The 114,671-nt window shown below is 69.5% G+C and carries 97 protein-coding genes, 5 tRNA genes and 1 pseudogene (1 of these 103 running past the window's edge); 41 read left to right on the top strand and 62 right to left on the bottom strand.

Annotation, left to right across the window (positions count from 1 at the left end; genetic code table 11):
* On the bottom strand, positions 1-329 hold the 5' portion of the coding sequence (locus tag WAF18_RS14600; protein ID WP_337245741.1) for a LysR substrate-binding domain-containing protein. Its footprint begins 598 nt before the window's first position; 329 of the gene's 927 nt are visible here — the first part of the coding sequence; the start codon lies at positions 327-329; its stop codon lies off the left edge, out of view.
* Between the two features lie 124 nt (positions 330-453).
* Here WAF18_RS14600 and WAF18_RS14595 point away from each other — a divergent pair, with 124 nt between their 5' ends.
* On the top strand, positions 454-855 hold the full coding sequence (locus WAF18_RS14595) for a RidA family protein (RefSeq protein WP_337245740.1): 402 nt from the start codon (positions 454-456) through the stop codon (positions 853-855).
* Positions 856-929: 74 nt separating this feature from the next.
* On the opposite strand, the gene WAF18_RS14590 is transcribed toward WAF18_RS14595, so the two are convergent.
* The 20 genes from WAF18_RS14590 to rlmE all read right to left on the bottom strand — a co-directional run bounded on the left by WAF18_RS14590 (position 930) and on the right by rlmE (position 26,003).
* Complete coding sequence (locus tag WAF18_RS14590) at positions 930-2,339, bottom strand: sorbosone dehydrogenase family protein (RefSeq protein ID WP_337245739.1); 1,410 nt, start codon at positions 2,337-2,339, stop codon at positions 930-932.
* Entirely contained in the window at positions 2,336-2,776 is a 441-nt protein-coding gene (locus WAF18_RS14585; protein ID WP_337245738.1) for a DUF2231 domain-containing protein, read from the bottom strand. Before WAF18_RS14585 ends, WAF18_RS14590 begins: the two co-directional genes overlap by 4 nt.
* Positions 2,777-2,936: 160 nt before the next feature.
* A complete protein-coding gene (locus WAF18_RS14580) occupies positions 2,937-3,638 on the bottom strand; it encodes an EAL domain-containing protein (protein ID WP_337245767.1) in 702 nt (233 codons plus the stop codon).
* A 412-nt stretch (positions 3,639-4,050) separates the two neighbouring features.
* Complete coding sequence (locus WAF18_RS14575) at positions 4,051-6,201, bottom strand: prolyl oligopeptidase family serine peptidase (RefSeq protein ID WP_337245737.1); 2,151 nt, start codon at positions 6,199-6,201, stop codon at positions 4,051-4,053.
* Positions 6,202-6,254: 53 nt separating this feature from the next.
* Positions 6,255-8,372, bottom strand: coding sequence for a TonB-dependent receptor (locus WAF18_RS14570; protein ID WP_337245736.1), 2,118 nt, complete (start codon positions 8,370-8,372; stop codon positions 6,255-6,257).
* Positions 8,373-8,496: 124 nt separating this feature from the next.
* Positions 8,497-10,758 (bottom strand): TonB-dependent receptor, encoded by a 2,262-nt coding sequence (locus WAF18_RS14565; protein ID WP_337245735.1) that lies wholly within the window; start codon positions 10,756-10,758, stop codon positions 8,497-8,499.
* A 133-nt stretch (positions 10,759-10,891) separates the two neighbouring features.
* Positions 10,892-12,046, bottom strand: a complete 1,155-nt coding sequence (locus tag WAF18_RS14560; RefSeq protein WP_337245734.1) for a FecR domain-containing protein — start codon at positions 12,044-12,046, stop codon at positions 10,892-10,894.
* Positions 12,039-12,749 carry an RNA polymerase sigma factor gene (locus tag WAF18_RS14555; protein WP_337245733.1) on the bottom strand — a complete coding sequence of 237 codons (711 nt, stop codon included), beginning with the start codon at positions 12,747-12,749 and terminating at the stop codon, positions 12,039-12,041. Before WAF18_RS14555 ends, WAF18_RS14560 begins: the two co-directional genes overlap by 8 nt.
* Before the next feature lie 42 nt (positions 12,750-12,791).
* Complete coding sequence (locus WAF18_RS14550) at positions 12,792-13,847, bottom strand: hypothetical protein (protein ID WP_337245732.1); 1,056 nt, start codon at positions 13,845-13,847, stop codon at positions 12,792-12,794.
* Positions 13,848-14,029: 182 nt separating this feature from the next.
* Positions 14,030-15,322, bottom strand: coding sequence for an adenylosuccinate synthase (locus WAF18_RS14545; RefSeq protein WP_337245731.1), 1,293 nt, complete (start codon positions 15,320-15,322; stop codon positions 14,030-14,032).
* Between the two features lie 241 nt (positions 15,323-15,563).
* Positions 15,564-15,755, bottom strand: a complete 192-nt coding sequence (locus tag WAF18_RS14540; RefSeq protein ID WP_337245730.1) for a DUF2065 family protein — start codon at positions 15,753-15,755, stop codon at positions 15,564-15,566.
* 8 nt (positions 15,756-15,763) lie between these two features.
* Positions 15,764-16,627 (bottom strand): protease modulator HflC, encoded by an 864-nt coding sequence (gene hflC, locus WAF18_RS14535; protein ID WP_337245729.1) that lies wholly within the window; start codon positions 16,625-16,627, stop codon positions 15,764-15,766.
* A complete protein-coding gene (gene hflK / locus WAF18_RS14530; protein WP_337245728.1) occupies positions 16,624-17,784 on the bottom strand; it encodes an FtsH protease activity modulator HflK in 1,161 nt (386 codons plus the stop codon). Before hflK ends, hflC begins: the two co-directional genes overlap by 4 nt.
* Positions 17,785-17,982: 198 nt before the next feature.
* Entirely contained in the window at positions 17,983-19,305 is a 1,323-nt protein-coding gene (gene hflX / locus WAF18_RS14525) for a ribosome rescue GTPase HflX (RefSeq protein WP_337245727.1), read from the bottom strand.
* 20 nt (positions 19,306-19,325) lie between these two features.
* Entirely contained in the window at positions 19,326-19,604 is a 279-nt protein-coding gene (gene hfq, locus WAF18_RS14520) for an RNA chaperone Hfq (protein WP_337245726.1), read from the bottom strand.
* Positions 19,605-19,750: 146 nt separating this feature from the next.
* Positions 19,751-20,737 carry a tRNA (adenosine(37)-N6)-dimethylallyltransferase MiaA gene (gene miaA / locus WAF18_RS14515; RefSeq protein ID WP_337245725.1) on the bottom strand — a complete coding sequence of 329 codons (987 nt, stop codon included), beginning with the start codon at positions 20,735-20,737 and terminating at the stop codon, positions 19,751-19,753.
* A 22-nt stretch (positions 20,738-20,759) separates the two neighbouring features.
* The gene (locus WAF18_RS14510; protein ID WP_337245724.1) at positions 20,760-22,181 is read right to left on the bottom strand and encodes an amino acid permease; all 1,422 of its coding nucleotides are present in this window, start codon (positions 22,179-22,181) and stop codon (positions 20,760-20,762) included.
* A gap of 120 nt (positions 22,182-22,301) precedes the next feature.
* On the bottom strand, positions 22,302-23,198 hold the full coding sequence (folP, locus tag WAF18_RS14505; RefSeq protein WP_337245723.1) for a dihydropteroate synthase: 897 nt from the start codon (positions 23,196-23,198) through the stop codon (positions 22,302-22,304).
* 134 nt (positions 23,199-23,332) lie between these two features.
* Entirely contained in the window at positions 23,333-25,261 is a 1,929-nt protein-coding gene (gene ftsH, locus WAF18_RS14500) for an ATP-dependent zinc metalloprotease FtsH (RefSeq protein ID WP_183425686.1), read from the bottom strand.
* A 115-nt stretch (positions 25,262-25,376) separates the two neighbouring features.
* Complete coding sequence (gene rlmE, locus WAF18_RS14495) at positions 25,377-26,003, bottom strand: 23S rRNA (uridine(2552)-2'-O)-methyltransferase RlmE (RefSeq protein ID WP_337245722.1); 627 nt, start codon at positions 26,001-26,003, stop codon at positions 25,377-25,379.
* Positions 26,004-26,086: 83 nt separating this feature from the next.
* Here rlmE and yhbY point away from each other — a divergent pair, with 83 nt between their 5' ends.
* Positions 26,087-26,392: a ribosome assembly RNA-binding protein YhbY gene (gene yhbY / locus WAF18_RS14490; RefSeq protein ID WP_337245721.1), complete on the top strand. Its 306-nt coding sequence runs from the start codon at positions 26,087-26,089 to the stop codon at positions 26,390-26,392.
* A 15-nt stretch (positions 26,393-26,407) separates the two neighbouring features.
* The gene (locus WAF18_RS14485; protein WP_337245720.1) at positions 26,408-26,791 is read left to right on the top strand and encodes an Mth938-like domain-containing protein; all 384 of its coding nucleotides are present in this window, start codon (positions 26,408-26,410) and stop codon (positions 26,789-26,791) included.
* Between the two features lie 73 nt (positions 26,792-26,864).
* Here the strand turns inward: WAF18_RS14485 and WAF18_RS14480 are convergent, their stop codons facing one another.
* The 4 genes from WAF18_RS14480 to surE are packed head-to-tail and all read right to left on the bottom strand — an operon-like array spanning position 26,865 to position 29,645.
* A complete protein-coding gene (locus WAF18_RS14480; protein ID WP_337245719.1) occupies positions 26,865-27,590 on the bottom strand; it encodes a peptidoglycan DD-metalloendopeptidase family protein in 726 nt (241 codons plus the stop codon).
* Positions 27,587-28,171 (bottom strand): YqaA family protein, encoded by a 585-nt coding sequence (locus WAF18_RS14475; RefSeq protein ID WP_337245718.1) that lies wholly within the window; start codon positions 28,169-28,171, stop codon positions 27,587-27,589. Before WAF18_RS14475 ends, WAF18_RS14480 begins: the two co-directional genes overlap by 4 nt.
* A complete protein-coding gene (locus WAF18_RS14470) occupies positions 28,171-28,866 on the bottom strand; it encodes a protein-L-isoaspartate(D-aspartate) O-methyltransferase (protein WP_337245717.1) in 696 nt (231 codons plus the stop codon). The genes WAF18_RS14475 and WAF18_RS14470 overlap by 1 nt, the downstream gene beginning before the upstream one ends.
* Complete coding sequence (gene surE, locus WAF18_RS14465; RefSeq protein ID WP_337245716.1) at positions 28,863-29,645, bottom strand: 5'/3'-nucleotidase SurE; 783 nt, start codon at positions 29,643-29,645, stop codon at positions 28,863-28,865. Before surE ends, WAF18_RS14470 begins: the two co-directional genes overlap by 4 nt.
* Positions 29,646-29,768: 123 nt before the next feature.
* On the opposite strand from surE, the gene WAF18_RS14460 reads away from it, so the two are divergent.
* The gene (locus tag WAF18_RS14460; protein ID WP_337245715.1) at positions 29,769-30,314 is read left to right on the top strand and encodes a Smr/MutS family protein; all 546 of its coding nucleotides are present in this window, start codon (positions 29,769-29,771) and stop codon (positions 30,312-30,314) included.
* Positions 30,315-30,496: 182 nt separating this feature from the next.
* Here WAF18_RS14460 and lon read toward each other — a convergent pair whose 3' ends face one another.
* The 7 genes from lon to WAF18_RS14425 form a co-directional block, all read right to left on the bottom strand.
* Positions 30,497-32,956 carry an endopeptidase La gene (lon, locus tag WAF18_RS14455; RefSeq protein WP_337245714.1) on the bottom strand — a complete coding sequence of 820 codons (2,460 nt, stop codon included), beginning with the start codon at positions 32,954-32,956 and terminating at the stop codon, positions 30,497-30,499.
* Between the two features lie 231 nt (positions 32,957-33,187).
* The gene (clpX, locus tag WAF18_RS14450; protein WP_337245713.1) at positions 33,188-34,477 is read right to left on the bottom strand and encodes an ATP-dependent Clp protease ATP-binding subunit ClpX; all 1,290 of its coding nucleotides are present in this window, start codon (positions 34,475-34,477) and stop codon (positions 33,188-33,190) included.
* 112 nt (positions 34,478-34,589) lie between these two features.
* Positions 34,590-35,216 carry an ATP-dependent Clp endopeptidase proteolytic subunit ClpP gene (gene clpP / locus WAF18_RS14445; RefSeq protein WP_047137988.1) on the bottom strand — a complete coding sequence of 209 codons (627 nt, stop codon included), beginning with the start codon at positions 35,214-35,216 and terminating at the stop codon, positions 34,590-34,592.
* 58 nt (positions 35,217-35,274) lie between these two features.
* Positions 35,275-36,582, bottom strand: a complete 1,308-nt coding sequence (tig, locus tag WAF18_RS14440) for a trigger factor (RefSeq protein ID WP_337245712.1) — start codon at positions 36,580-36,582, stop codon at positions 35,275-35,277.
* A 308-nt stretch (positions 36,583-36,890) separates the two neighbouring features.
* Positions 36,891-36,975 (bottom strand) — tRNA-Leu (locus tag WAF18_RS14435).
* 693 nt (positions 36,976-37,668) lie between these two features.
* Positions 37,669-37,744 (bottom strand) — tRNA-Lys (locus WAF18_RS14430).
* Between the two features lie 75 nt (positions 37,745-37,819).
* Positions 37,820-37,896 (bottom strand) — tRNA-His (locus WAF18_RS14425).
* A gap of 304 nt (positions 37,897-38,200) precedes the next feature.
* Here WAF18_RS14425 and WAF18_RS14420 point away from each other — a divergent pair.
* The 3 genes from WAF18_RS14420 to WAF18_RS14410 all read left to right on the top strand — a co-directional run bounded on the left by WAF18_RS14420 (position 38,201) and on the right by WAF18_RS14410 (position 39,952).
* Positions 38,201-38,752 carry an isochorismatase family cysteine hydrolase gene (locus WAF18_RS14420; RefSeq protein ID WP_337245711.1) on the top strand — a complete coding sequence of 184 codons (552 nt, stop codon included), beginning with the start codon at positions 38,201-38,203 and terminating at the stop codon, positions 38,750-38,752.
* 152 nt (positions 38,753-38,904) lie between these two features.
* Complete coding sequence (locus tag WAF18_RS14415; RefSeq protein ID WP_337245710.1) at positions 38,905-39,198, top strand: hypothetical protein; 294 nt, start codon at positions 38,905-38,907, stop codon at positions 39,196-39,198.
* Between the two features lie 256 nt (positions 39,199-39,454).
* Positions 39,455-39,952 carry a ferritin-like domain-containing protein gene (locus WAF18_RS14410; protein ID WP_183425700.1) on the top strand — a complete coding sequence of 166 codons (498 nt, stop codon included), beginning with the start codon at positions 39,455-39,457 and terminating at the stop codon, positions 39,950-39,952.
* A 160-nt stretch (positions 39,953-40,112) separates the two neighbouring features.
* Here WAF18_RS14410 and WAF18_RS14405 read toward each other — a convergent pair.
* Positions 40,113-40,189 (bottom strand) — tRNA-Arg (locus tag WAF18_RS14405).
* 32 nt (positions 40,190-40,221) lie between these two features.
* Positions 40,222-40,298, bottom strand: a tRNA-Pro gene (locus WAF18_RS14400).
* A gap of 145 nt (positions 40,299-40,443) precedes the next feature.
* Between WAF18_RS14400 and WAF18_RS14395 the strand changes: the two genes are divergently transcribed.
* Complete coding sequence (locus WAF18_RS14395; protein WP_183425701.1) at positions 40,444-41,205, top strand: Bax inhibitor-1/YccA family protein; 762 nt, start codon at positions 40,444-40,446, stop codon at positions 41,203-41,205.
* An 86-nt stretch (positions 41,206-41,291) separates the two neighbouring features.
* On the opposite strand, the gene WAF18_RS14390 is transcribed toward WAF18_RS14395, so the two are convergent.
* From WAF18_RS14390 to grxC, 3 genes are all read right to left on the bottom strand, one after another.
* The gene (locus WAF18_RS14390) at positions 41,292-42,299 is read right to left on the bottom strand and encodes an isocitrate dehydrogenase (protein WP_183425702.1); all 1,008 of its coding nucleotides are present in this window, start codon (positions 42,297-42,299) and stop codon (positions 41,292-41,294) included.
* Positions 42,300-42,440: 141 nt separating this feature from the next.
* Positions 42,441-42,776, bottom strand: coding sequence for a carboxymuconolactone decarboxylase family protein (locus WAF18_RS14385; RefSeq protein ID WP_337245766.1), 336 nt, complete (start codon positions 42,774-42,776; stop codon positions 42,441-42,443).
* A gap of 62 nt (positions 42,777-42,838) precedes the next feature.
* Positions 42,839-43,087 (bottom strand): glutaredoxin 3, encoded by a 249-nt coding sequence (gene grxC / locus WAF18_RS14380; protein WP_337245765.1) that lies wholly within the window; start codon positions 43,085-43,087, stop codon positions 42,839-42,841.
* 207 nt (positions 43,088-43,294) lie between these two features.
* Between grxC and WAF18_RS14375 the strand changes: the two genes are divergently transcribed.
* The 7 genes from WAF18_RS14375 (at position 43,295) to WAF18_RS14345 (ending at position 52,930) form a co-directional block, all read left to right on the top strand.
* Complete coding sequence (locus WAF18_RS14375) at positions 43,295-44,968, top strand: M48 family metalloprotease (RefSeq protein ID WP_337245709.1); 1,674 nt, start codon at positions 43,295-43,297, stop codon at positions 44,966-44,968.
* A 158-nt stretch (positions 44,969-45,126) separates the two neighbouring features.
* A complete protein-coding gene (phoB, locus tag WAF18_RS14370; protein ID WP_183425705.1) occupies positions 45,127-45,816 on the top strand; it encodes a phosphate regulon transcriptional regulator PhoB in 690 nt (229 codons plus the stop codon).
* Between the two features lie 141 nt (positions 45,817-45,957).
* Positions 45,958-47,286 carry a phosphate regulon sensor histidine kinase PhoR gene (gene phoR / locus WAF18_RS14365; protein WP_337245708.1) on the top strand — a complete coding sequence of 443 codons (1,329 nt, stop codon included), beginning with the start codon at positions 45,958-45,960 and terminating at the stop codon, positions 47,284-47,286.
* Positions 47,283-49,430: a polyphosphate kinase 1 gene (gene ppk1 / locus WAF18_RS14360; protein ID WP_337245707.1), complete on the top strand. Its 2,148-nt coding sequence runs from the start codon at positions 47,283-47,285 to the stop codon at positions 49,428-49,430. Before phoR ends, ppk1 begins: the two co-directional genes overlap by 4 nt.
* A gap of 142 nt (positions 49,431-49,572) precedes the next feature.
* The gene (gene ppx, locus WAF18_RS14355) at positions 49,573-51,117 is read left to right on the top strand and encodes an exopolyphosphatase (RefSeq protein WP_337245706.1); all 1,545 of its coding nucleotides are present in this window, start codon (positions 49,573-49,575) and stop codon (positions 51,115-51,117) included.
* A 111-nt stretch (positions 51,118-51,228) separates the two neighbouring features.
* Positions 51,229-52,416 (top strand): glycosyltransferase family 1 protein, encoded by a 1,188-nt coding sequence (locus WAF18_RS14350; protein ID WP_337245705.1) that lies wholly within the window; start codon positions 51,229-51,231, stop codon positions 52,414-52,416.
* Positions 52,397-52,930 carry a phosphatase PAP2 family protein gene (locus WAF18_RS14345; RefSeq protein ID WP_337245704.1) on the top strand — a complete coding sequence of 178 codons (534 nt, stop codon included), beginning with the start codon at positions 52,397-52,399 and terminating at the stop codon, positions 52,928-52,930. The genes WAF18_RS14350 and WAF18_RS14345 overlap by 20 nt, the downstream gene beginning before the upstream one ends.
* 96 nt (positions 52,931-53,026) lie before the next feature.
* Here the strand turns inward: WAF18_RS14345 and creD are convergent, their stop codons facing one another.
* The 3 genes from creD to creB form a co-directional block, all read right to left on the bottom strand.
* The gene (gene creD / locus WAF18_RS14340; RefSeq protein WP_337245703.1) at positions 53,027-54,406 is read right to left on the bottom strand and encodes a cell envelope integrity protein CreD; all 1,380 of its coding nucleotides are present in this window, start codon (positions 54,404-54,406) and stop codon (positions 53,027-53,029) included.
* 77 nt (positions 54,407-54,483) lie between these two features.
* Positions 54,484-55,932: a two-component system sensor histidine kinase CreC gene (gene creC / locus WAF18_RS14335; protein ID WP_337245702.1), complete on the bottom strand. Its 1,449-nt coding sequence runs from the start codon at positions 55,930-55,932 to the stop codon at positions 54,484-54,486.
* Between the two features lie 9 nt (positions 55,933-55,941).
* Complete coding sequence (gene creB, locus WAF18_RS14330; RefSeq protein ID WP_337245701.1) at positions 55,942-56,622, bottom strand: two-component system response regulator CreB; 681 nt, start codon at positions 56,620-56,622, stop codon at positions 55,942-55,944.
* Between the two features lie 68 nt (positions 56,623-56,690).
* Between creB and rlmJ the strand changes: the two genes are divergently transcribed.
* The 4 genes from rlmJ to WAF18_RS14310 all read left to right on the top strand — a co-directional run bounded on the left by rlmJ (position 56,691) and on the right by WAF18_RS14310 (position 62,574).
* Positions 56,691-57,548 carry a 23S rRNA (adenine(2030)-N(6))-methyltransferase RlmJ gene (gene rlmJ / locus WAF18_RS14325; RefSeq protein ID WP_337245700.1) on the top strand — a complete coding sequence of 286 codons (858 nt, stop codon included), beginning with the start codon at positions 56,691-56,693 and terminating at the stop codon, positions 57,546-57,548.
* Between the two features lie 108 nt (positions 57,549-57,656).
* Positions 57,657-58,244 carry a GNAT family N-acetyltransferase gene (locus tag WAF18_RS14320; RefSeq protein ID WP_337245699.1) on the top strand — a complete coding sequence of 196 codons (588 nt, stop codon included), beginning with the start codon at positions 57,657-57,659 and terminating at the stop codon, positions 58,242-58,244.
* 197 nt (positions 58,245-58,441) lie between these two features.
* The gene (gene mfd, locus WAF18_RS14315; RefSeq protein ID WP_337245698.1) at positions 58,442-61,969 is read left to right on the top strand and encodes a transcription-repair coupling factor; all 3,528 of its coding nucleotides are present in this window, start codon (positions 58,442-58,444) and stop codon (positions 61,967-61,969) included.
* Positions 61,969-62,574, top strand: a complete 606-nt coding sequence (locus WAF18_RS14310; RefSeq protein ID WP_337245697.1) for an HD-GYP domain-containing protein — start codon at positions 61,969-61,971, stop codon at positions 62,572-62,574. Before mfd ends, WAF18_RS14310 begins: the two co-directional genes overlap by 1 nt.
* A gap of 3 nt (positions 62,575-62,577) precedes the next feature.
* Here WAF18_RS14310 and WAF18_RS14305 read toward each other — a convergent pair whose 3' ends face one another.
* From WAF18_RS14305 to map, 8 genes are all read right to left on the bottom strand, one after another.
* Positions 62,578-63,933, bottom strand: a complete 1,356-nt coding sequence (locus tag WAF18_RS14305; RefSeq protein ID WP_337245696.1) for an AcvB/VirJ family lysyl-phosphatidylglycerol hydrolase — start codon at positions 63,931-63,933, stop codon at positions 62,578-62,580.
* The gene (gene mprF / locus WAF18_RS14300) at positions 63,930-66,503 is read right to left on the bottom strand and encodes a bifunctional lysylphosphatidylglycerol flippase/synthetase MprF (RefSeq protein ID WP_337245695.1); all 2,574 of its coding nucleotides are present in this window, start codon (positions 66,501-66,503) and stop codon (positions 63,930-63,932) included. The genes WAF18_RS14305 and mprF overlap by 4 nt, the downstream gene beginning before the upstream one ends.
* A gap of 158 nt (positions 66,504-66,661) precedes the next feature.
* Positions 66,662-67,150, bottom strand: a complete 489-nt coding sequence (locus tag WAF18_RS14295; protein WP_337245694.1) for an 8-oxo-dGTP diphosphatase — start codon at positions 67,148-67,150, stop codon at positions 66,662-66,664.
* A gap of 70 nt (positions 67,151-67,220) precedes the next feature.
* Entirely contained in the window at positions 67,221-68,363 is a 1,143-nt protein-coding gene (gene dapE / locus WAF18_RS14290; RefSeq protein WP_337245693.1) for a succinyl-diaminopimelate desuccinylase, read from the bottom strand.
* Between the two features lie 95 nt (positions 68,364-68,458).
* A complete protein-coding gene (locus tag WAF18_RS14285; protein WP_241943714.1) occupies positions 68,459-68,815 on the bottom strand; it encodes an arsenate reductase in 357 nt (118 codons plus the stop codon).
* A gap of 81 nt (positions 68,816-68,896) precedes the next feature.
* Entirely contained in the window at positions 68,897-69,730 is an 834-nt protein-coding gene (gene dapD, locus WAF18_RS14280) for a 2,3,4,5-tetrahydropyridine-2,6-dicarboxylate N-succinyltransferase (RefSeq protein ID WP_337245692.1), read from the bottom strand.
* 30 nt (positions 69,731-69,760) lie between these two features.
* Positions 69,761-72,376: a [protein-PII] uridylyltransferase gene (gene glnD / locus WAF18_RS14275; RefSeq protein WP_337245691.1), complete on the bottom strand. Its 2,616-nt coding sequence runs from the start codon at positions 72,374-72,376 to the stop codon at positions 69,761-69,763.
* A gap of 1 nt (position 72,377) precedes the next feature.
* Entirely contained in the window at positions 72,378-73,160 is a 783-nt protein-coding gene (map, locus tag WAF18_RS14270; RefSeq protein WP_337245690.1) for a type I methionyl aminopeptidase, read from the bottom strand.
* A 334-nt stretch (positions 73,161-73,494) separates the two neighbouring features.
* Between map and WAF18_RS14265 the strand changes: the two genes are divergently transcribed.
* The 8 genes and pseudogenes from WAF18_RS14265 (at position 73,495) to tsf (ending at position 80,876) form a co-directional block, all read left to right on the top strand.
* Positions 73,495-74,037 carry a spore coat U domain-containing protein gene (locus WAF18_RS14265; protein ID WP_337245689.1) on the top strand — a complete coding sequence of 181 codons (543 nt, stop codon included), beginning with the start codon at positions 73,495-73,497 and terminating at the stop codon, positions 74,035-74,037.
* Positions 74,038-74,046: 9 nt separating this feature from the next.
* Positions 74,047-74,598 carry a spore coat U domain-containing protein gene (locus WAF18_RS14260; protein ID WP_337245688.1) on the top strand — a complete coding sequence of 184 codons (552 nt, stop codon included), beginning with the start codon at positions 74,047-74,049 and terminating at the stop codon, positions 74,596-74,598.
* Positions 74,599-74,632: 34 nt separating this feature from the next.
* Positions 74,633-75,406, top strand: a complete 774-nt coding sequence (locus WAF18_RS14255) for a fimbria/pilus periplasmic chaperone (RefSeq protein WP_337245687.1) — start codon at positions 74,633-74,635, stop codon at positions 75,404-75,406.
* A pseudogene (locus tag WAF18_RS14250) lies at positions 75,406-76,617 on the top strand (fimbria/pilus outer membrane usher protein); the annotation flags it as partial. The gene WAF18_RS14255 and the pseudogene WAF18_RS14250, both read left to right, overlap by 1 nt.
* Positions 76,618-76,802: 185 nt before the next feature.
* Positions 76,803-77,750 (top strand): fimbria/pilus outer membrane usher protein, encoded by a 948-nt coding sequence (locus tag WAF18_RS14245; RefSeq protein ID WP_337245686.1) that lies wholly within the window; start codon positions 76,803-76,805, stop codon positions 77,748-77,750.
* A gap of 609 nt (positions 77,751-78,359) precedes the next feature.
* Positions 78,360-78,785 (top strand): spore coat U domain-containing protein, encoded by a 426-nt coding sequence (locus WAF18_RS14240; RefSeq protein ID WP_337245685.1) that lies wholly within the window; start codon positions 78,360-78,362, stop codon positions 78,783-78,785.
* A 288-nt stretch (positions 78,786-79,073) separates the two neighbouring features.
* Complete coding sequence (gene rpsB / locus WAF18_RS14235) at positions 79,074-79,859, top strand: 30S ribosomal protein S2 (RefSeq protein ID WP_183425730.1); 786 nt, start codon at positions 79,074-79,076, stop codon at positions 79,857-79,859.
* 138 nt (positions 79,860-79,997) lie between these two features.
* On the top strand, positions 79,998-80,876 hold the full coding sequence (gene tsf / locus WAF18_RS14230) for a translation elongation factor Ts (RefSeq protein WP_337245684.1): 879 nt from the start codon (positions 79,998-80,000) through the stop codon (positions 80,874-80,876).
* A gap of 197 nt (positions 80,877-81,073) precedes the next feature.
* On the opposite strand, the gene WAF18_RS14225 is transcribed toward tsf, so the two are convergent.
* The gene (locus tag WAF18_RS14225) at positions 81,074-82,183 is read right to left on the bottom strand and encodes a hypothetical protein (RefSeq protein WP_337245683.1); all 1,110 of its coding nucleotides are present in this window, start codon (positions 82,181-82,183) and stop codon (positions 81,074-81,076) included.
* Positions 82,184-82,373: 190 nt separating this feature from the next.
* Here WAF18_RS14225 and WAF18_RS14220 point away from each other — a divergent pair, with 190 nt between their 5' ends.
* Positions 82,374-82,568 carry a hypothetical protein gene (locus tag WAF18_RS14220; RefSeq protein ID WP_183425733.1) on the top strand — a complete coding sequence of 65 codons (195 nt, stop codon included), beginning with the start codon at positions 82,374-82,376 and terminating at the stop codon, positions 82,566-82,568.
* A 39-nt stretch (positions 82,569-82,607) separates the two neighbouring features.
* Entirely contained in the window at positions 82,608-83,624 is a 1,017-nt protein-coding gene (locus WAF18_RS14215) for a DUF6624 domain-containing protein (RefSeq protein ID WP_337245682.1), read from the top strand.
* A gap of 60 nt (positions 83,625-83,684) precedes the next feature.
* On the opposite strand, the gene galU is transcribed toward WAF18_RS14215, so the two are convergent.
* The 7 genes from galU to cmk all read right to left on the bottom strand — a co-directional run bounded on the left by galU (position 83,685) and on the right by cmk (position 91,873).
* On the bottom strand, positions 83,685-84,587 hold the full coding sequence (gene galU, locus WAF18_RS14210) for a UTP--glucose-1-phosphate uridylyltransferase GalU (RefSeq protein WP_337245681.1): 903 nt from the start codon (positions 84,585-84,587) through the stop codon (positions 83,685-83,687).
* Positions 84,584-86,503 carry a nucleoside-diphosphate sugar epimerase/dehydratase gene (locus tag WAF18_RS14205; protein WP_337245680.1) on the bottom strand — a complete coding sequence of 640 codons (1,920 nt, stop codon included), beginning with the start codon at positions 86,501-86,503 and terminating at the stop codon, positions 84,584-84,586. Before WAF18_RS14205 ends, galU begins: the two co-directional genes overlap by 4 nt.
* Positions 86,504-86,509: 6 nt before the next feature.
* Positions 86,510-87,514: a glycosyltransferase family 4 protein gene (locus tag WAF18_RS14200; RefSeq protein WP_337245679.1), complete on the bottom strand. Its 1,005-nt coding sequence runs from the start codon at positions 87,512-87,514 to the stop codon at positions 86,510-86,512.
* Positions 87,515-88,693, bottom strand: coding sequence for a lipopolysaccharide assembly protein LapB (gene lapB, locus WAF18_RS14195; protein WP_337245678.1), 1,179 nt, complete (start codon positions 88,691-88,693; stop codon positions 87,515-87,517).
* Positions 88,694-88,873: 180 nt separating this feature from the next.
* Positions 88,874-89,176, bottom strand: a complete 303-nt coding sequence (locus WAF18_RS14190) for an integration host factor subunit beta (protein ID WP_047135970.1) — start codon at positions 89,174-89,176, stop codon at positions 88,874-88,876.
* Positions 89,177-89,239: 63 nt separating this feature from the next.
* Positions 89,240-90,928 (bottom strand): 30S ribosomal protein S1, encoded by a 1,689-nt coding sequence (gene rpsA, locus WAF18_RS14185; RefSeq protein ID WP_183425738.1) that lies wholly within the window; start codon positions 90,926-90,928, stop codon positions 89,240-89,242.
* Positions 90,929-91,192: 264 nt separating this feature from the next.
* On the bottom strand, positions 91,193-91,873 hold the full coding sequence (cmk, locus tag WAF18_RS14180; RefSeq protein WP_337245677.1) for a (d)CMP kinase: 681 nt from the start codon (positions 91,871-91,873) through the stop codon (positions 91,193-91,195).
* Positions 91,874-91,980: 107 nt separating this feature from the next.
* On the opposite strand from cmk, the gene ykgO reads away from it, so the two are divergent.
* The 7 genes from ykgO (at position 91,981) to WAF18_RS14145 (ending at position 97,761) form a co-directional block, all read left to right on the top strand.
* Positions 91,981-92,106 (top strand): type B 50S ribosomal protein L36, encoded by a 126-nt coding sequence (gene ykgO, locus WAF18_RS14175; RefSeq protein WP_005913193.1) that lies wholly within the window; start codon positions 91,981-91,983, stop codon positions 92,104-92,106.
* A 237-nt stretch (positions 92,107-92,343) separates the two neighbouring features.
* Positions 92,344-92,667 carry a hypothetical protein gene (locus WAF18_RS14170; RefSeq protein WP_337245764.1) on the top strand — a complete coding sequence of 108 codons (324 nt, stop codon included), beginning with the start codon at positions 92,344-92,346 and terminating at the stop codon, positions 92,665-92,667.
* Between the two features lie 4 nt (positions 92,668-92,671).
* A complete protein-coding gene (locus WAF18_RS14165; RefSeq protein ID WP_337245676.1) occupies positions 92,672-93,712 on the top strand; it encodes an agmatine deiminase family protein in 1,041 nt (346 codons plus the stop codon).
* A gap of 88 nt (positions 93,713-93,800) precedes the next feature.
* Entirely contained in the window at positions 93,801-95,003 is a 1,203-nt protein-coding gene (locus WAF18_RS14160) for a serine hydrolase domain-containing protein (RefSeq protein WP_337245675.1), read from the top strand.
* A gap of 91 nt (positions 95,004-95,094) precedes the next feature.
* The gene (locus WAF18_RS14155) at positions 95,095-95,997 is read left to right on the top strand and encodes a carbon-nitrogen hydrolase (protein WP_337245674.1); all 903 of its coding nucleotides are present in this window, start codon (positions 95,095-95,097) and stop codon (positions 95,995-95,997) included.
* 5 nt (positions 95,998-96,002) lie between these two features.
* Positions 96,003-96,548 (top strand): N-acetyltransferase family protein, encoded by a 546-nt coding sequence (locus WAF18_RS14150; RefSeq protein ID WP_337245673.1) that lies wholly within the window; start codon positions 96,003-96,005, stop codon positions 96,546-96,548.
* A 4-nt stretch (positions 96,549-96,552) separates the two neighbouring features.
* Positions 96,553-97,761: a TraB/GumN family protein gene (locus tag WAF18_RS14145; RefSeq protein ID WP_337245672.1), complete on the top strand. Its 1,209-nt coding sequence runs from the start codon at positions 96,553-96,555 to the stop codon at positions 97,759-97,761.
* An 85-nt stretch (positions 97,762-97,846) separates the two neighbouring features.
* Here the strand turns inward: WAF18_RS14145 and WAF18_RS14140 are convergent, their stop codons facing one another.
* The 3 genes from WAF18_RS14140 to WAF18_RS14130 form a co-directional block, all read right to left on the bottom strand.
* On the bottom strand, positions 97,847-100,930 hold the full coding sequence (locus tag WAF18_RS14140) for an efflux RND transporter permease subunit (protein WP_337245671.1): 3,084 nt from the start codon (positions 100,928-100,930) through the stop codon (positions 97,847-97,849).
* Entirely contained in the window at positions 100,927-104,352 is a 3,426-nt protein-coding gene (locus tag WAF18_RS14135; RefSeq protein WP_337245763.1) for an efflux RND transporter permease subunit, read from the bottom strand. Before WAF18_RS14135 ends, WAF18_RS14140 begins: the two co-directional genes overlap by 4 nt.
* Positions 104,353-104,432: 80 nt before the next feature.
* A complete protein-coding gene (locus WAF18_RS14130; protein ID WP_337245670.1) occupies positions 104,433-105,557 on the bottom strand; it encodes an efflux RND transporter periplasmic adaptor subunit in 1,125 nt (374 codons plus the stop codon).
* A 237-nt stretch (positions 105,558-105,794) separates the two neighbouring features.
* On the opposite strand from WAF18_RS14130, the gene WAF18_RS14125 reads away from it, so the two are divergent.
* The gene (locus tag WAF18_RS14125; protein WP_337245669.1) at positions 105,795-106,163 is read left to right on the top strand and encodes a cytochrome c; all 369 of its coding nucleotides are present in this window, start codon (positions 105,795-105,797) and stop codon (positions 106,161-106,163) included.
* A gap of 38 nt (positions 106,164-106,201) precedes the next feature.
* Complete coding sequence (locus WAF18_RS14120; RefSeq protein WP_337245762.1) at positions 106,202-106,597, top strand: cytochrome c; 396 nt, start codon at positions 106,202-106,204, stop codon at positions 106,595-106,597.
* A gap of 271 nt (positions 106,598-106,868) precedes the next feature.
* Here WAF18_RS14120 and WAF18_RS14115 read toward each other — a convergent pair whose 3' ends face one another.
* Both WAF18_RS14115 and WAF18_RS14110 read right to left on the bottom strand, forming a co-directional pair.
* Complete coding sequence (locus tag WAF18_RS14115; protein ID WP_337245668.1) at positions 106,869-108,503, bottom strand: hypothetical protein; 1,635 nt, start codon at positions 108,501-108,503, stop codon at positions 106,869-106,871.
* 31 nt (positions 108,504-108,534) lie between these two features.
* A complete protein-coding gene (locus WAF18_RS14110; protein ID WP_337245667.1) occupies positions 108,535-109,128 on the bottom strand; it encodes an NfuA family Fe-S biogenesis protein in 594 nt (197 codons plus the stop codon).
* A 99-nt stretch (positions 109,129-109,227) separates the two neighbouring features.
* On the opposite strand from WAF18_RS14110, the gene WAF18_RS14105 reads away from it, so the two are divergent.
* Complete coding sequence (locus WAF18_RS14105) at positions 109,228-109,569, top strand: 4a-hydroxytetrahydrobiopterin dehydratase (RefSeq protein ID WP_337245666.1); 342 nt, start codon at positions 109,228-109,230, stop codon at positions 109,567-109,569.
* A complete protein-coding gene (locus WAF18_RS14100) occupies positions 109,569-109,955 on the top strand; it encodes an energy transducer TonB (RefSeq protein ID WP_337245665.1) in 387 nt (128 codons plus the stop codon). Before WAF18_RS14105 ends, WAF18_RS14100 begins: the two co-directional genes overlap by 1 nt.
* Before the next feature lie 19 nt (positions 109,956-109,974).
* Here WAF18_RS14100 and WAF18_RS14095 read toward each other — a convergent pair whose 3' ends face one another.
* Positions 109,975-110,937: an RluA family pseudouridine synthase gene (locus WAF18_RS14095; protein WP_337245664.1), complete on the bottom strand. Its 963-nt coding sequence runs from the start codon at positions 110,935-110,937 to the stop codon at positions 109,975-109,977.
* Positions 110,938-111,337: 400 nt separating this feature from the next.
* Between WAF18_RS14095 and WAF18_RS14090 the strand changes: the two genes are divergently transcribed.
* Positions 111,338-114,631, top strand: a complete 3,294-nt coding sequence (locus WAF18_RS14090) for an Rne/Rng family ribonuclease (protein ID WP_337245663.1) — start codon at positions 111,338-111,340, stop codon at positions 114,629-114,631.
* Positions 114,632-114,671 lie beyond the last annotated feature (40 nt).

Raw genomic sequence — 114,671 nt, 5'->3', positions numbered from 1 at the left:
GCGGGCACCAGCACCAGGCGTGCGAACGGGCTGGGCACGTCCACCCGCAGCCGCCCGCGCGGCGCAGCGGCCGCACTCGACAGGCTGGTCTCGGCATCGTCCATGTCGGCCAGCAACTGCACCACGCGTTCGTAGTAGGCAGCGCCGTCGGCGGTCACGTTGACCTGGCGCGTGGTGCGGTTGAGCAGTCGCACCCGCAGCCGCGCTTCGAGTTGCTGCACCAGTTGGGTCACCGTGGTGCGGCTCATGTGCAGCGTGGCCGCGGCCTTGGTGAAGCTTCCGGTCTCCACCACGCGCGCGAAGGCCTGCATCGCGTCGAAACGGTCCATCGGGCGTCCGATTGATGAGATTGTCCGGATTCTACGAACAGTGCTGGACAGCGCGGCGCGTTTATCCCGCCGCCGACGGGCACCAGACTGGTGCCCATCCTGTTCTTGTTGAAGGTGCACCGCCATGACCACACGCGATGTCGTGTTTCCCGCCCACCGCCATGCGCTGTACGAGCGCCACCGCTACTCGCCGGCGGTGCGTGCCAACGGCTTGCTGTTCGTCTCCGGCCAGGTCGGCAGCCGCGAAGACGGGTCGCCAGAGCCGGAGTTCGCGCGTCAGGTGCACCGGGCGTTCGAGAACCTCAATGCGGTGCTCGACGCGGCCGGTTGCACATTCGACGACGTGATCGATGTGACGTTCTTCGTTGTCGATCCGGCGACCCGGTTCGAGCAGGCGTGGGCGATCGTGCCCGAGTACTGGGGACAGGCGCCGTTCCCGACCGCAACCGTCGTCGGCGTGACGTGGCTGGCCGGTTTCGATTTCGAGATCAAGGTGGTCGCCAGGCTCCCGCGCACCGCTGGCTGAGCGACACGCCACAGCGAGACGAGGCAACAGGACGGGCCCCGCAGGGCCCGTCCTGTTGCATGCGAAGACCGGGATCAGCCTGCGGGCGGCGGCGATGCCAACGCAGGCGCAGGGGCCGGTGGCGCCGCCGTGGGCGCCGAAGAGGCCGCAGGCGTATTGGCTCGGGCGCCGGCGCCGGTCGGCACAATCCGCCAGATGGTGTTGGCCAGGTCGTCGGCCACCAGCAGCGCGCCGCGCGGGTCCACTGCCACGCCCACCGGCCGGCCGCGGGCCTTGCCGTCCTGGCCGAGGAAGCCGGTCGCAAAGTCGATCGCCTCGCCCGACGGGCGGCCGTCGCGGAACGGCACGAACGAGACCTTGTAGCCGACCGGCGGATCGCGGTTCCAACTGCCGTGCTGGCCGACGAACACGCCATTGGCGAACTGCGCGCCCATCGCGGGTGACGAGAACGCCAGCCCCAGCGCCGCGACGTGCGAGCCGAGCGCGAAGTCCGGCACGATCGCGCTGGCGACCTTCTCGGGCTTCTGCGGGCGTACGCGCGCGTCCACGTGCTGGCCCCAGTAGCTGTAGGGCCAGCCATAGAAGCCGCCGGGGCGCACGCTGGTCAGATAGTCGGGCACGAGTTCGTCGCCGATCTCGTCGCGCTCGTTGACCACCGCCCACAGCTGGTCCATGCCCGGCTGCATCGCCAGCGCAGTGGGGTTGCGCAGGCCGGTAGCGAAGACACGATGGAAACCGGTCTGCGCATCGACCTGCCAGATCATCGCGCGGTTCTCTTCCACCGCAAGCCCCCGCTCGGTGATGTTGCTGTCCGAGCCGATGCCCACGAACAGATAGCGCCCGTCATGGCTGATCGCCAGCGACTTGGTCCAGTGGTGGTTGATCGCCGCCGGCAGCCGGGTGATCTCCTGCGGCGGGCCGGCGGCATTGACGGCGCCCGGGGTGTAGTCGAAGCGCAGCAGCGCATCCTGCGTGGCGACATAGATCGAATCGTTGCCGAACGCCAGGCCGTAGGGCGCATCCAGGCCTTCAGCGAAGATCGAGCGGCTCTCGTAGGCGCCATCGCCATCGCCGTCGCGCAGCAAGGTGATGCGGTTGCCGCTCTCGACCTGGGTATTGCCGCGGCCCTTGATGACGCCGGCGATGATGTCCTTGGGCGTGAGCTTGGGCGCGCGGCCACCGCGGCCTTCGGCGACCAGGATGTCGCCGTTGGGCAGCACCAGCATCTGCCGCGGGATCTGCAGGTTGTCGGCGATCGGCGTGATCTCGTAGCCCTCGGGCACCTGCGGGCGCTCGTCGCCCCACTGCGCCGGCAGCGAGACCTTCAACGTCGGGAACAGACCGCGCTGCGGCTTGGGCAGGTCGGGCGATGGGCCGACATAGGTCTCCTCCGGCGTGCCGTTGCAGGCCGCCAGCGCGAACGCCAGTGCCGGCACCAGCACCCGCAATGCGAGCTTCGATCGGGAGAAATGCCTGATGTTCATGCCACCACCTCCCGGCGGCGCAGCGTGCCGCCCAGCGCGAACCACAGGGTCGCGGCGATCGACAGCACGCACAGCGTCGACCACACCAGGGCCTGCGGCATCTTCTGCCACGCGTCCATTGCATGGATCAGCGAATTGAGAAAGCCCAGCACGCAGGTCAGCGCCAGCAGGCCGGCATAGAGGAACCGGGTGCGTGTGCGCGCGGTCGGCGTGGCCAGCGAGACCAGCGCCCAGACCAGGCCGACGACGGCGAACAGCATCGCGCCGACCAGCAGCCAGGAGGCGAAGTTGGTCCACTGGATCTCGTAGCTGCGCGCGTAGGCGATATCGGCGATCAGCGCGCCGAGAAACAGCGGGAATGCGCTGGTGACCAGCAGCATGTGCAGGGGATGCAGCGGCCTGTGCAATGGCGCCACGACGACAGGGCGTGTGTCCATGGAAGGTCTCGGTGAGGGCGGGACGCGTCGCGCGCGGGCCACGCGCGGCACCGGGCATCCTCCCCGATGCGGCGGCAAGGGCCGGTGAAACGCCCGCGATGCGATGGTCCCTGCCGTCGCGGACCGAGCCTGGTCGCGCCCTGGCGGCGGCCGCCGGACCTCAGGCCTCGAGATGGGCCCAGAGGGCATCCGGCACCGGCACCAGCGCCTCCAGCGCCGGCTTGCCGAACAGATAGCCCTGGAACAACGGCACGCCCAAGGCCCGCAGCGTGCGGTACTCGGCGTCGCGCTCGACGCCTTCGGCGAGCACGGTGCACCCGAGCGATTGCGCAATCTGCACCACGCCGCCGATGATCGCGGCGCGGTTGGGATCGGCGTCGACGTTGCGCACCAGCGCCATGTCGAGCTTGAGCAGGTCGGGCTGGAAATCCGCCAACAAGCCCAGGCCGGCATAGCCGGCGCCGAAATCGTCGATCGCGGTCAGAAAGCCACGGCTGCGATAGTCGCGGAAGATCCGGGTCAGGTGGCCGTGGTCGCGGACCTGTTCCGATTCCGCGGTCTCGAAGATCAGCTTGTCGGTCGGGAAGCCGAAGGTCTGCGCGGCGGCGAGCGTCAGGCGGATGCAGGTCGCCGGCTCGTAGACCGCATTGAGAAAGAAGTTGATCGACAGGCGCTCGCGCAGGCCCAGCCGCGCGGCGGTCTCGATCGCCTTGACCCGGCAGGTCTGGTCGAAGCGGTAGAGCTGTTCGGGACGCACCTGGGCGATCACCGACGCCGCGCCGCCGCCGTCCATCGACCGCACCAGCGCCTCGTAGCCGAAGATCGAGCGGTCGCGCGCGTCCACGATCGGCTGGAACGCCATGCGGACATCGAAGCCGAGCGGATCGTCGGCGCCGCAGCCGCGGCAGGGATTGGGATGGCGCGCATCGCCGAACACGGTCTGCAGGTACACGGGCGCTCCCTCGAGCCATCGGTCTTGCGGTGGGTCGCGGGCGCGATCGTGCACCCGAGCCCCGCCATGCTACGCGATGCACGCAGCGCGATCGCGCGCCGTCTCTATGCGTCCTTGTCGCCCTCCCACGCACACGAATCCGGGTCACATCAGCGATCGAAGCGCCGGACGTGCCCCGTCGCCCTCCCCCGCTTGCGGGGGAGGGTTGGGTGGGGCAACGCGCTGGCGGGTCCCCAGACCGGCGCCCTCGCCTGCGCCACGTGCAAAAAAACCACGCCAGGCGATCCCTGGCGTGGTCGTGTGGCGCTCGTACCCCGCGCCGTCAGGGCGTGGCGTTCGCCGCAGGCAGCAAGGCGTCGATCAGGAACGTCATGCGCAGGGCCATCAGGTCCGGGTTACGGAACGCGTCGCTGACGCCGTGACCGCCCTCCTCGTCCTCAAGGAAGTACACCGGCGCGCCCACGTCATAGAGCCGCGCCGCGAGCTTGCGCGCATGGCCCGGCCCGACGCGGTTGTCCTCGGTCGAGATCGTCACCAGGAACGGCGGATAGCGCACCCCGTCGCGCACGTTCTGCATCGGCGAGTACGCCAGCATCGCGGCCGCCTCGTCGGGCTTGTCCGGATCGCCGTACTCGTTGATCCAGGCCGCGCCCATGCCCATGTGCCGCATCCGGATCAGGTCGGTCAACGGCACGTCGCTGACCACCGCGCCGAACAGGTCGGGGCGCTGGGTGCCCAGCGTCGCCGACAGCAGGCCGCCATTGGACATGCCGAACACGCCGATCTTCGCCGGGACCGTGTAGCCGCTCGACACCAGTTGCTCGGCGACGGCGATGAAGTCGTCGTAGGAGCGCTGACGCTGGGTGCGGATCGCCGCCTGGTGCCAGGCTTCGCCGCGTTCGCCGCCGCCGCGTACCGCCGGAATCGCCAGCGAGCCGCCGCGGTCGAGCCACAGCTTGAAGGCCGGGCCGCCGACCGTGTGGTCGAAGTACCCGGGGCGGTAGGAAATGCCGAACGCGCCGTAGCCGGTCATGAACAACGGTTGCGGACCGGGCGCCAGTGTCTTGGGTCGCAGCAGCCAGTAGTCGACCGTGGTGCCGTCGCGCGAGGTCGCGGTGCGGATCTCGGTGATGTAGCCGGCGCCGTCGAACAGACTGCGGTCCTCGGCCAGCAGGCGCAGCGGTTGTCCGGGCCGGTACAGCGACTGCCGGCGCGGTGCGACAAAACCTTCGCGGGTCACGATCAGGTCGTCGGCCGAACTGCCGCCGCCCCGCACCGACAGCGTATCGCCGGGACCGCCGGCGATCGCTTCGTCGACGCGCCAGCCCGACTCGCCTGGCGTCGCCAGCAACACGCGCGGCACCAGCAGCCGGTTGACCACGAAGGCCAGCTTGCCCTGTGCGCTGGCGATGTCGCTGCGGCCGCCCAGGTAATCGCCGTCGGCCGGCGTATAGATGCGGGTGACACGCGCACCGCTCGTGGCCGGGTCGCTGTTCCAGGCCAGCAGCGTCTCGGCGGGATACGCAGTGCCCTCGACCGTGGCATCGACGCCGAGCTGGACCACCACCTGTCCGCCGACCAGCGCCTGCACGGCCATCGGCTTGAGCGCGCGCGGCAGCGGCGCCTGCTCGACGGCGCCGTCCTGACCGACGCCGAAGACTTCGAACGTCGAGTAGTCAATCGCGCGCACGATCACACCGCGGCGCTGCGCCCCCTCGCCGACCGCGAACAACTGCACGATCGCGTCGGTCGGCTGGGCGGCATAGACCTCACGCGCACGCGCCAAGGGTTCGCCGCGCTGCCACAGGCGCACCGACGCCGGCCAGCCGGCCATCGTTTTCGGCGCACCATCGGCGGTATGTTCGACGAGCACCTGGTCGGGACCCATCCATTCGGCGAAGGCGCGCGCCTTCGGCGTGCGAAAGCCATCGTCGACGAAGCGTGCGGCGTCCAGATCGAATTCGCGGATCTCGACCTCGTCGCCACCCGCCGGCGACAACCGCAGCAGGCAACGGGCGAACGTCGGCGCCAGACAGGCGCTGGACAGGTCATAAGCCTGGAGCTCGAACGGCGTGCCTTCGGCCTGACGCAGTTGCCCGACATCGAGCACGGTGCGCCACGGACCGGGCATGCCGTCGGTGTCGCGCTGGGCCTGTTGCAGCAGGCCGTAGGGATGCGCGGCGTCGCGGAAGAAGCGCAGCGCGCGCGGCCCCATCAAGGTGATGTCGGGTTCGGCGGCGCCGGTGGCGAGCGCGCCCGCCAGTTCGGCCTTGACCTGGGCATAGGCGGGCATTGCGCGGATCGCGGCTTCCGAGGCCGCGGTCTTGCTCCGCGCCCAGTCCAGCGCGCGGGCATCGTGCGGCGGCTCCAGCCATTGCGGGTCGGCGGTTTGTGCCATCGCCGGGGCGAGGGCCGCGAGCGCCGAGAGCGCCAGCACCCGGGCACCGGGGTGAATCCGTTGCGAGAAAGGCATGAGATCGTCCTGTCGGAAGACCGGCGCCCGTTGCAGGCGCCGGTCGGAGCGGGTCAGAAGCTGTAGCGCACCAGCACGCCGAAGGTCCGCGGCCGCAGGCGATTGGCCACGCCCAGGGTCGTACGGGCATTGAGCGCGCCATCCTCGTCGGTGAGGTTCTCGCCGTAGAGGAAGGCCGACCAGCCGGCATCGGCTTCGACGCCGATGCGTGCATCGAGCATCGTGATCGCATCGCCCGGCGAGCCCGCGGTCAGCGCGGTCTCGCGCGCCGAGTCATGGACCACGCCCGAGCGCACCACGCCGCGCAGGTCGCTGCGGAGATCCCAGCTGTACGCGGCCGAGGCCGACAGGCTGTTACGCGGCACGTTGTAGACGTCGGTGCCCTTGTTGAGCGGCGTGCCGGGCACGTCGGCGACGTAGGTGGCGTCGATGATCGCGCCACCGAGCTGCAGCATCAGCGATGCGGTCGGCGTGTAGACCAGGTTGAACTCGACGCCCTTGTTCTCGGTGCCCTTGGAGTTGGTCAGGCCGTTGATGGTCGAGGTGATCGGCACGCGCACCGCCACATCCTTCCAGTCGCTGTAGAACAGTGCGCCCTCCACCAGCAGGCTGCCGTCGAGGAACAGCGACTTGGCGCCGAGCTCGTAGGTGGTGATCGAGTCGGGATCGATGGTCGACGGCAACACGATGCCGTTCTGCTCGGCGAGCAGGATCGAGGAGATCGGCTGCAGCTGACCGGAGCGGAAACCGCGGGCCGCACTGGCGTACAGCGTGGTATCGCGCTCGGGCTTGAACGACACCGACACGCGTGGATTCCAGCTGTCGAAGTTCGCGTTGAGCGTCGAGGTGCGCGTGGTCGAGACCGAGATCGCGTCGACGTCGTCGCTGAAGTAGCGCAGGCCGCCGGTCAGTGCCCAGCGCGGATCGGGCAGCTTCACCGTGACTTCGCCGAAGACCGCGTAGGCGTCATTGGTCTGGCTGGATTGGCTCGGCGGCGCACCGCCGACCTGCGACGCGTCGTTGCGCTCGGCCTCGCGCAGGTAGTAGCCCACGGTCCAGTCGACCTGGCGGTCGCCGGTGGACGACCAGCGCAATTCCTGCGTGCGCACCTGCAGGTTGATGTTGCTGACGTAGGTCGTGGTCGGATTGAGCATGCCGTCGTTGGCATAGTCGAGTTCGGCGTCGGCGAACGAATAGAACAGCTCGGAGCCGCCGAAGTCGTAGGTGCTCACGAAGCTGGCGGTGTGCCATTCGTCGTTGTTGCTGTAGAACGAGTTGGTCGTCAGGTCGTCGAGCGCACCATTGCCGCCGCCCGGGGCCTTGGACTCGTACTTCCAGTACGCCAGATCCATGGTCCACTGCTCGACCGGCGCAAAGCGCACCTTCACCCGTCCGGTCTTGACCCGCTGCTCGTTGATGTCCTGGTCGCCGGTGACGTTGTCGTCGGTCCAGCCCGAGAGCTTTTCGTCGGTGACCGCCACGCGCGCGGCCAGGCGGTCGTCGATCAGCGGAATGTTCACAACGCCCTTGCCGCCCCAGCCGTTGCTGCCGCCCTTGGTGGTCGAGGCCGATCCCTCGAAGGCGCCGCCGAAGGTGTTGAAATCGGGCTTACGGGTGAGGATGCGCACGGTGCCGCCCATCGAACCCTCACCAAACAGCGTGCCCTGCGGCCCCTTGAGGATCTCGACGCGGTCGATGTCCCAGGAGCGCGCTTCGGGATACCACGGCACGCTGACGCCAGTGAACGGGATCTCGTCGAGGTAGTAGCCGTTGTCGTTGCCGCCCAACGAGCTGGACACGCCGCGGATCTGCACCTGGGTGAAGCCGCCGCCGTTGTCGACCGAGGCGGCACCCGGCGTCATCGTGATGATCTCCGAGACGTTGTTGATGCCGAAGGCATCGATCTGCTCGCCGGTGATGGCCGACATCGCGATCGGCACGTCGATCTGACGCTCGCTGCGCTTGCGCGCGGTCACGGTGACGCTGCCCAGTTCCTTGACCGCGTCATCGTGCGAGGTGGCCCGAGCGGTGTCGGCGGTCTGAGCATCGGTGGCGAGGGCGTCGTCGGCCTGCGCATTGGCGGCGAACAGCAGGGCCGTGGCAATGCCCACGCACAGCACTTGGCGGACGGGAACGGATGGGCGATGCGAAGCGCGGGCGGTACGGGTCACGGCTCTCTCCTGGCGATCGGTGGGGCGCGATGTGCGCGTCGAAGACCAGGCGTCGTGCATGGCCTTCCAAAAGCCGTGACGAGCGAATGAAGAAAAAGTGAAATGCGCCTGCCATGCGCACGGCTCAGTAGCGCGTCTCGAACTCCACGCCCACCGTCAGCGGCCGAAGTCGCGTGGCCATGCCACGGATGTTGCGGGCATCGTCGGCGCCCGATTCGTTGCTCAGGTTGTCGCCGTACAGGGTCAGACTCCAGCCGGCGTCCGATTCCAGCCCCACGCGCGCGCCCGCCCACACAATCGCGTCGCCCGGCGAGCCCTGGGTCAGCGAGACCTGGCGTGCGCTGTGATAGCGCAGCCCGGCGCGGGTGACGAGTTGCAGGCCGTCGCGCACGGCATGGCGATGCTCGGCCGAGGCCCCAGCGGTCAGCCGCGGAATGTTGTAGACCGGGGTGCCCGGCGCGATGGTCGTGCCCTCGACGCGTGCGCTATAGGCGGCATCGATCCACGCCGCTTCGAACTCGAAGCGGGTGTCGGTGCGCGACTGTACGGTGAGCCCGAGTTCAGCGCCGCGGATCCGCGCGCCCTCCGAATTGATCAGGCCGTTGAACACGTCGGTCACGGGTACGCGGACGGGCACATCGCGCCAACGGCTGTCGAAGACCGCGGTCTCGAGCAGCACCCGCCGATCATGCAGCAGCAGCTTCGCCCCGAATTCGCTGGTCAGGATGCGGTCGGCGTCGATCCTGGTGGGTAGTGCGATACCGGCCGCCTGCGCCAGCAGCACCGAGGTCACCGGCTGCAGCTGGCCGGAGCGGAAGCCCTTGGCGAGGCTCGCGTAGACGGTGGCATCCGGTGCCGGCTTCCACGACACGCCCAGACGCGGATTCCAACTGTGGAAGGTCTCGTCGAGCCCGGTCTGGGCATCGGCGGTCAACGACGCGCCGCGCACACGGTCCTCGAAGTAGCGCAGCCCCAGATTGACGCTCCACTCGGGTTTGGGCAGTTGCAACGTCGCCTCGCCGAAGTACGCCGCGCCGTCGTTGGTCTGCCGGGCGCGGCTGGGTGCGACGGCGCCGATCGCCGCGACATCGGCGCGGGCTGCGTGCCGCCGGTAGGCACCGAGCGTCCATGACAGCGCGCCGCGTCCGCGCGAGCTCCAGCGCAGTTCGTCGGTCTGCAGCGCGATGTCGATCGCGCTGGTATAGGCAGTGCCCGGCAGGATCTCGCCGGCCTGCTGCTGTTCGAGGTCGGCCTGCGCATGCGTGTAGACCAGCGTCGAGGCGTCGGCCTCATAGGTGCTGACCAGGTTGGACGTGGTCCAGCGCACATCGCGGCTGTAGAAGTACGAGGTCTGCATCGCGTCGTCGGCCGCGTAGCCGCCACCCGGCGCGTCCGAATCGAAGGTCCAGTGCGCGACGTCGAGTCGCCAGCGCTCGGTGGGCAGTGCGGACAGGCGCAAGCGGCCGGTGCGCACGTGCTGGCTGTTGATGTCGCGGCGGCCGTCACGGCTGTCGTCGACCCAGCCGGGCAGCGATTCGTCGGTGGCCACCGCACGCAACGCCAGGCGCTCGGCCACCAGCGGCAGGTTGGCCATCAGCTTGGCGCTTCGGCCGTTGCCGCCGTCGCGCACCGTCGACAGGCCCGCAGTGGCGCGCAGCGCGACGCGGTCGAAGGCCGGCGCGTTGGTCAGAATGCGGACGGTGCCGCCCATCGAGCCTTCGCCAAACAGCGTGCCCTGCGGGCCGCGCAGCACCTCGACGCGGTCCAGGTCGAATGCACGCGCATCCGGGTGCCAGGGCACGGTGACGCCGGTGAACGGGATCTCGTCGAGGTAGTAGCCATTGTCGTTGCCGCCCAGCGAACTCGACACGCCGCGGATCTGCACCTGGGTGAAACCGCCGCCGACATCGACCGTCGATGCACCGGGCACCGAATCGATCGCGTGGGCGGCATTCATCACGCCAGCGGCCTCAAGCTGCGCGCCACGCAGCGCGGTCACCGCCAGCGGGACATCCAGGCTGCGCTCGGTCCGACGCCGGGCGGTCACCTGCACCTTGCCCATGTCGACCGGTGTGCGACTCTGCGCCGCGGCCGACTGCTGCGGCGTTGCGGGCGTGCGCGGCGGCGCGGCGATCGCCGGGGCGATGGCGACGACGCCGTCCTCGCTGACCCGGAAATCGAAACCGCTGCCGGCGAGCAAGCGCCGCAATGCGTCACGATCGTCCATCGCGCCCTGCACTCGGGGCGTTCTGGGGGCGGCGCGCAGATCGCCGATCGCCACGAACTGCCGGCCCGACTGCTCGGAGAACTGGATCAACGCATCTTCGAGCGCCTGCGGCGGTAGGTCGAAGACGGTCCGCGCGGCCGGCGGTTCGACGGCGCGCACCGGGCCGGACCACAACGAGACCGCGGCCAACGCCGACAACAGCCATCGCGCGCCCGCCCCCGACCGCAGAGCGCGGGGAACGCAGGATGCCGCCCGGCGACGGTATGCGCTCAAGCTCTCAAGCGTCTCCCGGTCATTGCAGCCCCCGTGCGGTCGGCGCATCCGCGCCGCTTTGATCGGACGCGCGCGGCGCGGGCCCCGAGCGGGTCAGCACGATCCGCTCGCCATCGCGTACGACCCGCAGCGACAGCGCGCGGGCGACGCTGTCGAGCCAGGCATCCAGGTCGCCTGTCTGCCAGCGCCCGGTCACCTGCATCCGCGCCATGGCCTCGTCCTGCAGGACGATTGGGCGCGAGGAATAGCGATTGAGATCGGCGACCACGTTGCGCAACGATTCACGCCGATAGGTCACATTGCCATCGAGCCAGGACAGGGTCGACGCGGGCTCGTGCGCCACCGGCGCCAGCAGCGGCCCGTCCTCGACCAGGGTCGTGCTCTGGTTGGCCGTCAACTGCACCACCTGGTGCGCCGCACCGCCGTCGACGCGGAGGTCGGTCACCTGCACGCGGCCCTCGGTGACCGAGACGCGCTCGCCTTCGGCCCGGCGCGCGACCACGAATCGCGTGCCCAGTGCCTGCGCCATCGCACCTCCGGCGCGGACCTCGAACGGCCGCGCCGGATCCTTGGCGACTGAAAAATAGGCCTGCCCGCGGACCAGCTCCACCTGCCGCCGCTGGCTGCTGTACTGCACGACAATCTCGCTGCCGGCATCGAGATCGATGCGCGAGCCATCGGCAAGCGTCGTCTGTCGCGGTGTGCCGACGGCGGCAACGAGGTGCATTTCGGGCCCGACGTTGGGCGCATCGGCGCGCCACAGGCCCACGGCCACGGCGACCGCGGCGACGCTGGCGGCCAGCGCCGCCCAGGCGCCGGTGCGGCGACCACGGCGAGCCGCGTGCGCCGTGCGCACCGACGACCGTGGCCGGAACGTGGCCTCGGTGACCGCCGGCGTGATCGCGGCGCGCGCCGCGTCATCGCCCGCACCCGGGGCGACGCGGGGCGCCTGCGCCTCACGCACGGCCTGGACGCGGCCGGGGTCGACCTCCGCGGCGGCTTCCCAGAGCAGATCGATATCGGCGAAGGCCTGCGCATGCAGGGGCGAGGCCTCCATCCAGGCATTCCAGGCGTCGACGTCGGCGTCGCTCAGGTCGTGCTCGCCCAGCCGGATGAGCCAGGTCGCGGCCTCTTCGAGCGCCTGGGCGCGGCGCGCGGCAGTGGCGTCATGCATGGTCATCGCCCTCCGCATCGTCCCTGAGTTCGTCGAAGCGCAGCTGGCACAGCGCCAGGGCACGCGCGACATGGATTCGCACCATCCGGTCGGTGAGGTTCAGACGTTCCCCCGCTTCCTTGAAACTGCATTGCTCCATCCGCACCAGGCGGAAGGCCTCGGCGCACTTCTCCGGCAGCTCAGCGAGCACGTCGGGCAGCCGCTCCACCACCCGCCGGGCGCGCGCGGAACGCTCGGGATCGGTGCCCGGGTCGGGCCACAGCTCCAGCCCGTCCGGCTCGGGAAGCTCGGTGTAGGCGCGTCGCCGCAACAGGTCGGTGGCCAGGTTCTGCGCGATCTTGAACAGCAGCGCGCGCTGGAAACTGACCACCTGGGCATTGCCCAGATGCAGCAGCCGGGCATAGGCCTCCTGCGCGACCTCGCGCGCGTCCTCATAGGACCCCAGTCGGTGCTGCAGCGAGCGGACCAGGGTCGTGTTGAGGTTGCGCACGAGTTCGGCGGCGTCGAGCGTGCCGGGCGCAGGCCGGCCCGCCGGCGCCGGCACGGCGGGCGCGTCGGGCTCGGGCAAGCGGTCGATCGGGTGACGGACGGACTCCATGGATGCCTGGACGAACCAGCCCTGCAAAAGTGAAATGCGTGGCCTGCATCCGGCAAACCGATGAACCCTCGCCCGCATCATGGCAAGCCGCGCGGCTGCGGACAATCGGCGCGTGCGCCTGTCGTCCGCCTGCCGCGACGGGCCCGCTCAGGGCTTGAACGTGAACCCGCTGCGCGCCGAATCCAGGTGCAGCGTCGGCACGGCGACATCGCCCAGTCTGACGTCCAGGCCGCCGTGGCCGTCATCGACGAAACGCAGCGCACGGGCGCCGGGCTGGGCGGCGAACAGCCGGTTCAACGCGGCCCAGTCGAATCGCACCGCGGTCTCGAGCGTATTGCCGCTGGGCGAGCGCCAGTACAGGGTCATCTCCCGGGGTACCGCGCGCGACTGGGCGATCCCCTGCCCCACCCAGGGACGCAGCATGATCTCGCGCTCGCCGTTGAAGTACTCGGTGATGACCTGATAGAGCTCGGCGTCGGAACTGGGCGGCTCAAACACCGGGGCCCAGTCGTAGCGCTGCTGGTAGTCCAGCCACGGACGGGCCGAGGCGTCAGGCATCACCTGGGCCCGCATCTGCGCGCGCGTCACCGAGATGGTCGAAAACAACGCGTCCGCGTAGCGCGCGTCGTCCTCGACCGGCTGGGCCCGGAACGTCCCGACCTGAACCTGCTGGGCGCCGTAGCGCACCCAGACTGCGACCAGGCCCTCGGGCGCGAAGCCGAACACCAGCCCGCGCATCGGGTAGTAACTCATGCCGAAGCGATTGAACTGCCGCGCGTAGTCCCGCACCTGGCGTACGTCGATATAGGGCTGGAGCGGCTGCTCGCTGGAATCGGACTCGTTGTTGGGATAGGCCCGGTAAGCCAGCGTTTCCATCAACGCGCGCGGGAAGGCCGCGTCCAGGCGGTAGAAGGTGTCGTCGTACCGGGCGTAGTAGACGATCTGCGCGCCCACCGGAATGCCGCGGTCCTCGCCGGCGCCTTTTCCCGACTGGCCCCACGTGCCCGAACTGCTGCCGTAGGGCAGCGCAACCTGGCGTCCGTCGAGCAGCACGACATGGCCTTCGACCGGCGTGACCAGATAGGGATTGTCGGGATGCGACAGGTCAATGCCGAACGACGGCAGCGGCAGATCTTTCGCGTCGGCCTGGCAGCCTGCACACAGGGCGGCGGCGATGGCGAGGACGGCGGGGAACAGGCGCATGGCGATCTCGGCAGCAGACGATGGCCGCCGGAACCGGCGGGCCTGCCGCATCGTTGCCTCGGGCGTCGCTGCGCGCAAGCCCGTCGCGTACCGGGCGCCTGCCCGCCAGGCGACTGCACGCTGCGCCCGGATACGACACGGCCCGGACATGCCGGGCCGTGTCGGTCATGCCGCGTCCGCGATTAGGCGAACGGGTCCTGCAGCACCATCGTGTGCGCCCGGTCGGGACCGGTGCTGACGATGCTGATCGGGCAGCCGGCCAGCTCCTCGAGCGCGCGCAGATAGGCGCGGGCGGCGGGCGGCAGGTCGTCCCACTCGGTGATGCCGTGGGTGGTCTCTTCCCAGCCCGGGAACTCGAGATACACCGGCGTGCACTCGTCCCAGCCGGCAGCGTCGAGCGGGGCGTACTCGGTGCGCTTGCCGCGGTACTCGTAGGCAATGCAGACCTTGAGCTTCTCCATGCCGTCGAGCACGTCGAGCTTGGTGATGCACAGCCCGGAGATGCCGTTGATGGCGACCGCACGCTTGAGCGCGACGATGTCCATCCAGCCGCAGCGGCGCGGGCGGCCGGTCGAGGCCCCGTATTCCTGGCCGCGATCGCGGATGCCCTGCCCGATCTCGTCATCGAGCTCGGTCGGGAACGGGCCGCCGCCCACGCGCGTGGCGTAGGCCTTGGCGATGCCCAGCACGTAGTCGATCGCGTCCGCGCCCACACCGGTGCCGGCCAGCGCGCCGCCGACGGTGGTGTTGGAGCTGGTGACGTAGGGATAGGTGCCGTGGTCGATGTCGAGCAGCGCGCCCTGCGCGCCCTCGAACAGCACCTTGCTGCCCTGCTTGCGCAGGTCGTGCAGGATGCCGGCGACGTCGGACTTCATCGGCTCGACGTATTCGCCGAAGGCCAGCGCTTCGTCGTAGGTCTTCTGGAAATCCACCGCGTCCACGCCCAGGTACCGGGTCAGCACGAAGTTGTGATAGTCGAGCGCGGTGCGCAGCTGGTCCTCGAGCTGCTTGGGATAGTGCAGATCGGCGACGCGAATGCCGCGGCGCGCGACCTTGTCCTCGTACGCCGGGCCGATGCCGCGGCCGGTGGTGCCAATGGCCTTGCCGCCGGCGGCCTTCTCGCGGGCCTGATCCAGGGCGATGTGGTAAGGCATGATCAGCGGCGTGGCCGGGCTGATCTTCAGCCGCGAGCGGACCTCGATGCCGGCCGCCTCGAGCTCGCCGATCTCCTTGATCAACGCCGCGGGGCTGAGCACCACGCCGTTGCCGATCAGGCACAGCGCATCGTCGCGCAGGATGCCCGAGGGAATGAGGTGGAGAACGGTCTTCTTGCCGCCGATGACCAGCGTATGGCCGGCGTTGTGGCCGCCCTGGAAGCGCACCACGGCGCCGATGTCCTGCGTGAGCAGGTCGACGATCTTGCCCTTGCCTTCGTCGCCCCACTGAGCGCCGAGCACCACGACTGACTGACCCATCTTGATGACTCCTGTTGCATGCGGCCATCGGGGCCGCTGGGTGGGTCCGCACCTGGACCGACGCGCCGCTGCGGACCGCGCCATCGGGGCGCCGTCCACCGCGCCGGACCCGGACACGGAAAAAGCCGGCAACCGCGCCCTTGCGAGGGCCGCCTGCCGGCTTTTGTGCATTCTCCGGGTTTTCGTCGCGCGGGGCCACCCCGGATGCAGGCCGGGATTCATCCACCGCGCGCGAGCGCTTCTAGCCCGCGCCGCGCACCAGCACCAGGGCTGTCACGCCCAACAGCAGGATCACACCGCCCACGCGCCGCAGCGCGCCCGACGACATCGCCAGCATCTGGGCTGCGGTGCGCTTCCACAGGCCCGGGGCGACGAAGAGGATCAGGCCCTCGATCACCGCCACCAGGCACAGTGCCGCCCACAACTGCGACATCGACGTGCTCAGCGGTCGCTGCGCAGGTACTGCAGGAACGGGTCGTTGCGCTCGAGCACGATCACGCTGTCGCCCTTCTCGAACGCCTTGCGGTACGACTCCAGGCTGCGCTGGAAGGCGTAGAAGCCCGGATCGCGGCTGGCGGCCTCGCCGTAGATACGGGTCGCCTCGGCATCGCCCTCGCCTCGCAGCTTCTGTGCATCGCGCTCGGCCTCGGCCAGCAGCACCGTCTGCTCGCGATCGGCCTGACCGCGGATCGCGCGCGCCTGCTCCTCGCCCTCGGCGCGCAGCCGGGTGGCGACCTCGCGGCGCTCGGCGCGCATGCGGTCGTAGACCTGCACGATGACCTGGCTGTCGGTGGGCAGGTCGATCTGCTTGAGGCGGATATCGACGATCTGCATACCCAGCGACTTGGCGGCTTCGTTGATGCCCGGCAACTGGCGGTCGACGAACTGCGCACGGTTGCCCGAGACCAGCTCGGTCAGCGTGTTGGCGTTGATCTCGTTGCGCAACGAGTTCTTGATGATCGGCTCCAGGCGCAGGCTGGCGTCGTCCTCGCGGCCCTGGGTGGCGCGATAGAACGCGGCGGCGTCGCTGATGGTGACGATCGCGACGAAGTCGACGCTGACGTCCTTGCGCTCGGAGGTCAGCGAGCGCTCGGGCGAGAACGCGCTGGCGTTGAAGCGGCGGTCGAAGATCCGCGCCGACTCGATCAATGGGACCTTGAAGTGCAAACCCGGGCCGATATCGGTGCGGGCCACGCGGCCGAGGTTGAGCACCAGGGCGACCTGGCCTTCGCGGACCACGAACACCGAGCCCATCAGGCCCAGCAGCACGATGATCAGCAGCGGAATGACGAAATTCAGTCTCATCGGGAGCCTCCATCGCGCGGCGGGCGCGGCAGCTGGGAGGACCGCGCGGGCGCCTGGGCGGCCTCGCGGGTGGCCTCGACGGTCGGCGACAGCACCTCGGGCGGGACCAGCGACGGCGCGGCCTGGGACGAAGCCCCGCCACCGGCCATCGGGACGTAGATCAGCTGACGGCCATCGCCGCCGACCACGGTGCGGTTCTCGGCGAGCACCTGCTGCACGGTATCGAGCCACAGGCGCTTGCGGGTGACGTCGGGCGCCTTGGCGTACTCCTCGACCAGCAGCGAGAAGCGGGTCGCGTCACCGGTGGCGCGGGCGATCTCGGCGGTCTTGTAGCCTTCGGCCTGCGCGCGGATACGCGCGGCCTCACCGCGTGCCTCGGGCACGATCTTGGCGGCGTAGGCGCCGGCTTCCTTGACCAGCTGTTCGTTCATCTGCTGGGCGCTGTTGACCTCGTCGAAGGCCGGCTTGACCTCCTCGGGCGGACGCGCGTCCTGCAGGTTGAGCTCGGTGACCGCCAGGCCCGTCTGATAGCTGTTGAGCGAGGCCTGCAGCGATTCCTGCGCCGCGGTCGACAGCGGGCCACGGGCATTGAGCGCAGCGTCGAGGTTGGCACGGCCGATCTGCTCGCGCACCGCGCTGACCGCAGTTTGCTCGAGCATCTCGCGCGCATTGCGGGTGCCATAGAGATACTTGATCGGATCGCCGACCCGATACTGCACGTTGAACGAGACCACGACGATGTTCTCGTCGCGGGTCAGCACCGGCACGGTGTTGCTGTAGGACTGCACCGTGGTCGCATCGACCTTGGTCACGCGCTCGATCGGCCACGGCAGCTTGAAGTTCGGACCCGGGCCCATGACACGTGCGGCCTGGCCGAAACGCAGCACCACGCCACGCTGCTGTTCGCCGACCAGCACGAAGCAGTTGAGCAGCACGATGACGACCAGCGCGACCGCGAACCAGCGTAGCGGGTTGCCGCCACCGCCACCACCGAACAAACCGCGCAGTTGGTCGATCAGGCCGTCGAACGCACCGCCACCGCGACCACGGCGGCCGCCGTTACGGCGCGGCGGCCAGGGATTGCGGTCACCGCCGCCGGACCCGCGACGGTCCGGGGACTCGTTGTCCTTGTTCTTGCCGGGAATGTTCCAGGCCATGCCTGCTCCAATTTCGGGCGCGCAGCCTGCGTCGGCGACGGCGCGGGGATTGCATAGTCTAACCGGCTCCCGGGCTGCGGACGCCACGGCGCCAGCAGGAAACACGGTCGTCGATGTCGGAAAAACGCGGGGGGAAGATCGGGGAATGAGCGTGATGGGTGCGCTTGCGCGGGGCACACCCACGACCGGCGACCCAGATCAGATGGTGTCGGGGTCGTCGACAGGCAAGAGCGCGCGCAACGGCGCGCCCTCGGGTTGCGCGGCCAGGCGTGCGGCGTCGGCATGCGCCAGATCGACCTGTAGCCGCCAACCGCCGGCCTCCTCGGCCACTTCCTCGCGCACTGCCTCGAGCGCGTGCAGGCGCGCACGCAACCGGCCCGCCTCGGGCGGCAACGCCACGCTACCGACGATGCGGCGCATGCCCAAGCGGCGCGCCAGTGCCTGCGACAGCAGCTCCAGGCCGAGCCCGTCGCGCGCGGAGATCCACACCGCCTCGCGCACGGCATCGTCGGCGAGCGCCGCCGGATCCATGTCGTAGCGCGGCGTAGCGCCGTCGATACGGTCGATCTTGTTGAACACCAGCAACTGCGGCAGCTCACCGGCGCCGATCTCGCCGAGCACCGCATCGACCTGGGCGATGCGCTCGTTGCGCAATGGATCGGCGGCGTCGATGACGTGCAGCAGCAGATCGGCCTCGCGCGCCTCGCTCAACGTGGAGCGGAAGGCGGCGACGAGTTCGTGCGGCAGGTCGCGGACGAAGCCGACCGTGTCGGCGAGCACGATCGCACCGCCCGACAGGTCGACCCGGCGCACGGTCGGGTCCAGGGTCGCGAACAACTGGTCGGCCGCGTAGGCGTCCGCGCCGCTGAGCGTATTGAACAGCGTCGACTTGCCGGCGTTGGTGTAGCCGACCAGGGCGACACGCGGCAGTTCGCTGCGCACGCGCGCGCGGCGCATCTGGGTGCGCTGCACCTCGACCTTGCCCAGCCTGGCCTGCAACTGCTCGACCCGCTTCTGCAGCAGACGGCGGTCGGTCTCGAGCTGGGTCTCGCCCGGACCGCGCAGGCCGATCGAACCACCGCGCTGGCGCTCCAGGTGGGTCCAGCCGCGCACCAGGCGCGTGGCCATGTGGCGCAGCTGCGCCAGCTCGACCTGCAGCTTGCCTTCGTGGCTGCGCGCGCGCTGGGCGAAGATGTCGAGGATCAGCCCGGTGCGGTCGACCACGCGCCGCTCGAGCGCACGCTCGAGGTTGCGCTCCTGGCCGGGCGAGAGCCGGTGGTTAACCAGAATCAGGTCGGCGCCGCTGGCCTCGGCCGCGGCCTTGACCTCTTCCAGCTTGCCGCTGCCGATCAGCGTGGCCGCGTTGGGGCGGTCGATGCGCGCGGGGATCACCATCGCGACATGGGCACCGGCCGAGCGCGCGAGCTCGGAAAATTCCTCGAGCACGCCTTCGTCGGCCGGGCCGTGCGCGTGGGGCTGGATCAACAGCGCGTTTTCACCCTTTCGGGAGCGTTCGAACAAGCGGGGTCAGACCTCTGGGTTCATTCGGGTTGTTCGGCGGCGTCGTCGCCCGAACCGTTTGCAGACTCAACGAAACCGCCACCGGGAGCCACGCGCACGTTGCGCGCCGGCACCACGGTCGAGATCGCATGCTTGTAGACCATCTGGCTCACGGTGTTGCGCAGCAGCACCACGAATTGGTCGAACGACTCGATCGTGCCCTGCAGTTTGATGCCGTTGACGAGGTAAATCGAGACCGGTACGCGCTCTCGGCGCAGTGCGTTCAGGAAAGGATCCTGCAAGGACTGTCCCTTGGACATCGTGTTCCCCAGCTTGGTTATTGTTGTCGGGCGCTGGCCCGTCGACGCCACTCCCCGCGACGCGACCCGCCGATGTTACACAACCCTTGCCCCGCGCGTACGGGACGGTTCGTCTCGATCGGCCTGCCGGGGTCGCGCAGCACGGTTCAGCCGTCTCCGGCGCCTACCACGGGACGCACCGCCAATGCCTGGTCCACCGCGGCATCGAGCGCGGCGCGCTCGCGCACCGGGTCGAACCAGCGCACCTGGCTACGCCCACGCAGCCAGGTGAACTGGCGCTTGGCCAGCTGCCGGGTCGCAGCGATCGCGCGCTCGCGCATCGACGCCGCATCCCCCAGCCCGTCCAGGTACTCCCAAGCCTGGCGGTAGCCGACGGCGCGGATCGCCGGCAGCTCGAGCGGCGTGGGATGGGCGCGCAGTTGCGGCAAGGCTCGCAGCGCGCGGACCTCGTCGAGGAAGCCGGCCGCGAGCATCGCATCGAAACGTGCCGCGATCCGCGCATGCAGCTCGGTGCGCTCGGGCGGCGCGATCGCCAACTGCAGCACGCGCGCCGGAAACGGCGGCGCCTCGGACGGACGACGCTGCCAGTCGCTGATCGGCACGCCGCTCAGGCGATGCACTTCGAGCGCCCGCTGGATGCGCTGCGGATCGCCCGTCCCGATCCGCGCCGCGGCCTCCGGATCCACTGCCGCAAGCTGGGCATGCAACGCCGGCCAGCCAAGTGCGGCGGCCTGCGCGGTGATCTCCGCCCGCACGGCCGGGTCGGCGGCCGGCATCGGCGACAGGCCTTCGAGCAGCGCGGCAAAGTACAACCCGGTGCCACCGGCGAGGATCGGCAGCCGGCCGCGGGCGAGGATGTCCTCGATCGCGTGGCGGGCATCGACGGCGAACTCGGCCGCCGAATAGGTCTGCCACGGATCGCGCAGGTCGAGCATGTGGTGCGCGACGCGGGCGCGCTCGGCGGCATCGGGCTTGGCCGCGCCGATGTCCAGCCCGCGATACACCAGCGCCGAGTCGACGCTGACGATCTCGCCATTGAAGCGCTCGGCCAGGGCCAGCGCCAGCGCGGATTTGCCCGAGGCGGTCGGGCCCATCAGCGCGATCACCCAGGGCCGGGCGTCGCCGGCGTTCATCGCGTGCGGATGCGCACAGGCCTCACGCGTCGCCGCCGCGGCCCAGCACACTGTTGCGCCGCGCGTAGAGCAGGTAGACCAGGACGCCGAACACGTTCCAGGCCAGGAACCACAACTGCGTGCGCTGCGGCAGGCTCCAGAACAGGTAGGTGCAACCGAGGATCGCGATCGGGCCGATGACCCAGGCCAGCGGCGCACGGAACACGCGCGTGCGCTGCGGGTCGCGTACGCGCAGCACCAGCATGCATAGCGCGACCGCGGTGAACGCAGCCAGCGTGCCTGCATTGGCGAGCGCAGCGATCTCGTCCAAACGTGCCACGCCGGCGAGCGCGGCGACCAGCACTGCGGTGAACAGCGTGATCATCACCGGCGTACCGCGCCGGGCATCGACCTTGGACAGCGCGCGCGGCAGCAGGCCGTCGCGCGACATCACGAAGAAGACCCGGCTCTGACCGTAGAAGAACGCCAGCAGCACCGTCGGCAGCGCAACCACCGCCGCACCCGAGACGATGCCCGACGCGGCGCCCTGTCCCAACTCGCGCATGATCAGCGCCAGCGGCGCCGGGCTCTGCGCGAACAGTGTGTAGTGCATCGCGCCCACTGCTGCCAGCGCGACCAGCAGGTAGATCACCGTGCAGCCGACCATCGAACCGATGATGCCGATCGACAGATCGCGCTTGGGATTGCGGGTTTCCTCGGCCGCGGTGGAGATCGCATCGAAGCCGTAGAAGGCGAAGAAGATGATGGCCGCAGCCGCCATCACCCCACGCTCCACGCCATCGCCGCCCATGCTCTTGGCGAAACCGTGGGGCATGAACGGCTCGAGATTCGCGGCGTCGAAGTGCGGCAGCGCGATCGCGACGAACACCGCCAACGCGGCGACCTTGACCACGACCAGGATCGCGTTGAGCGTCGCGCTCTCCTTGGTTCCCACCACCAGCAGGCCGGCAACGGCGAAGGTGATCAGCACCGCCGGCAGGTTGATCATGCCGCCCGCGTGCGGCCCGACCGCGATCGCCTGCGGCACGGTCACGCCGATGCCGGTCAGGAACTCGACCACCGAGCCCGACCAGCCCACCGCGACCGCGCTCACGACCAGCGAGTACTCCAGGATCAGGCTCCAGCCGACGATCCAGGCGATGCCCTCGCCGAGCACCGCATAGCTGTAGGTGTAGGCACTGCCGGCGGCCGGCATCATCGTCGACATCTCGGCGTAGGCGAGCGCGGCGCAGGCGCAGACCACGCCGGCAACGAGGAACGACAGCAGCACTGCCGGGCCGGCGAGGTTCGCACCGACGCCGATCAGGGTGTAGATGCCCGTGCCCACGATCGCGCCGATGCCCAGCGCGACCAGGTGCGGCCAGCCGAGGGTGGGCACCAGCCGGCGTCCTTCCTCGTGCACGGTGATCAGATCGATGTTCTTGCGCCGCAACCAGGCCTGCATGCGGGAATCCCCACCCGAAACGAAGCGCACAGTGTGGGGCATCCCCCGCCCCATTGCGATGTGCGCTGCGGCAGCCGGTCGCAGCCACCTGCGACGCCGACCCGACGTCGCCAGCGACGCTCAGGCGTCGTCGGGCCACTGGATAGTCGGCGGTGCCGCAACCCGCGGACGCGGCACCGCCGCCACCGCAAGCCAGACCTGCAGCGCGTCGACGGTCGCCGCGACATCGTGCACGCGCAGCAGCCGGGCCCCGTTCTGGGCGGCGATCAGGTGGGCGGCCACCGACCCGGCGACGCGCTCGAACGCCACCTCGCGCCCGGTCAACTCTCCGATGCTGCGCTTGCGCGACAGGCCGGCCAGCACCGGCACGCCGAGTTCGCCCAAGCGCGCGAGCTGGGCCAGCAGCGCGAGATTGTGCGCGGTGGTCTTGCCGAAGCCGAAGCCCGGATCGACGACGATCCGGCGGCGCTCGATCCCGGCCATCTCGGCAGCGAAGATGCGCTCGGCCAAAAACCGGTGCACCTCGGCGACCACGTCGTCGTACTCGGGCGCATCCTGCATGCCGCGCGGCTCGCCGAGCATGTGCATCAGCACGACCGGCACGCCGAGCGCGGCGGCGGTCTCGAGCGCGCCTTCGCGGCGCAGCCCGTAGACATCGTTGATTAGGCCCGCACCGGCCTCGACCGCGGCGCGCATGACCTCGGGCTTGGAGGTGTCGATGCTGATCGGCAACGCGGTCTGCGCGACCAGTGCCTCGACCACTGGCAGCACCCGCCGCAGTTCCTCGTCGACCGGCACTTCGTCGGCACCGGGCCGGGTCGACTCGCCGCCGATGTCGAGCACGTCGGCGCCCGCCTCGGCCAGCCGCAGGCCATGCGCGATCGCGGCCTCCAACGTTGCATGCGCGCCGCCGTCGGAGAACGAATCGGGGGTGACATTGACGATGCCCATGACCCGCGGGCGGTCGAGCCGCAGGACGCGGCCGTTGCAGTCGAGCTGGGGAGCGGTGTCGAACATGGGGCGTCGGGACTCGGGGTGAGACGGGGCGTCGATTATCGGACGTCCGGCCTCGCAACGCCCCTCACGCAAAACGGCACCCGGTCGCCCGGGTGCCGCTGCGTTGAATCACATCCCGCGCGCCAGCCTGGCCCTCATGCCTGCTCGGCGGCCCCCCCGATCGGCTGCAGCGGCCGCTTGCCGCCGGTGTCGCCGTCGTCGCCCCCACCGCCGGGCGGGTTGGCCTTGCCCCAGCCCATCGGCGGCGGCGGATCGCGGCCTTCCATGATCGCGTCGATCTGCGGCACGTCGATGGTCTCGTACTCGAGCAGCAGCTTGGACATCGCGTGCAGCTTGTCGATGTTGCCGGTCAGGATCTCGCGGGTGCGGGCATAGGCCCGGTCCAGGATCTCGCGCACGACTTCGTCGATCTTGCGCGCGGTGTCGTCGGAGACGCTCTTGTGCTGGGTGACCGAACGGCCCAGGAACACCTCGTCGTCCTCTTCGCCGTAGGCGATCGGGCCCATGACGTCCGACAGGCCCCACTTGGTGACCATGTTGCGGGCGATCTTGGTCGCGCGCTCGATGTCGTTCGACGCGCCGGTGGTGACCTTGTCCTCGCCGAAGATCAGCTCCTCGGCGACGCGCCCGCCGTACAGCGAGCACAGCTGGGATTCGATCGCCACGCGGTTCATCGAGTACTTGTCGCCCTCGGGCAAGTACATGGTCACGCCCAGCGCGCGGCCGCGCGGAATGATCGTGACCTTGTAGACCGGGTCGTGCTCGGGCACCAGGCGGCCGACGATCGCGTGGCCGGCCTCGTGGTAGGCGGTGAGCGTCTTCTCGTCCTCGCTCATCGCCATCGAGCGGCGCTCGGCGCCCATCAGGATCTTGTCGCGCGCGCGATCGAAGTGGTCCATGCGGACCTCCTTGGCGTTCTCGCGCGCGGCAAACAACGCCGCCTCGTTGACCAGGTTCGCCAGATCCGCGCCGGAGAAGCCCGGCGTGCCGCGGGCCACCACCAGCGGCTGCACGTCTTCGTCGAGCGGGACCTTGCGCATGTGGACCTTGAGGATCTGTTCGCGGCCCTTGACGTCGGGCAGACCGACGACGACCTGGCGGTCGAAGCGGCCCGGACGCAGCAGCGCCGGGTCGAGCACGTCGGGCCGGTTGGTCGCGGCGACCACGATCACGCCCTCGCCGCCCTCGAACCCGTCCATCTCGACCAGCAACTGGTTGAGGGTCTGCTCGCGCTCGTCGTGACCGCCGCCCAGGCCGGCGCCGCGATGACGGCCGACCGCGTCGATCTCGTCGATGAAGATGATGCACGGCGCCTGCTTCTTGGCCTGCTCGAACATGTCGCGCACGCGCGAGGCGCCGACACCGACGAACATCTCGACGAAGTCGGAGCCGGAGATCGAGAAGAACGGCACCTTGGCCTCGCCGGCGATCGCCTTGGCGAGCAGCGTCTTGCCGGTGCCGGGGGGGCCGACCATCAGCACGCCGCGCGGAATCTTGCCGCCGAGTTTCTGAAACTTGGAGGGATCGCGCAGGAACTCGACCAGCTCGGACACTTCCTCCTTGGCCTCGTCGCAGCCGGCGACGTCGGCGAAGGTGACCTTGGTCTGCTCCTCGCTCAGCAGTTTGGCGCGCGACTTGCCGAAGGACATCGCGCCCTTGCCGCCGCCCTGCTGCATCTGCCGCATCATGAAGAACCAGAAGCCGATGATCAGCGCGACCGGCAGCAACTGGATCAGGATGTAACCCAGCGAGATGCCACTCGACGGCGGTGCCTGGTCGATCGCGACGTTGTGGTTCATCAGGTCGTCGATCATGCGGTCGTCGCGCCGCGGGGCGATCACCGTGCCCGTCTGCCCGCCCTTGGTCTTGAACGTGATGGTGCGCTCGTCCTCGGCGATCTTCACCGAGCCGATCTGGTCACGACGCACCTGCTCCATGAACTGCGAGTACTGGACGTCCTGGCCGCCGGCGGCACCGGTGCGCGGGCTGAAGCTCTGGAAGACCACCATCAACACGATGGCGACCACCACCCAGAGCAACAGATTCTTGACCAGATCGTTCATGTGATTGTTCGACTCTTCATTAGGTGGAGCGAGAAAACCGTCGCCACGCCGGCCGATGGTACTACGGCCATGTGGTGCCGCCGTTCATGGGCCCAAGCCCCGAAGCGGCGTCCGCTCAGCGCGGCCGCTTGCCCTGGGCCAGGGCGTAGACCTCGGGCGAACGCTGCCGGGAGGCGGCCGGCTTGCGGATCGAGAGTTTCTCGTACCGCTGCCGCAGGTCCTTCACGTAGGCGTCGAAATCGGTGCCCTGGAACAGCTTGATGAGGAAGGTGCCACCGGTGCGCAGGTGGTCGTCGGCGAATGCCATCGCCAGCTCGGCCAGGTGCATCGCCCGTGGCTGGTCGACAGCGTCGATACCGCTTTTGTTGGGGGCCATGTCCGACAACACAAGGTCCACCTGCTGCCCGCCAAGCGCGGCCTCGAGCGCGGCCAGCACCGCATCCTCGCGGAAATCGCCATGCAGGAACTCGACCCCGGCCAGCGACGGCATCTCCAGGATGTCGAGCGCGATCACCCGTCCGCTGTCGCCCAGGGCGTGCCGGACCCACTGCGACCAGCCGCCGGGCGCGGCGCCAAGGTCGACGACGACCATGCCCGGCTTGAGCAGCCGGCTGCGTTCGACCAGTTCCTCGAGCTTGTACGCCGCACGCGAGCGCAGCCCCTCGGCCTGCGCCTTCTTCACGTAGGGGTCGGAGAAATGTTCTTTCAGCCAGCGCTGGCTGCTTTTGCTGCGGGAGGCCATTGCCGGCTCGGTCGGGCTGAACGGAGGACGCGAACGGCCATGATATCCTGCGGGCCGTTTTCATTCCTGCGACCGGTTCATCCATGAGTAACGTCCTGACCGCTGCCCAGACCCGTTTTCTGCGCGGCCAGGCCCATGGCATCAAGGCCATGTTGCAGGTGGGCGGCAAAGGCATTACCGATGCCCTGGTCGCCGAGATCGATGCCGCGCTCGAGCATCACGAACTGATCAAGGTGAAGGTCGGGGCCGCCGACCGCGAGGCCCGCGACGCAATGATCGCCGAGCTGGCCGAACGCACGGACAGTGCGCTGGTCCAGCGCATCGGCCACGTCGCCGTGCTCTACCGGCAGAGCCGCGACCGTCGCCAGATCGTGCTGCCGCGGGCCTGAGCGCCCGGTCCGCCGATGCAGCTCAGCCTTGAAACGCCCGACTTCGACTACGTCCTGCGCGGCGCGGACGGCAGCAGCGCGCGGGTCAACGACCGCCAGCTGACCCGCAGCTTCATCGTCGCGCCGCGTGCGCTGGTCGAGGACTGGCCGGCCACCTCGGTGCGCACGCTGGACCTCGAGGCCCTCGCCCCGGTGCTGGCGCTCGAGCCCGAAGTGATCCTGCTGGGGACCGGCGCCGCCCAGGCCTTCCCGCCGGCCGCAACGATGGCCGCCTGCCTGTCGCGCGGCGTCGGCCTGGAAGCGATGACCAATGCCGCCGCGGCGCGCACCTTCAATGTGCTGGCCGGCGAAGGCCGGCGGGTGGTGGCGGCGTTCGTGCTGGAGGACGGCGCGTCGTGATCGCTGATTCGATGTCGGCGGCGCACCGCTGACGTCGACGCATCACGCCTTCACGCCTGCCCCTGTCGCCGGCTCATCGCGCCGGCAGATAGGACAACGGATCGACCGGCTTGCCGTTGTAGCGAATCTCGAAGTGCAGCATGTCGCGGGCGGCGCCGCTGCGGCCCATCTCGGCGATCTGCTGTCCGGCGCGGACGCGCTCGCCTTCGTTGACCCGTCGAGTGCGATTGTGGCCGTAGGCCGACAGCCACTGCTCGTCGTGCTTGACGATGATCAACTCGCCGTAGCCGACCAGACCCGAGCCGGAATAGACCACGACGCCATCGGCCGCCGCGCGGACCGGCTGTCCGCCGGTGCCGGCGATGTCGATGCCCTGCTTGGTGGGTTCGTTGGCGACGTAGCGCGCGATCAACTGCCCGTCGGTCGGCCACTGCCACTGGAACGGGCTGCGCGCCGGTGGCGGCGCGGGCGGCTGCGGCGCCGACTGGGTCGGCTGCACCGGCTGGCGCGTGCCGCCCGACGACGCGGCGACGGACCCGCCGCGTCCACCCGGATACAGGCGCAGCCGCTGGCCGGGATAGATGGTGTACGGCGGGGGGATGCTGTTCCAGGTCGCCAGGTCCAGGACGCTGATGCCGTTGTTTGACGCGATGCGGTACAGCGTGTCGCCACGCTGCACGACCACGCTCTGCCCCGGCTTCGGGGTCGAGGTGCGCGCCGCGCCACCCTCGCGCACCACCCGGCTGCTGCCGCAGCCGACGAGCAGCAAGGCCGTCAACACCAGTACCACGATCCTCATCGGCGAAACTCCATCCAGACCAGTCCGACTGCGACCAGGCCGACCATCAGCCAGCCTAGCCATTCGATGTAGCGCCGCAGGATCGGCTCCACACGCGGGCCGCCCCAGGCCATCAACCCGGCGACGAGGAAGAACCGCGCGCCGCGCCCCACCAGCGAGCCGGCGATGAACGGTAACAGCCCGACGCCAAGCGAACCCGACGCAATCGTGAATACCTTGTACGGAATCGGCGTGAAGGCAGCGAGGAAAACGAACACAAACCCATGGCGCAGAAACAGCGCCTGGATCTCCTCGAACGCCGGCTGCCAGCCCATGCGCACGATCCACGGCCAAACGAGATCCAGCGCGTAGTGGCCGATGACGTAGCCCAGCAGGCCGCCGACCACCGAACCGAGCGTGCACAGCAAGGCGTACCGCCACCACTTTCGGGGCTGGGCCAACGCCATCGGCGCGAGCATGACATCAGGCGGGATCGGGAAGACCACCGACTCGGCGGCGCTCATCGACGCGAGATAGCGCGGTGCATGACGATGCCGCGCCCAGGACAGCACGCGCTCGTAGAGCGCCTCGAACAACCGCATCAGTCGATGTATCCCGAAAGCAATGGCACGAACGCGACCGCGGCGACATCCTGCTGCACGAGTCGGCCATCGGCCTGCTTGTGCAGCACCAGCAACCGCTGCGCGCCCGCCGCGCCGACCGGCGCGACCAGCGTGCCGCCGTCGGCGAGCTGCGCGGTCAGCGCATCGACCAGCGCAGGGCCGGCCGCGGTGACCACGATGCCGTCGAACGGTCCGTTTTCAGGCCAGCCGATGCGACCGTCGTCGTGCTTGCTGCGGACATTGAGGCCGAGCGAGCGGAAGCGCTTGCGCGCCACGCGCAGCAACTCGCCGATGCGTTCGACCGTATGCACCTCGATGCCGAGCGCGGCGAGGATCGTGGCCTGGTAGCCCGACCCGGTGCCCACTTCGAGCACTTTGCGCGGCATGCCGTTGGCCAACAGGGCCTCGGTCATGCGGGCGACCACCCAGGGCTGGGAGATCGTCTGGCCATGCCCGATCGGCAGCGCGGTGTCTTCGTAGGCGCGGGTCGCCAACGCCTCGTCGACGAACAGGTGCCGGGGCACGGTGCGGATCGCATTGAGCACGCGCTCATCGGAAATCCCGCCGCCCGGATGCGCGCCATCGCGCAGGCGCTCGATCAGGCGGTCACGCACGCGCTGCGAGGTCATGCCCACGCCCAACGCCTCGGGTTGCAACCGCATGCGTGCCATCATGCCTGCGTCGCCCGGAGCCCGGCCTCCAGTCCGCCGACCCAGTTGGCGACATGCTCGAGCGCCTGGTACCGGGTGAGATCGACATGGATCGGGCTGATCGAGATATGCCGCGTGCGCACGGCATGGAAATCGGTACCGGGGCCGGCGTCCTGCTCCGGGCCGGCTGCACCGATCCACCAGAACGTCCGGCCGCGCGGGTCGACAATCGGCGTACAGCCCTCGGCGCGGTGGCGATTGCCCAGCCGCGTGACCTCGAAGCCTGCGAGGGCGTCCCAGGCGACATCGGGCACGTTGACGTTGAGGATGGTGTCGGCAGGCAGCGGATCGGCCTTGAGCCGGGCGACGATCTCGACCGCGGCGCGCGCAGCGGTCTCGTAGTACTGCCCATCGTGATTGGCCGTGACCAGCGACATCGCGACCGCCGGCAAGCCGCAGAAGCGGCCTTCCATCGCCGCGGCGACGGTGCCCGAATAGATGACGTCGTCACCAAGGTTGGCGGTGTTGTTGATGCCCGACACAACGATGTCGGGTTCGCGATCAAGGAGCCCGGTCATCGCCACATGCACGCAGTCGGTCGGCGTGCCGTGGACCCGCCAGGTCGCCTCGTCGAGCTGCACCACGCGCAGCGGCAGGTCGAGCGTGAGCGAGTTGCTGGCCCCGGACCGGTCGCGGTCGGGGGCGACGATCAGCACCTCGTGCCCCGCATCGCGCAGCCCCTGGGCGAGGATCCGGATGCCCGGTGCGTCGACGCCGTCGTCGTTGCTGACCAGTACGCGCATGAACGTTTCCGAAAGCCCCCTGCGGTTGGCGAAGCGGACATGATAACGGATGCGTCCTACGCGCCCCAGCTTGCGCGGGCGCACGATCCTGCGCATGACCGGCGTCCGCGCTACGCTGGCGCCATGAGCCGCAACCACGACGCGCCCGACGACGACGACGCCGCGCTGTTCCGCGCCGCTATCGGCGCGGTGCGCGAACTGCCCAGCGCGCCGCCACCACCACAGGCGCCCCGCCCGCGCCCGGCCACGCGCATGGCCGAGCGCGACGACGAGGAGGCGCGCAGCGAGTTCCGGCAGTTGCTCGATGGCCCGCTGCTGCAGGGCGGCGATGCAATGCAGTACCGCCGCGACGATGTGCCTGCACGCGTGCTGCGCCGGCTCGGCCGCGGCGAGTACGCGGCGCAGGAAGAGCTGGACCTGCATCACGCCGATACCGCGCAGGCGACCGCGTTGCTGCGGCTGTTCCTGCGCGACGCGATCGATGCCGGCGTGGGCTGCGTGCGCATCGTGCACGGCAAGGGCATGAATTCCTCGCCCGACGCACCGGTCATCAAGAATCTGGTCGACCGCCTGCTGCGTCAGCGCGGCGATGTGCTCGCGTTCCACAGTGCGCCGGGCGCGCAGGGCGGTACCGGCGCCGTGCTGGTGCTGCTGCGCCCGCGGCGCTGACCGGCCGGCAGACGCGGCAAACCGCCGAAACCGGGGTCAGAGTGCAATTTCGTCTCGCGAAATTGCACTCTGACCCCGGTTTTAGACCGCGGTTTTTCCGGTTTTGAGGGCCGCTGGGAAACGCCCATAAAGAAGGGCCGCAATCGCTTGCGGCCCTCCTCCGGTGCGACATTGCGCGGGCGTCAGTGCTTGACGCCCGTGCGCCGGCCTTCGCCGCCGTTCTTGGGCACCACCTTCGAACGTGCCTTCTTCGGTTCGGCCTTGGCCGAGGGCGGCGGCGGCAACGGCCGCTCCAGCGCCAGGTCGAGCACCTCGTCGATGTACTTCACCGGCACGATCTTCATGCCCTGGGTGACGTTCTTCGGAATGTCGGCCAGGTCCTTGCGGTTCTCTTCGGGGATGATCACGGTCTTGATGCCGCCACGCAGCGCCGCGAGCAGCTTCTCCTTCAGACCGCCGATCGCGGTCACACGGCCACGCAGGGTGATCTCACCGGTCATCGCCACGTCCGCGCGCACCGGGATGCGCGTGAGCAACGAGACCAGCGTCGTCGCCATCGCGATGCCGGCACTGGGACCGTCCTTGGGCGTCGCGCCGTCGGGCACGTGCACATGGATGTCGTGCTTCTGCAGCGTGTCGAGCTCCAGGCCGAACCGCTCGGCCCGCGCCCGCACTACCGACATCGCGGCCGAGGCCGATTCCTTCATCACATCGCCCAGCTGGCCGGTCAGCGTCAGCTGTCCCTTGCCCGGCACCTGCGTGGCCTCGATCTGCAGCAGGTCGCCGCCGACCTCGGTCCAGGCCAGGCCGGTGACCAGGCCGACCTCGTTGTCCTGCTCGGCACGACCGAAATCGAAACGCTGCACGCCCAGGTACTTGTCGAGATTCTTCTCGGTGACCTTGACCGTCTTGATCGCCTTTGCGCCCTTGCCCTTGGTCTGGACCGGACCTGCCAGCGCGATCTCCTTGACCACCTTGCGGCAGACCTTGGCGATCTCGCGCTCGAGATTGCGCACGCCCGACTCGCGCGTGTAGTAGCGCACGATGTCGCGGATCGCGCTTTCGGAGATCGTCAGTTCGGCCGCCTTCAGGCCATTGGCCTTGAGCTGCTTGGGCAGCAGGTAGCGCGTGGCGATGTTGAGCTTCTCGTCCTCGGTGTAGCCCGGGATGCGGATGACCTCCATGCGGTCGAGCAAGGGGCCGGGGATGTTGAGCGAGTTGGACGTGGCGACGAACATCACCTCCGACAGGTCGAGATCGACCTCCAGGTAGTGGTCGTTGAAGGTGTGGTTCTGCTCCGGATCGAGCACTTCCAGCAGCGCCGAGGCCGGGTCGCCGCGGAAGTCCATCGACATCTTGTCGATCTCGTCGAGCAGGAACAGCGGATTCTTGGTGCCGACCTTGTTGAGGCTCTGCACGATGCGGCCCGGCATCGAGCCGACGTAGGTCCGGCGATGGCCGCGGATCTCGGCCTCGTCGCGCACACCACCCAGCGCCATGCGTGTGAACTTGCGATTGGTCGCCTTGGCGATCGACTGGCCAAGCGAGGTCTTGCCCACGCCGGGCGGGCCGACCAGGCACAGGATCGCGCCCTTCATCTGCTTGACGCGCGTCTGCACGGCCAGGTACTCGAGGATGCGCTCCTTGACCTTCTCCAGGCCGTAATGGTCGGCGTCGAGCGTGTCCTGGGCGGCCTTGAGATCCTTGCGGACCTTGCTGCGCTTCTTCCACGGCACGCCGAGCAGCCAGTCGAGATAGTTGCGCACGACCGAGGCTTCGGCCGACATCGGCGGCATCTGCTTGAGCTTGTTGAACTCGGCGCGGGCCTTGGTCTCCACCGGCTTGGGCATGCCGGCCGAGGCGATCTTGCGGGCGAGCTCCTCGATGTCGTTGGGCGCGTCGTCGATCTCACCCAGCTCCTTCTGGATCGCCTTCATCTGCTCGTTGAGGTAGTACTCGCGCTGCGACTTCTCCATCTGCGACTTCACGCGGCCGCGGATGCGCTTTTCCATCTGCTGCACATCGATCTCGCCATCGACGAAGCCGACCAGCAGCTCCAGGCGGTCAGCGGTATCGGCCGATTCGAGCAGCCGCTGCTTGTCGGCCAGGCGCACGCCCAGATGCGCGGCGATCGTGTCGGCCAGGCGGCCGGGCTCGTCGATGCCGGCCAGCGTCTGCAGCAACTCGGGCGGCAGCTTGCGATTGGTCTTGACGTACTGCTCGAACAGGCCCATCAACGAGCGCGCGATCGCCTCGACTTCGCGCGGCTCGCGCGACTCGACGGCATTGAGCGGCACGCCGGTGCCCAGCAGTGCGCCCTCGTGTTCGCGGATGTCGCGCAGCGAGACGCGCTCGGTGCCTTCGACCAACACCTTGATGGTGCCGTCGGGCAGCTTGAGCAGCTGCAGGACCTGGGCGAGCGTGCCCACCTGGTAGAGGTCGTCGGCGCCCGGGTCGTCGATGTCGGCGGACTTTTGCGCGACCAGCAGGATGCGCTTGTCGGCCTCCATCGCCACATCGAGCGCGCGGATCGACTTGTCGCGGCCGACGAACAGCGGGATCACCATGTGCGGGAACACGACGACGTCGCGCAACGGCAGGACCGGGAGATCGTAAGTGTCGGGAGTGGCGCGTGAGCTCATGGGGGGTTCCTTGAAAGATCGCGTCCGGCCGGCGGCGCCGGCCCGGCGGCCGGACGAGGCCGCCTGGGGCCAGTCGTTTATGGGGCGCGCGGGCGCCGGATGCAAGCGGGGCGCCCGGTCCCACGCGAAAGCGCCGCGATCGGTCCGATCGCGGCGCGTCGTGGCGGCCTTGGGGCGGGCCCTGCAGCTGAACGGCGCGGGGCCCGGAACGTTTCGTTCCGGGCGCTGCGGTCACTCGCCCGAGGAGGCGACCTTCTGCTCGGTGACCGGGGTCTCGTAGATCAGGTACGGCTCGGACTTGTGCTCGATGACCGATTCGTCGACCACGACCTTGCTGACATTCTCCAGCGACGGCAGCTCATACATCGTGTCGAGCAGTACCGATTCGACGATCGTGCGCAGGCCACGGGCGCCGGTCTTGCGCTTGATCGCCTTCTTGGCGATCGCCGACAGCGCGTCGGGCCGGAACTCCAGCTCGACGCCTTCCATCTCGAACAGCTTGCGGAACTGCTTGCTGATCGCATTCTTGGGTTCGGTCAGGATCTGGATCAGCGCCGGCTCGTCCAGTTCCTCGAGCGTGGCGACCACCGGCAGGCGGCCGACGAACTCGGGGATCAGGCCGAACTTGATCAGATCCTCAGGCTCAACGTCGGCCAGCACCTTGCCGGTGTCGGCCTTGCGCTCGGAACTCTTGAGCTTGGCGCCGAAGCCGATGCCGCCGGCCTCGGTCGAACGCTGCTGGATCACCTTGTCCAGGCCGGCGAACGCGCCGCCGACGATGAACAGGATATTCTTGGTGTCGACCTGCAGGAATTCCTGCTGCGGATGCTTGCGACCGCCCTGCGGCGGCACGCTGGCGACCGTGCCCTCGATCAGCTTGAGCAGCGCCTGCTGCACGCCCTCGCCCGACACGTCGCGGGTGATCGACGGGTTCTCGCTCTTGCGCGAGATCTTGTCGATCTCGTCGATGTAGACGATGCCCTGCTGCGCCTTTTCGGCGTCGTAGTCGCACTTCTGCAGCAGCTTCTGGATGATGTTCTCGACGTCCTCGCCGACATAGCCGGCCTCGGTGAGCGTCGTCGCATCGGCGATCGTGAACGGCACGTTGAGCAGGCGCGCCAGCGTCTCGGCCAGCAGCGTCTTGCCCGAACCGGTCGGACCGATCAGCAGGATGTTCGACTTGGCCAGTTCGACCTCGTCGTTCTTGCTGCGGCTCTCGATGCGCTTGTAGTGGTTGTACACGGCCACGGCGAGCGTCTTCTTCGCGCGCTTCTGGCCGATCACGTACTGGTCGAGCACCTCGAGGATCTCGCGCGGCTTGGGCAGCGAACTGCGCGCCGACTGCGCCTTCTCCTCGAGCTCCTCGCGGATGATGTCGTTGCAGAGCTCGACGCACTCATCGCAGATGAACACGCTGGGGCCCGCAATCAGCTTGCGCACCTCGTGCTGGCTCTTTCCGCAGAAGGAGCAGTAGAGGATCTTGTTGCTGTCGCCGGAACGACCCTGACGGTCTTCGCTCATGCCTTCGCCAAATCAGTATTGCGGTTACGTTTCGAGAATAGCACAGCGTCCGGCACCGCCCTCATGGGCGGTCCCGGCGCTCGCATGCCTGATGAATCAATGACTTGGAACGTCAGGCAGGGGTGATCGTCTCGTCGGGACGGCGCTCGAGCACCTGGTCGACCAGGCCATACTCGCGTGCGGCCTGTGCGCTCTTGAAGTTGTCGCGCTCGGTGTCGCGCGCGATCGTCTCGAACGGCTGGCCGGTGTGCTGAGCCATGATCTCGTTCAGACGCTGCTTCATCGACAGGATCTCCTTGGCATGGATATCGATGTCGGTGGCCTGGCCCTGAAAGCCGCCCAGCGGCTGGTGGATCATCACGCGCGAGTTCGGCAGCGCATAGCGCTTGCCCGCCGCGCCCGAAGCCAGCAGCAATGCGCCCATGCTGGCCGCCTGGCCGACGCAGATCGTGCTCACGTCCGGCTTGATGAACTGCATGGTGTCGTAGATCGCCATGCCGGCGGTGACCACGCCACCGGGCGAGTTGATGTACAGGTTGATGTCCTTCTCGGGGTTCTCCGCCTCGAGGAACAGCAACTGGGCCACGATCACGTTGGCCATGTGGTCGTCGATGCCGCCGACCAGGAAGATCACGCGCTCCTTCAACAGGCGCGAGTAGATGTCGTACGCGCGTTCGCCGCGGCTGGTCTGTTCGACCACCATCGGCACCAGGTTGAGGGCTTTGGTTTCGATGCTCATCAATCGTTCCGTGTCGGAGGGACGTCCGGCCCCGTTGGGCCGGACGGACGGACGCTGCTTACCCCTGCGGGGCGATGGCGTCCTGGAAGGACAGCGGCTGCTCGGTGTGCTGGGCGCGCTCGGCGATCCAGTCGATCACCTGCTCTTCCATCACGCGGTTCTGCAGCCCCGACATCAGCTGGGGGTCGTTGCGGTACATCTCAATGACCTGCTGCGGCTCCTCGTAGGTCGAGGCGATCAGACGCATGGTCTCGTTCACGCGCTTGGGGTCGAGCTTGAGCTCGTTGCGGCGGGCGACCTCGCCCACCAGCAGCCCGACCAGCACGCGCTTGCGCGCCGGCTCCATGAAGCCGGTGTGCGCGTCCTCGCCCACATTCGGGTTCTGGCCGTTGCGACGGGCCTGCTCGACGGTCTGGCGCAGCAGCGACCAGGCCTCGGCCTCGACCAGCTTGGGCGGCAGTTCGACATGCGCGAACGCGGCGACCAGCTGCTCGCCGACCTCGCGGCGCAGACGGTTCATCAGCGCGCCCTTGAGCTCGCGCTCCAGGTTGCTGCGGATCTCGGTGCGGAACTGGTCCATCTCGCCGCTCTTGACGCCGAAGCTGCGGATGAACGCTGCATCGACCTCAGGCAGCTGCTGCTCGGAGACCTGCTCGATCTTGACGTGCACGGTGGCCTGCTTGCCGGCCAGCTGCGGCACGCGCCAGTCCTGCGGGAAGCTGACTTCGATCGTCTTTTCCTCGCCCTTCGACAGGCCGACCAGCGCCTCCTCGATCTGCGGGAACATCGCACCCGAACCGAGCACGGTGACGCCCCGCTCGGCGCCCTCGGCCGGCAGGCGCTCGTCGCCGATCTGCGACCAGGTCTCGACATCGACCGCGTCGCCGGTCTGCGCGCCGCGCGTGACCGCGCTCCAGCTGCGGCGCTGCAGGCGCAGGTTCTCGATCATGCGATCGATGTCGTCCTCGGCCACCTCGGCGGTGTGCCGCACGACCTGGAGCTTCTCCAGTTCGATGTCACCGAAATCGGGCACGACCTCGAACGTGGCAGTGAACGCCAGTTCGCCCTCGTCCGCGGCTTCGGACGGCGCGATCTGCGGCTGGCCGGCCAGACGCAGCGCGTTCTCGCGCACGCCCTGATCGAAGCCTTCGCGCAGCAGCCCGTCCAGGACCTCGGCACGGACCTGCTCGCCGAACCGCTGCTCGACGACCTTGGCCGGCACCTTGCCAGGCCGGAAGCCCTTGAGCCGCGTGGTCCGCGCGATCTCGCGCAGACGGCCAGCGACCTGGGTCTCCAGGCGTTCGGATGGCACACGGAACGTCATCCGGCGTTCCAGGGTGCCCAGCGATTCGACCGAAACTTGCATATCCACTCCTGCGCTGCGGACGGCGCCGCACGACTCTGACTTGTTGGGAAATTGGTTCCGACGGCGGCCAGCCGCACGACCTGCGCGGCTGGCGACGGAACGGCGTAGTTTGGCCGATTCGGGGGCTGGCCGCCACCGGGCGGCGCGTCGGGGTGTGCGCCGGGCGGCCTGAAGGCGGCCAGGGCCCGGCCGGGGCGGGTGCGGCGCTGGGTGACGTCACTGGGGAAGCCTCGAACAGCCCGCGGCGTCACGACCCGGGCGCGCGACGGCGCGCCAGCCAGGACCGGCGCTTTGAGTTCCACCTGGCGTGGTGCGAAAGGCGGGACTCGAACCCGCACGCCTTGCGGCACTGGTACCTAAAACCAGGGCGTCTACCAATTCCGCCACTTTCGCTTCGTGCCCGCCTGGCGGACGGCGGCATCGTAGTCGATCGCAGCCTCCGCGCCCATCCCACCCTTCTCCAGCCATGCGCGCTGCGCGTGGCCGGGCCTGCGCAGCAGGCGAACCGCAGGTTCGAACCCTGCGGCCAAGCCCAAAACGAAAAATGCCCGGCGATGCCGGGCGTCTTTCGTAACTGGCGGGCCGTCAAGGGTGAGCCCGGGCGGCTCGCGAACCACTGGTTCGCGCCCGGGCGAACGCCATGCGCGCTGCGCATGGCCGGACCTGCGCAGCAGGCGAACCGCAGGTTCGAATCCCGCAGCCAAGCCCAAAACGAAAAACGCCCGGCGGTGCCGGGCGTCTTTCGTAACTGGCGGGCCGTCAAGGGTGAGCCCGGGCGGCTCGCGAACCACTGGTTCGCGCCCGGGCGAACGCCATGCGCGCTGCGCATGGCCGGGCCTGCGCAGCAGGCGAACCGCAGGTTCGAATCCCGCAGCCAAGCCCAAAACGAAAAACGCCCGGCACTGCCGGGCGTCTTTCGTAACCGGTGGGCCGCCCGGGCGGCTCGCGAACCACTGGTTCGCGCCCGGGCGAACGCCATGCGCGCTGCGCATGGCCGGACCTGCGCAGCAGGCGAACCGCAGGTTCGAATCCTGCGGCCAAGCCCAAAACGAAAAACGCCCGGCGGTGCCGGGCGTCTTTCGTAACTGGTGGGCCGTCAAGGATTCGAACCTTGGACCTATTGATTAAGAGTCAACTGCTCTACCAACTGAGCTAACGGCCCGATGAAGCGGGCGCGCATTGTAATACCGCCTTGCGCGCCGATGCAACACCGAAGGGGCATCGCATCTTGAAACGGTGGGGTGGCTGAGGGGATTCGAACCCCCGACCACTGGAATCACAATCCAGTACTCTAACCAACTGAGCTACAGCCACCACAGATCCGCATCGCCTGCCGACCCAAGGGTCGCCCGGCGGCCGCGCATTCTATCCCGAAACGCATGGCAAACGACATGCTTTCGAAACGGCCCGCGCGGCGGGCGCGCATTGTAGCGCGGCACCGGCCGAAATGGCAGCGCATCGTGTGCGATGTGCGCATGCGCGCCGCGCCACGAATGCGCGTGGTGCCCGCCCAGGCGTCGGTCTGCTCACACGCCTCCCACGCATGCGCGGCAATAACCCCGCCAGACCGCAACCGGCCGCCCTCGCCGGCCCGCCATGCTTCGGGACAGACCCGCCGATGACCGCAACGCCTGCCCTGCTCATCCTCGACATGATCAGCACCTTCGACTTTCCTCGTGGCGCGCCGCTGCGCCGCGCCGCGATCGACATCGCGCCCAGGCTGGCCCGGTTGAAGCGGCGCGTGCACGAACAAGGTGGCCTGTGCCTGTATGCCAACGACAACACCGGCGCCTGGCGCTCGGACTTCGCAGCGCTGGTCACGTTGGCACGGGCCTCGAAAGCCGAACCGATCCTCGACCACCTCGAACCGCAGCCCGACGACGCGCTGATCCTCAAGCCGCGCCATTCGGCGTTTCACCAGACGGCCCTGCACTTCATCCTGGAAAGCCGCAGGATCCGCCGACTCCTGGTCACCGGCGTGTCGACCGAGGCCTGCGTGCTCGCCACCGCGCTGGATGCGCGCATGCTGGAGATTGATGTGGCGGTCGTGGCGGACTGCGTCGCCGCGAGCAGCGCGCAACGTCACCGGGATGGGCTCTCGGTGCTGCGGCATTGCGATTTTCCCGTCGTGCGCGCGAGCGCCGCACTGTCCGTCTTCGACCGCGGCTAGGCTAACGCACAGCGAGGGCCTCATGAGTGCCCTCACGCTTCGCGCTGCGCATGCAAACTTGTCACGCCCATTCAGCGATGTCGCCGCGATGCTCACGGCCTGATCGCGAACCCGACTGCCATGTTGCGGGACCTTCTTCACCGTGGTCGCACATGCCTCATCGGAATCTCGACACGCTGTTTGCCGCATGGGAAGGCGAACTTGTATTGCTCCTTGAGGCGAAGCCCGGGATCGAAGAGTTCTGGCAGCACTGGCACGAGCGTGAAGCGGTGATCGAACGACTGGTCACGCCCGAACTCGCCACCTTTGCGGACGCCGCATTCGGCCGGTTGCTGAGGCTGGCCGAGGCGCACGGCTATGGCCGTCGCCCCCGTCGCACGGCCAAGGATCAGACCCCAGATGCGGCAGCGACGCCTCCTGCACCCAACGCCCATTCGAAGCGCTAAGGCGTGCCTGGCGGACTACACGACACGCGGCAATCGCGCAATCACGACGCGCGGCATTGCGACGCCGGGCACGCACGCAACTGGCGTCATGCCATCACATGTGCTTTGCACGTGCGCGCCCGGCACCGTGCCGCACCGCACTGGCATCGGCGGTTCACCTTTGCAGACCTTGCGCCTCACGACGCCTGTCGCCTCACGCACCCCCGACGACGCGATCCTTAAACAGAGCGTCCCGTTCCCCAAAGGAGAGATTGCAATGGCAGTCAAGACGCTCGAAGAGTTGTTCATCCACGAACTCTCGGACACCCATTCGGCCGAACGCCAGATGGCGAAGGCGCTGCCGCGCCTGGCCCGTGCGGCCGACAATCCGAAGCTGGCGGCGGCGTTCGAAGCGCATCTGGAAGAAACCAACCTGCAGATCGAGCGCCTCGACCGCGTGGTCGAGTTGCTGGACACGCGCCTGAAGCGCATCAAGTGCGCAGCGATGGAAGGCCTGGTCGAAGAGAGCAAGGAAGTCATCGACTCGATCGACAAAGGCCCGCTGCGCGACGCTGCGCTGATCGGTGGTGCGCAGAAGGTCGAGCATTACGAGATCGCGTCCTACGGCACGCTGTGTGCGCTCGCCAAGCAGCTCGGGTACACCGACGCGGTCAAGCTGCTGCAGGAGACGCTGGCCGAGGAGAAGGCCACCGACGAGAAGCTGACGCTGCTGGCCGAACAGGGCGGCAACCAGGCTGCGGCCGAGAACGCCTGACCGTGGCGACGGGCCGGGCGCAACGCCCGGCCCGATGCGGCGCGCGCTTCGCTGCACGCGCCGCCACAGGCCTGACGACCGGAACGTCCGATCAGGCGCCTGAATTGTCAGGAGATTTTTCAGGAGGGGCGGCGGCAGCTGCCGCAAGCCATTGATGCAATGGCGCGCCCGACAGGAATCGAACCTGTAACCCCCGACTTAGAAGGTCGGTGCTCTATCCGGTTGAGCTACGGGCGCCCGCGGGACACGCTGCGACCGGGCTCGCCGTGTGGTCGGGGTAGAGGGATTCGAACCCCCGACATCCTGCTCCCAAAGCAGGCGCGCTACCAGACTGCGCTATACCCCGCCGGAATCGAGCGGTCGAATCGCCCGCCGGCAGGCCGGAGGACCCGGGCATTGTCGGAAGGCGCAGCCGCGCTGTCAACGCGCCGCTCTGGCGCCGCGGTGTATCCTGCCCGGCGATTCAACATGAACCACCAGGGGCTTATTCGATGCGCAGCGGCAATCCCACTCTTCAGGAATCGACGTTCCTCGACCTCGCCAGCGGCAGCGTCGTCACCCGCGACGGCGAGGCGATGACGCTCAACGGGACGGTCAACAAGACCGGCTTGCTGCTCCTGCTCGCGGTCCTGACGGCCGCCTTCGCCTGGACGCAGGCAATCGGCCCGGACGGCACGCCCACCGCCAGCTTCGGGCTGTATGCCTGGGGCGGCGCGATCGGCGGCCTGATTCTGGCCCTGGTCACGGTATTCAAGAAGACCTGGGCGCCGGTCACCGCGCCGATGTACGCGCTGGTCGAAGGCTGCTTTCTCGGCGCGATCTCGGCGATGTTCGAGGCGCGCTTCCCGGGCATCGTGATGCAGGCGGTGATGCTGACCTTCGGCACGCTGTTCGCGCTGCTGGCGGTGTATCGCAGCGGTCTGATCAAGGCGACCGAGAACTTCAAGCTCGGCGTGGCCGCCGCCACTGGCGGCATCTTCCTGGTCTACCTGGCGACGATCGTGCTGGGCCTGTTCAATATCCAGGTGCCGCTGATCCACGAATCGGGCCTGATCGGCATCGGTTTCAGCCTGTTCGTGGTCGTGGTCGCGGCGCTGAACCTGGTGCTGGATTTCGACTTCATCGAGACCGGCGTCGAGCACGGCGCGCCCAAGTACATGGAGTGGTACGGCGCGTTCGGCCTGATGGTCACGCTGGTGTGGCTGTACGTCGAGTTCCTGCGCCTGCTGGCGAAGCTGCAGTCGCGCGACTGAGCCGCCGCGCCGGGGATCCCATCTTCCGGACCAGAGACGACAAGGGCGCCGAGTGGCGCCCTTGTCGTGTGGACTGGCCAGTGGCCTCAGAGGCGCGAGGCGATCGCCTGCGCAAAGCCCATCGTGGTGCCGGTGCCGCCCAGGTCCGGGGTCACGCCGTCCTTCGCGTCGAGCGTGGCGACGATCGCGCCGCGCAGCCGCTGCGCCTGCTCGGGCAGCGCCAGGTGGTCGAGCATCTGCGCGGCCGCCAGCAGCAGCGCGCAGGGATTGGCCACACCCTTGCCGGCAATGTCCGGCGCCGAGCCGTGCACGGCCTCGAAGATCGCCGCGTCCTTGCCGATGTTGGCGCCCGGGGCCAGGCCCAGGCCGCCGACCAGACCGGCGCACAGGTCGGAGATGATGTCGCCGAACAGGTTCGTGGTCACGATGATGTCGAACTGCTCGGGGCGCATCACCAGCTGCATGCAGGTGTTGTCGACGATCATCTCGTTGGCCTCGATCTCCGGATAGTCGGCCGCGACCTCACGGGCGACCTTCAGGAACAGGCCCGAGGTGCTCTTGAGGATATTGGCCTTGTGGACGATCGTGACCTTCTTGCGGCCGGTCTTGCGCGCCAGGTCGAACGCGTAGCGCACGATGCGCTCCGAGCCCTTGCGGGTGATGCGGGTGATCGACACCGCTGTCTCGCCGTCGGCCGACACTTCCTGGCCTTCGCTGATGTACGAGCCTTCGGTGTTCTCGCGGATCGTGATCAGGTCGACGCCGCTGGCAAAGCGCGAGCGGGTGTTGGGGAACGAAGTCGCCGGGCGGACGTTGGCATAGAGATCGAACTGGCGACGCAGTTCGACGTTGATCGAGCTGAAGCCGCCGCCCACCGGCGTGGTCAGCGGGCTCTTGAGCGCGACCGCGTTGCGGCGGATCGATTCGAGCGTCGCGGCCGGCAGCAGTTCGCCGTGCTTGTCGAGCGCCATCAGGCCGGCGTCGGCATCCTCGTACTTGAGACCCAGTTGCATCGCGTCGAGCACGTGCAGCGTGGCATCCATGATTTCCGGGCCGATACCGTCGCCGCGGATAACCGTAATCGTGTGCGTCATGTCGGGGGGAGGTCCCTGCGCAGGGGACGCCGCGCTGCGCGCGGCGCCAGGGTGAAATGAAGGAAGAAAACCGCCGTATTATGCCCGATGCGCCCAGACGGCCCCAAACCGGGGCTCGCACGCGCGCGGCACTTGGCGGGCTCAGCCGTGGTCGTGGCCGGCAGGCGCGGTGGCCTCGCCCTGCTCCAGCCGGTCGAGGAAATCGACCGCCCGGCGCAAGTGCGGGATGACGATGCTGCCGCCCACGACCAGGCCCACCGAGAATGTCTCGAACAGTTCCTCGCGGCTCGCACCGGCGTCCTTGCACTGGGCGACGTGGTAGCTGATGCAGTCGTCGCAGCGCAGGACCAGCGAGGCCACCAGCCCCAGCAATTCCTTGGTCTTCACGTCGAGCGCGCCGGCCTGGTAGGTCTGGGTATCGAGCGCGAAGAAGCGCCGCACCACCTGGTTGGGCTCGGCGAGGATGCGCTCGTTCATGCGCTTGCGGAACGCAGTGAACTCGGCGAGCCGGTCGCCCTCGCCTTCGGTCTGGGCGCTGCTCACGAAGCCGCGCCCTCGACCAGCGGCAGGAAGCCGCCCTTGCGGTGCAACGCCATCATGTCGTCGTAGCCGCCGACGTGGGTCTGGCCGACGAAGATCTGCGGCACGCTGGTGCGCCGCGCACGTTCGACCATGCGCTGGCGCTCGTCGGCATCCAGGTCCACGCGCACTTCGCGCCACGACAGGCCCTGGCTCTTGAGGAAGTTCTTGGCGGCCGCGCAGTAGCCGCAGATCGCGCTGGTGTACATGACGATCTCCGGCGCCGCCGGGTCGGGGGATGGGCTGATCAAGTCGGTCTCCGGGGAAACTTGTGCGGTCATTGTCGGTCAAACCCGGGTCATGGGGCGATGATGTCGCGACCGCGGCGTGCCGCCGGCTTAACATGGGATTCACGCCTGTGCCTGAGCCCGCCGGCATGCTGGTTGCGCGGCCCCCGCCCATCCGACTTCGAGCCGATGCCCACGATCCGACTCCACTGCTCTCCTTTCCGCATTCGACTGCTGCCGTCGGCGGTCGCCCTGGCACTGGTCGCAGCGTCGGTCGGTGCGCCGGCCCAGGACACCCGGCTGCCGGACATCGGCTCGTCGGCCGGCACGGTGCTTAGCCCCGCCAAGCAATCGGAATACGGGCAGATGCTGCTGGCGCAGCTGCGGCACTACAACTACGTGCTCGAAGACCCCCTGGTCGAGAACTGGCTGCGTGCCACCGGCACGCGGCTGGCGGCCTCGAGCGACCGGCCGCAGCAGCCTTTCACCTTCTTCATGATGCGCGACCGCAGCATCAACGCCTTCGCCACACTTGGCGGCTACATCGGCATGAACGCCGGCCTGGTGCTGGCGGCCGAGAGCGAGGACGAAGTGGCCGCGGTGCTGGCGCACGAGGTCGCGCACGTGACCCAATCGCACGTGCTGCGCGGAGTCGAGCGCGCCCAGCGCGACCAGGTGCCGATGTTGCTGGCGATGCTCGGCGCGATCGCGGTGGCCTCGCAGAGCAGCAGCAGTTCCTCCGACGATGCCGCGATGGCGGTGCTGGCCGGCGCCCAGGGCCTGGCCCTGCAGCGCCAGATCGACTACACCCGCTCCAACGAGTCGGAGGCCGACCGGCTCGGCATCCGCACCCTGGCGCGCAGCGGCTACGACCCCGAGGCGATGGCCTCGATGTTCGAGCGCATGCAGGCGGTCTCGCGCACCAATCAGGGGGGAGAACGCGAGCGGCTGCCCGACTATCTCAAGACCCACCCGGTGACCACGACCCGCATCAGCGAGGCGCGCGACCGCGCCGAGCGCATGGCCCGCGATACGGTCCAGGTCACCACCACGACGCCGCAGGGCTCGCGCGTGGAGCGCGTGCCGGTGGACGGCGCGCCGGAGGCGCCGCTGCGCGCACTCGACAACCCGTTGCTGCCGGCCGCCCTGCGCCTGCCGCCCGGTGCCACCGGCGGCACCGATCCGGTGCAGTTCGGCTGGGCGCGCGAGCGGCTGCGCGTGCTCAGCGCCAATACGCCGGCGCAGGCGATCCGCGAGTACGAGGCGATGCGCCGCAGCGGCAGCCTGACCGATGCCCAGCGCTATGGGCTGGCCTTTGCCCGCCTGCGCGCCAACGAGGCCGAGGTCGCCGCGCGCGAGCTGTCAGCGCTGCTCGACGCCTATCCCGGCGATGTCTGGCTGTCGCTGGGCATGGCCGAGGCCGATGCGCGCGCGGGCCGCGCCGCGGCCGCCGACCGGCGCCTGGAGGCGCTGGTGGAGCGGATGCCGCGCAATCCGGCGGTCGTGCTGAGCTATGCGACGCTGCTGCTCGAGCGCGACTCGGCCGAGTCCGGGCGCCGCGCCCAGGCGCTGCTGCGGCCGCTGCTCAACGGCTCGAGCGAAGACCCCGCGTTCCAGCGTGCGTTCGCCCGCGCCAGCGAGATGGCCGGCGACCCGGTGCGGGCGGGCGAAGCCTGGGCCGAGGCGGCGTTCCTGGGGGGCCGCGCGGAGCAGGCGCTGATCCAGCTCAACACGCTCAAGAAGCGCGACGATCTGGACTACTACGCCCGGGCGCGGATCGACGCGCGGATCGCCGCGATCACGCCCATGGTGCTGGAACTGCACCGCCAGGGCGTCCGCGACGAGGACCTGCGCCAGCGCTGACCGGGGGCGTCCGGGCAGGCACCGCGTCCACGGCCCTGCCTGCTGCGGCTGCGCGGCGGCGTTGCGGCGTTGCGGCGTCCAGACGTTCGGCCGCCCGTGTCACCGATCCGTCATAAAACTGTCGTGTAATGGGGCTCCCCGGTCCTACGGAAGGCTCCATGCAGAAGCGCATCCTCATCGTCGACGACGAACCGGCGATCCGCGACATGGTCGCGTTCGCGCTGCGCAAGGGCGAGTTCGAGCCGATGCACGCCGGCGACGCGCGCGAGGCCCAGTCGGCGATCGTCGACCGCGTCCCTGACCTGATCCTGCTCGACTGGATGCTGCCGGGCACCAGCGGCCTGGAACTGGCCCGGCGCTGGCGCAAGGACGCGCTGACCCGCGACATCCCGATCATCATGCTCACCGCGCGCGGCGAGGAGAACGATCGCGTGGGCGGGCTGGAGGCCGGCGTCGACGACTACGTGGTCAAGCCGTTCTCGGCGCGCGAACTGCTGGCGCGCATCCGTGCGGTGATGCGCCGGGCGCGCGACGACGACGAGGACGGCAGCGTGACGGTGGGAACGCTGCGCATCGACGGCGCGGCGCATCGGGTGTTTGCCGGCAACGAACCGGTGCAGATCGGCCCGACCGAATACCGCTTGCTGCACTTCTTCATGACCCATCCCGAGCGCGTCTACAGCCGCTCGCAGCTGCTCGACCATGTCTGGGGCGGCAGCGTCTATGTCGAGGAGCGCACGGTCGATGTGCACATCCGCCGGCTGCGCAAGACGCTCGAGCCGAGCGGACTGGACGGCATGGTGCAGACCGTCCGCGGCGCCGGCTATCGGTTCTCGGCATCGGTGTGAGGTCCGTCCCGCGCGGCGCGTGCGTGCCGTTGTTCATCGCCCTGCCCCGCAGCGACCGCGCAGCACGCCGCATGCCGCAGGCGCGCGACGGCGCGCGCGCCCTCGCAGACCTGTCCGCCCACTTTGCCTAGACTTGCCACCATGCCTCCTCGTCTCCACGCCGCCTGGACCCGCACGCTGTTGCAGCTCGGGGCCGTGCTCGCGGCCGCGACGATTGTCGGGGCCCTCGTCGGCCATGCATGGATGGCGCTGGCACTTGCCGCGTTGGGCGTGGTCGCCTGGCACTACTGGAAGCTCTACGACCTGTTGCGGCGGCTGACCTCGCGCAGCCGGGTCCCGCCGCCGCAAGGCGACGGGGTCTGGCAGGAAACAGACCGGCTGCTGCACCGCGGCCAGCAGGACATGCGCAACCGCAAGCGGCGGCTGATCGCAATGCTGCGCGCCTACCGCGCGGTCGCCGCGGCATTGCCCGACGCGGTGGTGGTGGTCGAGCGCAACAGCCAACGCGTGCAGTGGGTCAACCGCGCGGCAACCACGCTGCTCGGCCTGCAGATGCCACGCGACATCGGCCGCCCGGTCGGCGCGGCGTTGCAGCCGCTGCCGCTGGCGCACTGGCTCGCCCAGGGTCGGCGCGCCGAACCATTGCTCGACGTGCCCTCGCCGTTCTCGTCGGGCACCCGGCTGGAACTGCGGCTGATTCCCTATTCCGACGACTTGTGGCTGTTGCTGGTGCGCGACGTGACGCGCATGGTGCGGCTGGAGCAGATGCGCCGCGATTTCGTCGCCAATGTCTCGCACGAGCTGCGCACGCCACTGACCGTGGTCCACGGCTACCTGGACATGCTCGACCCCGAGGAGCAGCCCGAATGGGCACCGATGCTGCAGGAGATGCAGCGCCAGTCGCAGCGCATGACCCAACTGGTCGAGGACCTGCTCACGCTGTCGCGCCTGGAGGCGCAGGAGGGCGTCGGCGACGAGATCGTGTCGATGGCCTCGATGCTGGCCTCGCTGCGCCGGGAGCTGGAGATGCTCAGCCAAGGCCGGCATGCGATCGAGGTCGAGGATGCATCGGATACCGACCTGGTCGGCTCGACCCGCGAACTGCACAGCGCGTTCTCCAACCTGGTCAGCAACGCGGTGCGCTACACGCCGCCGGGCGGGCGCATCGCGATCCGCTATGCCGCGACGCGCGACGGCGGTGTCGCGCTGTCGGTGGACGATTCGGGCTACGGGATTCCGGCCGCGCATCTGCCGCGCATCACCGAGCGCTTCTACCGGGTCTCGACCAGCCGCTCGCGCGAGTCGGGTGGGACCGGGCTGGGGCTGGCGATCGTCAAACACGTGCTGCATCTGCACCAGGCGCGCCTGGAGATCGACAGCGAAGTCGGACGCGGCAGCCGCTTCGCCTGTCATTTCGCCGCCGAGCGCGTCCGCGCACGCGACCCCCATGTCACAGGAGCCTTCGGATGAGCCGTCCCCCTGCCCCCGGCAAGTCGCCGCGTCCGCGCCGGCCGGCCCGCAACGCCGGACGCGACGCCGCGCCGCCGCCCCAGACCGCAGGCGATCCGTTGCTCGATCCGGCGCTCTATCTCAACCGCGAACTGTCGCAGCTCGACTTCAATTTCCGGGTGCTGGCCCAGGCGCTCGACGACACGGTGCCGCTGCTCGAGCGGGTGAAGTACCTGTGCATCTCGTGCACCAATCTCGATGAGTTCTTCGAGATCCGCGCCGCAACCGTCCGCCACGCGCAGGACTTCGGCATGCCGTTACCGCCCGACGGCCTGCCGCCGGCGACGGTGCTCAAGCGCATCCATGAGCGGGCCGCGGCATTGGTCGAGGCGCAGTACGCCTGCTGGAACCAGATCCTGCGCCCAGCGTTGGGCACGGCCGGGGTGCGGATCCTCGGCCGCGACACCTGGACGGCGCGGCAGAAGCGCTGGCTGCGGGCGTACTTCCGCGAGGAAGTGATGCCGGTGCTCTCGCCATTGGGGCTGGACCCGGCGCACCCGTTTCCCAAGATCCTCAACAAGTCGCTCAACATCGTCGTGGTGCTCAAGGGCAAGGACGCGTTCGGCCGGATCGGCAATCTGGCGATCGTCCGCGCACCGCGCTCGCTGCCGCGGATCATCCAGTTGCCCGAGCGTGTATCGGGCGGCGAGTACGACTTCGTGTTCCTGTCGGCGGTGCTATCAGAGTTCGTGCACGAGCTGTTCCCCGGCATGGACGTGCGCGGCGCCTACCAGTTCCGGGTCACCCGCAACTCGGAGCTGATCGTCGACGAAGAAGAGGTCGAGAACCTGGCGCTGGCGCTGCGCGACGAGCTCGCCGGCCGTGGCTATCTGCGCGCGGTGCGGCTGGAGATCGCGGCCAATTGCCCGAAGGTGATCGTGCGCACGCTGCTGCAGAACTTCGACCTGCCAGAGAACGCGGTCTACCGCATCGACGGGCCGGTCAACCTCAATCGCGTCAGTCAGATCTTCGATCTGGTGCAGCGCCCGGACCTGAAGTTCCCGACGTTCCAGCAGCGCCAGTTGCCGGGCAATGACGCGATGTTCGAGACCGTCGCCGATGGCGACGTGCTGTTGCATCACCCCTTCGATTCCTTCGCGCCGGTGCTCGAACTGATCAAACAGGCGGCCGAAGACCCGAACGTGCTGGCGATCAAACAGACGCTCTACCGCACCGGCAAGGATTCAGCGATCGTCGAGCACCTGGTCACCGCCGCGCGCAACGGCAAGGACGTCACGGTCGTTGTCGAGTTGCGCGCGCGATTCGACGAGGAGGCCAATCTGGGGCTGGCCGACCGGCTGCAGGAAGCCGGCGTGCAGGTGGTCTACGGCGTGGTGGGCTTCAAGACCCACGCCAAGATGCTGCTGATCGTGCGCCGCGAGGGCCGCAAGCTGCGCCGTTACGTGCACCTGGGCACCGGCAACTATCACGCCGGTACAGCGCGCGCCTACACCGATTTCGGATTGATCACCGCCGACCCGCAGATCGGCAACGACGTGCACCTGATCTTCCAGCAGCTCTCGGGGCTGGCGCCGGCGATCGAGCTCGAGCGCCTGCTGCAATCGCCGTTCACGCTGCAGCCCGGCGTCATCGCGCGGATCGAGCGCGAGACTCGGCACGCCGAGCAGGGCCGTCCGGCGCGGATCGTGGCCAAGATGAACGCCCTCAACGAGCCGCAGGTGATGCGCGCGCTGTATGCGGCCTCACAGGCTGGGGTGCAGATCGACCTGATCGTGCGCGGTGCCTGCGCACTGCGACCAGGCGTGCCCGGCGTGTCGGAGAACATCCGGGTGCGTTCCATCGTCGGACGGTTCCTGGAACACCATCGCGTGTACTGGTTCGCCAACGACGGCGATCCGGAACTGTTCTGCGCCAGTGCCGACTGGCTGGAACGCAATCTGCTGCGGCGCGTGGAGACGTGCTTCCCGATCCTCGACCCGCAGGTCGCGACCCGGGTGCGCACCGAGTCGCTGGACAACTATCTGGCCGACAACGTCAACGCCTGGGAGCTGCGCGAGGACGGCAGTTACGTGCGACTCGCGCCCGAGGGCGATGCGATGCCGCACTCGGCACAGAGTTGGCTGCTCGCGCGGCTGTGCGGCTGAGGCGACGGCGATTGGCGGGCGTTCGCGCGGTGACGCGCAGCATCGCGCGCGCCGTCACGGTTTGCGTCCCCGCGGCATGCTTTACCATGCGCACTTTCCACCGCCACGTGGCGCCGCGTGCGTCGCGCCACGCAGGACCGTGATGACTGGACAGGACACGCTCGCACTCGCCGATGCGCTGACGCCGCCGATCGAGGACGGCGACATGCTCGCTGCGATCGACCTGGGATCCAACAGCTTCCACATGATCGTCGCCCGCTACACGCTGGGTCAGCTGCGTGTGGTCGACCGCCTGCGTGAGACCGTGCGTCTGGCCGAAGGCCTGGATGCGCGCGGCGGTCTGGATGCGGACGTGCGCCAGCGCGCGTTGCAGTGCCTGTCGCGTTTCGGCGAACGCATCCGCGACATCCCGCCACAGCACGTCCGCGCACTGGCCACGCACGCTGTGCGCCGGCTTGCCGCGCCGCAGGCCTTCCTGGTGCCGGCCGAGACCGCGTTGGGCCATGCGATCGAGATCATCGCCGGCCGCGAGGAGGCGCGCCTGATCTATCTGGGCGTCGCCCACGCGCAGCCGCCCAAGCCGGGCCACCGCCGGCTGGTCATCGACATCGGCGGCGGCTCGACCGAATGCATCATCGGCAGCGGCTTCGATGCGCTCGAGCGCGAGAGCCTGCAGGTAGGCTGCATCGCCAGCACGCGGCGCTTCTTCGCCAATGGCAAGTTGACCCGGCGCCGTTGGCGCGAGGCGCTGGCCGAAGTCGCCGCCGAGTTCCAGCAATTTGCCAGCACCTACCGCGCGCTCGGCTGGCAGGAAGTCGTCGGCGCCTCGGGCACCAACAAGGCGATCGGCGAGATCTGCGCGGCGATGAAGCTGACCAAGGGCGCGGTGACCGCCGAGGCGCTGCCGGTCGTGCGCGACCGCCTGCTCCAGGCCGGTCATATCGATGCGATCGACCTGCCCGGACTGTCGGAGGACCGCCGGCCGATCATCGCCGGCGGCGTGCTCGTGCTCGAGGCGGCGTTCGAGGTGCTGGGCATCGAGCGCATGCACGTCAGCAAGGCGGCCATGCGCGAAGGCGTGCTGCACGACATGCTCGGCCGCCGCGGTGAGGCCGATCCGCGCGAGGCCTCGATCGAGGCGCTGGTCCAGCGCTACGGCATCGACGGCGCCCATGCGGCGCGGGTGGAGGCGACCGCGTTGCGGTTGTTCGACCAGGTCGCGCGGCCGTGGCAGCTCGACGGCGACGACCTGCGCATGCTGGCCTGGGCCGCGCGCGTGCACGAGATCGGCCTGGTCATCGCGCACAGCCAGTACCACGTCCACGGCGCCTATGTGCTGGCGCATTCGGACATCGCCGGCTTCTCGCGCCAGGAGCAGCAGTTCCTGGCCGCGCTGGTGCGCTGCCACCGCCGCAAGGTGCCCAAGTCGGCCTTCGACGCCCTGCCCGACCGCCTGCTGCGCCAGGCCCGCTATACCGCCACTTTGCTGCGGTTGGCGGTGCTGCTGCACCGCAGCCACGAGCCCGACGAGATCCCGCAGCTGCAGGCCAGCGTTTATGGCGATGCGCTGCGGCTGCAGGTCTCGCGGCACTGGCTCGAGGCCCGGCCGCTGCTGCGCGTGGACCTGGAGTGCGAGCCCGAGGACATCGGTGCGCTCGGCGTCAAGCTGGTGCTCGCCGCCGAGTAGACCCAGCGCGCGCCGGGCCGCCTGCCACTGTCACCATTCCGTCGCCGCGCGGTCATGGCGCCGGCATGTCGCGCCGCGATCATCGCCGCAGCCACGGCAGCGGACCGAACGATGCGCTACGCGATCGTCACCGACACCTACGCGCCCGACCTCAACGGGGTGGCGCTGACGCTGCAGACCTACGTCGCCGGCTTGCGCGCCCGCGGCCATGCGGTCGAGGTGATCCGGCCCCGCCCGCCGGGTGCGCCGTTGAGCGACGACGATGGCGAGTCGGCCGCGGTGCGGGTCCGCGGCCTGCGCCTGCCGCGCTACCCCTCGCTGCGCGTCGGGCTGCCGGTCCAGACACGCCTGCAGGCGGCCTGGCGTGCGCAACGCCCCGACGCGGTCTACGTCGCGACCGAGACCCTGCTCGGCGGCTCGGCGATCCGCGCCGCGCGCGCGCTCGGTATCCCGGTCGTCACCGCGCTGCATACCCGCTTCGACCTGTACATGGCCGACTACGGCCTGCGCGCGCTGGCGCCACTGGCGCTGGCGTGGATGCGGCGCTTCCATGGCGGTGCCGATGCCACCGTGGTCGCGACCCAGGCGCTCGCCGCCTGGCTGCAGGCCCAGCGCATCGGCCATGCGGTCGTGCTGCCGCGTGCGGTGGATTGCGCGCAGTTCGACCCGGTGCGACGCGACCCGGCGCTGCGTGCGGCCTGGGGCCTCGCGCCGGGCGGACTGGCGGTGATCCATGTCGGCCGGCTCGCGGCCGAGAAGAACCTGCCGCTGGCGATCCACGCCTTCCGCCGGCTGCAGCAACAGCGACCGGAAGCCCGGATGGTGCTGGTCGGCGATGGCCCCCTGCGCGAACCGCTCGCGCGCGCCCACCCCGATCTGGTGTTCGCCGGCGCACAGCGCGGTGAGGCCCTCGGCCGGCACTTCGCCAGCGCCGACCTGTTTCTGTTTCCCAGCCGCAGCGAGACCTTCGGCAATGTCGTGCTCGAGGCCATGGCCAGCGGGGTGCCGCAGGTGGCCTTCGACCTGGGCGCGGCCTCCGAGCACCTGGTCGACGGCCTGCACGGCGCCCGGGTTGCGGACGACGCGCAGGGCGACGCGGCCTTCGTCGCCGCGGCGCTGCGGCTGGCCCAGGACGACGCCGGCCGCGCGGCGATGGCACTCGCTGGGCGCCGGGCGATGCAACGGCTGACGCCGGCCCAGGTCGCCGCCGACCTCGATGCGCTGCTGGCCGCGCCGCGCGCGCGCGCCGCCTCTGTTCCTGTCCGACAGGCCGACCACCATGCATACCGCGCCGCGTAGCCGTCTGCACCTCCACGACATGGGCTGGTGCCTGCGCGCCAACCGCGCCTGCACCCGCCTGTGGATCCGCCGCGGTTTTGCGGCCGTCAGCCGGCTCGGCGACGGTGTGTTCTGGTATGCGTTGATGACCGCGCTGGTGGTACTCGACGGCCTCGACGGCGCGCTCGCCGCCGCGCACATGGCGGCCACCGGCGCGGTGGCCCTGCTGATGTACCGTCGCCTGAAGCGCTGGACCAAGCGGCCGCGGCCATTCGCCGCAGACGTGCGCATCCGCGCCTGGGTCGCGCCGCTGGACGAGTTCAGCTTTCCATCCGGCCATACCCTGCATGCGGTCGCGTTCTCGATCGTGGCCATCGCGCACTACCCGGTGCTGGCGTGGTGGCTGGTGCCGTTCACGGCCGCAGTCGCCGCCTCACGTGTGGTGCTCGGCCTGCACTACCCCAGCGACGTGCTCGCCGCGACCGCGATCGGCGGCGCACTGGGCGCCGCCTCGCTGTGGAGCGTCGGGCTTTGAGCGCATCCGTCGCACCGGTATATCGCAGGGCGGCGGTCCGGACACGACGCCACCGCGGACCGAACCCGCGGTGGCGTCGCATGCGTCGTGATGCGCTCAGCGATCGGGCAGCGGCGGCGGCGTGGCGGTCGCCGGTGCCTCGGCCAGGGCGTACCAGTCCACACGCCGGGTCGTGAGCATGATCGCCGCCAGGATCGCGAACAGCAGACCGGCCCCGAGCACCAGCGCATTGTCCTCCGAGATCAGCAGGCCGTAGAGCGCGGCGTAGAGGATGGCCAGCATCCCGGCGAAACCGGCGCCCCAGGCGCGGCTGCGCAGCACCGCCGACAGGTAGACGCCGATCAGGCCGATGCAGGCGACGCTGGCGGCCAGGTACGCCCAGCCGAACGCGATGCGCTCCGACAGGCCGACCAGCAGCAGGAAGAAGATCGCCAGCGCCAGCCCGACCATTGCGTACTGGATCGGGTGGATGCGCAGCTGCCGCAGCATCTCGAACAGGAAGAACCCGGCGAAGGTCAGCAGCACGAACAGCACGCCGTACTTGCTGGCGCGATCGGCGCGCACGTAGGCATCCACCGGGTCGACCAGCGCGATACCCAGCGCGTCGATCCCGGCCTCGCCGTTCTCGCGCAGCATCGCCGCGGTGTCGCGCTCGGCGCGGGCGCCGTTGAGCACCTGCAACTGCGCATCGCTGGCCAGCGAGGACACTGCCCACTCGGCGTGGAAGCCATCCTGACCGACCTCGCGCGCAGTCGGCAGGAAGCGGCCGTTGAACAGCGGATGGCGCCAGGGCGAATCCACCGCGACCCGGGTCTCGCTGGCCAGCGGCACCACGGCCAGCGTCTCGCTGCCCGACAGCGCCAGGTCCAGCGTGGTCCGCAGTTGCAGCCGGTCGCCGCTCGCAAGCGGCGCCAGCACCGTATGCAGGCCCGAGCCGAGGTCGCCGCCGGCGCCCTGCTTCAACTCGGCCTGCGCATCGTCGAGCCGCAGCCGCGGCGTTCCGCGCAGGCCACGCACATCGGTGATGCCGTAGCTGATGTACGGGCGGCCAATCCGGCGCGGTGCGACGGCGTCGCGGTCATCGGGGATGTGCACGTCGAAGCCGGCCCGCAACTGGCCTTCGAACACGTACATGCGCACTTCGTGCAGCCCCAGCCGTCGGGTGTAAGGCGCCATCGTGCCGGTCAGGTCCGTGGTGCTTGGAAAGAAGATCCAACGGCTCTCACGCTCGCGCTGCACGGTTCCGGTCGAGCGCCCGTTGGCGTCCTTCTCTTCCACCTCGACCGTTTCCACATACGGCACGACCAGCACTGGCGTGGTCAGGGTCTGGCTCCCCGCCTCGCTGCGGGCAATGCGCTCGACCGCATCGGCGCGATAGCGCTGGCGATCGAGGATCACGCCACGGATCATCAACAACGGCAACAGGATCGCCAGGCTCAGCCCGGCCACGATCAATATCTTCAACGCCAACCGCATGGCACCACTCCAATCTGGGAACGTGGCGGCAGCGTGCCCCGGTGCGGTGGGGCGACGATGGCGGCTGTGTGAAGTGGCTATGAAGTCGGGCGCGTCGCGCTCTCCCGCGGCAACTCGACCACGGCCAGCGCACCGCCGCCGTCGCGATTGTCGAGCGCGGCGCGACCGCCGTGCAACGCCGCGACCTCGGCGACAAAGGCCAGGCCAAGGCCACTGCTGCGACTGCCGCCCCCGGGCCTGGGCAGCGAGTAGAACCGCTCGAACACGCGTGCCCTGGCGTAGTCGGGAATGCCTGGCCCGCGGTCGCCGACCGTCACCCGCACACCGACTTCCGAAGCCGCCGCGGCGACTTCGACCGTCGCGCCTTCCGGGGAGAAGTCGCAGGCGTTGTCGACCAGATTGGCGATCATCTGTCGCAGCAGGTAGGCATCGCCCGAGACCACCGCATCGCGACAGGCCGGGTCGATCGTCAGCCGCACCGGGACCCGCCCCGGATCGGCCGCGAACGGTGCCACTGCCGCATCGAGCACATCGGCCAGCAGGACGCGCTCGGGCCGCTCGATGCGTTGCCGATGCTCGACCGCCGCCAGCGCCAGCAGTTTGTCGATCGTCTGGGTCATGCGCTCGCTCTGCGTGCGCACACTCGCTGCAAAACGCGCGCGGTCGTCATCGGGCAGCGGTTGCTCCAGCAGCTCGGCGGCACCGCGGATCGCCGACAGCGGTGCCTTCAGTTCGTGGGTCAGGCTGTGCACATAGCGCTCGACGTACTGCTTGCCCTCGAGCCGCTCGCGCATCGTCTCCAGCGCCCGCCCCAGGTCTGCGAACTCGCCGGCGCTGCGCGGCAACGACGCGCGCTCGCCGGCAGTGACCGCATCGGCATAGCGGCGCAGCGCGCCGAGCTGGCGCGACAGCCACCAGGCCGCGAGCAGGCCGATCGCCAGTGCCGCGCCCAGCAGCACGCCGCCCCAGCGCAGGATCGTGGCCTGGCTGCGTGCGATGAACGGCGCGATGGTGCGATTGGGCTTGGCCACCGTCAGCACGCCGACGATGCGGTTGCCGTCGCGGATGGGCGCGGCCACGTGCATGACCGAACTTGCGTCGTCGTCCGGGTCCATGCGGCTGGAACGCGCGCCGTAGCGGCCGCGCAGGGTCAGGTAGACATCATTCCAGCGCGAGTAGTCGCGCCCGACGTCGCGCCCGCTCGAATCGAACACCACGATGCCCTGGGCATCGGTGATGTAGATCCGGTAGGCGACGTCGGATTTGCGAAAGCCCCAGATCTCGGCATCGACGCGCCGCGCGGCGAGGGCGCGGAGGCGCGCTGCGAACCGGCCATCATCGATGCGCCCGGCCAGGAAGTCGTCGGTCGCCAGTTCGGCGAGCACGCCGGCGGTGTCGGCCAGTGTGTCCTCCATCGCCTGGCGGACACCCGGCTTGACCTCCTGGGTGAACACCCGCAGCAGCAGCAGCGCGGCGATCGCGACGATCGCAAAGTAGCCCAGCAGGATCCGCAGCCCGATCCGCATGGCGCGCCCTCAGTCCACATCCAGCGAATAGCCCAGGCCCCGGTGCGTGCGCAGCGGGTCGGCACCGGGCGTGATCGCGCGCAGCTTGGCGCGCAGCGTCTTGACGTGGGTATCGACGGTGCGGTCGCCGCTGTCGGGGGCGTCCTCCCAGACCCGATCCATCAGCTGCGCACGCGAGAGCACCGCGCCCGGGCGTGTGAGCAGTGCCGCCAGCAGGCCGTACTCGTAGCGCGTCAGCTCGAGCGGCTGCCCGTGGTAGCGGATACGCAATCCGGCGCGGTCATGCTCGAACGCACCGGCGCGGGCGACCTCGCGGCCTTCGGTGGTCGGCGCGGGACGTCGCAGCGCCACGCGCACGCGGGCGACGAGTTCGCGCAGCGAGAATGGTTTGGCGACATAGTCCTCGGCGCCGAGCTCGAAGCCGAGCACGCGCTCGGCTTCGGCCGCCTGGGCGGTCAGAAAGATCACCGGCAACGGCGCGTGCCGGCGCAGATCCGCACACAGGGCGAAGCCGCTGACATCCGGCAGCCCGATGTCCAGGATGGCCAGATCGAAGGTCTCGGCCACCGCCGCGGCAAGCGCCGTGCGACCGTCGAGACAATGTCGTATCTGGTGGCCCTCGGCACGCAGCGCGTAGGCGACGGTGTCGGCGATGGCGGACTCGTCCTCGACGAGCAGGATGCGGGACATGGCACGGCGCGACTGGAAACCGCGCACAGCATACGGCGTGGCCCGTCGCGCGCCGCTACCCTATGCCGATGAACTACCGCCACGCCTTCCACGCCGGCAATCACGCCGACGTCCTCAAGCATGTCGTGCTGCTCGCGATCTGCGACGCGCTGGCGCTCAAGCCGGCGCCCTGCTTCGCGCTCGACACCCACGCCGGCGCTGGTCTCTACAGTCTGGTCGACGACGCTGCGCGCCGGACCGGCGAGGCCGAGGCCGGCATCGGCCGCCTGCTGGCCGCCCCGCCGGCGGTGCCGGCGATCGCGCGCTACCTGGACGCGATCGCGGCCTGCCGCGCCGCCCATGGCGCCGACGCCTATCCCGGCTCGCCCTGGCTGCTCGCCCATGCCCTGCGCGCGCAGGACCGGATTGCCTGCTGCGAGATCGAGCCTGGCGCATTGGCCGCGCTGCGCCAGGCGGTCGGCCGCGACCCGCGCGTGGCGGTGCATGCGCGTGACGGCTACGAGGCCTGCCGCGCGCTGCTGCCGCCGCGGCACGGCGCGCAGAAGTTCGCCCGTGGCCTGGTGCTGATCGACCCGCCTTACGAAGCCCAGCGCGCGGAGTTCGACGTCGCCCTGCCCGCGATGCGCGACGCGCTGTCGCGCTGGCCGCAGGCAACCCAGGCACTGTGGTACCCGATCAAGCAGCGACGCACGCTCACCCCGTTCCTGCGCGACGCCGGCCGGCTGCAGAGCCGCTCGACCCTGGTGGTAGAACTGCTGGTCCGGGGCGACGATTCGCCGCTGCGGATGAACGGCAGCGGGCTGCTGCTGGTCGACCCGCCCTGGTCGCTGGCCGACGCGCTCGCGCCAGCGCTCGACGCCTTGCGCCGGACCCTGGGCGAGGCCGGCGCCGACACCCGCCTGCACTGGCTGCGCGAGCCGGCCTGAGGACCGCGCAGGATGTGGCAGAGACTGCGGCGCTTCGCAGCCTGCCTTCACGGTACCTGAATCGCGGAGTTGGGTATGGTCGGCCCCACCCTTCCAGCCCGACCTTCGATGACCGCACGCAACCGCCTCCCTCCCTGGCACGAGGAAATCCGTCTCGCGAACGGCCGCCAGGTGTTGATCCGGCCGATCCGTCCCGCCGATGCCGACCCGCTGCGCGCGGCCTTCGCGCTGCTGGAACCCGACGAGGTCCGCCAGCGCTTCCTGTACGCCAAGAAGGAGCTCTCGCCCGAGACCGCGCTTCGGCTGACCCAACCCAACCCCAAGTCGGAGTTCGTGCTGGTCGCCGCCGAGCCGATGACGCCGGGCGAGGCGCTGGTCGGCGCAGTGGCACGCGCCGCGATCCTGCCCGGCACCCGGCATGCCGAGTTCCACATTCTGGTCAGCCACTACGTGGCCGGCATGGGGCTGGGGCGTCATCTGATGCGGCGGCTGGTGCGCTGGGCCAAAGGCAAGCGCCTGGACCGGCTGTACGGCGATGTGCTCGAAGAAAACGAGCCGATGCGCGCGCTGGCCAGGTCGCTCGGCTTCCAGCAGACCGCCGGCGAGGCGCCGGGCATGATCCGGGTCTCGCTGGATCTCAAGCGCAGCGCCCCCGAGGGCAGCGGCGCCGAGGCGCCGCATCTGCCGCTGGGTTGAGGCCCCGGTCGGCGCAGCAGCGCTGGCCAGGTCCGCCGATCGCGGCATTGCGCACAGCCGCACGCCGCGCCCTGTCTCAGGGCGCGAGACCGCTTCGTTTAGACTGACAGGTTGATCGCGCCGGAAGCCCGACGGGCATCCGGCGCTGTCGTCGTTGTGCCCCCGTTCTCTCCGCCGTACCGCTTCCCGACGTCCCGATGCCCAAGTCCCTCGCTTCCCCCGCCGCCCCGCCGTTGCCCGGCGCTGGCCATACCCGCGCCTGGTGGCGCGCGCCCGCCAGCCGCAGTGCGCTGGCCTGGGCGGTGCTGCAAGCCGCGCGCGCCCATCACGGGCCGCTGCTGCTGGTCGCGCGCGACAACCACGGCGCCCATCAGCTCGAACACGATCTGCGCACGCTCGGCGGGGAAGATCCGGCTTTGCCGGTGGTGCCGTTCCCGGATTGGGAGACGCTGCCCTTCGACCGCTTCAGCCCACATCCGGACATCGTCTCCCAGCGCCTGGCCGCGCTGCACCGCCTGCCGGGGCTGACCCGCGGCATCGTCGTGGTCCCGGTGCAGACGCTGATGCAGCGACTGGCGCCGGTCAAACACATCGCCGGCAGCAGCTTCGACCTGACCGTCGGCCAGACCCTCGATCTCGACGCCGAGAAACGCCGCCTGGAAAGCGCGGGCTATGCCCATGTCCCGCAGGTCCACGATCCAGGCGACTTCGCCGTGCGTGGCGGGCTGCTCGACGTCTTCCCGATGGGCGCTGACCAGCCTTACCGGATCGAGCTGTTCGACGACGCGATCGAGACGATCCGTGCCTTCGACCCCGAATCGCAGCGGTCGCTGGAGAAGATCGACGCCCTGCGCATGCTGCCCGGCCGCGAAGTGCCACTGGACGAGACGTCGCTGGCACGCGCGATGGACGCGCTGCGCGAGCGCTTCGACATCGACACCCGGCGCAGCGGGCTGTACCAGGATCTCAAGGCCGGTGCGGCACCGGCCGGTATCGAGTACTACCTGCCGCTGTTCTTCGATGCGCCGCGCCGCGCACTGGCCGAGCGCGGCGCCCCTGCGCCGAGTACGGCCACGCTGTTCGACTACCTGCCTGCGGACACGCTGCCGGTGCTCGATGTCGGGGTGTCGGCGGCCAGCGACCAGTTCCAGGCGCAGATCGACCATCGCTACGACCAGTTGCGCCACGACATCGAGCGCCCGCTGCTGCCACCGGCCGAATTGTGGCTGACGCCCGACGCGCTGCGCGAACGCCTCAACCAGGGCACCCGGATCGAGCTGTGCGACGCCGCGCACCCGCGCCACGGCCAGGCCGCAGCGCTGGGCGAGCAGCCGGCGCCCGAGCTGCCGCTGGCCGCCCGCGACCAGCCCCCCGCGCAGGCGCTCAAGACCTTCCTGGGCCATTACCCCGGGCGCGTGCTGATCGCGGCCGATTCGGCCGGCCGCCGCGAAGCCTTGCTCGAGGTGCTGCAGGCCGCCGACCTGCGTCCCACGGTGGTGGCGGGCTTCGGCGCGTTCGTCGACGACGCCGCGCGCTTTGCGATCGCGGTGGCGCCGCTCGAGGACGGCTTCGCGCTCGATGCGCCGCAGATGACGGCGCTGACCGAACGCCAGTTGTTCCCCGAGCGCGCCGCGCAGCCGCGCAGCCGACGCCGGGCCGGGCGCGATCCGGAGACCATCATCCGCGATCTGGGCGAGCTCAGCGAGGGCGCGCCGATCGTCCATGAGGACCACGGCGTCGGGCGCTACCGCGGCCTGGTCGTACTCGAGGCCGGCGGCCAGCCGGGCGAGTACCTGGACATCGAGTACGCCAAGGGCGACCGACTGTACGTGCCGGTGTCGCAACTGCATCTGGTCAACCGCTACTCGGGCGCATCGCCCGAAACCGCGCCGCTGCATTCGCTCGGCGGCGAGGCCTGGACCCGTGCCAAGAAGAAGGCGGCCGACAAGGTCCGCGACGTCGCCGCCGAGCTGCTGGAGATCCAGGCCAAGCGCCAAGCACGGGCCGGACTGGCGCTGGAGGTCGACCGCTCGATGTACGAGCCGTTCGCCGCCGCGTTCCCGTTCGAGGAAACGCCCGACCAGCATGCTGCGATCGAGGCGATGATCCGCGACCTGGGCAGCAGCCAGCCGATGGACCGCGTGGTCTGCGGCGATGTCGGCTTCGGCAAGACCGAGGTCGCCGTGCGCGCGGCCTTCGTCGCCGCGACCGCCGGCAAGCAGGTCGCCGTGCTGGTGCCGACCACGCTGCTGGCCGAGCAGCACTACCGCACGATGGCCGACCGCTTCGCCGACTGGCCGCTGCGCGTGGAGGTGCTCTCGCGTTTCAAGAGCAGCAAGGAGATCAAGGCCGAGCTCGAAAAGCTCGCCCGCGGCGAGATCGACGTCATCGTCGGCACCCACCGCCTGCTGCAGCCGGACGTGAAGTTCAAGGACCTGGGGCTGGTGATCGTCGACGAAGAGCAGCGCTTTGGCGTGCGCCAGAAGGAAGCGCTCAAGGCACTGCGCGCCAATGTGCACCTGCTGACCCTGACCGCGACCCCGATCCCGCGCACGCTCAACATGGCGATGGCCGGCCTGCGCGATCTGTCGATCATCGCCACGCCGCCTGCGCACCGGCTGGCGGTGCAGACCTTCGTCGTGCCCTGGGACGATGCCCAGTTGCGGGAGGCATTCCAGCGCGAGCTCAGCCGTGGCGGCCAGGTCTATTTCCTGCACAACGATGTCGAGAGCATCGGCCGCATGCAGCGCCAACTGCAGGAGCTGGTGCCCGACGCGCGCATCGGCATCGCCCACGGGCAGATGCCCGAGCGCGAGCTCGAGCGGGTCATGCTCGATTTCCACAAGCAGCGCTTCAACGTGCTGCTGTGCTCGACGATCATCGAGTCGGGCATCGACATCCCCAACGCCAACACGATCATCATCAACCGCGCCGACAAGTTCGGCCTGGCGCAGCTGCACCAGCTGCGTGGCCGCGTCGGCCGCTCGCATCACCGCGCCTACGCCTACCTGGTCACGCCGGATCTGCGCAGCATCACCAGCGACGCGCGCAAGCGCCTGGAGGCGATCGCCTCGATGGACGAGCTCGGCGCCGGCTTCACGCTGTCCACCCACGACCTGGAGATCCGCGGCGCCGGCGAACTGCTGGGCGAAGGCCAGAGCGGACAGATGGCCGAGGTCGGCTTCAGCCTGTACACCGAGCTGCTCGAACGGGCGGTGCGCAGCATCAAGCAAGGCAAGCTGCCCGACGTCGACGAAGCCGACGCGCGCGGGGCTGAGGTCGAACTGCACGTCCCGGCGCTGATTCCCGAGGACTACCTGCCCGATGTGCACACCCGGCTGATGCTCTACAAGCGCATCAGCGGCGCCCGCGACGCCGAGCGGCTGCGCGAGCTGCAGGTGGAGATGATCGATCGCTTCGGCCTGCTTCCCGACGCCGCCAGGCACCTGTTCCAGGTCGCCGACCTCAAGCTGCAGGCCACCGCGCTGGGCATTCGCAAGCTCGACCTGGGCGAGGCCGGTGGCCGCGTGCAATTCGCCGACAAGCCCAAGGTCGACCCGCTGGCGGTGATCGGACTGGTGCAGGGGCAGCCGCAGCGCTACCGTATGGACGGGCCGGACAAGCTGCGCATCACGCTCGACCTGCCCGATGCCGAGTCACGGATCAAGACCGCCCGCGGCCTGTTGATCGCACTCGCCCCGTCCTCGTCGCCGCCCGCTCGCTGATGCCCACCACCACTCCGCATATCGACCGCGCGCCCGACGACCTCGTCGCCTCGCTGCATGTGCTGACGGTGGCCTTGCACGAGCGCGACACCTACACCCACGGCCACTGCGACCGCGTCGGACGGCTGGCCGGTGCGCTGGCCCGCCGGCTCGGTCTGTCGCGCACGCGTCGACATGCGCTGGTGCTGGCCGCGCGCTTCCATGACATCGGCAAGATCGGCATTCCCGACGACGTGTTGCTGCACCCGCATCGGCTGGACCCGGACCGGCTGGCGATCATGCGCACCCATTCGGCGCGCGGCGCGCGGGTGTTCGTGGCCACCGGTCGCGAGGACGCCCATGACGTCGCGCGGATCATCCGCCACCACCACGAGGCGGTCGACGGCAGCGGCTATCCCGACGGCCTGATCGGCGAGGCGATTCCGCTCGAGGCGCGCATGCTGGCCGTCGTCGACAGCTACGACGCGATGACCAGCGACCGCCCGTACCGCCCGGCCCTGGGCGTCGATCAGACGCTGGCGCGGCTGCGGGCCGATGCCGCCCACAGACTCGACCCCGACCTGGTGGACGCCTTCATCGGCGTCCTGCACACCAGCCCGGGCTGACGCTCAGCGCGGCGGCGCGGTCCCGCCGACGCTGTCCAGGATCGCGCCGGCCAGGCGCGCGTAGTCGCCGTCGAAATGATGGCCGCCGGGCAAGGTCCGGACGGTGACGTGACCGGGCGGCAAGGCCGCACAGGTGGCGTCATCGTCGCCCTCGCCTTCGATACACAGCGCGCGATCGGCCGACAGGCGCAGCACTTCGGGCGCGATCTCCAGCGCGTCGGGATCGCTCGCCGACAGCCAGTTGCCGACATGGAACTCGAACGAGGCACGCCGGCCCAGCCCGATCAACACCGTGTGCGCGACCGTCGCGCGGGTGGCCGGCGGCAGCCGGTTGACCGCGAAAGGCAGCACGTCGGCCCCCTGCGAGTAGCCGATCAGCAACACGCGCACCCGGCCCCAGCGCGCGGCGTAGCTCCGCACCACGCGGTCGATGTCGCGGGCCAGGCCGTCAGGCGTGCGCGCCGACCAGAAATAGCGCAGCGAATCGAACCCCACCACCGCGATGCCGCGCGCGGCCAACGCATCGGCGACCTCGGTGTCGAGCCCGGCCCAGCCGCCGTCGCCGCTGAGCAGGATCGCGAACATCGGCTGCGCCGGCCCGCGAGCCGGCACCTCGACCAGCGGCAGGTCGCGCACGTCCGAAGGCGGTGCGGCCGGCTGCGCGCGCGCCGACAGGCGCGCCAGGCGCTGGACGGCGGCGCGCAACGGCGCCGGCCCATCGCCATGTGCGCGCACCGCGGCGCCATCGATGCCGCGCGCGAAGCGCTGCAGCTCGCCCAGTTCGGCCGTGCTGGTCAGGGCCAGCCAGGGCATGACGAGGGCCGGCACCGGCTGCAGCGTCACCGTATCGGGCTGAGGCGTGTGCGCAGCGAACAGCGTGCCCGCGCCCTGGCAAGGCGGCTTGCCGAGCGCCAGCGGCGGCAACGCGCCGCGCGTGACCGCGCCGGCAAACACCCCCGGCTGGGCCTGCGCGGCCATCGCATAGACGATCGCCGCGCCCTCGCCCCGGCCCACCAGGACTGGCGGCCGGTAGTCGGGCGTTCGCGCATAGCCCTGCAGCCAATGCGAGAGATTCTCCAGATCGCCATCCGGGAACGCGCAGGCCCCGCCATCGCGCGCCAGCGCCACCTGCAGCCGCGCCACGTCGATCTCGGCCACCAGGGCACCGTCGGCTGCCAGGGCCTGCGCGGTGGCGTGGTCGTCGCCCGTATCGAGCAACAACACGGTATGCGTCGCCTGCCCGGCCGGCCGTGTCAGCACGACATCCTCGAAGAACCCATGCCGCAGCCGTTCCTGCGCAGCTGCAGGCCCCACCAGCAGCAACGCCGCCACAACGCCCCACATCATCACAGGTCTCATTTCGACAGGACTCCTCGGTAACCGCCCGCAATCAATGCCGCGGCATCGGCCAGCACCAGCAGCGGCGCGATGCCGCCGGGCGAGGCGAGATAGCGCGCGCTCCACTGCGGATCGAACTTGTCCTTGAACGCGCGCAGCCCACGGAAGTTGTAGAACTGCTCGCCGCGCGCGAACAACAGCCGCCCCATGCGATGCCACTGCGGCGCCAATGCGTGGGTCGCCATGCCCGACAGCGGCGCCATGCCCAGCCCGAAGCGCTGGTAGCCATCTGCGGCCAGGTGCTGGAGCAGGCGCGCGAACAGGAAATCCATCGTGCCGGGCGGCGCATCGGGCAGGTGGCGCATCAGATCGATGCTCGCCTCCGACGCCTCGCCCGCCGGATCGCCAGCGAGGAGCAGGCTGGCGAACGCGATAATCCGCGTCTCGTCGCGCACCACCGCGATCGGATTCCGGGCGAGATACGCAGGATCGAACGCGCCGATCGAAAACCGCTTCTCTGCGGTCCGGTGCTGCGCCAGCCAGGCATCGGAGACCGGCTGCAATGCGGGCAGCAGCGCCGGCACTTGCGGCGTGTCGACGATCTCGAACCGCAGGCCCGCACGCTCGGCGCGGTTGACTGCGGTGCGCAGACTACCCCGCCGCCTGCCCTGCAGCGAGAATCCGGGCAGCGGCACGCTGGCGTACTCGCCCAGCTTGAACAGCCGCAGGCCGGCATCGAGGTACAGCGGCAACGCCTCGGGGCCCACCTGATAGAAACAGCCGCGCGCCCCTGCATCGCGCGCGCGCTCCAGGAGCGTCCATACCAGGTCCGGCCAGGCCTCGTACGGGCCGACCGGATCGAACAGCGCGATCCATGAGCGGCCTTGCCGCCCGTACATCAGGAAGGCGTCGCCGGCCGGCGAGAACAACAGGTGCTTGTCGCCAGTGAGCACCAGTCCCGCGTCGGCGCTGTCGTGCGCACGCACGATCGCCTGCGCCTGCGCCAATTGCGCGGCATCGGGCAATGGCGGCGGCGGCGCGGCCGGACGTACCAGTTGCCGCAGCGCGAGCGCCAGCGCGACCACCGCCATCGCCACCAAGGCCCGCAACGAACGCGGCGCCTCGCCCGACAGCGCGAACTGCCACCACAACTGGTGCGCGTAGGCGACATCGCGGTAGGCGAAGAACAGCAGGCCGACCACCGCGATGCAGATCACCGCCATCGCCACCAGCCAGCCGCCGGTAAACGGCACCGCGAGCAGCGAGGCGCGGCGCGTGAACTGACGCCTGGAGACAAGCAGCGCCAGCAACAGCGCCGCCAATACCGCCGCCTCGGTCACCGCCACGCCCTTGGGCAGTGCGAACACCAGCGCCAGCGCCACCAGCACGACCGCCGCCCACCAGGCAGCGTCGAGCCGCCGCAACAACGCGCGCGCGACGAACAGCAGCAACACGCCGATGACCGAACTGAGGAAATGCGCCGCCTCGATCAGCGGCAGCGGGACCAGCGCGAGCATGCGCAGCGCGCGGCCGGTGGCCGGCGTCACACCCGAGACCAGCAGCATCACCGCCGCCACCAGGGTTGCGCCCGCCAGCACGCGCGGCGCCAACCCGGCCAGGAACCGACGCGCCGGCGACGCCACCCGCCCGGTCTCGTGCAGCACCAGCACGCCCAGCGCGATCAGCAGCGGCAGCACGTAATAGACCAGGCGATAGAGCACCAGTGCACCGGCCAGCGTGCCCGCCGGCACGCGATCGGCGAGCGCGACCAGCATCACCGCCTCGAACACGCCCAGCCCGCCCGGCACATGGCTGACCACCCCCACCACCACGGCCGCGGCATAGAAGCCCAGGAACGTCGCAAAGCCGACCGCGCCTTCGGGCAGCAGCAGCCACAGCACCGCGGCGGCCGCCGTGATGTCGACGATCGACAGCGCCAGTTGAGTCCAGGCCAGGCCGGGCCTCGGCAGGCGGAGACGGCCCACGTGCCCGCGGATCTGGCACAGCACCAGCAGCCCCAGCACCGCCGCCACCGCCAGCGCACCCAGCGAGGCCACGGTCCAGGCCGGCAGGCGCAGCATCGGCGCGAGCGCAGCGGCATCCCACCACAGCCCGGCGCCGCCGACCGCGCAGGCGCCAAGCCCGAATGCGGATGCATTGAAGACGATCGCGCGCGACACCTCGCCCGGCTCCACGCCCGCGGCCCCGTAGAGCCGCATGCGCACCGCGCCCCCGGTGAACACACCCAGGCCGATCGTGTTGCTCAGCGCGTAGGCGACGAACGCGGTCTTGGCGACCGTCCGCGCGGGCACGCGCGCACCGACATAACGCAACGCGCTCGCGTCGTAGCCGACCAGTGCGGCGAAGCTGATCGCAGTGGCGAGGATCGCCAGTGCGATCCGCAGACCCGGCGTGGCCTCGATCGCGGCGACGATCTCGTCGTAGCGCAACTCGTGCCACAAGCCGTGCAAGGCGACCGCGAGCAGTGCGCCGATCGCCAGCACACCTGCGATGATCGCGACGCGGCGCAGCGCCTCGGCATGCGCGATCGACCAGGCGCTGACCGTCTGCAGCGAACGTCGTATCGACACCACCATGTCCACCTCGCGCGTACGCCCCACGGCGATCGCAGGGCACGAAGGCCGCGGAGCATACACCCGCCTCCGTGTCCGGCAGGCGCACACGCCGCGCCGGCCAAGGCACGCCGTTCAGCCGTCCCGCGGACCCGCAAAACCAGCCTGAAAGCGGCCTAGACCCGCGAGTACGACCAGGACTGCATGGCACCGTTCAGATACGGCATCACGCCGTGGAAGGCGCGCGGATCGTCGTCGAACACCAGCGGCAGGAACTGGCGGTCGCCTTCCCACAGTGGCAGCTCGAGCACGCGATCGGCCTGGACCCATTCCAGCGTGCCTTCAGGGTTGGCGGTCAGCGGCGTGCCATGCCAGGCGTCGATGACGAACACGAAGCCCAGCCAGTCCTCGCCGTTGCGACCGAAGCCCGGCCAGCTGACGGTGCCGCGCAGACGCAGGCTGTCGCACTCGATGCCCGCTTCCTCACGGATTTCCCGGCGCATGCCGGCGACCACGTCCTCGTCGCGCTCGATCTTGCCGCCCAGGCCGTTGTACTTGCCCAGGTGCTGATCGCCGGGCCGCGCATTGCGGTGGATCATCAGCACCCGTCGGCGATCGGGGGACAGCACGTAGCCGAGCGTGGCGACGATCGGGGTGTAAGGCATCGGGCTCAGGCCTGCGTCGGGAAGCCGGGCATTGTAGCGAGCCCCGCCGCAGATCCTGCCGTGGTGGCTCTCAGCCGGGCGCGGCGGGCAGCAGCAACCGCGCCACCAGCGCCTCGTACAGCGCCGGCAGCGCCTCGAGATCGGCAACGCGGACGTGCTCGTCGACCTGATGGATGCTGGCGTTGACCGGACCGATCTCGATGCATTGCGCGCCCAACGGCGCGATGAAGCGGGCATCGGACGTGCCGCCACCGGTGCTCTCCTCGGGCGCGGTGCCGGCGAAGGCCGTCAGCACCTCGCGCGCCGCCGCGCGCAGCGGCCCTTCCGGCGTATGGAATGGCTCGCCGCTGCGATGCCAGTCGAGCGTGCAATCCAGGTCGTGCCGCGCCAGCAGCGCGGCGATCTCGGCCTCCAGCCGCGGCGCGTCCCAATGCGGGTTGTAGCGCAGGTTGAACTGCACCGTCGCACTGCCGGGAATCACGTTCGTCGCGCCCGTGCCGGCGGCGATGTTGCTGACCTGCAGGCTGGTGGGCGGGAACGAGTCGAAACCGTCGTCCCAGTGCCGGCCGACGAGTTCGGCCAGCGCCGGCGCCAGCAGGTGGACCGGGTTGCGCGCCTTGTCCGGATAGGCCACATGCCCCTGCACGCCGTGCACGGTCAGCGTGGCCGACAGGCTGCCGCGCCGGCCCACGCGCAGCAGATCGCCCAGGCGCCGGGTCGACGACGGCTCGCCGGTGATGCACCAGTCGATCCGCGTGCCGCGCTCGGCGAACGTGCGCGCGACCCGGCGCACGCCGTCGATCGCCGCGCCTTCCTCGTCGGAGGTCAGCAGCACCGCCAGCGTGCCGGGATGCTCGGGATGCGCGGCGACGAAGCGCTCGGCCGCGATCACGAACGCGGCGACGCTGCCCTTCATATCGGCCGCCCCGCGCCCGTACAGCGCGCCGTCGCGGATCTCGGGCACGAACGGATCCGAGCGCCAGTCCGCGACCGGGCCGCTCGGCACCACGTCGGTATGGCCGAGCAGCACCAGCACCGGCCCGCCGGTCCCGTGCGTGGCCCAGAGATTGTCGACGTCGCCAAAGCGCAGCGATTCGATCGCAAAGCCCGCCTGGGCCAGGCGCCGGGCGAGCAGCGCCTGGCAGCCGGCATCGTCGGGCGTCACCGAGCGGCGGGCGATCAGGTCACAGGTGAGATCGAGAACGTCGGACATGGCAGCTCGCTTGGGACACGGTCAGTGCACGCACACCGGCGGTTGGCCCGGCAGGAGGGCATGACACGCCCGCCGGGAGACTTGCGCCGGAGCGCTCAGTCGATGCCGAAGCGCTTCTTGAAGCCGTTGTCGCTGAAGCCCTGGGTGACCGTGCCGTCCTCGGTGACCACGACCGGGCGCCGGATCAGCTGCGGGTACTCGCGCAGCAGCAGCTTCCATTCCGCCTCACTGGCCGCCCCCTTGCGGTTGTCGGGCAACTGCCGCCACGTGGTCGAGGACTTGTTGACCATCGCCTCGAAACCGCCCAACTGCCCAGCCCAGGCGACCAGCGTCTCGGGGGTCGGCTTGTCATCGCGGTAGTCGACGAACGTGTGCGCGACGCCGAAGCGATCGAGCCATTTGCGCGCCTTCTTGCAGGTATCGCAGTTCTTCAGGCCGTAGAGCGTGGTCATGGGAGAGTCCTTGAACAATCGCCGGGATCGCCCGGCGTGAGGTCGTCGGCCGCCGCAACTGCGGCGGCCGTCCGGGCCGGCTCAGTCAGCCAGGCCGCGCAGCAACTCGTTGACCGAGGTCTTGCTGCGGGTCTTTTCATCGACCTGCTTGACGATGACCGCGCAGTACAGCGAATGCGAGCCGTCCTTGGCCGGCAGCTGGCCCGAGACCACGACGCTGCCCGGCGGCACGTAGCCGTAGGAGATCTCGCCGGTCGCGCGGTCGTAGATGCGCGTCGACTGGCCGAGGAACACGCCCATGCCAATCACGCTGTGGTGACCGACGACGACACCCTCGACGACCTCCGAGCGCGCGCCGATGAAGCAGTGGTCCTCGATGATCGTCGGGCTGGCCTGCAGCGGCTCGAGCACGCCGCCAATGCCGGCGCCGCCCGACAGATGCACATGCTTGCCGATCTGCGCACACGAGCCCACCGTGGCCCAGGTGTCGACCATCGTGCCCTCGCCCACATAAGCGCCGATGTTGACGAAGCTCGGCATCAGCACCACGTCGCGGCCGAAGTAAGTGCCGCGGCGCACCGCGGCGCCCGGCACCACGCGCACGCCGGCGGCCTTGAAACGCGCTTCATCGAAACCGGCGAAGCGCGCCTCGACCTTGTCCCAAAACGGTGCGGGCTGGGCGTCGATCACCGCCATGTCGTTGCTGCGGAAGTACAGCAGCACCGCCTTCTTGAGCCACTCGTTGACCTGCCAGCCGCCATTGCCATCGGGTTCGGCAACGCGCAGCTCGCCCGACTCCAGGCCGGCCATCGCCTGTTCGACCGCCGGTTTGACCGCATCGCCGATCTCCTGGGCGGTGAGCTCGGCACGACGCGCGAACGCGTCCTCGATCAATGTCTGCAGCGCGTGGGTCATGGCGGATCTTCGTGGGGAAAAACAGGGGCGCTATCGTGCCATGTCGCCGTCGATCGAAGCGAGCAATGCAGTGCGCAGCGTCTCCTGCGCCGCCTCGTCGAGCGGCTGGCCATCGGCGCCGACGAGCCGGAACACGTCCTCGACGCGTTCGCCGAACGTCGCCACGCGCGCATCGTGTACGCGAATGCCGTGCTGGCGCAGCACATGGGCGACATCGGCCAGCAGGCCCGGCCGGTCGGTGCACACCAGGCTGAAGACTGTGTGTCGTCCGTCGGCTCCGGGATTGAATTCGATGCGTGGCGGCACGCGGAAGTGCCGCAGGTGGCGCGGCTGGGCACGACGCGCCGGACGCAGATCGAGCGCCCCGCCGAGCACGGTGGCGAGCTTGCGCTCGATCGCGATCAGTTCCAGCGGATGGCGCGTGTCCATCGGCAACACCTGGAAGACGTCGAAGATCGTGCCGCCCGGCCCGTCGAGCGCGCGTGCCTGCTGGATCGCCAGCCCCAGACGGTCGAGCGTGATCACGATCGCCGAGAACAGGCCGTCGCGATCAGGCGAATGCACGAACACCTCCAGCGCCTGCGCCCCGGCCGCGAGCCGGCGCACACGCACCACTAGCCCGCCCTGGGCACTGTCGCGCAGCGCCAGCGCCTGCCAGACCACCTGGTCGGCGCGCCCGCGCAAGAAACTCTCCTGCGGAATCCGCGCGAACAGGGCGTCGGCCTGAGCGTCGTCGATGCCGTGGGCCGAGAGCAGCCCGCGGGCGCGGTCGCGCGCTTCGGCGATACGCTCGATCGCCGCCAGCGGGTGCTCGAGGCCCCGGCGCAGCGCCAGCCGCGTGGCGCTGCGCAGATCGGTCAGCAGCCGGTCCTTCCAGGCGTTCCAGAGCTTGGGCGAGGTGCCGGCGATGTCCGCGCAGGTCAGCAAGTACAGGTAATCCAGCCGTTCGCGATCAGCGACTTCGGCGGCGAACTTGTGGATCACGGCCGGGTCGGAGATGTCGAGCTTCTGCGCGCTGGTCGACATCAGCAGGTGGCGCCGCACCAGCCATTCCACCAGCGCGGTGTCGGTCTCGCCCAGCCCATGGCCCTCGCAGAACGCGCGCGCATCGACCGCGCCCAGTTCCGAATGGTCGCCGCCGCGCCCCTTGCCGATGTCGTGGAACAGGCCGGCCAGCAGCAACAGTTCGGGCTTGCGCAGCTGCGGCCACACTTCGTGCGCAGTGGAGAACCGCTCGTCCGGCGCCTCGGAGGCGAAACTGGCGATGTTGCGCAGCACCGCCAGCGTGTGTTGATCGACGGTGTAGGCGTGGAACAGGTCGAACTGCATCCGCCCGGTGACATTGGCGAACTCGGGAATCCACACGCCCAGCACGCCGAGCCTGGCCATGCGCTCGAGCGTACGCACCGGCGTGGGCCCACGCAGCAGGGCCATGAACTGCTCGCGCAGCACCGGCGAGGCACTGCGCCACGACGGCAACGCGTGCAACGATTCAGCCAGCGCGCGCGCGGTCTGTGAGTGCAGGCCGCGCAGCTCCTGGCGGTCGGCCCAGATCGCGAACAGATCGAACACCCGCGCGATGTCGCCGCCGGGCCAGACATCGTCGCGCGCCACCAGGTAGCCGCGCTGCACGCCGAACTCAGCATCGAGCGGCCGCAGCGCGCCCTCGCCCTCGATCTGTTCCTCGAAGCGCTGCAGCAGGCGTTCGCTGATCCGCTGCACCACCGCGGCACTGCGGTAGAACTCCTGCATCATCTTCTCGACCAGCGGGTTGTCGGCCTGTTCGACGTGGTGCAGCCGCGCGGCCAGCGCCTTCTGGTAATCGAAGCGCAGCCGCTCCTCGGCCTTGCCGGCGACCAAGTGCAGCCCGAAGCGCAGCCGCGAGAGCGTGCGCCGCTCGCGTTCGAGCGTGGCGTGCTCGTCGACCCCGAGCTGGCCGAGCGCAATCAATTCTTCCAGGCCGTAGATGCCCAGCACACGGCGCGCCATCCAGCGCAGGTTGTGCACGTCGCGCAGGCCACCGGGGCCGTCCTTGATGTTGGGCTCGAGATTGTCGGCGGTGTCGCCGAAGCGCGCGTGGCGGACTTCGAGCTCGCGCCGCTTGGCGTGGAAGAACTCGGCCGCCGGCCAGACCTTCGGGTCGGCGATCGCATCCATCAGCGCGCGCACCTCGCCGATATTGGCCAACAGCGGACGCGCCTCCAGCAGCGCGGTCAGCACGGTCGCATCGGCGGCTGCCTCGGTGCACTCCGCAAAGCTGCGCACCGCATGGCCGACCGGCAGCCCCAGGTCCCACAACAGCGCCAGCATCCGGCTCAGCGCCTGCGCGTGCGCGGCCTGCACCTGCGGCTCGCCGACGATGAGCAGGTCGATGTCCGAATGCGGGAACAGTTCGCCGCGGCCATACCCCCCGACCGCGAACAGCGCCAGCACCGCCTCGCCGGGAATACAGCGCGCCCAGGCCTTGCGCACCCAACCGTCGACGGCGTTGGCGCGTGCGGCCAGCAGCCGATCGATGTGCTGGCCGGCGTCGAAGCCTTGGATCAGCCGCGCGTCGTGCGCGGCGAGCGCGTCGCGCGCCTCCGCCACCCAGGCCGCGTCGCCGACGTCGGCGGCAGGTGCGGTGGCGGCGGTGCGCTCGCCCACGTCAGAGGAACGCGTCGTTGTCGTCGCCCGGAATCCGGGTCAACACGTCGACGCCGTCGGCGGTGACCGCGACCGTGTGCTCCCACTGCGCCGAGAGCTTGCGGTCCTTAGTGACCACCGTCCACCCGTCGGGCAGCACCTTGGTGAAGCGCGTGCCCTCGTTGATCATCGGCTCGATCGTGAAGGTCATGCCTTCCTTGAGCACGACGCCGGTGCCCGGCGTGCCGTAGTGCAGCACCTGCGGCTCGTCGTGGTAGACCTTGCCGATGCCGTGACCGCAATACTCGCGCACCACGCTGAAGCGTTCGCTTTCGGCGTACTTCTGGATTGCGTGGCCGACGTCGCCGAGCGTGGCACCGGGTCGCACCGCGCGGATGCCGCGCCACATCGCTTCGCGGGTCACCTCGACCAGCCGCTTGGCCATCACCGACGGTGTGCCGACGAAGTACATGCGGCTGGTGTCGCCGTGCCAGCCATCCTTGATGACGGTCACGTCGATATTGATGATGTCGCCGTCCTTGAGCACCTTGGCATCGCTCGGGATGCCGTGGCAGATGACATTGTTGGCCGAGATGCAGGTGGTCTTGGGATAGCCCTTGTAGCCGACATTGGCCGGGACCGCGCCTTGAACGTTGACGATGTGCTCGTAGCAGATGCGGTCGAGCTCGTCGGTGGTCACCCCGGGTTTGACGTGCGGGGCGACGATCTGCAGGACTTCGGCGGCCAGGCGGCCGGCCACGCGCATCTTCTCGATCTCGTCGGGCGTCTTGGTCTGAATGCTCATCCGACCATTATCGCAGATCGCTCCGGCCTGCCGCGCGCGGGGCCGCGGCATCGGGCATGACACGCCCATTGCCACAGGTCACCCACCGACTCACGGCCACTTCACCGACGGGCGTTTCAGTATGGCCGCGCACAGGATGCACTGCCTTATCGATGAATACGCAGTGACGCTGCCGGGCCGCAACGGCCTCGGGCAGCGCGGACAGGAGACCGCCATTGGACGCCGACATTGCCGCCGCGACCTTGCCGCCGCCCCGGCGTCCAGCTGCTGACGACCGCACACTGGTCGCTCCCTGCCCGCATGTCCTTCCGATCCCACAAGACGGAGATGTCCCATGCGCTTGATGCCATTGACCGCCGCCGCCCTGCTCGGGCTGGTCGCTACGACCGCCCACGCCGATATCACCGGCCAGATCGACGCCACCATGACACTCCAGGCCGGCTGCATCATCAACGGCGTCGACACCACCGACGGGACCAGCGCCGGCACCCTGGGCACGCTCGATTTCGGCACCGAGACCACGGTGTTCGACCAGGCCGATGCCGAGGTGCAGAACGCGGGCAGCGCGATCACGATCCGGTGTTCGGAACGCGTGGCGCCCACCATCGCATTCGATGGCGGCCTCAACCCAGGCACAGCACCCAATGGCGGCGCCACCCGGGCGCTGGCGCTGCAAGGCGGCGCGGAGCCGCGCTTCATCGGCTACGAGCTTTACTCCGATGCCGGCAGGTCGACCGTGATCGCCAATGGCGACCCGCTGACGCTGCCTGCCGACGGCAGCGCGCAGACGGTCAACGTCTACGGGCGTGCATTCGGGGGGACGGCGCTGCTGCCGGGCACCTATACCGATGTCATCGGCGTGGTGATCACGCTCTGATCGACCGTGATGTGCGCCCACCCGCACCGGCCCGGCGCACGCCTTGCCGGCGGCCTGCTTGCGAGCCTGCTGGCCGCATCGCCTTGCGCGTTGCAGGCTGACACCCAGGCCACCTTCCCGGTCTCGGCCACGGTGATTCCCGGCTGCGCGATCGACGGCCTGGGCAGCAGCGGCGCCGCGGGCGTGATGGCGACGCTCGATTTCGGTACCGACAGTGCACTGTCGAGCGCCGTGCGCACGGCCAATGCCGGCGCCACGCAGGTCGTCACGCTGCGCTGCACGGCCGGGGTGGTGATGCGCATGCGCATCGACGGTGGTGCGCATGCGGCCGGGGGAGTGCGGCAACTGCGTCATGCCTCGGTCGATCGCCGCATCCCGTACCGGTTGTATCGCGATGCCGCATTCACCCAGGAAATCGCGATCGATCAGGCGCAGGCGATCACCGTACCCGGCACCGGGCTGCTCGGCGTCGCATTGCCGGTCCACGGCCGGCTGGCGCTTCCTGGAGACGCCCTGCCCGGGACCTACACCGATACCGTCACCGTGACGCTGGACTGGTGAGGCCCCTGCGCCTGGCCATCGACAAGGACCTGTCATGCCGATCCATCCCTGCCGCCAAGGCCCAACGTTCCCCATTGTCCGCTGGCTGATCGCCGCAATGCTGGCGCTGGCGGCGACCGCGAGCCCTGCGGCCAATTCGCTGCTGATCTGGCCGGTCAATCCGACCATCCGGCCCGGCGAGCAGGCCACCGCGCTGTGGATCGAGAACCAAGGGCGGACCACCGCGCACCTGCAACTGCGCGTGTTCGCCTGGCAACAGCTCGATGGCGAGGACGACTACCGTGTCCAGCACGACATCGTCGGATCGCCGCCGATGACGCGTATCGCGCCGGGCCAGCGGCAGTTGGTCCGGCTGACCCGGACTGCGCCAACGCCGGTGCCCCGCGAGCTCGCCTACCGGGTCGTGGTCGACGAGATTCCCGTCCAGGCGGCGGACACGGCCCAGGCGGACGCACCGGCCGGGGTGCGCTTCCAGTTCCGCTACTCGATCCCGCTGTTCGTCCTCGGCGAGACCGCCGCGCACGACCGGCCGCACCTGGCATGGACACTCGAGCAACGCGAGGGCCAAACCTTCCTGCTGGTGCACAACCACGGCCACCGCCATGCGCGCCTGACCGGCCTGGGGTTCCGCCGGCAGCGCGGCGCGCACGTCCCCTTGCAGAATGCGCAGTTGGGTTACGTGCTGGCCGGCAGCGTCGCACGCTGGCCGCTGACCGATGCGACGCAGGCCGAAGGCACACTCGAGGCGCATGTGGACGATCACCGGCGCCTGCGCACAATTCCGCGCATGCCAGGGCCGGATCGCTGATGCCGGGCTCGGCATCGGTGCGGTTGGCGCCGGCGCTGTTGTGCGCAGGCCTGGCGCCGGCGTTGACGACCCAGGCCGGTCCGCCGGGCCGGCTGCCGCCACCCCCGCAGGCGACCGATGCCATCGGCGAGGGCGTGGTGCACCTGGAACTGGTGGTCAACAGGCTGGCATCGGGGCGCGTGGTGCCGGTCGAGTTGCGCGACGGCCATTACCTGGTCGACGCGGCCGCGCTGCGCGCCTTGCACGTGCGCGTCGACACGCCGGATCGCGACGGCCGGGTCGCAGTCGACCGCCTGCCGGGCGTGACGGCCGCCTACGACATCGCGCACCTGCGCCTGCGCCTCGATGTGCCCGTCGACTGGCTGCCGTTGCAACACGTCGACAGCGACAGCGGGCTCACCCGGCATCCGTCGCAGTCCAGCCGCGGGCTGCTGCTCAACTACGATCTCTACGCCACGCGGGCAGCGGATGCGTCCACCGCCGCCGCGCTGTGGACCGATCTGCGGTTGTTCGGCGACGCCGGCACGCTGTCGTCGTCAGGGGCCTGGCGCCACGGCGGCAGTGGCCGGGCGTTCGTGCGCTACGACACCCGCTGGCAGCGGATCGACGAGGGCCATGCGCGACTCTGGGAAGCGGGCGACCTGATCACGCGCGGGCCGGCCTGGACCTCGCCGGTAAGAATCGGCGGCCTGCAGTTCTCGCGCGATTTCTCGCTCCGGCCCGACATCGTCACCTATCCACTGCCGCAGTTCGCGGGCCAGGCCGGCGTGCCATCCGCCGTGGACCTGTACGTCAACGGCGCGCTCGCCGCGCGCCAGCGCGTCGATCCCGGCCCCTTCGCACTGACCGACGTGCCGTTCATCAACGGCGCCGGCGAGGCGGTGGTCGTGGTGACCGATGCGCTGGGCCGGCAGGTCGCCACGGCCGTGCCGTTCTATGTCAGCAGCCGCCTGCTCGCGCCGGGACTGAGCGACTTCGCGCTCTCGGTCGGCGCCTTGCGTCGCGATTACGGCCTCCAGGACTTCGCCTACGGCCCGGTCGTCGCCTCGGCGGCCTACAGCCGTGGGCTCACCGAGGCGCTGACCGTCGAGGCGTTCGGCGAGGCGGCCGATGGCCTGACCCGGATCGGCGCCGGCGGCGCGGCCCGGCTGGGCATGCTGGGCATCGTCAACGCCGCCTACAGCCACAGCACATCGCAGGACCGGTCGGGCGCGCAATTCGATGTCGGCTACCAGTACGCGCGCCGCGGATTCACGCTGTCGGCGCAGCATCAGCGCAGCGACGACGCCTTTGTCGACCTCGCACGCTACGACCCACGGGCCACATTGCCGTTCCGGCCACGCACGACGGTGGTCGCCGGCAGCCTGGCGCTCGGGCGCTCGGGCGCTGGGACAGCGTGGGCCTGGGCCATGTCGCGCTGGAGAATGCGGACGCCTCGCGCACCCGGCTGGTCAACCTGTCGTGGAGCGTATCGCCGTGGCCGGACATCGGGCTCTACCTATCGGGCAACCGCGACATCGACGCTGGGACCTGGTCGGCGGTCGCGCAGGTCGTCGTCTCGCTGCGGAACGGCAACGTCACCGCGACCCACGATCACGCCAGCGGTCGCGGCGATGCACAACGGCTGCGCTACACCCGCCCAGTCCCCAGCGATGGCGGCCTGGGGCTGGGTCTGGGCTACAGCCGCTTCGCCGGCGGCGACGATCAGCTCCAGCTCGACACGCTATGGCGCGGCCGCCATGTCCAACTCGGCGGTGGCCTGCGTGGCAGCGGCGGCGCGCACACGCTGTGGGCCAATGCCGCCGGTGCTGTCGTGCACATGGATGGCGGCACTTTCCTGTCGAACCGGATCTCCGATGCTTTCGTGGTGGTCGACACCAACGGCTTTGCGGACATCCCGGTCCGCTACGAGAACGTGACCGTGGGCACAACCGACCGCAACGGCCGGCTGCTGGTGCCCTGGTCAGGCGCGCACTACGCGGCGAAGTTCGAGATCGATCCGCTGCAACTGCCCGCACATGTGCACACGCCGGTCGTCGAGCAGCGCGTCGCGGTCCGCCGCGGCAGTGGCTTTGTGATGCGCTTCCCGGTCGAGCGCGCCCGCGCCGCCCTGGTGATCCTGCACGATGCCCGGGGCGTCGAACTCGCGCCGGGCACGCCGGTGACCAGCGATCAGGGTGAACAAGCCCATGTCGGCTGGGACGGGCTGGTCTACCTGTCGCGACTGGCGTCCGACAACACCCTCACCGCACACACCGCCGGCGAACCGCCCTGCACTGCGCGCTTTGCGCTCGACGCCGCGGTGGAGGGGCTGGCACGGATCGGCCCCCTGGCCTGTCGATGATGCGCCCGCGCGTACCTGCCGCCTCGCCCTCGTACAGCCGGCTGCTGGGCGGGCTGATGTTCGTGCTGGCGCTGTGCGTGGCGGGCGGCCTGCACGCACAGGACACCGGTTCGTGCACGGTGGCGAGCGCACAGGCCGACCTCGGCACGACCGGCACGCTGGCGTTGGCCCAGAGCCCGCGCCAGGCGGCCGGCAGCGGCGGCCTGGCGTGCAGTGCGCTGGCCTTGCTCAGCGCCTCGTACATCAAGGTGCGGTTGGAAGGCTCGACCTTCCAGTTGGCCCACGGCGGCGGACCGTCGATCCCGTTCACGGTGCTGGCCCGGAGCACCGGGCCGCAGATCGGTCAGGGTCAGGAATTCGACTTCTCGGCACTGAACCTGCTCAACCTCTTCAGCGGACCGGGCGGCAGCCTGCCGCTGTACATCCGCACCGCGCCTACCCCGGGCCTGCGCGCGTGCACCTATACCGGCACGGTCAATCTGCGCTGGTACTTCTCCATCTGCACGCTCGGCCTTGGGCCGGTCTGCGCCTACTCGCAGAGTCCGGGCTTCGTCCGCCCGGGCCTGCTGACGCCGATCGACTGGGGCACCGGCATCCCGGTGACGGTGAATGTCGTGTTGCGGCTGGAGAACGACTGCGCGATCGGCCCCGCCCCTGGACTTTGGCAGCGCACCGCTGGCCGGCGCCTTCGGGCCCGTGGTGCAACAGATCACCGTCCGCTGCAGCGCAGGCGCCGCATACACGGTCGGAATCGACGACGGGCAGCATTTCTCCGCAGGTTGGCGGCGCATGCGCGACGACCTCGCGCCCACCCAGCTCCTGCGCTACGCGCTCTACAAGGGCGCGGCCTCAAGCGAGCGCTGGGGCAGCGTCGGTGCCGAGCGGCGCTCGAGCGCCGGCGCCGAGCTCAATCCCGGCGTCCACACCGGCGCGACCGCGCAGGGCTTCACGTACCGGGCGCTGATCGACCCGACCCAGGCCACGCCGCCGCCCGGGGTGTACCGCGACACGCTCCGGGTCGACATCCGCTTCTAGGTTCCGGCCCCAGGCCGATTGCGCCCAGTCGGCAGCGCGGGGTAGAATCCCGCGCTTGCCGTGCCCGCTCGTCGGGCCCGACACGCAACGCCGGGCGTCACCGGCGAATACACACCTGTCGCATCGACCCGTGCCGGGGTGCCTCGCAAGAGGTTCGGCCACGGAGGCGACGGGGAGGCCCAACCCCGGAATCGAGATGCGAATCCGATCGCCAAGTGCCTGCGCATCTGCGTGCGGACTTGCCACGACACCGGCTTCGCTCGATTCCACCATCACGAGACTATCGAAATGCCTCAGATCACCATGCGCCAGATGCTGGAAGCCGGCGTGCACTTCGGCCACCAGACGCGCTACTGGAACCCCAAGATGTCGCCGTACATCTTCGGCGCCCGCGGCAAGATCCACATCATCAACCTCGAGAAGACGGTTCCGCTGTTCAACGACGCGATGAACTTCATCTCGGGCATCGCCCAGAAGCGCGGCATGATCCTGTTCGTCGGTACCAAGCGCAGCGCGCGCGAGGCGATCAAGGAAGAGGCCGAGCGTTGCGGCATGCCGTACATGACCCAGCGTTGGCTGGGCGGCACGCTGACCAACTTCCGCACCGTCAAGCAGTCGGTGTCGCGCCTGAAGGAACTCGAGTCGGCCGAGACCGACGGCACGTTCGACAAGCTGGTCAAGCACGAAGTGCTGGGCCTGCGTCGCGAGCGCGACAAGCTCGAGGCCTCGCTGGGCGGCATCAAGGAAATGAACCGCCTGCCCGACGCGCTGTTCGTCATCGACATCGGCCACGAGAACATCGCGATCCAGGAAGCCAAGAAGCTCGGCATCCCGGTCATCGCCGTTGTCGACACCAACTACGATCCGGCGCTGGTGGACTACGCAATCCCGGGCAACGACGACGCGATCCGCGCCGTGCAGCTGTATGCCAACGCCGCGGCCGACGCCGTGCTCGAAGGCAAGGCGGCCGCGCCGAGCGCGGCGACCGTGCGCGAGGAAGAGTTTGCAGAAGGCGGCGACAAGCCGGCCCGCGCCCCGCGCGGCAAGAAGACCGAGGAAGCCGCGGCCGAGTAATCGCCGCGACATGCGGTTGCGCCATGCTGCGCAGCCGCAGCGCCTCCGGCGCGATCGCCGTTCGCCTGCGAGCGGCGACCGCCAACGACCGGCCGTGCTCCGCGCGGCCGACGCATCCACCGAACACTGAGGTCATCCATGGAAATCACCGCATCCCTGGTCAAGGAACTGCGCGAGCGCACCGGCGCCGGCATGATGGAGTGCAAGAAGGCGCTGGGCGAGACCGCCGGCGACATCGACGCCGCCGCCGAAGCCCTGCGCAAGTCGGGCCTGGCCAAGGCCGACAAGAAGGCCGACCGCGTCGCCGCCGAAGGCCGCATCGTCGCCACCCAGGACGATCGCGCCGCGGTGCTGGTCGAGATCAACTCCGAGACCGACTTCGTCGCCAAGGATGACAACTTCCTGCGCTTCACCGAAGCCGTCGCCCAGGCTGCCCTCACCTCGGGCGCTGCCGATATCGACGCGCTCAAGGCCGCGAAGCTCGCCTCGGGCGAGACCGTCGAGGAAGCGCGCGCTGCGGTCATCGCCAAGGTCGGCGAGAACGTGCAGGTGCGTCGCATCGTGCGGATGGAGAGCAGCCACAACCTGGCGGCCTACGTCCACGGAGGCCGCATCGGCGTGCTGGTCGAGCTGCAGGGCGGCGATGCCGATCTGGCGCGCGGCCTGGCGATGCACGTCGCGGCGATGAACCCGCCGCACAACAAGGCCGCGGATGTCCCGGCCGAGTTCATCGAGAAGGAAAAGGAAATCGAGCTGGCGAAGATGTCCGACAAGGACAAGAACAAGCCGGCCGACATCCTCGAGAAGATCATCAGCGGCAAGCTCAACAAGATCGTCAACGAGGTCACGCTCTACGGTCAGCCCTACGTGCTCGACACCGACAAGACGGTCGAGGCCACGCTCAAGGCTGCCGGCGCGGACGTGCTCGGCTTCAAGCGCCTGGCCGTCGGCGAAGGCATCGAGAAGGTCGTCGAGGACTACGCTGCCGAAGTGATGAAGCAGGCCGGCCTGGCCTGATCCATCCGCCGCGGTGTCCTTGGACACCGCCAGGCGACCGAAAAGCACGCCCCTTGCGGGCGTGCTTTTTTTTGCCTCATCTCCCTCGTTCGCGAAAATGAGCGTGCTCCTTCGAAACGGCAGCGGCCTGCCAGCCGGGCGCCGCGCTCCCCTGCGGTCCGGACCGCTTTGCGATCCGGCCACGCGACGCACGCACGTCACTCCTGGAACACCACGCCCTCCATCGACACCGGCAGGTGGTCCTGGGCCGCGCCCTGCAGGAACGCCTCGTAGTCCGGGCTCCCCCGGAACGCCGCGAACCGGTACGGGAACTGCGCCAGATCCGCGTCCGAAAAGTCCGGCCTGCGCGCCAGGAACAGGCCCACGAGGGCCGAGAGCACCGGCAGGTCCGGGCAATCCTCTTCCATCCACAGGCATTGCCCGGACTCGTTGACCTCCAGAAAGACGAAGCCGCCATCCGGCCGGACGATGAAGTCGAACGAGCCGTGGACCAGGCCCAGCATCGCCATGACCCGCAGGCAGCCCTCGCGCACATGATCGGGCAGCTGGAACGGCGTCACCGTCGGATGTTTGGCAGCGTGGCGCCAGTCCACCGCCAGATCGGGATCGCCGCGCGTATCCAGCCGCGCGGCGATCACCGCCTGCCCGAAGATCGCCACCCGCACCTCGAACGCCTTGTCGACGAAGTGCTGGTAGATCAGCGGGGACGCCTGCAGGACACGCGGATCGGCCAGATCCTGCTCGGTCACCAGCGAGGACAGATACTCGTACGAACGGCCATCGCGCGTGTTCCACAGATGTGGGAAGAACGGCTTGGCGATGACGCGGCCGCCGTGCGCGCGCACGAACGCGCCGATACGCGCCGGATCGTTGCTCGCCAGCGTCTGGGGCACCGTCATGCCGCAGGCCTGCGCCAAACGCAGCTGATGCAACTTGTTGTGCCGGCTGGTCATGAAGCTCGTCAGCGGGTTGACCCACCAGGCCTGCGGCGCGAGCACATGCAGCATTCCCCAGAAGAAGCGCTCGCTTTCGCGGCGGCAGGCCTCCGCATCGCGGGCATCCAGGCCGTCCGGCACGCCGGGCGAGCGTCCGATCCGGCGGATCCACACGAAGTCGCAGTCGGCATCGGGCAGGCTGCCCGGCACCGCATGCGCGGTCTCGCCCAGCTCGAAGCTGTGGGTCGCGCGCGCCGGAAAGTCGCTCAGGCACATCCAGCGCGTCGCGATCCCGCGATCGGCAAGTGCCCATGCCACCGCGCCTGCATGGACATCTCCGGGATGGGTGACCACGCGTAGATGTCCAGGCATGAAGGGCGTTCCGTCGATGGCGATGCGAGTGTTCTACCTCAGACCGCGACCACCATGCGAGCGGCCGGTCGGCGCCCGACACCGCGAGCCTGCCCTTTACGGATGATTTGACACAGGGGACGGTCATGGACTAAGACACCAAGGACGCCGCCATGTCGACGGCGCCGCGAATCGAAAAGGAGACGTCGCCATGTCGAAGCCAGGACCCGCCGCTCAATCGCCCGCCGCCGACGCGCCCGGCAGCTTCCGCCTGCTCAGCCGCCAGCTCGCGCGTGACCTCACCGACACCGAGATCGACGCCGTCGCCGGCGGCACGACCTCGCGGACCCAGCTCTCGGCCCAGGTCTCGGCGCAGATCATCGTCGTCGACGATGCCGATGCCTGAGTCACCGGCCGGGCACCCTGCCCGGCCGACCTCCGCTTGATGGACCGCGCAACGCGCCGAGCGCTGAGCGCGCTGCTGCTGCTCGCTGCCGGTTCGACCGCGTGGGCCAGCACGCCGACGCCCGAGCTGCTCGATCGTGTTCCCAGCGAACAGGCGGTCGATCTGACCCGGCTGGATTGGATCCGGCCGCGCTTCTCGCCCGATCCGGCCGAGCGCGCGCACTGGCAGGCGCTGCTGGGATGGGCCGAGGCCGCACGGCGTGCACGCACCGCGGCGCTACGTGACAGCTTGCGCACGCGCGGCGTCGACGCCGCGGCGCTTCCCGAGGCCTGCTACGGGGACCGGCGGTGCGGCTTGATCCTGGATGCGGAAGCGACGGCGGCCGCATTCGACGACTGGCCGGCCTTCGAAGCCTCCGCCCGGGACGCGTGGCCGTACGTGCTGGGCCTGCGCCGCGCGGTGGAGATCGTGTCCCAAGTCCAGGCCCCGGCGCCTGACGCCGATGACGCCGGCACGCTGGCTGCGGACCTGCAACGGCGCGCCATCAACGACCAGATCCTGCGCTATGCCCTCGACGGCGTGCCGGGCCGCGAGATGACGCCCGGCGATCCGCTGTACGCGACCTACGCGTTCGCGCTCGGCGACGATGTGCGCCGGCTGGACGCGGACAACGCCGCGTTCGCGGCGCAGTTGATGCGCCGTCACGACGGCTGGCCCGCGCCCACCGCACTACCCGAACAGGCGCAGGCCCAGCTGTGGCTGCTGGTCCAGCACGCCGACCAGCGGCCTGATCTCCAGCACGCGGCGCTGCTCGCCATGCAACAGCGCCATGCCGGCGGCCCGATGCCCACCCGCTACGGCTTTCTCTACGACCGGGTCATGCTCAAGCTCGACGGCCGCCAGCGCTACGGCACCCAGGTCACCTGTATCGAGGGCCGGCGCGCGCCGCAGCCGCTGGAAGATGCGGGACAGGTCGACGCGTTGCGCGCCGAGCTGAAGATGCCCCCGCTGCGTGAGTATCTCGCCCGTTTTCCGGATTGCGCCACGGCGCCGTGACGCGGCGCGAAACGGGCCCGCTCACGCAGCCAGGCGCAAGCGAACCCGTGGCCTGCGCGGTCAATCGAGGTCGCGGACGCCGAGTTCGTCAAGCGCATTGCGCATCAGCGCCGCGGCCGGCTCGCTGAGCTTTTCGTTGTCGAGCGCGTAACGGATCGTCGCCTCGATCAGCCCCAGGTGCGTGCCGCAGTCGAAGCGTGTGCCGCGGAAGCGGTAGGCATGCACCGGCTTTTCGGCGAGCAGGGCCGAAATGGCGTCGGTGAGCTGGATCTCCCCGCCCGCCCCCGGCTGGGTCTGCTCGAGCAGCGCGAAGATGCGTCCATCGAGCACATAGCGGCCAACAACCGCCAGCGTGCTCGGTGCGTCCTCGGGCTTGGGCTTCTCGACCATCGAGTGGATGCGGCCATGCCGACCCTCGAACGCATCGGTGGCCACGATGCCGTAGCTGGCGGTCTTCTCCGGCGGCACGTCCTGGACCGCGATCATGCTCGCCCCAGTCTGCGCATGCGCATCGGCCATCTGCTTGAGCGCGCCATCGCCGCCCCGGTTCCACAACAGGTCGTCGGGCAACATCACGGCGAACGGCTCGTCGCCAACCACCGGGCGTGCGCACAGGACCGCATCACCCAGTCCGCGCGCCTCGGGCTGGGTCACGAAGATCGCGCGGACCCCGTCGGGCAGCGGCCGGCGCACTTTCTCCAGCAGTTCGTGCTTGCCGGAGGATTCGAGACGATCCTCGAGCTCGTAGGCCTTGTCGAAGTAGTCGCCGATGGCGTGCTTGTAGCGGTTGGTGACGAATACCAGCGTGTCACAACCGGCTTCGATCGCCTCGTCGACCGCGTACTGGATCAGCGGGCGATCGACGATCGGCAGCATTTCCTTAGGCACCGTTTTGGTCGCGGGCAGAAACCGCGTTCCCAGGCCGGCGACGGGAAACACCGCCTTTCGAATCCTTTGCGTCATGGTTGTCTCGCGTGTCGTGGGGGAAAGGCGACGATGGTCGCTGTGGTACTCGTGCGCTGCAGCGCCGCATCCGCGGCGGCCGGCTTGAACTCGGGAACGGCATCGCGCAGCGTCGCGCCCAGTTGCTCGAGGTCGTAACGCGCGACACCATCTTCGAGGCGCGCCAGCGCCGCAGCCAGCTTGTCGGGGTGCACGGGACGCGCCTCGGCCTGCAAGATCTTCGGATGCACGGTGGGCCGATAGCGCTCGTCGGCGTGGAACAGGGTCTCGTGCAGCTTTTCGCCTGGGCGCAGACCCGAGTAGACGATCGCGACATCGCGGCCGGGTTGCTTGCCGCCGAGGCGGATCATCTGCTCGGCCAGCAGGCGGATCGAGACCGGCTCGCCCATGTCGAGCGTGTAGACGGCCTGCGAGGCACCGATCGCGACCGATTGCATGATCAGCTGGCAGGCCTCGGGGATGGTCATGAAGTAGCGGGTCACCTCGGGGTCGGTCACCGTCACCGGGCCGCCGCGCCGGATCTGTTCGCGGAACAGCGGCACCACGCTGCCGGCCGAGTCGAGCACATTGCCGAAGCGCACGGTCACAAAGCCGGTCCCGCCGGCGCTCGCCAGGTCCTGACAGACCATCTCGGCCAGGCGCTTGGTCGCACCGAGGACGTTGACCGGATCGACTGCCTTGTCAGTGGAGATCAACACGAACGTGCTCGCGCCGTGCTCGACCGCCGCACGGGCGACATTGCGGGTGGCCAGCACATTGTTGCGCACGCCCTCGCGCAGTTGCTGCTCCAGGACCGGCACCTGCTTGTAGGCCGCGGCATGGAAAACCGCATCCGGCGACGACAGCCGCATCGCATGCGCCATCACCGCGGGATCGCCACAGTCGCCGAGCACTGGCGTCACCCGGATATGCGGAAAATCACGCCGCAGCTCAGCCTCGATGCGGGTCAGCGCGAGTTCGTCGATCTCCACCAACGCGATCTGCGCGGCGCCATGGCGCGCGCACTGCCGGCACAGTTCCGAGCCGATCGAACCACCGGCACCGGTCACCAGCACGCAGCGCCCGCGGAGCCAGCCGCGGATCGCCTTCCAGTCAGGCAGCACCGGCTTGCGGCCGAGCAGGTCCTCGATCGCGACTTCCTTCAGTTCGCCCGGCAGCGAGCGGCCTTCGAGCAGGTCGTCGAGCCGGGGCACGGTTCGGAACGGCAGCGCCGTCCGTTCGCAGGCCGCGACCACGCGGCGCATCGCCGCGGCATCGGCCGACGGCATCGCGATGACCAGCAGCTTGGCAGCGGTCTCCGGGGCGATCCGCTCCACGTCCTCGACCCGGCCGAGCACCGGCACGCCCTGCAACTGGCTGCCGCGCAGTTTCGGCGCGTCGTCGAGGAAGCCGACCGGATCGTAGGCGCCGGTCCGGCGCAGATCGCGCACCAAGGTCTCGCCGGCCTGACCGGCCCCGAGGATCAGCACCCGGGTCGCGGTCTGGTCCAGCCGCACGCTGCCGTGGTCCTTCCAGGCGCGGTACAGCAGCCGGGGCATGCCCAGCAACGCTGCCAGCAGCAACGGGTAGACGATCAGCACGCTGCGCGGGACGAGATCGAGCCGGTTATAGACGAACAGCACCAGCAGGATCGCGAGCAGGCCCAGCACCGACGCCTTCACGATGTTGAGCAGGTCGGGAATGCTGGCGAAACGCCAAACACCGCGATATAGACCCACGCGCCAGAAGATCACGCCTTGCGCCAACAAGATCAGTGCGACTTCGACCGACAGCGGCGAGAACGCAGGTGCCTGCGCCATTACTGAAAAGCGGAACTGGTGCAGGCCGACCCAGCACAGCCACACCATGGTCAGGTCGTGCACGACCACCGCCAAGCGGGGTCCCAGGACGCCGAGACGGGTCCTTACATCATGCATCGGGATTCATCCTTGAGGGCAACGTTGCCCGGCGAGCAAGCGGACGCGAACCGCGCACCAGACGGAGACAATGAGCAAATACCATGCGACCAAGGCTCCGATGATAACCGGGCGACCGTGCCCGGCGAGCAATCCGCACGCCAGCACCCCGACCATCGACAGCGCCGCATAGCCTGCGGCGACCCTCGCATGCGGATGCCCGGCCTGCACAGCGCGCTGGTAGACATGCTGGACATGCGGCGTCCACCAGCGTTCGCCGCGCAGCATGCGTGAAACGAGTGTCAACGACGCGTCAATCAGGAACGGCGCAAGCGGAAAAGCCAGCGCCCAGACCGCAGGGTGACCGATCTCCAGCGAGGCCGCCGCGATCAGGCCCGCCAGCACGAAGCCGAGGCTGCCGCTGCCGACATCGCCCAGGAAGATCCGCGCCTTCGGGCAGTTGAACGGTAGAAAGCCGCCGCACGCGGCCAGCAGCGCGATCGCCAGCATGCCGGCCACGCCCCAGGACCCGGCGGCCCACGCAACGGCCACGGTAACCAGCATCGCCTGGCTGGCGGCGATGCCGTCGATCCCGTCCATGAAGTTCCAGACATTGATCAGGCCGACCGCCAGCACGAACACCGCCGCCCCCCACCACACCGGCTGACCAGCATGGACCACCGCGACCGCCAACAGCGCCGCGGCCACCGCGTGGACCGCCAGCCGCGACCACGGCGACAACGGCCGGTGGTCGTCGACCCAGCCGATGCCGGCGACCAGCACCAAGCCGGCCAGCAAGGCCAGGGGCACGCCGGGGAAGGCCGCCTGCCAGGCCGTCCATGCGAGTACGCCCAGCATCACGACCACGATTGCGATACCGCCGCCACGCGGGGTCGGCACCACGTGGCTGCGTCGTTCGCCCGGGGCGTCGAGCAACTGGCGCGACAGTGCGTAGCGACGCGCCAGCCAAGTCCCCGCCGACGCCGAGACCAGGGCCAGGGCGGCGACTGCGATGAGCGCCTGCGGCTGCACTCAGACCACGGCGTAGTTCAGCAGCGGCTTGATCGTGCCCCACTCCTTGCAGCTGGGACACTGCCAGTGATGGCTGCGCGCGCCAAAGCCGCACTGTTTGCAGCGATAGCTGGGATTGCGTACCAGCAACTGCTCGGTGATCAGCCGCAGTTCCTGCAGCGTGCCGGCATGGTCGACCCCGTCGGCGAGCGTGAGATCGATCAGCGCCGCCTCGCCGCGGACCGAGGGCCGGTCCTTGAGCTGGCGCGCCAGGTAGGTGCGCGCCGCATGCACGCCCTCCTCCTGTTCGACCAGCCGGGTAAGCGCGAGGACCGGCGCCACGCCCGGGTAGTGCTCGGTCATCTGCGACAGGAAGTTGCGCGCGCCGGGCGTGTCGCCGACCCGCTCGTAGGCCGCCAGCAGCGGCCCGAGGATCTCGGGCAGGAAATCGGGATCGTGGCGGGCTGCGCGCTCGAACGCGCGGATCGCCGCGACATCGTTGCCGGCATCGATCTCGATCCGGCCCTCGAGGATCCCGGCGCGCACAGAGCCCGAATCCGCGGCATACGCGCGCGCGACCGCCGCACGCGCCTCGTCGGGGTTGCCGGCCGAGCGGTAGCGATCGGCCAGCTCGCATTCGAACTGCGCGATCAGCTTGCCCATCGGCTCACCGGTCGCCGCTTCGTAGCGGGTGGCATTCTCGATCGCCTTCGCCCAGTCGCGCTCGGCCTGGTAGATGCCGATCAGGTGGCGCAGCGCATGCGGCGCCCGCTGGTCGATGCGGGCCAGATCGCTGAACACCGTTTCGGCGCGGTCGAGCAAGCCGGACTTCATGTAGTCCTCGCCCAGTGCCAGCAGCGCCTGCACCTTCTGCTGGTCGTTGAGATCGGGACGCTGCACCAGCCCCTGGTGCAGGCGGATTGCACGATCGACCTCGCCGCGCCGACGGAACAGATGGCCAAGCGCGACCTGGGTCTCGAACGTGTCCTTGTCGAGCTCGGCGATGTGCAGAAACAGCTCGATCGCCTTGTCGGGCTGTTCGTTGAGCAGGTAGTTGAGACCGCGGAAATAGGTCGTCGACAGCCGGCTGACCTGGGTGTCGCTGTGCCGCTCGCCGCCGCGTCGCCCGATCACCCAGCCGCTGAGCGCCGCGATCGGCAGCAGAAGGAAGAACCAGAACCACTCGGTGACAAACGCCATGGATCACGCTCCATCAGGAAGGTCGTCTTGCGTCCACGTCGCGCGGCGCGGCCGACACACGCGACCACGGCATCGCGACGACGGTCGACTGGCCGTCGTCGATCCTAACCGCTCGGGGATCGGCGGTGCCAACCATGTGCGGCGGCACCAGGAAGAAAGAAACGGCGCGCCTTGGCGCGCTCACTCGTCCGCGGGCAGCGGTTGCACGTCGCTGACGCGATCGCGCAGTTCCTTGCCCGGCTTGAAATGCGGGACGTGCTTGCCCGGCAGCGCCACAGCGTCGCCGGTCTTGGGATTGCGGCCGGTCCGCGGTGGACGGAAATGCAGCGAGAAGCTGCCAAAGCCACGGACCTCGATGCGATCGCCCGCCGCCAACGCGCCGCCCATCATTTCGAGCATGGCCTTGACCGCCAGGTCGACGTCCTCGCCCTTGAGGTGGGCCTGCCGCTGGGTCAGCAGCTCGATGAGTTCCGACTTCGTCATGTCTCTGCTTGCAGATGCGCAAACGCCGGCCCGGGGACGACCCCCGGACCGGCGCCGAACGCATTACTCCGACTTGTTGCCCAGCTGCTCGCGCAGCAGCGCGCCCAGCTTGGTGGTGCCGCTCGACGCGTCCGAGGCCTGCTTGTTGTACTCGGCCAGGGTCTCGGCGGTCTCCGCCTCGTCCTTGGCGCGGATCGACAGCTGCAGCGAACGGGTCTTGCGGTCCATGCCGAAGTACTTGGCCTCGATCTCCTGGCCGACCTTCAGGTGCTGGCTGGCATCGTCGATGCGCTGGTCGCTGATGTCGCGCGCCGACACGTAGCCTTCCACGCCCTCGCCCAGGTCGATGACCGCACCCTTGGCGTCGACTTCCTTCACGGTGCCCGAGACCTTCGAGCCACGCGGGTTGTTGGCCATGAACTGGCCCAGCGGATCCTGCTCGAGCTGCTTGACGCCCAGCGAGATGCGCTCGCGCTCCGGATCGACCGCCAGCACGACAGCCTCGAGGGTGTCGCCCTTCTTGAAGTTGCGGGCCACGTCCTCGCCGGTCGAGTTCCAGGCGATGTCCGACAGGTGGATCAGGCCGTCGATGCCGCCGTCCAGACCGATGAAGATGCCGAAGTCGGTGATCGACTTGATCTGGCCGTCGACCTTGTCGCCCTTCTTGTGGATCGCAGCGAAGGTCTCCCACGGGTTGCTGGTGACCTGCTTGATGCCCAGCGAGATGCGGCGACGCTCTTCGTCGACGTCGAGCACCATGACCTCGACCTCGTCACCGACCTGCACCACCTTGGACGGGTTGACGTTCTTGTTGGTCCAGTCCATCTCCGAGACGTGCACCAGACCCTCGACGCCCGGCTCGATCTCGACGAACGCGCCGTAATCGGTGACGTTGGAGACCTTGCCGAACACGCGGGTGTTGGACGGATAACGGCGCGAGATGTTGTCCCACGGATCCTCGCCCAGCTGCTTGAGGCCGAGGCTGACGCGGTTGCGCTCGCGGTCGTACTTGAGCACGCGCACTTCGAGCTCCTGACCCACTTCCACCACTTCGGACGGATGGCGCACGCGCTTCCAGGCCATGTCGGTGATGTGCAGCAGGCCGTCGATGCCGCCCAGGTCGACAAACGCGCCGTAGTCGGTGAGGTTCTTGACCACGCCCTTGAGCACGGCGCCCTCGACCAGCTTCTCCATCAGCGCTTCGCGCTCTTCGGAGTGCTCGCTCTCGACGACCGCGCGGCGCGAGACGACGACGTTGTTGCGCTTGCGATCGAGCTTGATCAGCTTGAACTCGAGTTCCTTGCCCTCGAGGTAGACCGGGTCGCGGACCGGGCGCACGTCGACCAGCGAGCCGGGCAGGAACGCGCGGACATCCTTGATGTCGACGGTGAAGCCGCCCTTGACCTTGCCGCTGATGCGGCCGGTGATGGTCTCGTTCTTCTCGAGCGCTTCCTCGAGCTCGTCCCACACCATCGCGCGCTTGGCCTTCTCGCGCGACAGCACGGTCTCGCCGAAGCCGTTTTCGAGCGAGTCCAGCGCCACCTTGACGGTGTCGCCCTCGGCCACGTCGATCTCGCCGGCCTCGTTACGGAACTGCTCGATCGGCACGATGCCTTCGGACTTCAGGCCGGCGTTGATCACGACGACGTCGGTGCGGACCTGCACCACGACGCCGGTGACGATGGCGCCCGGCTTGAGCTTGGCCAGGTTGGTCTGGCTCTGTTCGAACAGTTCTGCGAATGATTCGGTCATTTGGTGAATACCTGGTTGATGTCGGACCGGGCCGGCCAGCGACGAAGCGCGGTACCGTCAGGTCCACCCGTTGATCGGCCGTCGCGGGATTGCAGGGCCGTGAGTGTTGGCATGGAAGAACACCCGGCGCCGCGCCTTGGGCGCGATGCCGGAACCGTTGGAGCGATGACGCGGTGTTGCGGCTGCGGCATGCGACCGGACGCTCCGTCCGGGGGCATGCGACTGCTGGACGCGCCGGCGGCGGCAGGCGCGCGGGACCGGGGTTCAGTCCATGCGCGCCGGCAGCAGCGCCAGCACCTGCGCCACGACGGCCTCGATGCCCAGGCCCGTGGTGTCGATGCGGACGGCCTCCTCGGCCGGCCGCAACGGCGCCACTGCGCGGCTGGCATCGCGGGCGTCACGCGCGAGGATCTCGCGCAGCAGACCGTCCATTGTCACCGAAACCCCCTTGCCCTTCAACTGTTTATAGCGGCGTTCGGCGCGTTCCTCGGCACTGGCGGTCAGAAACACCTTCCAGCGCGCGTCGGGAAAGATGACCGTGCCCATGTCGCGCCCGTCGGCGACCAGCCCCGGCGGCGTCCTGAATGCGCGCTGCCGGTCCTTGAGCGCCGCACGGACCTCGGGAATGGCCGCAATCGCCGAAGCCGCGGCACCTGCGGTCTCGGTCCGCAGCTCGTCGGTGGCGTCGTGCCCGTTGACGATCACCCGCGGCTCGCCAAAGGCATCGTCGCGGAAGGCGATCGTGGTATCGAAGGCGCAGCGCACCAGCGCGCCGGCATCGCCCAAGTCGAGATCGGCCCAGCCGGCCGCCACGGCGACCGCCCGATACAAGGCCCCCGAGTCCAGGTAATGCCAGCCCAGCCGCTGTGCGACCGCCCGGCTGATCGTGCCCTTGCCCGACCCGGAGGGCCCGTCGATCGTCAACACTGGCACCTCGGCCGTCATAATGCGTCTCCTGCGCAGGCGCCCGAGGGCCCAAGCGCTTGAATCAGGTGGAAATAAGCCGCTAGAATAGCCGGCTTGCCGTTCGTATCCCATCCCAGAGGTTTGTCATGAAGGTCCTGTCGTCCCTGAAGTCGGCGAAGACCCGCCACCGCGATTGCAAGGTTGTGCGTCGCCGCGGCAAGGTCTTCGTGATCTGCAAGTCCAACCCCCGTTTCAAGGCGCGTCAGCGCTAAGAGCGAGGCGGAGCACGCGCGCCCTGCGCCGTGTTTTCCGGCAATCCTGCGCCAGCCCTCCGGGGCCCGGCGCGGCACGCGAGGGCCGCAGCGATGCGGCCCTTCGTCGTATCGGCGCCGGCCGCATGCAGCGCCGTCGCCGCGGGTCTGCTACACAGCGGCCATGCGGCCGGGTTCCCGGCCACGTCCTTCCCGTTCGCAGGCCAGGAGTCCGTCATGTCGCGTTCCACCGTCACGATGTTCGCAGCCGCCGCACTGGGCGCCGCCTTGCTGCTCGGCACCGCACCGGCCACGGCCGACACCCTGCTGGTCGACCGCAGCCGTCAGCCGGCCGGGTTGGCCGTCCCCGCACGCGGCATGACCATGGCCCAGGTCGAGGCCGACTTCGGCGCACCGTCCCAGCGGCTCGAACCGCGCGGCGGACAGAAGCGGCAATGGCCGACGATCCATCGCTGGGTCTACCCCGCCTTCACCGTCTATTTCGAACGCAACCGGGTCGTCGACACGGTCGCCAATCGCGCGACCGCGTCCGAGATCGGCCCCAAGCCCGCCATCCGTTGAGTCCATGACCAAGACCGCAATGCGCTTCCCCGCGGAGTGGGAACCCCAGTCCGCCATCCTGATCGCCTGGCCGACCGAAGACACCGACTGGGCCGAGCGCCTGGGCGAGGTCGAGGACACCTATATCGCACTGGTCGCGGCCATCACCCGCTTCCAGCCGGTCGTGATCTGCGTACCGGACGAGGACGTCCACAGCTACGCCTATGTGCGCCTGGCGTCCAACCGGGTCGACATGGACCGCGTACGCTTCGTCGAGGCGGCCTACGACGATACCTGGCTGCGCGATTCGGGGCCGATCACTCTCGTCGGCGGCGATGCGTTCGTCCTCAACGACTTCCGCTTCACCGGTTGGGGCGGAAAGTTCGAAGCCAGCCGCGACGACCTGCTGGTCGGGCATCTGCACGCGGCCGGCCTGTTCGAAGGCCGCGCCCAGCGCCGGCAGATCGACTTCGCCCTGGAGGGCGGCGCGATCGAGACCGACGGGGCCGGCACGCTGCTCACGACCTGGCGCTGCCTGCACGAGCGCCACCCCGAGACCTCGCGTGACGTACTGAGCGCGCGACTGGCGGACTGGCTGGCGCAGGACCGCGTGCTGTGGCTCGACCACGGCTACCTCGAAGGCGACGACACCGATGCGCACATCGACACCCTCGCCCGGTTCGCGCCGGACGATGCGATCGTCTTCCAGGCCTGCGATGACGCGGACGATCCGCACCACGCCGAACTGCAGGCAATGGCCGACGAGATCGCCGCGCTGCGCACCTCCGATGGCGCGCCGTATCGGCTGTTCCCGCTGCCGTGGGCGCGGCCGATCCTCGACCAGGGCCGTCGCCTGGCGGCCAGCTATGCGAACTACCTGATCCTCAACGGTGCGGTGCTGATGCCCGCCTACGGTGACCCGGCCGACGAGGCCGCCGCCGCCGTACTGGCGCGGGCATATCCAGGGCGGGAGATCGTGCAGGTGCCCTGCCGCCCGTTGATCTGGCAGAACGGCAGCCTGCACTGCATCACCATGCAGTTGCCACAGGGCCTGCTCGCCGGCTGAGCTGCGCGGTCGCGAGCGGCCATGACCAACGGCACTGGAGCGTGGCTACACGTGTCGTCACTCTGGCCCGCCGCCTGGAGTGCTTTCGATGCCTCGCACCGTGCTCGCGGCCATCGCGGCCTTCCTGATGTCCGCCGCGGCCCTGGCATCCGCGCCGGGCCAGGACACCACCGCCGACGCACTGGCGCGGTTGCAGGCGGCCTCGACGGCCGCCGAATCCGATGCGCTGCTGATCGTCCACGACGGTCGCGTGCTGGCCGACACCGCCACCGATCCGGCGCGCGCACCGATCGAACTGATGTCGGCGACCAAGTCGGTGGTGGCGCTGGGCGTCGGCCTGCTGCTGGCCGACGACAAGTTGGACTCGCTCGACACGCCCGTCCACACCTTCTTCCCCGAATGGGCGCAGGGACGCAAGCGCGACATCACCGTGCGCATGCTGCTCAACCACACCTCGGGCCTGCAGAACGCGCCCAATGCCGGCGAGGAGATCTACCCTGCCCCCGACGCCGTACAGCTCGCGCTCGCCGCCGAACTGTCGACGCCGCCGGGTGAGGTCTTCGCCTACAACAACAAGGCGACCAACCTGCTGGCCGGTGTGATCGGCAAGGCCGCGGGACGGCCGATGGACGTCTATCTGAACGAGCGGCTGTTCCAGCCGTTGGGGATCGTGCCGGGCCCTTGGTATCGGGATGCATCGGGCCAGCCGCATGGCATGGCCGGCCTGCCGCTGACCGCGCACGATGCGGCCAAGATCGGCCGTCTGCTGCTCGACGACGGCGTGACCCCGGACGGCAAGCGCTTGCTGCCCGAAGGGTTCGTCACCGCGCTGTTCACGCCGGGACCGCATTCGGCGCGCGTGGGCCTGCTGTGGTGGCGGATTCCGGCCTGGCAGGTCCTGCGCCTGCGCCCCGAGGCCATCGATGCCGCCCGCACACGCGGGGCCGACCCGCGCTGGATTGAGGCTCTGGCGCAACTGCGCGACAAGCCGCTGGCAGGCACCGCCGGCCTGCGGACCGCGCTCGGCGAACTGCTGGGCGACGACTGGCCGGCGATCTATGCCCGCGAGGTCAGCGAGCGCGGCATCGTGCGCGCCGATCTGTTCGACGAGGACACCGGGCCGGTGGTGGCCTACGCCGCCGAGGGCTTCCTCGGACAGTACATCGTCGTCGTGCCCGACAAGCGCCTGGTCGCGGTGCGGCAGATCCGGCGCCGCGACACCCCGCATGCGCCGGCGCTGGACTATCCGAGCTTCACCGCCGACGTTGTCGCGCTCGCAGCCACGCTTTGACGCGCTCTGAACGGCGGTGGCCGGCGCGCGGGCGCACGCGCTCATCCGCGTTAGCATGGTCGGCCTTTTCAAGTCCCGCATCGCTGCCGCCATGACCCGCAAGACCACCCTGCCCGTCGCGCTGATCCAGGAACGCGCCATCATCGATCGCGGCGCCGACAACGCCGAGGCCAACCTGTTGATCATCGAGGCGCGCGTGCGCGAGGCGGCCGCGCAGGGCGCGCGGCTGGTGCTGCTGCAGGAACTGCACAACGGCGCGTACTTCTGTCAGGAAGAGAACGTCGACGCGTTCGACCTGGCCGAGCCGATCCCCGGGCCGAGCACCGAGCGCCTGTCCGCGCTCGCCCGCCAGCACCAGGTGGTGCTGGTCAGTTCGCTGTTCGAGCGCCGCGCCGCCGGCCTGTATCACAATACCGGGGTGGTGTTCGACGCCGACGGCAGCCTGGCGGGCAAGTACCGCAAGATGCACATCCCCGACGATCCGGGCTTCTACGAGAAGTTCTATTTCACTCCGGGCGATCTGGGATTCAAGCCGATCGACACCTCGGTCGGCCGGCTCGGCCTGCTGGTGTGCTGGGACCAGTGGTACCCCGAGGCCGCCCGCCTGATGGCGCTGGCCGGCGCGGACCTGCTGCTCTACCCGACCGCGATCGGCTGGGATCCGAGCGACGACGACGCCGAAAAGACCCGCCAGCGCGATGCCTGGATCCTCAGCCACCGCGGGCACGCGGTGGCCAATGGCCTGCCGGTGCTCTCTTGCAACCGGGTCGGCCACGAGCCCTCGCCGCTGGGTGCGGCCGGCATCGACTTCTGGGGCAACAGCCACGTGCTCGGCCCGCAGGGCGAGTTCCTTGCGCAGGCCGGCGGCGATCCGACGCTGCTGACCTGCGAGGTGGATCTGGGGCGCAGCGAGCATGTGCGCCGGATCTGGCCGTTCCTTCGCGACCGCAGGATCGACGCCTACGGCGATCTGCTCAAGCGCTATATCGACTGACGCCGGTGGCCGCCCCCACCTCCGGCGTCCTGATCCGCGACGCGACCGACGGCGACCTGGACGCGATCGCCGCGCTTTATGCGCGGGAGGTCGTCGACGGCGTGGCCACCTACGAGTACGACGCGCCGGACAGCGACGAGATGCGCCGGCGCTGGTCGGCGCTGCGCCAGGCCGGCTTTCCGTATTTGGTCGCAGAACTCGACGGCCGCTTTGCCGGCTATGCCTATGCCGGCAGTTTCCGCGCGCGCATCGGCTATCGCTTCACCGTCGAAAGCTCGGTCTACGTCGTGCCGGCGCTGCACGGCCAGGGCGTCGGACGTCGGCTGATGGACGCGCTGATCGAGTCCTGCGCGCAGCGCGGCTTCCGCCAGATGATCGCGGTGATCGGCCCGCCGCAGGACGGCCCGTCGGTCCGGTTCCACGCGCGCCTGGGATTTGAGACCGTCGGCGTGTTGCCCGGCTCGGGCCGCAAGCATGGCCGCTGGCTCGACACCATCTTGATGCAGCGCGCGCTGGGCGACGGCACCACCACCCCACCCGAAGACGAATGACCCGATGACCGATTCCGCCTCCCCGTCCTGGCAGACGCAGCCGCACGCGATCGTCGAGCGCGACGGTGTGCGCTACACGCTGCTGGGCACCGCCCACGTCTCGAAAGTCAGCGTGGAGGCGGTCGAGGACGCGATCGGCAGCGGCGCGTTCGACACGGTGGCGGTCGAACTCGACCCGCAGCGCCTGCAGGCGATCACCGACCCCGACGCGCTGGGCAAGCTCAATCTGGTCGACGTGATCCGCAAGGGCCGGGTCGCGCTGTTTGCCGCCAATCTGGCGCTGTCGGCCTACCAGCGCCGACTCGCGGAGCAACTCGGCATCGAGCCGGGTGCCGAGCTCAAGCGCGCAGTCGCCCTCGCCGATGCGCGCGGCCTGCCGGTCGCACTGATCGACCGCGATGTCGGCCTGACCTTCCGCCGCACCTCGTCACGGCTCGGGCTGATGGGCAAGCTCCGGCTCGGTACCAGCCTGATGTCGGGCCTGCTGACCAACGAGGAAATGGGCGAGGACGAAATCGAGAAGCTCAAGCAGGGCGACATGCTCGAGTCGAGCTTTGGCGATTTTGCCCGCAGCGATCCCAAGCTCTACGAGACCATCATCGCCGAGCGCGACCGCTACATGGCCGCGCGCCTGCGCGGCGATGTCGGTCAGGCCCGCGAGGTGCTGGCGGTCGTCGGCGCCGGTCACTTGGCCGGCATCGCGCGCCATCTTGCCGAAGATACGCAGGCGCCATCGGAGATCCGCGCTGATCTGGAACAGGCGCCGAGCACGCGTCGGTTCCCGTGGTTCACGACCCTGCTGATGGCCCTGATCCTGGCGATGATCGGCTGGGGCTACTGGCATGGCGGCGCCGACGTCGGCCGCCAGTTGCTCGAGGAATGGGTGCTGATCACCGCCGTATTCGCGGCGCTGGGCGCGATCGCCGCCGCCGCGCATCCGCTGGGTATCCTGGCCGCGGCGATTGCCGCGCCCCTCAAGCCGTTCCGCCCACCGGGCGTTTCGCCCGGCCTGTTCAGTGCGCTGATCGAGGCGCACATGCGCAAGCCCGCTTATGGCGACTTCCTGGCCCTGCGCGACGATGCCGGCACGTTCCGCGGCTGGTACCGCAACCGCGTCTCGCGGACGATCCTCAACTTCCTGTTCACCAACTTGGGGTCGAGTATCGGCGTGTGGGTGGCCGGTCTTCGGATCTTCGGCAAGCTGCTGCACTGACCGCCGCGACACGCAGGTCCTGCGCCGACCACCGGATCCTCAAGACGGAATGGCCCGCGCCGCCGAGCGACGCGGGCCATGGAGGCTACGACGCCGTGGATACGCTCGCCGGCACGCCCCGTGCGCGGCGGAGCATGCGCGCCGTACCGTGCCGCAGGTCGTCGAGAATCGCGTAGATCGTCGGCAGGAACAGCAGGCTGACCACGGTCGAGAACGCCAACCCGCCGGCGACCGCACGCGCCATCGGCGAGTAGGCTAGACCGCCGAGCACGACGGTGTCGCTGAGCGAGATCGGCACCATCGCCAGGATCGCGGTGCCCATCGTCATCATGATCGGGCGCAAGCGCTCGCGGCTGCCTTCCACCAGCGCTTCCAGGCGCGGCATGCCGCGTCGGCGCAGGTTGTTGATGTGTTCGACCATGATGATGCCGTTGTTCACCACCACGCCCATCAGCACCAGGATGCCGATGAAGGCCATCACCGTGAACGCAGTGCCGGTGAGCCAGAACAGCCAGAACACACCAAACACCGAGAACAGCACGCAGCTCATGATCGCCGCCGGGAACAGCAGCGATTCGAACACCGCCGCCATCACCACGTAGATCATGATCACCGCGATCAGCAGGTTGAACAGCATCTGCTGGCTTGCTGCGGCGTCGTCCTCGAAGCCGCTGCCCGAGAAGCTGTACCCGTAGCCGGCGGGGAACGCGACCGTGTCCAGCGTCTGCTCCAGCGCCTTGCGGGCGTCGGGCATCGTGGTCCCACCGGCGAGGTTGGCCTGCAGCGTCAATGAGGTCTGCCGGTCGTTGCGGGTGATCTGGCTGGAGGACGGCTCGACCCGCATCTCGACCAGGCTGGTCAGCGGCACGCTGCGGCCATCGGGCGCGCGGACCATGAAGGCCGCGATGTCGGCTTCGCTGTAGGTCTCTGCGCCCGCGAAGCGCACCCACACCGGCACCTCGTCGTCGCCGCGCCGAAACTCGCGCAACTGGCTGCCACGCAGTGCCAGGCCGACGAAGTTCGAGACCTGCTCGGCCGAGAATCCGAATGCGGCCGCACGGTCGCGATCGACGCTGATCCGAAGCTCGTGGTTGAGATCGCCCGAGTCCACGCGCACGTCGCGCAGCGCGGGGTTGGCCGCCAGAATCGGGATCACGCTATCGGCGATCTCGCGCAGTACCTGAGTCGAATCGCCGACCAGTTGTACCTGCACGCCTTGGCTGCCACCGGCCCCGCCACCGCCGCCCCCACCCCCACCACGCACGCCCACATCGGCCCGCGCAGACTTGGGCAACGCCTCGCTGATCGCGTCCGACAGCACCCGGGTGTCGCCGACATCGTCATTGAACGTAATGATCGTGCCCGAATCGCCGCCCTCGCCGAACCACGAATAGATCTGTCGGATCCGGTACTGCTCGCGGTGCTGGTCGAGGAACGTCTCGTAGCGACGCACCTCCTCGGAGCGCTGCTGCAGGTTGTAGCTGCCCTTCCACTGGTAGTAGAGCTGGATTTCCTTGCCGCCGCCGCTGTCGCCGAACATATCGAACTTGATCTGGCTCATCGGCAGCAGGCTCAACCCCACCACCAAGGCGATGCCGGCCACCGACCAACCCCGGTGCTGCAGCGACCAGCGCAGCACGCGCGCATAGCTGCGCTGCATGCGCGGGATCAGGCCATTGGGCCGCGCGACCGCCGGCGGCGTCTTCATGCGCGCCGACATCATCGGGATCAGGCTCACGGCGACCAGCCACGAGGCCAGCAGCGACACCGAGATGGTGATCGCCAACTGGTTCATGAAGATGCTGATGTTGTTGGTCTCGCCCAGCATGTTGGGCACGAACACGATGCAGTGGCACAGCGTGCCGGCCGACAGCGCGATCGCGACGTGTCGCGTACCCAACACCGAGGCCAGCCAGGGCTGGTCGGGCATGCGTTCGCGCTCCTGGTAGATGCTCTCCACCACGACCACGGCATTGTCGACGAGCATGCCGACCGCCAGCAGCAAGCCCATCAGCGACAGCACGTTGAGCGTGACGTCGAAGAAATGCATGAAGCCCAGGGTGATGATGAAGCAGATCGGGATCGCCAGCGTCACCATCAGCGTCGACGGCCAGTGGCGCAGGAAGAAGTACAGCACGATGATCGACAGCACCAGGCCGATCGCGCCCGCCTCCACCAGCTCCAGCAGCGAAGACGTCACTTCCTCGCCCATGTTCTGGATGACCTTGACGTCGATGCCTTCCAGCCCCGGTTCGCTGCGTGCGGTCTCGACCTCGGCCAGCACGGTCCGCGCGACCTCGACGAGGTTGGCGTCGCGCTCCTTGAAGATCTCCAGCCCCACCGCCGCGCGCCCGTCGAGGCGCCGGCCGTAATCCATGCGCTGCGGTTTGAAGCGCACATCGGCGATGTCCGACAGCCGCAGTCCCTTCTGGTCGATCACCAGGTCGCGCAACTGCTGCAGGTCCTGGATCTCGCCCAGCGGCTGCACCCGCAGACGCTGCCCACCATCGAGAATCTGGCCGGCCGAAACCGAGAAGTTCAATGCACGCAGGCGAGTGGCCAAGGCGTTGAGTTCGATGCCGTGCGCGGTCAGGCGATCGGGCTGGACCGCGATCTCGACTTCGTTGGGCGCCGCACCGCTGATCTCCACCCGTGCCACGCCAGGCACCCGTTCGAGCCGGCGCTTGAGCTGCCGGTCGATCATTTCGTAACTGCCCGACAGGTCGACATTGGCGGCCAGGCGCAGGCGCAGCACCGCTTCGTCGCTGGTCGTCCACTTGTGGACGAAGTAGCGACGGAAGTCGTCGGGCAGGTCGCTGCGGATCGCGTCGATCTTCTCGCGCGCCTCGGCCGCACTGATCGCGATGTCGCGATCCCAGTCCGAGAACTGCAGCAAGATGCCCGCACCATCCGCGCTCGCCTCACCCCGCATGCGCTTGATCCCGCCCATCGTCGCCAAGGCCTCTTCGGCCGGGCGCAGCAGATTCTGCTCGGCTTCCGCCGGCGTCGAGCCGGCATATGGCATCTGCACATAGAGGATCGGCATCGTCAGATCGGGCAATGCCTCCAACGGCAGACGGACCGCGGCAATCAAGCCGATCACCACCATCGAGACGAAACACATGATGGTGGTGACCGGACGGCGCAGGCTCAGCTCGGCAATGCTCATAGGGTGCCGGCCTCCGCCCCATCACGCTCGGCAGCGGCGCCCAGCCGCGCGCGACGGCCGCGCTCGGCGTAGAACGCATCGGACTTGCGGTCCAGCAGGTCGTAGACCACCGGGATCACCAGCAGCGTGAGCACGGTCGACACCGCCAGACCGCCCATGACGGTGATCGCCATCGGCGAGCGCACCTCCGCGCCCTCGCCCAACGCCAGCGCCAGCGGCAGAAAGCCGAACAGCGTCGCCAGCGTGGTCATGACGATCGGACGCAGACGCGAGCGCGCGCCTTCCACCAGCGCCTCGCGCTTGGCCACCCCGGCCTCACGCAACTGGTTGACCTTGTCGATCAGGATGATCGCGTTCTTGACCACCAGGCCCACCATCAGGATCAGGCCGATGAAGGCGACGACCGAGATCGTGTTGCCGGTCAGCAGCAGCGCGCCGATCGCGCCGACCATCGCCAGCGGAATGGTGAACAGGATCACGAACGGATGCAGCAGCGACTCGAACTGCGAGGCCATCACCAGGTAGACGAGGAAGATCGCCAGCGCAAATGCCATCAGCAGCGAGCGCATCGACTCGGCCAGCTCTTCGCCCTGGCCACCGATGTGCAACCCGATCTCGGGGCCGAGCGGATGCTGCGCGACCATCTGCCGTACCTCGGCCATCGCCGCGCCCAGATCGATATCACGCAGGTTCGCCGACACCACCGCCACACGCACCTGGTCGGCGCGATGGATCTCGCTCGGGCCGATGGTCGCGATCACGTCGGCGACCGAATCCAACCGCACCGCCGCGCCGCTGCCCGGATTGACGATCAGGTTGCGGATGCGCTCCACCGAATCGCGCTCGTGCTCCTGCGCACGCACCAGCACGTCGATCTTGCGGTCGCGGAAGTTGTAGCGTGTGGCCACTTCGCCGCGCACCGCACGCACCACCGCATCGGCGATCTGTCGCGTGGTCAGGCCAAAGGCACCCGCACGCTCCTGGTCGAAGACGATCTGGATCTCGGGAAAGCCCTGCTCCACCGTGCTCTTGACGTCGGCGTAGTGCGGATTGGCCCGCAGCAGCTCGGCCATGCGCTGACCGGCCTTGGCCAGCCCCTCGAGATCCTGGCCGCGCAGTTCGATCTCCAGCGGCGTGGAGAAGCTGAAGATCTGCGGCCGCGAGAAGTCGACCGCGACCCCAGGATACCGGCGCATGGTCTCGCGCAGACGGTCGGTCTGCTGCGCCTCGAACTCACGGCTGCCACCACCGCTCATGACGATGCTCAGCCGGCCGATGTTCTCGCCGCTCTCGGTCGGATTCGCGTCCAGCCGGGTGCCGCTGCCGCTCACGCCGAACAGCAAGGCCACGCCGTCGTCGTCGCGATGGGCCTGCTGCACCTCGCGCATGATGCGGTCGGTTTCGCGCAGCGGTGTGCCTGGCGGCAGCTTGGCGGTCATCTCGAACCGGTCCTGCGCCAGTTGCGGTATCAGGTCCGTGCCCAACAGTGGCACGGCAAACATGCTGACCACGAACACCGCGGTCGCGGTGCCCAGCACCAGCCACGGACGCGCCAGCGCCGCCGGCAGGACGCGCATATAGCCGCGCTCGGCGCGCTCGTAGGGCGCCATCGCCATGTCACTGGCGCGTCCCATCACGCGGCCGACCAGGTGCGAGACACCGCGCCACAGACGGATGAGCAGCCAGGCCAGGCCGAACAGCACGCCGCGGATGCCGGCGCCGATGCCACGGCCGGTTGCTGCGAACGGCTTCTGCCACCGGCGCTCCGGTCGCCATTGCGGATGCGGTGCCTCTTCCGGGAACGCCAGCGGCGGCCGGCCCTTGAGCGAGGCCAGCATCGGGATGAGCGTCATCGCCACCAGCAGCGACACGCCGACCGCGATCGCGATCGTCAGCGCCTGGTCGCGGAACAACTGGCCGGCGATGCCCTCGACGAACACCAGCGGCAGGAACACCGCGATGATCGTCAGCGTGGAGGCGATCACTGCCATGCCCACTTCCCGCGTGCCGGTGATCGCAGCCTCCAGCACGCCCAGCCCGCGTTCGCGCGCCTTGGCGATCGACTCGAGCACGACGATCGAATCGTCGACCACCAGGCCGGTCGCAAGCGCCAGGCCGCCGAGCGACATCACGTTCAAGCTCAATCCCAGCTGGCCCATGAAGAAGAACGTGGTGATGATCGAGACCGGCAGCGACAGGCTCACCACCAGCGTGCTCCAGCCGTTGCGCAGGAACAGGAAGATGATCAGCACCGCCAGGGTGCCGCCGATCAGCGCATCGGTGCGCACGTCGTTGATCGCCGCCCGCACGAACTTGGACTGGTCGTCGACGACGGTCAGGGTCATCCCGGTCGGCAGATCCTTGCGGATCACCTCCAGACGTGCCTGGATCGCATCGGCGGTCGACACGGTATTCGCATCGCCCTCCTTGTAGATCGCCAGCTCCACCGCTTCGTCGCCGCCGAGCCGGATGATGCTCTCGCGCTCCTTGAAGCCCTGGCGCACGGTGGCGATGTCGCGCAGGCGGATCGCACGCCCCCCCGCGATCGTCGTGCCATCCGCGCCCGAGGCGCTCTGCACCGATGCCGCCGCCGCGAGCACCGCCTGCGAGCCGCTCGCCGCCGCGATCGCGGCCATCTGCTGCGCCGCGCTGGCCGCGGCGTTGTCGCCGCCCGATTGCGTGGCCACCAGCATGTCGCCGATCTGCTCGACGCTTGCGAACTGGTTGACCGTGCGCACCAGATAGCGCTGGGTGCCCTGGTCGAGACGACCGCCCGACAGGTTGATGTTCTCCTGCTGCAGGCGCTGGATCACGTTCTCGATCGGCAGGCCGATGCGCGCCATCTGCTGCAGGTCCAGCTCCACCTGCACTTCGTCCTCGAAGCCGCCGCCGACCTTGACCGCGGCCACGCCGCCCACCGGTTCGAGCTTCTTCTTCAGATCGTCGTCGGCGTAGCGACGCATGCGGGTCAGCTCGTCGACCGCATCGCCCTTGTCGCCCGCGGTCAGCGCGAGGCGCAGGATCGGCTCGGTGGACGGGTTGAAGCGCAGCAGCACCGGCGGCTTGACCTCGAGCGGCAACTGCAGGGTCTCGAGCTTGTCGCGCACCTCCAGGCTCGCCTGGTCCATATCGGTGCCCCAGGCAAACTCCAGCACCACATCGCTCTGGCCGGTCCGCGAGACCGAGCGCAGCTTGCGCACGCCCTTGACTACACCCAGCGCCTCCTCGACCGGCTCGCTGACCAGCGTCTCGATCTCCGACGGTGCCGCGCCGGTGTACTCGGTGCGCACGGTCAGCGTGGGATAGCTGAGATCGGGCAGCAGGTTGACCTTGAGGTTGGTCAGCGCGATCAGGCCGAACAGCATCATGCTGATCGCGACCATCCACACGGTCACGCGGCGGCGTGTGGAGAACTCGACCAGATCAAAGCGCCTGGGCGCAGTGCCGTGCGGGTCCGCGGCCGGGCCGTCGCCGGCGGGGCCCTCGTGGGAGGCGCCGGCCATTACTGCGCGTCGCTCTTGGCGTCGTTAGCGGGCTTGGCAGCTGCGACGGGGGCCGCGCCGATCACCTGCACCGGGCTGCCCTCGCGCAGCGCGACCTTGCCCGCGGTCACCACTTGCATGCCGTCCTTAAGGCCGTCACGGACTTCGATCAGATCGCCGTCGACATAGCCCAGCGTCACCGGCACGCGCACCGCCTTGCCGTCACGCACGGTGAACACTGCGGCCTGGTCGCCATCGTCGAGCAGCGCGGCACGCGGGATCACCAGCGCGTCGGCGCGCTGGTCGTAGTCGATGTGGATGCGCCCGAACATGCCCGCACGCAGCGCATCGGTGCCGGCGAAGGCGGTCACCACGCGGAACGTGCCGCTGCGCGATTCGACCACCGGCGCGACGCGCTCGACGACGCCCTCGAACGATTCGCCCGGCAACGCATCGACCTGCAACCGGACCGGCTGGCCGCGCTTGAGCACGCGCAACTCGCGCTCGGGAACATTGAGCGTCGCCTCGATGCGCGCGTTGTCGACGATGCTGAAGATCGGCGTGTTGATCTGCACGAAGTTGCCGGTGCGGATCATGCGCTGGGAGATCACGCCGGCGATCGGCGCGGTGACCGTCGTATAGGACAGTTCCAGCTGCGCCATCTCGTACTGCGCACGCGCGGTATCGAGATCGAACTTGATCTGGTCCAGGTCGTTGGCGCTGATCATCTGCTGGCCGACGAGTTGCTGGGCGCGGCGGTAGCTGTTCTCCAGCTTGCCCATCGTCGCCCGGCTCTGCAGCACCGCCAGACGCGCACGGTCGGGGTCGAGCCGCACCAGCGGCTGGCCGGCTCGGACCGCATCGCCCTCCTCGACCAGCACCTCCAGCGCGATGCCCGAAGTCTTGGCGACCACGTCCGCGCCACGGGGCACCTCCAGCGACGCGGTGCCCACGTAGCTCGCCGCCACGCTGCGCCGCGCCACGGTGTCAGTCTCCACTGGCACCGGCGCCTGCGCCGCCTCACCGGGCTTGGCCTGGGCATCGCCCCCGCCCCCCTTGCAAGCGCTCAAGCCAAGGGCGGCCGCCAGCAACAGGCCACCAGTGAGGATGCGTCCCGTGGACGCGCGGACGAGCAGTGTCGACATTGGAATGGAATGACCCCTACGGTGTGGTAGCAATGTAGTTCACCCGAACATGCCGGTGCCATCCGCCATTGGTCATGGTGACCTCCGGCGTCAGGCCTGGTCCACGCGGAGTCGTTGGGTTTGCGCAACACCCATGGCTATACTGGACTGGTTGCCCGCGGTTCAGCGACCGCCCGCGGGTCACGTCCGACGCTCCCCCGACAGCCGTTCCAGCCACTCAGGATTGCGGATACCAAGATGACGCGACCGCTGCTGCTCGCCTCCTGCCTCACCTTCGCCGCGATGGCGTCCCCCTCCGCCCCTGCGCAGACTGCCGCTGCCCCTGCTGCCGCCGCGTCCAATGCGCCGCTGGTGGGCGATGCCGCCAACGGTCGGACCCTGACCTACACCTGTCAGGGTTGCCACGGCGTCGAGGGCTACCGCAACGTGTATCCGCACTACCACGTGCCCCGGATCGGCGGTCAATCCTCCCAGTACCTGGTCAATGCGCTCAATGAGTACAAGCGCGGCACCCGCCGGCATCCGACGATGCAGGCGCAGGCGCAGAGCTTCTCGGACCAGGACATCGCCGACATCGCCGCGTTTCTTTCGGAGCTGACCCAGTGAGCGGCATGAACCGGACCCTCTTTGTGTTAATCCCCGCCATGACCTGCCTGGCGCTGGCCGCCTGCAGCGGCCCCGCGGCCGATGAACAAGCGCATGCCAGCGGCGGCACGTCTTCGGCCGGCCTGCCCAATGGCTCGGCGCAAGCAGGCGAGCGCGCGGCCAACGTCAAGAGCGCCGCCACCGGCCAGACCTGCATCGATTGCCACGGCGCCGGCGGCAATGCACCGCTCGACCCGACCTATCCGAAGATCGGTGGGCAGTACCGCGACTACATCGCCCACGCACTGCAGGCCTACCGCGACGGGACACGCGAGCACGCGCTGATGTCGCAGCAGGCCGCGGGATTGAGCGATCAGCAGATTGCGGACCTCGCCGCCTACTTTGCCGACCAGCCCAGCCAACTGCGCGATCTGCGCGGCGTGCACGACCGCTAACCGTCGTTGCCGTCGCGCAAGTCCGGGTGCGCCCTCTCTAGGCCCGCTCGCTGGATGAGACCCGTGCGCGGATCAACGCGTTGATCCGCTTCCCATCCTCGCTGCTCATTGGGTCTAGTTTCGGTTCCGGGTTTCAGCCTTTGGCCTGACTGCGCGCCGTAGAGCGAGCCCAGCATCACTGGGCTGAGGCGCTCGAAGCGCAGCCCACACCCGGATGCGAAGAGGTTGGGCTGCGTGCTCGGCCCTCGAAAAAGCGCAGCGTCCCGCGGCCTCACTTGCCCAGGCTATCGCGGTCTTCCTGCAACTCCGGCTTCCACGGCACGTCCGGCGGCGGACGGCCGTCGGTCTCAACGTCCTGCATGTTCGGATCGGTGATCCCGCAACCGCCGCCAAAAGCCAGCAACGCAACACTGCACTGGATGGTCTTGCTGGTGCCGGGAATCGGGATCAGCACCGTCTGCACACTGCGCCGCACCCATTCTTCCAGCAGCGACTCGCTGGGCACCCAGTAGCGGTCGAAGCGCGTCGACTCGTAGCCCGGGGCCGGCCGCCGCAGCCAGGTGCCCATGCGGTCGATCTTCTCGAAATCCTCGGTGATCGTGCCCGGCGGCAGCCCGCCGCCCACACGCCCGCCATCGGCCAGACGCGGGCGGCCATCGGCGCCGAACAGGCCCGACGGACGACCGGGCCGGCCACCGTCGCGCGCGGTGTCGGCATCACCCCAGTCATCGGCGGCGCGGGTCGATGGCGCCGCCCCCGGCGGGGACGCAGCGCTGGGCCCGCGGCCGGCGGTCGAGGCCGGCGTCCGCGCTCCCGCTCCCGGTGCGGGCGTCGCCGCGCCGCCCGGCGCTTGCCCCGGCGAAACCGGGGCCGGGGTCGCGACCGGGGCCGGGGTCGCCGCGACTTCCGCAGCGGGTGCAGGCGCGGGATCACGCAGCGGCACCGCGCGTTCGCGCGCAGCGACTTCGGGCGTGGGCCGCGCCGCCGGCGCCGGCGTCTCGACCGCGACTTGCGGCGGTGCCGTGGTCGGCAGGCGCACCGTCTCGGTCGCCTGCGCCACCGCCCGCTCGCGGACCTCGACCTCCAGCGTCGGCGCCTCGGGCGTAGGCGGCGTCAGGTCGATGCGTTGCGGTCCACGGATGGCAGGCACCTCGACTGCCTGCAGCGCGGCATCGGGCACCTGACGCTCGCGCACCTGCACCTCGGGTACCGGCGCCGCCGGACGCGGCGGCGGCAAGGTGAACGCACTGTCGGGCAGCGGCGTCTCGGTGACCTGCAGCACGTCCTGCGCGGGCGCGTCGTCTGCATCGGCCACCGAGGGTGCGGGCGCGGGATCCTGCGCCGGTGGCGGCGCCGTCGGCGCGGGCGTCGGTGCGGATGCCGGCGCTGTAGCAGGCGCCGGAACCGCAGCGGTCGGCGTCGGCGGAGCCGGCGCCTCGCCTGCGCCGCCACCGGCATCGCGAGGCGTGCCGTCACCGATGAACACCACCTCGACGACATGCTCTTCGCCGTGGGCGGCGGCTTCGGTCGCCGCCAGGAACCGCGCCTGCATCAGCAGCAGCAACAGGCCCAGCCAGGTCAGCTGGATCAGCAGTGTCGTCACCAGCGAGACGATCCGCAGGCCGCGTTCGTCTTGGGGATCATGTTCCCATAGCGGATAGGCCAGGCTGGCCCAGGCCGCCAGCGCATTGGCCGGCGGCGTGCCCCGACGCCGCGGGGGTGCCGGCCGGCCGGCCAGAACCGCGGCGATGGCCCCTGCGGCCGCGCCGGTCACCGCGCCACTGCGGGCCCGCAGGGTGGCGAACCAGTCGGCCCATCCGGGCGGAAAGCGCCCCGGCGCTTCGGTCGATCCGGCCGACCGCCGCCGGCGACGGAGCACCTCGATCAGGTCGGCAGAGGTGAACATCCGTTGCAGGCCGCCGGCTGCCTGACCTGGATCAGGCCGCGTCGCGCGGCATGTACGGCGCGCTCCCGCTGTCGTGATCGGTCGCGTCGCGCACGGCGGTAACGCCGGGCACCTTCTCCATCAGCGTTTTCTCGATGCCCTGCTTGAGCGTCACATCGACCAGGCCGCAGCCGTGGCAGCCACCGCCGAAGCGCAGTACCACCACGCCTTCGGCGGTGATCTCCTGCACCGAGACGTTACCGCGATGCTGGGCGAGCTGCGGATTGACCTCGTTCTCGACCACCCAGTGCACCCGTTCCACCAGCGATGCGGCTTCCGGCGGCGCCTCGCCCTTGATCTTCGGTGCACGGATCTGCAACTGCCCGCCTGTGGCGCGGGCCTCGTAGTCGATCTGCGCGCCGTCGAGATAGGGCACGCTCGGCGCGTCGAGCCACAGCGTGAAGCCCTCGCAGTCGATCGCCCATTCGTCGCCGGTCAGATCGCCAGGCTCGGCGAACTCCAGTCGCACGTCCGCGCGCGTGGTACCGGCATGGACCGCGGCCAGGCGGACCCCCAGTCCCGGAAGCGCCTCGCGCTCGATCAGCTTGCGGAAATGCGTCTGTGCGGATTCGGAGATATTGATCATGGGGGTATTCTAGCGAGCCTGCGCCGGCGCACATGCCGGTCGCCGTCTGTCGCATGAATGGCGGTCCGGAAACGGCCGCCGCTGCCCAAGGAGCTGCCGATGTCGGATCTCATCCCCCTCGCCCAGGCCCACTGCATCGCCCGCCGCGGCGTCGAGCACCGCCTGCCCGAAGCGCGGGTGCGCGAGTTGCTGCCGCAGCTGCCGGAATGGGCCCTCGCCGAGGATGGCCGCGCACTGACCCGCACGTTCCGCTTCGGGGATTACCACCGGTCGATGGCGTTTGTGAACGCACTGGCGTTCATCGCCCACCGCGAGGACCACCACCCCGATCTGGGTGTGCACTACGACCGCGTCGAGGTCCGCTACTCGACCCACGATGTGGGCGGGCTGAGCGAGAACGACTTCATCTGCGCGGCCAAGGCCGACGCGCTGGTCGCCTGATGGCCGTTCGCAGAATCGCCCTCGCCGCCGCCCTCGCCGTCTGGCTCGCGGCCTGCGTGTCGAGCCAGGCGGCCAGCTCCGGCGGGGCCGCCGACGCCGACACCGTGGGGGCGTCGGTCGACATCCGCAGTGTCCGTAGCCACCCGCCCAAGTATCCGGTGGAGGCAGTCCGCGAGGGCGTCAGCGGCATGGTCGAGATGCAGGTCGAGGTCGGTGCCGATGGCGCCTTCCGGGATGTGCGGATCGTCAAGAGCAGCGGCAGCGCTCTGCTCGATGCCGCCGCGATGGAAGCAGCGCGACACTGGCGCTACGCCCCCGCGCGGCGCAATGGCAAGCCGGTACGGGGCCATGTCCGGATTCCGCAGACCTTCGCCTTGCAGGACTGAAGTCCGGCCCGCGCCCTGATCAGCCGAGCCGATCCAGCGCCTCGCGCAGGTCATCGGCCAGCGGCGCGTTGAGGACGTAGGCTTCGCCATCGTCGAGCGCGAATTCCAATGATGCGGCGTGTAGGAACAGCCGCCGCAACTCGATCTGCTCTCGCAGCCGCCGGTTGACCGCAAGATCGCCGTACTTGTCGTCGCCAGCCACCGGATGGCCGATGTGCTGGGCATGCACGCGGATCTGGTGAGTGCGTCCAGTCTCGATCCGCACCTCGCAGTACGAGTGCCCGCCACGGCGCTCGAGCACCTGGAAATGGCTCAGCGAGGGCTTGCCCGCGGCGTTGACCTGGACATGGCGCTCGCCGCCCTGGCGCAGCCCCACGTGCAGCGCCGCGTCGACACTCATCGTGCCGCCGGGCAAGCGCCCGGCGAGCAGCGCCAGATAGCGCTTGCGGATGCCCGCGCCGTGGTCCTCGCGCATCAGCGCCTGCAGTTGAGTCAGTGCCGAGCGCTTCTTGGCCAGCACCATCAGCCCCGAGGTGTCGCGGTCGAGCCGGTGCACGAGCTCCAACGACTGATTCGGGCGCAGCGCACGCAAGGTCTCGATGACCCCGAAACTGATCCCGCTGCCGCCATGGCTGGCGACCCCCGACGGTTTGCTGATCGCCAGCAACCGCGCATCCTCGAACACGATGCTCGCCTCCATCGCCGCCAGCAGTCCGCGCGACGGTGTGCCCGCCTCCCCGGCCGGCGCCAGCCTGACCGGGGGGATCCGGACCTCATCACCGGCCTCGAGCTTGCGCTCGGCCTTGGCGCGGCCGCCGTTCACCCGCACCTGGCCGCTGCGCACGATCTTGTAGACGATCGACCGCGGCGCGCCCTTGAGCTGGCCCAGCAGGAAGTTGTCGAGGCGCTGGCCGGCGCGATCGTCGGTCACCCGGACCAGCCGCACACCGCCGCCGGCCGGGCCGGAATCGTTGTCAGTCATCGTCGCTTATTTATCTGCTACACTCGGCCCGCGATATAAGGTGCTGATTTCCCTGGAAGATCACGGGCCAAAAGCCCACCTTCCGAAGGTCTCCGGACAGTGCGCGGCCACCGCCCCAGGGGCGGCCATGTTAGCGGCTGGACGGCAACGCTGCTTATCGCCCGATGCCTGGCATCGGCGCTGAACACGTCCCGCGCGGCGCCCGTCCCGGTCCAAGACCGGTCGCGAGCGGCCAGCGGCCCGCAACACCCAGACAACAACGAGCGCTCCCGCGGCCCGCCGTGGTGTCGTAGCGCTGGAAAATCCGGTTCGTCGCTGCGCGTGCGCGGCGGCTTCAGGCTTCATCCAGGCGAAACGCCCCGACGTTCCGCGCGCGAGAGCGCGTTGAGGAACGCAATTCATGAAGCGTATGCTCATCAATGCGACGCAGGCAGAAGAACTGCGCGTCGCCATCGTCGACGGCCAGTCCCTGTACGACATCGATATCGAACAGCCGTCGCGGGAACAGAAGAAGTCCAACATCTACAAGGGCCGGATCACCCGGATCGAACCCTCGCTCGAGGCCGCGTTCGTCGAGTACGGCGCCGCCCGCCACGGCTTTCTGCCGCTCAAGGAAGTCTCGCGCGACTATTTCCAGGCTGGCGTCGACCCCAACAAGGGCTCGATCAAGGAACTGCTGCGCGAGGGCCAGGAGGTCGTCGTCCAGGTCGACAAGGAAGAGCGCGGCAACAAGGGCGCCGCCCTGACCACGTTCATCTCGCTGGCCGGCCGCTACATGGTGCTGATGCCCAACTCGCCGACCGCCGGCGGCGTCTCGCGCCGGATCGAGGGCGAGGACCGCGCCGAGCTGAAGAAGGCGATGGACGCGCTGAACATCCCCGACGACATGGGCGTGATCATCCGCACCGCCGGCGTCGGCCGCGACGCCGAAGAACTGCAGTGGGACCTGGACTACCTGCTGAGCATCTGGCGGGCGATCGCCGAGGCCGCGCTCAGCAAGCCCTCGCCGTTCCTGATCTACCAGGAATCGCGCCTGATCACCCGGGCGCTGCGCGACTACATGCGCGCCGATATCGCCGAGATCCTGGTCGACACGCCGGAGATGTACGCCGAGGCGCGCGACTTCGTCGAGCAGGTGATGCCGCACAACCTGCGCAAGCTCAAGCACTACACCGATGACGTTCCGCTGTTCAACCGCTACCAGATCGAGTCGCAGATCGAGAGCGCCTACGAGCGCACCGTGCGCCTGCCCTCGGGCGGTGCACTGGTCATCGACCAGACCGAGGCGCTGACTGCGATCGACGTCAACTCGGCGCGCGCCACCAAGGGTGGCGACATCGAGGAGACCGCGTTCAACACCAACCTGGAGGCGGCCGACGAAGTGGCCCGCCAGCTGCGCCTGCGCGACCTGGGCGGTCTGGTGGTGATCGACTTCATCGACATGTCGTCCAACAAGCACCAGCGCGACGTCGAGAACCGGCTGCAGAACGCGCTCAAGTACGACCGCGCGCGCGTGCAGCAGAACCGGATCTCCAAGTTCGGGCTGCTGGAGATGAGCCGCCAGCGTCTGCGCGCGAGCCTGGGCGAGTCCAGCCAGATCGTGTGCCCGCGCTGCGAGGGCCACGGCCGCATGCGCAGCATCGAATCGCTGTCGCTGTCGATCATCCGCGTCGCCGAAGAGCACGCAATGAAGGACAACACCGGGCAGGTGCTGGTGCAGGCACCGGTGGAGATCGCCAACTACCTGCTCAACGAGAAGCGCAGCGCGCTGGCCGAGATCGAGAAGCGCCACGGCGCCCCGATCATCATCGTTGCCGACGAGCAACTGCACACGCCGCACTACGAGGTCTCGCGCATTCGCGAGAACGAGCTCGGCGAAGAGACCAGCCGACCGAGCTACCAGCGCGGCACGCCGCGTCGCGTGGCGACCATCGCGCTGAGCAAGAGCAACCTCAACGTGCCGCCGCCGGCCGTGACCAATGTCCGCCCGGCCCAGCCTGCGCCGGTCCGCGAACCCAAGCCCGAGCCGGCACCCGTCCCGGCACCCGCGCCCGTGGCCGCACCAGCGCCTGCGCCGGCCCCCGCCTCGTCCGGCGGTTTCGTCGGCTGGCTCAAGACGCTGTTCGCCGCTCCCGCCCCGGCTGCGCCGCAGCCAGCGCGCCAGGACACCCGCGGACCGCGTCCCGACGGCCAGGGCCAGGCCCGCGACGGTCAGCCGCGCGGCGAAGGACGCGGCAACGGCCGCAATGGTCAGCGGCGCGACCGCCGCGGGTCGCGTTCGGGTAGCCAGGGGGGGCAAGGCGCACAGACGGGGGCCACGGCCCCCGTACGCGAAGAGCAGGCCGCCGCACCGCAGCGCGAACCGCGCCGCGAGCAGCCGTCCTCCCAGGACAAGCGCCCGCAGGAGCGTCGCCAGAAGCAGAAGCCGCCGCGTGGCCCGCGTCCGCCGAGAGACGAGGACGAGGCCGTCGACTCGATGACGCTTCCGGCCGTCGCGGCCACCGCCGCGGCAGTGTCGACGCCGGCGGCCCAGGCCACGGCCCCCGCACGCACGGAGGTCGCTACGGCACCGGCGGCCGCCCCGGCACCGGCCGCATCGCCGAAGCCCGAGGCATCGGCCCCAGCCGAGGCCGATCGGCACGTCTCCGCCTCGGCAGCGGACGCCGCTTCGACCCCGGTCGCCCCGGCCGTGGTCGCTGCTGATCCGACCGACGACGACCAGACCGACGAGGCACCGGCCGCCAGCGACGATGACGAGACCGGCAATGGCCGTCGCCGTCGCGGTCGTCGCGGCGGCCGCCGTCGTCGCCGTGGCAAGGCCGGCGACGGCAGCGTCGCGGGCGACGAGTCGCAGCAGGATGATGACGAGACCGCGGACGACCACGGAATTGTCCCGTCCGATCGCGCCCAGCCCGAGTTCGATTTCGACGACCTGCCGGCGGCTCCGGTCCAGGCGCCGACGTCGGCACCTGCGCCCACGCCCGCCGCAGCGCCGGCTCCGGTCCCGGCCGCCGCCGCGGCTGCGGCCGTGGTCGCAACCGGCGCCGAGGTCGCGGCGCCGGCGCCTGGCGACATCGCGTCCGAATCGTCATCGCCGGCGCCCGCATCGGCCCCGACGACCGCGCCGTCCCTGTCGACGACCGAAGCTCCGCAGACGGCCGTCGATGCGGGCATGGCCGACACGGCCGGTCCGGCACAGGCGCAGGACGTCGACCCGGCCGCAACGCTGTCGACCCCGTCCGCGGTCGAGACCGCCCAGGCCGATGCCGATGCTGCTGTCCCCGCGTCGCCGGTCGAGCGACCGACGGCAGACATCAGCAGCCGCGACACGGCCCCGGGGCTGTTCGATGCGCCAACGCCCGTAGACCCGGCGACCGACGCGGTCGAGCAGGTCGAGCAGGTCGAAGCGGTCGAGGCCAAGGCCGCCGAGGTCGAGCGGGTCGAGGCGACCGATGCGGCACCGCAGACCACGGGCGCAAATCCGGCGGCGGACACGGCGCCGGTCGGTAGTGCCGCGGCGGCGCCGTCCCAGGCCGAATCGGGGGATGCGGCCGAGCCGGACGCACAGCCCGAGGCCGACGCCGAGCGCACTGACGCGCCCGGGTCCGCAGCCCCGACGGGGGCGCCTTCGGCGACCGACGCCGAGGCCAAGCAGGACGCGCATCCTGACCCACGTCCGAGCCGCGAGGCCTGAGCCACACGAAAAAGCCCCGGCATGTCCGGGGCTTTTTTTT

The sequence above is a fragment of the Luteimonas sp. gir genome (assembly GCF_037198055.1).
Lineage (GTDB): Bacteria > Pseudomonadota > Gammaproteobacteria > Xanthomonadales > Xanthomonadaceae > Luteimonas > Luteimonas citri_A.
This window is presented reverse-complemented; position numbering and strand designations above follow the sequence as displayed.

Bases quoted from the DNA above. Each gene is read 5' to 3' on its own strand.
- WAF18_RS14345 (WP_337245704.1), top strand. From the start codon at position 52,397: ATGCATACCGCGCCGCGTAGCCGTCTGCACCTCCACGACATGGGCTGG.
- WAF18_RS14540 (WP_337245730.1), bottom strand. From the start codon at position 15,755: ATGTCGCAGTTGTGGGCGGCACTGTGCCTGGTGGCGGTGATCGAGGGC.
- rlmJ (WP_337245700.1), top strand. From the start codon at position 56,691: ATGAACTACCGCCACGCCTTCCACGCCGGCAATCACGCCGACGTCCTC.
- WAF18_RS14420 (WP_337245711.1), top strand. From the start codon at position 38,201: ATGACCGCAACGCCTGCCCTGCTCATCCTCGACATGATCAGCACCTTC.
- dapD (WP_337245692.1), bottom strand. From the start codon at position 69,730: ATGACCCACGCGCTGCAGACATTGATCGAGGACGCGTTCGCGCGTCGT.
- WAF18_RS14285 (WP_241943714.1), bottom strand. From the start codon at position 68,815: ATGACCACGCTCTACGGCCTGAAGAACTGCGATACCTGCAAGAAGGCG.
- WAF18_RS14575 (WP_337245737.1), bottom strand. From the start codon at position 6,201: ATGCCTTTCTCGCAACGGATTCACCCCGGTGCCCGGGTGCTGGCGCTC.
- WAF18_RS14130 (WP_337245670.1), bottom strand. From the start codon at position 105,557: ATGTCGACACTGCTCGTCCGCGCGTCCACGGGACGCATCCTCACTGGT.
- surE (WP_337245716.1), bottom strand. From the start codon at position 29,645: ATGCGCGTACTGGTCAGCAACGACGACGGCGTCGACGCACCGGGCATC.
- WAF18_RS14460 (WP_337245715.1), top strand. From the start codon at position 29,769: ATGAGCCGCAACCACGACGCGCCCGACGACGACGACGCCGCGCTGTTC.
- map (WP_337245690.1), bottom strand. From the start codon at position 73,160: ATGAGCATTCAGACCAAGACGCCCGACGAGATCGAGAAGATGCGCGTG.
- WAF18_RS14295 (WP_337245694.1), bottom strand. From the start codon at position 67,150: ATGCCTTACACCCCGATCGTCGCCACGCTCGGCTACGTGCTGTCCCCC.
- clpP (WP_047137988.1), bottom strand. From the start codon at position 35,216: ATGAGCATCGAAACCAAAGCCCTCAACCTGGTGCCGATGGTGGTCGAA.
- WAF18_RS14105 (WP_337245666.1), top strand. From the start codon at position 109,228: ATGTCGGATCTCATCCCCCTCGCCCAGGCCCACTGCATCGCCCGCCGC.
- rpsB (WP_183425730.1), top strand. From the start codon at position 79,074: ATGCCTCAGATCACCATGCGCCAGATGCTGGAAGCCGGCGTGCACTTC.
- WAF18_RS14095 (WP_337245664.1), bottom strand. From the start codon at position 110,937: ATGACTGACAACGATTCCGGCCCGGCCGGCGGCGGTGTGCGGCTGGTC.
- cmk (WP_337245677.1), bottom strand. From the start codon at position 91,873: ATGACGGCCGAGGTGCCAGTGTTGACGATCGACGGGCCCTCCGGGTCG.
- WAF18_RS14595 (WP_337245740.1), top strand. From the start codon at position 454: ATGACCACACGCGATGTCGTGTTTCCCGCCCACCGCCATGCGCTGTAC.
- WAF18_RS14155 (WP_337245674.1), top strand. From the start codon at position 95,095: ATGACCCGCAAGACCACCCTGCCCGTCGCGCTGATCCAGGAACGCGCC.
- WAF18_RS14310 (WP_337245697.1), top strand. From the start codon at position 61,969: ATGCCCACCACCACTCCGCATATCGACCGCGCGCCCGACGACCTCGTC.
- WAF18_RS14100 (WP_337245665.1), top strand. From the start codon at position 109,569: ATGGCCGTTCGCAGAATCGCCCTCGCCGCCGCCCTCGCCGTCTGGCTC.
- WAF18_RS14305 (WP_337245696.1), bottom strand. From the start codon at position 63,933: ATGAGACCTGTGATGATGTGGGGCGTTGTGGCGGCGTTGCTGCTGGTG.
- WAF18_RS14120 (WP_337245762.1), top strand. From the start codon at position 106,202: ATGACCTGCCTGGCGCTGGCCGCCTGCAGCGGCCCCGCGGCCGATGAA.
- creC (WP_337245702.1), bottom strand. From the start codon at position 55,932: ATGCGGATCGGGCTGCGGATCCTGCTGGGCTACTTTGCGATCGTCGCG.
- WAF18_RS14265 (WP_337245689.1), top strand. From the start codon at position 73,495: ATGCGCTTGATGCCATTGACCGCCGCCGCCCTGCTCGGGCTGGTCGCT.
- lapB (WP_337245678.1), bottom strand. From the start codon at position 88,693: ATGGCGTTTGTCACCGAGTGGTTCTGGTTCTTCCTTCTGCTGCCGATC.
- WAF18_RS14590 (WP_337245739.1), bottom strand. From the start codon at position 2,339: ATGAACATCAGGCATTTCTCCCGATCGAAGCTCGCATTGCGGGTGCTG.
- hflC (WP_337245729.1), bottom strand. From the start codon at position 16,627: ATGAGACTGAATTTCGTCATTCCGCTGCTGATCATCGTGCTGCTGGGC.
- WAF18_RS14385 (WP_337245766.1), bottom strand. From the start codon at position 42,776: ATGAACGAGCGCATCCTCGCCGAGCCCAACCAGGTGGTGCGGCGCTTC.
- galU (WP_337245681.1), bottom strand. From the start codon at position 84,587: ATGACGCAAAGGATTCGAAAGGCGGTGTTTCCCGTCGCCGGCCTGGGA.
- grxC (WP_337245765.1), bottom strand. From the start codon at position 43,087: ATGTACACCAGCGCGATCTGCGGCTACTGCGCGGCCGCCAAGAACTTC.
- WAF18_RS14110 (WP_337245667.1), bottom strand. From the start codon at position 109,128: ATGATCAATATCTCCGAATCCGCACAGACGCATTTCCGCAAGCTGATC.
- WAF18_RS14215 (WP_337245682.1), top strand. From the start codon at position 82,608: ATGGACCGCGCAACGCGCCGAGCGCTGAGCGCGCTGCTGCTGCTCGCT.
- WAF18_RS14395 (WP_183425701.1), top strand. From the start codon at position 40,444: ATGCGCAGCGGCAATCCCACTCTTCAGGAATCGACGTTCCTCGACCTC.
- WAF18_RS14225 (WP_337245683.1), bottom strand. From the start codon at position 82,183: ATGCCTGGACATCTACGCGTGGTCACCCATCCCGGAGATGTCCATGCA.
- WAF18_RS14090 (WP_337245663.1), top strand. From the start codon at position 111,338: ATGAAGCGTATGCTCATCAATGCGACGCAGGCAGAAGAACTGCGCGTC.
- creB (WP_337245701.1), bottom strand. From the start codon at position 56,622: ATGTCCCGCATCCTGCTCGTCGAGGACGAGTCCGCCATCGCCGACACC.
- WAF18_RS14165 (WP_337245676.1), top strand. From the start codon at position 92,672: ATGACCAAGACCGCAATGCGCTTCCCCGCGGAGTGGGAACCCCAGTCC.
- miaA (WP_337245725.1), bottom strand. From the start codon at position 20,737: ATGAACGCCGGCGACGCCCGGCCCTGGGTGATCGCGCTGATGGGCCCG.
- ppk1 (WP_337245707.1), top strand. From the start codon at position 47,283: ATGAGCCGTCCCCCTGCCCCCGGCAAGTCGCCGCGTCCGCGCCGGCCG.
- ykgO (WP_005913193.1), top strand. From the start codon at position 91,981: ATGAAGGTCCTGTCGTCCCTGAAGTCGGCGAAGACCCGCCACCGCGAT.
- WAF18_RS14350 (WP_337245705.1), top strand. From the start codon at position 51,229: ATGCGCTACGCGATCGTCACCGACACCTACGCGCCCGACCTCAACGGG.
- clpX (WP_337245713.1), bottom strand. From the start codon at position 34,477: ATGAGCGAAGACCGTCAGGGTCGTTCCGGCGACAGCAACAAGATCCTC.
- WAF18_RS14190 (WP_047135970.1), bottom strand. From the start codon at position 89,176: ATGACGAAGTCGGAACTCATCGAGCTGCTGACCCAGCGGCAGGCCCAC.
- dapE (WP_337245693.1), bottom strand. From the start codon at position 68,363: ATGTCCGACGTTCTCGATCTCACCTGTGACCTGATCGCCCGCCGCTCG.
- WAF18_RS14240 (WP_337245685.1), top strand. From the start codon at position 78,360: ATGTCGTGTTGCGGCTGGAGAACGACTGCGCGATCGGCCCCGCCCCTG.
- WAF18_RS14410 (WP_183425700.1), top strand. From the start codon at position 39,455: ATGGCAGTCAAGACGCTCGAAGAGTTGTTCATCCACGAACTCTCGGAC.
- WAF18_RS14115 (WP_337245668.1), bottom strand. From the start codon at position 108,503: ATGTTCACCTCTGCCGACCTGATCGAGGTGCTCCGTCGCCGGCGGCGG.
- folP (WP_337245723.1), bottom strand. From the start codon at position 23,198: ATGTTCGACACCGCTCCCCAGCTCGACTGCAACGGCCGCGTCCTGCGG.
- rlmE (WP_337245722.1), bottom strand. From the start codon at position 26,003: ATGGCCTCCCGCAGCAAAAGCAGCCAGCGCTGGCTGAAAGAACATTTC.
- WAF18_RS14580 (WP_337245767.1), bottom strand. From the start codon at position 3,638: ATGGCGTTCCAGCCGATCGTGGACGCGCGCGACCGCTCGATCTTCGGC.
- creD (WP_337245703.1), bottom strand. From the start codon at position 54,406: ATGCGGTTGGCGTTGAAGATATTGATCGTGGCCGGGCTGAGCCTGGCG.
- WAF18_RS14255 (WP_337245687.1), top strand. From the start codon at position 74,633: ATGCCGATCCATCCCTGCCGCCAAGGCCCAACGTTCCCCATTGTCCGC.
- tsf (WP_337245684.1), top strand. From the start codon at position 79,998: ATGGAAATCACCGCATCCCTGGTCAAGGAACTGCGCGAGCGCACCGGC.
- hfq (WP_337245726.1), bottom strand. From the start codon at position 19,604: ATGTCCAAGGGACAGTCCTTGCAGGATCCTTTCCTGAACGCACTGCGC.
- WAF18_RS14415 (WP_337245710.1), top strand. From the start codon at position 38,905: ATGCCTCATCGGAATCTCGACACGCTGTTTGCCGCATGGGAAGGCGAA.
- WAF18_RS14480 (WP_337245719.1), bottom strand. From the start codon at position 27,590: ATGAGGATCGTGGTACTGGTGTTGACGGCCTTGCTGCTCGTCGGCTGC.
- WAF18_RS14510 (WP_337245724.1), bottom strand. From the start codon at position 22,181: ATGCAGGCCTGGTTGCGGCGCAAGAACATCGATCTGATCACCGTGCAC.
- tig (WP_337245712.1), bottom strand. From the start codon at position 36,582: ATGCAAGTTTCGGTCGAATCGCTGGGCACCCTGGAACGCCGGATGACG.
- ppx (WP_337245706.1), top strand. From the start codon at position 49,573: ATGACTGGACAGGACACGCTCGCACTCGCCGATGCGCTGACGCCGCCG.
- WAF18_RS14585 (WP_337245738.1), bottom strand. From the start codon at position 2,776: ATGGACACACGCCCTGTCGTCGTGGCGCCATTGCACAGGCCGCTGCAT.
- WAF18_RS14205 (WP_337245680.1), bottom strand. From the start codon at position 86,503: ATGCATGATGTAAGGACCCGTCTCGGCGTCCTGGGACCCCGCTTGGCG.
- WAF18_RS14125 (WP_337245669.1), top strand. From the start codon at position 105,795: ATGACGCGACCGCTGCTGCTCGCCTCCTGCCTCACCTTCGCCGCGATG.
- mfd (WP_337245698.1), top strand. From the start codon at position 58,442: ATGCCCAAGTCCCTCGCTTCCCCCGCCGCCCCGCCGTTGCCCGGCGCT.
- WAF18_RS14375 (WP_337245709.1), top strand. From the start codon at position 43,295: ATGCCCACGATCCGACTCCACTGCTCTCCTTTCCGCATTCGACTGCTG.
- lon (WP_337245714.1), bottom strand. From the start codon at position 32,956: ATGAGCTCACGCGCCACTCCCGACACTTACGATCTCCCGGTCCTGCCG.
- WAF18_RS14545 (WP_337245731.1), bottom strand. From the start codon at position 15,322: ATGGGTCAGTCAGTCGTGGTGCTCGGCGCTCAGTGGGGCGACGAAGGC.
- yhbY (WP_337245721.1), top strand. From the start codon at position 26,087: ATGAGTAACGTCCTGACCGCTGCCCAGACCCGTTTTCTGCGCGGCCAG.
- hflK (WP_337245728.1), bottom strand. From the start codon at position 17,784: ATGGCCTGGAACATTCCCGGCAAGAACAAGGACAACGAGTCCCCGGAC.
- WAF18_RS14560 (WP_337245734.1), bottom strand. From the start codon at position 12,046: ATGCATGACGCCACTGCCGCGCGCCGCGCCCAGGCGCTCGAAGAGGCC.
- WAF18_RS14550 (WP_337245732.1), bottom strand. From the start codon at position 13,847: ATGCGCCTGTTCCCCGCCGTCCTCGCCATCGCCGCCGCCCTGTGTGCA.
- phoR (WP_337245708.1), top strand. From the start codon at position 45,958: ATGCCTCCTCGTCTCCACGCCGCCTGGACCCGCACGCTGTTGCAGCTC.
- WAF18_RS14475 (WP_337245718.1), bottom strand. From the start codon at position 28,171: ATGCGGTTGTTCGAGGCGCTCTACGAGCGCGTGCTGTCCTGGGCGCGG.
- WAF18_RS14260 (WP_337245688.1), top strand. From the start codon at position 74,047: ATGTGCGCCCACCCGCACCGGCCCGGCGCACGCCTTGCCGGCGGCCTG.
- WAF18_RS14485 (WP_337245720.1), top strand. From the start codon at position 26,408: ATGCAGCTCAGCCTTGAAACGCCCGACTTCGACTACGTCCTGCGCGGC.
- WAF18_RS14170 (WP_337245764.1), top strand. From the start codon at position 92,344: ATGTTCGCAGCCGCCGCACTGGGCGCCGCCTTGCTGCTCGGCACCGCA.
- rpsA (WP_183425738.1), bottom strand. From the start codon at position 90,928: ATGACCGAATCATTCGCAGAACTGTTCGAACAGAGCCAGACCAACCTG.
- WAF18_RS14470 (WP_337245717.1), bottom strand. From the start codon at position 28,866: ATGATGGCACGCATGCGGTTGCAACCCGAGGCGTTGGGCGTGGGCATG.
- WAF18_RS14390 (WP_183425702.1), bottom strand. From the start codon at position 42,299: ATGACGCACACGATTACGGTTATCCGCGGCGACGGTATCGGCCCGGAA.
- WAF18_RS14160 (WP_337245675.1), top strand. From the start codon at position 93,801: ATGCCTCGCACCGTGCTCGCGGCCATCGCGGCCTTCCTGATGTCCGCC.
- ftsH (WP_183425686.1), bottom strand. From the start codon at position 25,261: ATGAACGATCTGGTCAAGAATCTGTTGCTCTGGGTGGTGGTCGCCATC.
- WAF18_RS14145 (WP_337245672.1), top strand. From the start codon at position 96,553: ATGACCGATTCCGCCTCCCCGTCCTGGCAGACGCAGCCGCACGCGATC.
- WAF18_RS14140 (WP_337245671.1), bottom strand. From the start codon at position 100,930: ATGAGCATTGCCGAGCTGAGCCTGCGCCGTCCGGTCACCACCATCATG.
- WAF18_RS14320 (WP_337245699.1), top strand. From the start codon at position 57,657: ATGACCGCACGCAACCGCCTCCCTCCCTGGCACGAGGAAATCCGTCTC.
- WAF18_RS14220 (WP_183425733.1), top strand. From the start codon at position 82,374: ATGTCGAAGCCAGGACCCGCCGCTCAATCGCCCGCCGCCGACGCGCCC.
- phoB (WP_183425705.1), top strand. From the start codon at position 45,127: ATGCAGAAGCGCATCCTCATCGTCGACGACGAACCGGCGATCCGCGAC.